Here is a 115,343-nt window from a genome sequence, read left to right as displayed (position 1 = left end):
AGAAGGTGCTCGTGGCATTCAGGACCGGCGTGGTGAATGGGCTTCCGCTGCCGAGCAAGGTTTCTTGCGCATCGTACCAGACCGCTTCATCAGTGACCGTGGCCGTGAGCGTGCCTGAGCTTCCGGAACAAACCGTGATGTCATCCGCGCTCGGTGCTTCAGGCAGTTCGATGATGACCTGTTGCGTTTGCTCGTCGGACCCGATGTTGTTCGACGCGGTGAGCGTGACGGTGAAGGTGCCGCTCGATGCATAGGTGTGCGTCGGGTTCTGCTCAGAAGAGGTGCTGCCATCGCCGAAGTCCCAAGCCCACGATTGCGGGATGTCCGTTGAAGCATCGCTGAAGTGCACCGTTCCATCACAAGCGGAGAGGAGCTCGAGCGAGAAACCGGCCGTTGGAGGCGTGGTAGCCGTGAGGCAGATGTTCGGCAGATCGAACGCCTCGGTCTGGTCGAAGCGCGAGCTGCTGCTGCCCTGAGAAGCGCTGTAGCCGAGGCCGCGCGTGGCGAAGGCCTGCCAGATGAGGCACTTGTTCGCACCGGCGTACAGGAGCTCGTCGGCTGCGAGGATGGCATCGCGACCATCGGCGAAGCCCGGGCTGCAAGGCTGCAGCTTCAATGCTTCGATCACGAGCTGCATGGCGATGTTGTTGCCGCCCGTGCCCGTGTACAGGTCCGGATCGAATCCATGCTCGGCGATCAGCGCCCAGGTCAGGTCCCAAAGCATGGTGGCCCAAACGAAGCCCACCCCATGCGGCTCGGAGAGCGCGGAGTTATTGGTGGCGCCGTAGGTGTAGTTGTTCACGGCGAAGGAGGTGGAGTAGCGCGCCGGGCGGATGCCCACTCCGGTGATGGCCTCGCCGGAGGCGTAGGTGGCGATGCCGCGGCCGTCGGAGCCTTGGTCGCCAGGTTCCATGGTGAGCATCAGGCCGAACCAATCGCTCCAGCCCTCACCCATCTGCTCATCGTTGCTGAGGCAATCGGAATTGCTGGCGCCGCCAGAGAGCCGGATCGAGATGCCGTGGCCATACTCATGCGCCACCACGCCGTTGTCGAAGGAGCCATCGCGGTCGGGGGACCCGGCCGTCCAGTTGTACATCTGCATGCGGCCGTTATCACCATCGGGCGGAGATGCGAAATTGGCGTTGTTGGTCCCGCCGCCGTCCTGCGCCTCGGCGAGCACGTGATCGGTTCCCTCACCGGTGCCGCTGTAGTTGGTCTGCTGGAAATTGCCGCTCTGCTCGTCGAAGCCGTAGCGCTGCCACACGTCGTGCATCAGGTTGTTCCAGAAGAAGAGATTGGTGATGGCCGCATCCTGGTTCCCATCGGGCGCCAACCCCAGGTTTAATGGGAAGTCGAAGCTCAAGGCTGGGCCTCCTTCCGGGCTGTAGCCGGGCTGGTCGTTGTCATCGGCATCCTCGTACGCCCGCACGTTGTTGCCGCGTGTCGTGGTGAACTCGGCGCCCTCAATGCCGTCCACGTCGTGCCAGCCGAAGGGCGAAGCGATGGGATCCGCTGGATCGATAACCAGTGCGCGCGCGCCATGGTTCGGGCTCTCAATCGGCAAAGCGAACACGTGATAGCCGGCGGATCCTGGAAGCGCCTCCGGGGTTGCTGCATCACACGGCGCTGGACCGCTCACCCCATGCGCGTGCTCTTCGCTCGGGAACTGGCATTGCACGGTGTAGTCGTTCAGCCGCAGCAATGCACCGTTGCCCGCATCCACGGCGAGGTGCCACCAGTTCGGGCCGCTCACCGATCGGATCGTGAGGTCCCACGCGAGGCGGACCGAGCCATCCCCCATCGGCTGATAGAGCAGCGCCGCGCGAATGGGATCATGCGCGATGCCCGAAGGTGAGAGCTCAAGAACGCCCCCGTGCAGTTCGCGAAGAACGACTGGCTCCTCGGTGATCGCCAGGTCCAGCGCGCTTGCGGCAGCACGCAGCGCCTGCACAGGTGAGATGGCGGGTTCCGCCGGGCCTGCCTTCGCCGCCGCGCCGCGCACGAATCGGTCGGCGAAATGCAGCACCCGGCCATCGCGGAGCGCGAAGGTCCCCATGGCGTTGTGCACATCGAGGCCGTTCGCGGTCTGCACCACATGGATGATGGAGACCCCTGGCGCGCTCGACGAGGGATGATCGGTGATCCTCCACTGCTGCGCATCAGCAGCCGTCAGGCCCAGCTTGGCGCCATTGTCGCGCAGGTAGGAGGCGATCACGCCTGAGTGCTCTTGCGCACCCAGCAGGGTCGCGCAAACAAGCCCTGCGAACAGGGCGATCGGTCGGAAACGCATGGGCTGGGCGTTGAATTGATGGGGAACCGCGTGTCGGGGCGAGAGAGGAGGCTACGTTGCCCAAACATAGCCGAATGCGACCTTCGGCGCCGAATCCGGATGGAATGACCAGCTGGCGAGTGAAGGATCGATTGCGCGAGGCACGGTTCCCAATGGTCATGGGGATCATCAATGCCACGCCCGATTCCTTCCATGCGCCGAGCCGCGCGCGGGTGGACGATGCCTTGCGCGTTGCGGAGCGGATGCTGGAGGATGGCGCGACCATCCTTGATGTCGGCGGCATGAGCACGCGGCCGGGCGCCGCGGAGGTCGACGAAGCGGAAGAGCAGCATCGGGCCATTCCATTGATCGCTGCAGTCGCGTCGCGGTTCCCGGAGGCCTTCCTTTCCATAGATACCTGGCGGGCACCGATCGCTGCCGAGGCCATCGCCGCTGGTGCCAGCATGGTGAACGACATCAGCGCAGGCACCCTTGACGGGGACATGCTGCCGACCGTTGCGAAGCTGGGGGTGCCGTACATCGCGATGCATATGCAAGGCACGCCGCGCACCATGCAGGTCGATCCGCGCTATGCCGATGTGGTGGCCGAAGTGGCGCTCTCCCTGAGCCGACGGCTCCATGCGGCGCACGCAGCGGGCATCGCTGACGTGATCCTCGACCCCGGCTTCGGGTTCGGGAAGACCACCGCGCACAACTACGCGTTGCTGAACAGTCTCGGATCCGTGGTCGCGCTCGGTGCGCCGGTATTGGTCGGCCTATCGCGCAAGCGCATGATCAACGAGGTGCTGGCGACAACGGCTGATGAGGCGCTGAACGGCACCACGGCGCTCAATTCGATCGCGTTGCTGAAGGGCGCATCGATCCTCAGGGTCCACGATGTCAAGGAGGCCGTGCAGTGCGTGAAGCTCCTGGCTGCCCTCAGGGATCAGAAATAGGCGCGCTTGCGCTTCTTGCGCCTGTTCGCTGCCTGCTGGGCCAGCATGGCCTTCTGCATCTCACCGATGGCGCGCTCGTACAGCACCATCACCCGCGCCGTCTCGCCGCGCATGCGCTCGGTGTATTCGATGTCCCAGCTCAGGTTGCGCACGCTGTGCTTGTAGCTGGCCATGCCCACCGGCATGTCGAAGAGCTCGAAGTCGAACTTCTCGATGAAAGCGAAGAGCGTGACCTGCACGTCCATATCGTAGAACGGCACATCGGGGAACAGCGGGATCTCGCGGGCATCGATGCGCACGTACTTGGGCACCATGTCCTTGCGATAGAACCACACCTGGTAATCGTAGCCGCGCTCGAGGTAGATCTCGTACTCGCCATTCCCATCGGTGAACTTCGTCTCGCGCTCCACGCTGTCCTTCACCAGGCGGACCTGCACCTGCTTGAGCCCGTCGCCGGTGAAGTACTCGCTCACGAGCCCATGCATGCGGATATAGAACGCATCGCTCGTTGATCCCAAAGACAGGAACGCTACGGCCATGAGCCCGCGCAATCCCGCCATCCTCCTGCTCTTCATCGCCGACAATTTATCGAGTGCGGCCGCGAAGGTGCGGAAACTTCGACGGACGCATCTTCGCGCCAAACCAATTGACATGTTCCGCGACCTGCGCGCATCAGAGAACTTCCACATCGTGCTCTGGCTGCTGAAGGACCTGTGCTGGGTGATGGTGTGGAAGCCCTTGGGGCTGGCCATGTTCATCCCCACCTTCCTCATGGCCGTTCACATCGCTTGGCGGATGCGCCGGGACCTGGGCGAGCTGCTCCATTGCATCGCCGTGGTCTGCTGGATCACGGCCAACGGAATCTGGATGATGGGCGAGTTCTGGTTCGAGGATACCAAGCGGCATTGGGCGGTGCCCTTCTTCATCGCGGGGATCCTCGTTGTCGGCTGGTACTATGCAGTGATGCTTCCGCGCAAGCGGCGCCAGCGCCCTCAGCATAGCTAGGCTTAACATGCCGCAGTGAAGCGCAGTCTATTTTCGGCGGCCCCATGGATCCGCTCATCCGCCTGCGCCTGCGCGCCAACCGCACCCTCCGCATCGCTGGTGCGTGGGCGGCGGCCGGGGCCTTGAGCGCGCTCTTCGAGCACAATGCGCTGGCCGAGGAAGGTGTTGCGAGCGACCTGCCGCTCCGCCTGCTCGACCGCATCATGCTGGTATTCGGCGTGGGGCTCGCGGGCGGCGGGGCCTACATCTTCCTGCTGCGCGATCGGCTCCGGCACCTGGCCTATCTGCCTGCCCTGGCCATCATGGCGGCGCTGATCGCTGCCGTGCTCGTGGTGACCTTGGCATGGCTGCCGGGATCCAGCGATCCCATCGGCGGCAGCTTCACCGACCGCCTGTTCAGCGTGGCCTGGCTCGGCAACTACCTGCAGTGGACGGCTCTCATGGGCGCCACCATGCTCATGGTGCGTCTCAGCGACCAATTCGGCACCGACGGCCTCTCGCATTTCGCAGGGCGCTACCATCAGCCCCGGCAGGAGCTGCGCATCTTCATGTTCCTCGACATGCGCTCGAGCACGAGCATCGCCGAGGACCTGGGCCATGTGCGCTACTTCCAGCTCATCAACGAGCTGTTCCAGGACATCACGGACCCGATCGTGTATTCGCGCGGTGAGATCTACCAGTACGTGGGCGACGAGATCAGCGTGAGCTGGCCCTTGCGCAGAGGGCTGAACAAGCAGCGCTGCATACGCTGCTTCCTCGATATCCGCGCGAAGCTGAAAAGGCGCGCATCCTATTACCAATCGCGCTATGGCATCACGCCTACGTTCAAGGCCGGCTTCCACTACGGCGAGGTCACCACCGGCGAGGTGGGCCTGGTGAAGAAGGAGCGCATCTTCAGCGGCGATGCTGTGAATACCGCCGCGCGGATCCAGAACACCTGCAACGAGCATCGAGTGGACAACCTGATCAGCAAGGAGCTGCTGGACCTGCTGCTGCCGAAGGGGGCGCTCCCGGTGCGCGAGATCGGCAGCATCGCGCTGAAGGGGAAGCGATCGGCCATCAGCCTATGGACCATAGAGCCACAGGGCTCCTCGACTTCCGTGGTTCAGTAGATCCAAGTCTTCCGCCGATCGGCCACCACGAACTGCCCCAGCGGGCTGCGATAAACCACCCGCTCGCCGAATAGCTCGAAGCGCTTGATCGCCGCTTCCGTGCCGTACCGGAAGCGCTCGCCTTGCGCAATGGCGCGCAACTCGCGGTTCAAGTCGAGGTACACGAGCAATCCGCCTTCGACCTGCCATTGCTCCGGCACGTATGGCTCCACCAGCGTGCTTGCCCCATTACGGAAGAGCATCAGGCGCCCACGCTCCAGGTACAGCAACAGGCTGTCCTTCACCCAGTATTCCGTGGGCGGCTCATCCAGGACGCGATGCACCGTTCCTCGCTCGAAGCACTTCAAGCGCCCATTGCCATCGATGAACGCGATGAGGCCATCCCCGGCCTTCGCCGATGCCGGCCGCAGATCGCTGATCTCCTGCTCGCTGCCTTGGAAGAGCGCCTTGAACACGCGCGCATGCCCGTCCCACCAGCCAACCACACCTCCTCCCGCCACCGCGATGCCGACGTCGGTGCTGTCGCTCAGTACGCGCAATCGGCCAGCTTGGAACAGTGAGAGCCTGCGCGCCTCCCTGTTGAAGACCACGAGCGCGTTCGACCCGAGCAGCCATTGCGGTCGCTCGCTCCCGCGCTCAACCAGCGCGATGGATTGGGCAGTGCCGCGCCACAGCACCCGGAGTTCGTTGAGCAGCGAGTCGTGAACCACGATCAGGCTGTCGCTCACACCGAAGGCCGCCACATTGGCGGCGATCGCGCGTGCACGGCCCTCGCGGATGGTCATCAGCGTATCGGCGCTGAGCCAGGCGATCCGATGCCGTGTGCCCTGCGGGTCGCCGCCAGCGCGGTCAAGCAGATGGAGGCGCCGTCCTTCAGGAAGGAAGACCTTGAGCTGTCCTTGGTGGTCGCGGTAAACGACCTGATCATTCATGGCGTGCACCAGCGCGGGCGGCCGAGGCTCGAGCTTCTCGAATCGCCCGTTCGCGAGGATGACGAAGCGCTCTTCACCGGAAACGAAAGGGACCGGCGATTGGGCCCCGACGATCGATGCACGCACCGCGACCGCGAAAGCCAGGGGCACCCACCGTTTCATGGCGCCACCATCAGGCGTGAAACATCGTGCACCCGTACCTCACGGCGCTTGCCTTTCACCGGTACCAGGTGCTCCGGCCCGATGTCGAAACGCTTGGTGGCCTCCGGCATCCGCTCAAGCAATTCGGCGCTCACCAGGATCCTCGTCTTCATCACCTTCGCGAGGCCGAGCATGCGGCTCACGCTGTTCATCACATCGCCGCTGAGGTCGACGGTGCGCTTGATGTGGCCGACCTGCGCGGAGATCACCCGGCCGCCGTGCAGGCCCGCGCGGAACTGGGGCACAAGCCCGTACTCGCGCATGAATTCAGTCTCATGCTCCTTGATGCGCGCCTCGATGTCGAAGAACAGGTCGAGGCAATTCAGCTTTCGGGTGCCGATGCGCATGGGCCAGGTGAAGATCACCTCATCGCCCACGTACTTGTGGATATCGGCCTCGTTCCGGAGCACGGCATCGGTCATCAGCGAATACACATGATTGAGGAAGCGGTAATAGCGCAGGTCCCCAAGGCGCTCTGCGATCTCGGTGCTGCTCACCAGATCGAGGGTGAGCACTACGCGCTCTTCGCGCTTGGGACGCTCGTAGCGGCCGAGCAGGAAGCCCATGAAGGTTCTCCGACCCATCCACTCCTCCACCTGCACCACGAGGATGGCGATGGAGCTGACCACCACGGCGCGCAGCACCAGCCGGTAGAACTGGGCCATGCCGAAGATCTCGTGCATGCGGTAGGGCGCATCGCTGGCGAGCATGGTGAAGCGATCGCTGCCCCAGAGCCAGGCCACGCCGATGAGCAGCATGGTGAAGAGGTTCACCAGCAGGGCCTTCCCAAGGAACTGCAAGGGCACGGCCAAGGCCCGGAAGCGCCTTCCGAAGAGGTACTCCTCCAGCACTCCGGTCCAAAGGCCCAGCAGCAGCCACGCGCCCAATACGAGCAGGCTGATGTCGTCCCCGGCGAAGAGCGTGAGCACCCAGGCCACCATCGCAGCCACCAGGCCGTACTTGGCGATCTTGCGGAGCTTATAGCGCGTAAGGGAGTTCATCTCGGGCCTGCCGGTTCCCAGCGGGGCGCGAATGTACTTGCCCCGGATGCCGCCACCTTTGCGTCATGGACCTCGTTCGCCGCACCATCGCGCGCTATGTTGAGCTCTCCGATCGCGATTGGGCGGTGATCGCTCCGTGCTGGAAGGAACATGCTTTCAGCCGCGGCGCTTTCATCAGCAGTGCCGGCAAGGTCGAGGACCGCTTCTACATCGTAGCCCAAGGCGTTCAGAAGCTCTCGTTCCCGCATGATGGCACTGACATCTGCGTGGGTTTCGCGTACGGCGGCAGCTGGAGCGGCGAATACGGGTCCTTCATCACGCGCCAGCCGGCCCGGTTCGATGTGGTTGCGGTCACGGACAGCATCCTGCTGGGCATCACGCACAGCGACTTGCAGCGGTTGTATGCTGAACTGCCCGTGCTGGAGCGCTGGGGCCGGTTGATCGCCGAGGAAGCGCTGCTTGGCCGCGCCACCCGCGAGATCGAGCAGATGAGCCTGAGCGCGCGCGCGCGCTATGAACGATTGGTGAAGCGAAGCCCGCAACTGTTGCAGCTCGTCCCGCAGAAGGACATCGCGAGCTACCTGCGGATGACCCCGGAGACGCTGAGCCGCTTGCGCCGCAGCGCTTCTTGATGCAGATCAACGGTGCATGCCCTCGGGCGTTCCTTGCTTCGCAGCATGAACCGGAAGCCCATGGATGCCCAGTCCCTCTGCGAAGGGCTGATCGCGGAACTCGATGCGCAGATCGCCCGCGCACGCGCCATCGCGGAGCTGCCCGCCGAACGGCTGCTGCATCGCCCGGATCCAGCGAAATGGAACGTGCTTGATGTCTTCGAGCACATGGTGCTCAGCAGTGGCATATACCTGCAAGGCTTGGAGCACGTCTTCGCGACACGCGCTGCCGACCTGCCTGCATCACTGACCTTCACACCGGGCCTGCTCGGCGACTATTTCACGCGCGCCATGCTGCCCAAGGCCGATGGGCGCCTGCCCTTGCGCATGCCTACCATCCGCCGCTTCGATCCCGCGCGGAACACGGGCTCCGATTCGGGGAGCATCCTCCGGTTCGTCGCGATGTGCGAGGGCCTCATCCGGCTGCTGAACCGTGCACCGGCCTCCGATCTCAACCGCATGCGCATCGTGAGCACGCTGGGGCCTTTGGTGCAGCTCCGCGCCGGCGACGCCTTCCGCTTCCCGATCGCGCATCAGCAGCGGCACTTCATGCAGATCGAGCGCTTGCTGGCCCATCATTGAAATGGGAGGATGGGTGCTGCTCAATCCGCAACGAGCAGCCCGCTCAGCACACGCACGAATTCCTTCGGTCGCTCGATGTTCGGCACGTGGCCCGTCCTCGGGATCACGATCCAGCGGTGCTCCGCCAACCCGTTTCGCGCAAGCACCGCCCGGCCAACAGCATTCGGGATCAGTTCATCGCGCTCGCCCCAGATCAGGAATACGGGCATCTTCCAGTCGTACTTCTTATGAACGAATGATGCCTCGTGCGCCATCAGGTCCTTGATCAAGGTGATCTGCGCGGCGCGGTAGGGCGCGGCGAACTCGTTGTAGATCTGCTTGAGGATGAAGCCGGGCATGGGCGGGTCACGATACAGCGAGAGCCGGATGCCGAAGCGCAGGTCCTTGGGGGCAGGCGTGCGCATCACCGCGAGCATGCCTGGAGCCCCGTGCGCCTGCGCGATGCTATCGGCGAGGGCCTGCGTGTAATCGCTCACGAGGCCATCGTAGATCACGAGCTTGCTGATGCGCTGGGGATGCAGCTCGGCCAAGCGCGCCGCCACCCCGCCACCGTAACTGTTGCCCACCACGGGTATCGGGTCCTTCACCCCGAGGCTGTCGAGCAGCAGCAGCACATGCGCCACCTGGTCATCGATGCTGCGACCGGCGTGCGTGGTATCCCACTTCGCGCTCTTGCCGTGGCTGAGCAGGTCCGGCATCACGCAGTCGTGGTCCTTGCGCAGCAGTTTGGCGGTCTTGCTCCATTGCAGCGCGCCCGTTCCGGTGTAACCGTGCAGCAGCAGCAGCTTGGGCTTGCCGGTGTCGCGGTACCACGCGAAGCGCGTTCCCGCAGGCGTGGTCACGGTTCGCGCTTCATAGCCCTTGCGCTCCAATCGGTTCTCGCACTTGCGTCCGTGCATGCGGGCGAGATTGCACGAGGAGAGCCCGATGACCATGAAGAGAATGAAGATCCAGCTCTCCGCACGCTGCAATCTCATCGGCGCGCCCTCCGCTTGCTCAGCACGCTCCCCGCATCCAGGAACCAGATCGCTTTGAGCGAGAAGCTGTTGATGCCGGGTGATCGCCATGTGTTGTCGAGGTTCTCGAAATAGTCCTGGCGCACGATGCCTTCGCGGGCGAAGATGTTGTCTTTCCATCCAAGGGTGATCTCGCTGCCAGGCGCGAAGTTCCAGCGCAGCCACAGATCCACGGTGAAGGCGTCGAAATCCACGTCGTGCTTGGACGAGCCATCCTCGTGTAGGCCGGTGTACTCCGTAGCGGCCAGCTTCCCATCGAGCAGCAGTTCGTGGTACTCGACGTACTGAGCCCGGCTCCAGTAATGGCGCACATCGGCGTTCAGAGACAGCGTGTTGGTGAAGGTGTAGCTGCCCTCGAGGCTGATCTCCGTGGTCCACTGGTCACGCCGGCCCAGGATGATGTCTTCATCGAAGAAGGCCACCCAGCCCACGTCCTCGTCCTTGAACTCGTGCCATGCGCCCAGGATGAAGAAGAGCTTGTCGTTGGGCCGGAAGCGCTGCTCCAGGTTGGCCATGAGGTTCTTCCGGTCGCGCTCATAGAAGCGACGGTAGCCCAGGTTCAGATCCACCGCGTAAGGCTTGTTGTAGTCGGTGCTGATCCAGACATCGTAGTTGATGTTCACCGGGAACTCGTAGAGCCGCCCTGGCACACGCGCCTCGAAGGGGTCGTAGGTGAGCACCGGCTCGGCGCGGATGCCGCCACCGAAGGCATTGAAGCCGCGCAGCACGCGGAAGGTGTTCAGCCCCACAGCGAAGTTGAAGAAGTGGTCCGGCACGATCACGCGCGAGTACTCGCCGTTGAAGCCGATGCCCCAGCGCTGCCAGGGCGCCTTCGGCTTGTACTTCACATACTCCAACTCGGGTTCAACACTGCGGTAATTCACCCATGGCCAGAACCCCAGGTCGTTGGGGTCGTACTCCGGCGAGAATTCCTCGTACGAGGTGCTGTATGTGAGTGCACCACCGGTCTTACCGATGCCCAACTCGTAGGAGTAACCCGGGTCGCGGTCCAGGCCCGGCCCGAATTGCTGCGTGATACGGCCTATTGCGCCTCCCTGCAGCGTGCGCGCCTTGTTGTTCAACAGCACATCGATCGCGGATGTGTTCGCGTCGTATGTGTCACCCTCGCGCAGCACATTGGTGTTGATCAGGCTCAGGTAACCGTTGTTCGGCAACTGTTGGTCCGCAACGACCACGCTGTAGTTGGTGAGCGGGTCGGTCAGCACTTCACGGGTGGCACCGGTACTGTCAGTGATGGTGCCGTACGTGGCGCGCGTTACGGCGTTCAGCACGCCGATGCCCAGACCTTTCGGTCCGCGACCGCTCACCTTGGTGGCGTTGATGAGCTTGCTCACGCCGGGATCATCGGACACGGTCTCTCCCGGCTGCAAGGATGAATACAGATCGTCGCGCAGCAACGGCACCCCGCCGATCCGTCGACTGTAGAACACGTCACCGCGCTGGAACAGCTCGGTACCCTCGGTGAAGAACTGCCGGTTCTCGTTGAACTGCACCTCGAAGGGAGAGAGGTTCAGCACCACGTTGTCGCTCACTACCTGCCCGAAGTCCGGTATCAGCGTCATGTCGAGGGTGTACGCATCGCTCAGTCCAAGTTTCACATCCATGCCACCGTTGAAGCTGCTGGTCCAGTCTTTCGCTGTCGGGTCCTCCTGAGGAAAGTGCTGGGCGTAGGCCGATGCATAGGGAAGGAGCATCAGGCGCAGCGGTGCATCGATCCCGTGGATGCCCGTGAGCACACCGCATTGCCGCAGCCAGCCTTCCTTCAATGGATCGATCGGGTTCCAGAAGCTCTTCTCTCTCGTTCGGCCTACAAGCCGCATCAGCTGAATGGACCAGACGTGCTCCTCCGCCTTTGGGAAGCGGAAAGCGGAGTAGGGGATGCTCATCTCCGCCACCCAGCCCTGTTCAGTCACTTTGGTGGCGCTGTGCCAGACCGCATGCCAGTTGTCATCTTCCGCTTCGTTGGCCACGATCGCATCCAATTGCACGCCTGCTGCCGTGACCACGAATTCGAATCCGTTGCGCCCGCTCTGGTATGGATCGAGCGTGACGCCGAACCAGTCCGTGATACCGATGTCGTCGCGGCCGCTGAGGCGCATCATTACGCTGTCGGGCTTGTCGTGAAGCACCGCACCTACGTGGATGGCATGATCGCTGAAGAGCACGCGCACCTCGCTGCGGTACTTGCTGGGCTCGTTCGGTATCGGCTCGTTCTGCACGAATTCATTGCCGATGTCGGCCGTGGCCCACGAGGGCTCATCCAGCACGCCATCCACCACGATGCGCTCCTTGGCCCGCGAGGCCGTTAGGTTCTTGCAGACCAGGGTGGTGTCCTGGGCGCTTGCGCCGAGCGAAGGGATCAGTAGGATAGGCAGGAAGAGGCGCATTGAGGCGCAAAGGTCGCGCTCGGTTCCATGCGCTTGATTCGCCAGTCCCTCGGGTTGCGTTCATTGCAGCCCGCGTTCAACTATCCGTCACCGAGATGGCAAGCGCTGTATATTGCAACGTGCGAAAAGAAGCGCTCATCAGCGAGCAAGGAAAGACCCCGCCGGACAAGCTCTTCTGGGCTGGCCGCAGCGTGGAAGAACGATTGGCGGCCGTCGAGTTCCTTCGGGCGCAATTCATGGCACACATCCATGCTGAGCAAAGACTTCAAAGAGTTTGTCGCATTGCTCAAAGAGCACGGCGCTGAGTACATGATCGTGGGCGGTTACGCGGTGGGCATGCATGGCTACCCGCGCTACACCGGCGACCTCGATATCTGGCTGAAACCGACGACTTCGAACGCTGAGCGTGTGCTGAAGGCACTGCACGGTTTTGGCTTCGGTGGCCTGAACATCACCGTTGGCGACTTGACCAAGGAGGACAACGTCATCCAGCTCGGACAGCCTCCCTTGCGCATCGACCTGTTGATGTCAATTGACGGCGTGCGCTTCGATGAGTGCTACGCGAACCGGAAGGAAGAGACCTTTGATGGCCTGCGCATGAACTTCATTGGGTACCACGATCTGGTGAAGAACAAGAAAGCGAGTGGCAGGCACCGGGACCTGGATGATTTGGAGAACATACCGGAGCCGTGAACCATCATTCCGTTGTGGCGTGCAGCTCTACTCGCAGCGCAGGATCTTGAACTCCGTGCGGCGGTTGACGCCATGTGCACGTTCCTTCCCTTCCTGGTCCATGACCGCTATGGAGTCTCGACTGATAAGAGGCTTTGACGTTCCATAGCCAACTGGGGAAAGGCGGCCCTGTTCTATGCCTCTATCGGCCAGTGCGGTAACGATTGCCTGCGCACGTAGCTGTGAAAGCTGGATTTCCTGCGACTTGCGCAACCGGGTGTACCCGCCCATGTGCTGTCCTACCTCCAGTTCAACCGACGGCACTGCATTCATGAAACCAAGGACAGAGTCAAGAAGAGCATTGTTCTCAGGGAAAGCCATCATCTCATCATCGTCCACGGCGAATGTGAAGCGTAGATCACGATTCACTGCGCCTACTTGACAATCGCGGTCCTTCCACCGGAAGACAGCCCTCGCGATCGGCGGGCATGATGCATGAAGGCTCGCTTCCTCGGAACAACCTTCGACTCCTTCAGGCTGAGCACTTTTTTGCAGCAGGTCGACGGAATCAACTGCTGAGGCCAACAGCAAGACCGGCACGGATAGACCCAGGCGGTTCATGAGCATCATAGTCTGGGATCGAAATCTACCACTACGAGCACGCCCCACGGTCTCCCGCAGGGCGCGCTTGTCGGACTACATTCTGTTCACGCCGCCACTTCCTCTTCCTTGTGGCTGCTCACCAGCTTGTGCTGCAATTCGCTGGGCACTTGCTGGTACGCGTGGAATTTCTCCGTGTAGGTGCCGCGCCCCTGGGTCAGACTGCGGAGGGTGGTGCTGTAGCGGTCCAACTCGGCCAGTGGCGTATGGGTCTTGATGATCTGGTAGCGGCCGCTGCTGTCGACACCCATCACGATGCTACGCCGTCCTTGCAGATCGGTCATCACATCGCCCATGAGGTCGGCGGGCACGCGCACCTCCAGCTCCTGGATCGGCTCCATCAACTGCGGGTCGGCGTTGGTGAATGCCTCGCGGAAGGCCTGCAGGCCAGCGATCTTGAAGCTGATGTCGTTGCTGTCCACCGGGTGCATCTTGCCGTCATGCACAAGCACGCGGATGTCGCGCGCCGGCGATCCGGTGAGCGGGCCGCGCTCCATCTTCTCCATCACGCCCTTGAGTATGCTCGGCATGAACTTGTTGTCGATCACGCCGCCGACGATGCAGTTGTAGAACACCAGCTTGCCGCCGGTGGGCAACTCGTGCTCCTCCTTGCCGCGCACGCTGTGGCCGTGCGGCTCGGGCATGCCTTCGTGCCACGGCTCGATCTTCAGGTGCACCTCGCCGAATTGGCCGCTGCCGCCCGTCTGCTTCTTGTGCCGGTAGCTGGCCTCAGCGGGTTTGCGAATGGTCTCTCGATAGGGGATGCGCGGGCTGCTGAAGGCGCAATCAACCTTGTAGTGGTGGTTGAGCTTCCACTTCAGCAGGTTGAGGTGCAGTTCGCCTTGGGCACCCACCAGTTGTTGTGCGGTCTCTCGGCTGTACATCAGCACAATGGTGGGGTCCTCCTTCTGGATCTCCACGAGCGCCGCGTGTAGCTTCTCCTCCAATTTCTGGTCGGTGGCCTTGATCACCTGCCGCAGGCGCGGCTCAGGGAAGGCGATGGGTTGCAATTTGACGCTCTTGCCTGGCGCGTGCAGCGTGTGGGCCGTGGCGGTGTCCTTCAGCTTCATGGTGCCGCCGATATCGCCGGCGACAAGTCTCTCCACGTGCTTGCGCTCCTTGCCGTCCACGATGAAGAGCTGCCCGATACGCTCGGTGGCTCCTGTATTGTCGTTCACCAGATCGGTGCCCTCCTTCACCTCGCCGCTCATGACCTTGAAGAGCGTGATGTGCCCGGCCTTGGGCTCGATCATGGTCTTGAAGGTGAAGAGCACAGCAGGGCCTTCAGCAGCGCATTCCAGCTTGCCGCCGCCGACGAGTTCCTCCGCAGGCATCTCCAGCGCGGCTGGGGCCACATTGTCGATGAAGCCCATCAGGCGGCCGCTGCCCATGTTGCGCAGCGCGCTCAGGCAGAAGACCGGGAAGCAGGTCCGTTTCATCATGCCCTGCTTCAGGCCGATGCGCATCTCGTCCTCATCGAGCTCGCCCTTCTCGAAGTAGTGCTCCATGAGCGTCTCGTCGTTCTCAGCGGCCTTCTCCACCAGTTCCTTGTGCAGGGCGGTGGCGCGCTCCATCTCGTTCTCCGGGATGGGCTGCTTCTCCGGCTTGCCACCGGCATCCTTGAAGACATACATGGTCATCTTCAGCAGGTCGATGATGCGGTGGAAGCCGTCGCCTTGCTCCACGGGGTACTGCATCACGGTCACCGCGCTGCCGAAGTGCTCCTTCGCCTGCGCCACGGTTTGATCGAAGTCCGCGTTGGGGTGGTCCAACTGGTTCACGCCGATGAGCACCGGGCGGTCATAGCGTTGCATGTGTTCCCACACCAGGTCGGTGCCCACTTCCACACCATGGTGCGCGTTCAGCAGCAGTATGCAGGTGTCCGCCACGCGGAGCGCGGGGATCGTCTCGCCCAGGAGGTCATCGAGGCCCGGGGTGTCGATGATGTTGATCTTGTAGCCCTGCCACTCGGTGTGCAGCACGGTGCTGTATACGCTGCTGCCGCGCTCGTGCTCCAGTTCGTGGTAGTCGCTGATGGTGTTCTTGTCCTCGACTCGGCCGCGGCGTTGGATCAGACCCGCTTCGAAGAGCATGGTTTCGGCCAGCGTGGTCTTGCCGCATCCGTGGGAGCCCAGGAGGACGACGTTCTTAATGTGTTTCGCATCGAAGGTTTTCATGGCATGGAAGGGGTTAGGGATGAATGGGGCTTCCGCCATTCGTGGAGGTCGCCTGGGGCGACGCGCGAGGCTTGGGCTGAAATTAGCCCGCTGCCCCGGACAATTCCAAGGCAAGGGTCAGTCCCAATGCAGAAAGCCCGCTCGCGCGGGCTTTCTGCAAATCGGATGCGCCGGGCTAATTCAAGGACTCCATGGCCCGTCCGGCCTGAAGCCGCTTGAACCGCTCCACGACCTCATCATAGTTGGCGGGCAGGTTCAGCTCCTTCTGCGGACAGAAGGCCAGGTCCTCACTCTGCTGGTAGCCGATCGTCTCGACGGGCTTCTGGTGCTCTGCCGGGGTGCCCTCGCCATTCGGCTGGGCTTCGCTCGCGTTCTGCATCACGGGTCCTTCCTTTTGGCTCAGGGGAACACGCCAGGAGCGGACTTGTTCAGCGGAGCGGGGCGAATGTAACGCGATGGCCTCCGCGTGTAAATAGTCCTTGTTCACGGATCGGCCCATCATGGGAATCCCGACATTGGGCGCTGGCCCATCTTTACCGCACCAACTCCCGCACCCATCATGCGCAAGCTCCTGATCCTTTCCTTCCTGGTCTGCTCCATTGGTTCCTACGCTCAGTTCAATGAGGCAGGCCGCTTCCACGCCTCTATCGGCGGTGCCGTTGGCTTTCACGCCACGAAGTACTATCAGAAGTTCACCTTCAATTTCTTCGGGACCCCAGTAAGCGTTGATACCACCACGACCGATGGCGCGGCCACCTATACCCTGCCCATTGAATTGGATTTCGGACTCGCCAAGTTCATGAGCCTCGGCCTTTACCTGGAACCAGGGGCCTACCTCGATTCCAGCGCCACCGAATCGAACAACCTGATGATGGCCGGCATCCAGCCGCGCTTCTACCTGCTGAACAAGGATCGCTTCGCCCTGCTCGCCTCGCTGCAACTGGGTGTTTCAGCACTGAACATCGTGCGCGATGAGGCCGGAACGATCAACGACAGCGATTCACGCTACCTCGGGTTCCAGTGGGGCCTGGGCACCGGCATGGCCGTGGGCTTCGGCAACCATCTGGGCATGCGCTTCATGCTGCGTTACGTGAGCACCAGCATGCCGTTGCGGGCGGCTGAGCAGAACGGAAGCAGCATCGACCTTGACAACTTCGAAGCCAAGCTCACCACCGGCGGCGTGCTCCTGCAGCTTTCTTTCTGCGTGCGCTTCGGAGGGAATTGAGCCGCGCCTACATTCGGCCCCGCATTGCGGTTCCGCCATTCGGCGGATGAAAAGGGAATCCCGTGCGAACCGGGAGCTGTTCCCGCAGCTGTGAATCGCTGAGGTCCAACGCACACGCCACTCGGCAACGGGGAAGGCGCGATGGATGAGGGCGATGAGCCAGAAGACCTGCCGCGCTGCGCAAGACAATGGCCCCGGGCAAGGGCGGGTTGGCTGGCGGTGGCCATCCTTCCGTTGCCGGGGTTTCACCATCATGAACGCCGCGCGGTGAACGCGGCAAGCAAACCCCAAATTCCATGTTCCGTTCATTTCCCGCCCTGTTGGTTGCCGGAGTCCTTGCGACGGCTGCCAATGCCCAGCAGTATGTGCACCAGGTCGTACTGCTCAATGAAGGCTGGTTCGATTATGTGAACCAGGTGGTCGTCCTCCCGCCCTCGCTCGGGAGCTACGATCCGGCCACCGGCCAATACACCGAAGTCGCCGTGATCCCCAACGCCCGGTTCGGCAACGATGTAAAGGTGGAGGACGAGATCGTGTTTGTGAGCGCGGATACCATGCTGCTCAAGTACGACGCGAACACCTTCGCCTTGCTGGACATGGAGGTGGTCCGCGGCATCCGGCGGATCGGCATCTGGAACGATCAGTTGGTGATCACCCGCGGCGAGTTCGGCGGATTGCCGCATTACGTGGAAGTGCGCGACAAGGGCTCCCTTGACCTCTTGTACACGATCGACGCCGCAGAGATCCCCTACCACGCTGAAGCCGTGGAGATCGTGGGCGACCAGGCTTTCGTATCGCTCCCGAACGGCTTCGATTGGCCGAATTACATGAACCTGGTCGCGGTCATCGACCTCGCATCGCAGAGCTACGAAGGCGTGATCGACCTCGGCCCGGATGGCGACAACCCTGAGCATCTGATGTCCTGGAACGGCGGCCTCTACGCCTTCAACAACAAGGACTACACGGGCAGCAGCATCAGCCGAATCGACCCGGTCGCGAGCGCGCTGATCAGCACCATCAACGTGGCGAACAACTCCGGCTGCGGCACATCGGCGGCGGCGGCGGATAAGATCTATTACCTGGAGTACGCAGTGGATCAGATCGCTCGATATGACCTCGTCAATGACCAAGTCCAGGATACGCTCACGAACGGACTCAGTGCCTATGGCATCGCCAGCGACCCGATCAACGGCGTTCTTTACGTGACCACCACGGACTTCACGAGCACGGGTACGCTCTATGTGATGGAGCCGGATGGCAACGTGCTCAGTGACGAAGCAGTTGGTGTCTCAGCCGGGAAGATGGCCTTGGACATCCGATTGACCACAGGAGTCAGCCACGCGGTCGCGCCTGTGCTTACCGTTTTCCCGAACCCCGCCGAGGATCGGGTCTTCATCGGGTTGCCCGGCATGGCTTCCCCGATGGGCTTGGAGGTGGTGGATGCCATGGGCCGTGCTGTGCTGCGGGAGCGCTTGTCCAGCAATGGAACGCTTCAGCTTGACGTGAGCAGCCTGGCGCCGGGCTCATACGCAGTCAAGCTCGAAGGCGGGAGCTATTCGCGCTTCACGAAACAGTGATCGGCTCGGGATCCTACATTTGCCGCCCACCGCGACCACCGGCTGGCTGCAAAGGCCTCCTTAGCTCAGCGGTAGAGCAGCTCATTCGTAATGAGCAGGTCTTCGGTTCAAATCCGAAAGGAGGCTCTCTTAGAGCCGCAAGCCCTCCAGCGCAAGTTGGGGGGCTTGTTTATTTGGGCAGGGGTAAATAAGGGGGCAAGTTTGCGACCGCTGGAGCCTTTCCCGGTGTATCGCTCGGAAGCCTTGCCAGCCCTGCCCGGATCAATTCGCGGGCGCTCCGATAACCGAACTCCTTTGGAATTAGCGCAAGTCCAAGAACGCCCCGCGTAGACGGATCGGCCAGCAAGCCGGGGACCAACGTGCTTCATCGGCGCGGGTCAGTTGCTCCAGCAACCGTTCCCGCCTCTTTGATCGCTTCGTGGGCTTGCCGCGATAGGTTCCGGGCTTCCTTTTGCCCTTGCTTCGTTCTAAGTGCCGCTCGGCGTTCCAGTAGGTTTCATCCCAGCGGTTGAGCTTGCCGCATGTTTGGGAAGGGTAGTAGAGCCGATAGCTGAAGCCCCACCTACTTCGGAAGGTGCGGGCATGATAGGCCCGGTAGAGCATCCGACAAGCGCGGCCGGTTTGCGGACAACGGAAGTAGAGCACTTCACCCCGGCCGAGGTTGCTCGGCTTGCTCACCATGTCGAACCGTTGCCGCACATCTTCAGCCGCCCCGGTGTGCGGATGGGTCCAGGTGTAGCTCAGTTCCATGTAGACCTCGGCCCCTTTGCGCTTGGTGAAGATCCGCACGGCGTCACCGTTGGTCCACGTCCATGATCCGCTCACCTCGGCACCCTTGGTGAAGTAGCCCACCTTCAGCAACCGCGACAATTCCAAGCGCGGGGAAGAGTAAACCGTGGCGGCTCCAGTGTACGGGCGTCCCATCGCAGTGCTCAGAAACCCCAGCCGGTAGGTTGCTCTTCCTTGCCCTCCACGTTGTTCAACTTCGGGAACACGTAGGGCAGGAGCTTGCACAGTGTGGCGATCCGGTCCTTTGGCTCCAGTGCCTTCAGCGTTTCGGGCAGCTCGGCCAGTTCGCGCCTCACCAATTCCTGAAGCCCTTCCCGTGTGCCCTTGGTCCACGGTTCGGCTTCCTTCGCCTTGGTGCGGCCTTTCAGTAATGCGATGCCCACCGATAGGTCCACGTCGAACTCACTTCCCTTCAGGTAGGTGTAGGCGGCAAGGTTGATCTCCACGCATTGCTCTTCGTTCATCCCTGCCTTGGCCAGTAGTGCCTCAGCCGCGCGGTCCCCCTTCAGGGGTTCATCGTGGGAGGCTTGCAGGATGTCAAGCACCTGGGAATAGAGGTCCATAGCCTTGTCCACGTCGGGGAACTTGCCGCCTTCCTTCACCTTGCACAGAAAGGCCAAGGCGTAGCCGTTCCAGTGTTCGTTGTTCGTGTGTATCGCAGCCTCGGCCGCTCCAGTTTTCCGCTTGCTCATTGTTGACTTGGGTTTGTTCGTTCAGGTGTGCCGTCGTTCAGGCGTTGCAATTCCATCAGTTCGCGGTTGCACTTCGACCGAAGGCGCTTCGATAGCTCGGCGATGCGTTCCAGTGCGTCCATGCGATCGGCCAAGGCTTCAGCCCGTGTCGCGTTGTCCAACTCTTCGCGGATCCCTTCGGCCAGGTTCTCCATGTCCTTTCGTGCTTGTTCCGCTCTCATCACTTCGCGGGGACCAGCTTGGTGATCTTGGCGCTCTTCAGGTCCAGGCCGAGCACGTCCACAAGCGTGTTGATCGCGGGGTTTCGCTCGGCCCATCGTTGCATCACGGTTTCCGCTTCGGATAGGATCATGGCCGGGACGTTCACCGGTGCCGAGGTGTTCGGCGTTTCGGTGGTGGCGATCTCATCGCCCGACCTCAACAGGTAGTCCCCAATATCCAGCCCCGCCTCACGATCGGCATCCGTGGCCATGTGCTCCAGCAAGTCGGAAACATGCACCGCGTCGAAGAGGTGGCCGATCTCCACGGCTTTCTCCCTCCACTTAGTGAAGGCGCTACCGTCGCGGCTCAGGTCAGGGAATGCCAGCACCTTCCGCCCGGTGAGGGCTTGCAGCTTGGCCAACGTGAAGGCTCCCACGGCCCCGACCGCAACCCACAAGATAGAAGGCACCAACGCGGCGGCTATCATGGCCGTCTTTTCACTCTCCACCACCGCGACCGGCGCATCCATCGGCCAGCTTTTCAGTAGGTGCTCACCGTAGAGGCATTGCTCCAAACGCGAACCTTCAGGAATGCCGCCCGTCAATGCGTGAACCCAACTCTGAGCACCATGCACACGCTTCCCCGTGCTGGGATCGTATTGCATCACCTTCCCAGCCTTCACGTTGCCGTGTTGGTCCACTTGCCAGTAGATCGCAGCCCCGGCCAGTGATCCGCTCGGCCACGTTCCCAGCGCATAGGCACGGGCCACAGTGTCCCAACTATCCGCGCCGATGCGATCGCGCCAATAAGCGGCCAAGTTGTTCCGCTCAGGGTGTGCTCGCAACGCGGCTACCTCGGCGCGCTTATGCAAATGAGGTGGAAGTGGGAGCGGCTCAGGTTTCGGCGACCATGCGCTGCCATCGGCTTCGGTGGGGTGGGTGCCATTGTCGCGGAAGTAGTCGCGTGGTGGGTAGTGGTATGCACATGCGTCCGATCGGTTGCACTTGCCGACGTGCTCAGGTAGTAGTTCCCCGGTGGTGGTATCCACGTACCGCGCGAACTCTCTCGGCTTGCTGCATTGCGGGCAGGTGTGCCGGGTGGATGGACCCTTGTACGGCTCCAGGATGAAACGATGGGGCGCGTTCATCGTGTTGCTCTTTGGAAGTACGTGGCGGGCGTGGCGGGTGGCGGGTGATGCGCTGGACACCTACGGGGACAAGCATTCCCCGCGTTTCGGGGTGTGGCGGTCGCTTGGCGGTGTGGCGGTGGGCAAGTGCTTCCGCCACTACGCCACGGCCCCGCCACCGTGTGAACTCCGGGAACCTCAACACGGGCGCGGCTTTCAGACCAAGGGCCGCCAACCGACAAGCCCGCCAAGGGGTAGCGATCAACCTTCATGGACCTTCGTGTATTGGCCCCCGTCGCGGTGACGTTGGAAGAGCTTCCTATCGCCGAGGTATCGCTCGGCGGTGCGTCGTTTGATACCCATGCCCTCGGCGATCACGATCGCCTTGGCCGTGGCGAACGTTGTGGGCAGTGCGCGGTAGAGCTTCAGCTTGGGGCCGCTCAGTTCATCCACCGGGGTGCTATCGTGAAGGCTGAACAGCACTTTGTCAGCCGTGGAGGTGAAGTAGTCCACAAGGGCGATCGCAGCGGCCAACGATGGGGCGTCAACGTGTGAGGGGATCGCGTGTTCGTTGCTCTCGGCCCATCGTGCCAGCGTGTCTATCACTGCCAACCGCAACGTGTAACTGAGCATCTTGGTCCGATGCCCGGCGCGTGCTTCGTCCCCATCCCGGTTGAAACCGTCGATCTCTGCTTTCAGCGCGGCGTGATGCTTCGCCCAAAGGCGTTTCGCGTCCGGGGTGAACGTGAAGAGTAGCGGGTCGGCACCTTCGTCCGGTGGTGGTATCGAAAGGAGCTTGTGGATGAATGCTTGCCAGTATTCCGCGACTTGTGCATCCGGCTCCGCTTCGCTCCATGCCGGTACTTCCTGGGCTTCGGGATAGGCGAAGAGGATCCGATCCACGAAGCCGTTGGCCCCTCGGCCGTCCGCGATCAACCTTCCCAATACGCCGGGTTGGATCGTACCGCACACGGACACGAACGGACGTTCGACATAGAGCGGCCGCTTGCTCTTCACCCTGTTCACGCGCACGGGTTGGGCGCTCCACATGGAGAGGAACTTTTCCACGTCCCCGCCCTTGCTATACCGTCCGAAGTCCTCCACCCATCCGGCCAGCTCATCGCGATGCAAGCCGACCCCGCGCGGGTTCCGGTTGAGGGCTTCCACCAACGCCTCCGGGGTGGTATCGCTCACCAAGTGTTGATCGCATTCGGGTTCGTGCGGCGCTTCGCCTCCCTCTTCCTTCCGGGCTTGCTTCGCGGCGCGTTCGTATTCCCTCAGCTCATTCTCATAACGCCGGGCGCTTTCACGATCCCGCACCGTCAAGGGTCGGAGCATCATGGTGAGCGGATGCGTTTTGTTCGCGCCCGGCCTGCCTACCAAGGCCAGCCAAAGGATCGCGGGTTCCGTCCATCCACGTTTGGGTGTGATGCGTGCCGAGGTGCCGACCGCTACCGATGCGGCGAAGAGGATCGCGGCCGCCGTGTAGTCCACAGGGAAGCCGATCGTTTCGTGGAGGTGTGAGGTGATCCATTGCAAGCCTTCAGGCAGCACATGGACCGGGAAGCCTTGTGCCTTGGGCCGATCATCTTCCGTCGGTAGCACGGTGAGGTGAGCGGCTTCGGCTTGTATCGCGTTCACCAAGTCGGTGTTGATCGCGTTCGGTGTTACATTTGGCATGGAAGTCAGTATTTGAGCGGGTAAGCGTTGGCGCGCTGCCCGCTCACTTGTTTCCTGCCATGCGTTCCACCGCGACCTCGGCCACCGTGCGACGGCGGCCCGCGTCGATCCAAGCATCCAGTTCGTCCAGGTCAAAGAACAAGCGACCACCCACCTTGCTATGTGGCACCTCCCGGCGATGCGTCTTTTTGTACATGGTCCGGTGGGCCAACCCACAGTATTGGGCAGCTTCGGGTAGTCCGACCCGGCGTTTGCGCTCGGGCTTTTCGTTCATCGTGCGGCTCTTCAGTGCTCGCACATCCACGGCCAACGCATCCAAGCGCGCCGTGATCTCTTCAAAGGGGTTCGTTGTCATTTGCGATGCCCGGCTTGTGCCGAAGCGATCGCAACACTATCCCCACGTTTTGCCCTCCACCGGGAATACACATGTGATCCATGTGTAGGAATTTCCTTCAGTGCTTTACAGGTCGCTCAGTATTGCCTCAGCATGTGCGACGGCCTCGGAGTATCCAAGTCGCTCCAGTTCGACTTTTACCGCTGCCCACGTCTTTCTGCCGTAGGCTTCACGCGATCGGGAACCGCCTCTCAAAAAGGGCTTGCCGTCGGCCCCATCGAAGCGATCCCGTTCCTGCTTCAATTTCTCCCCGGCGCGATCGTGTAGTTGCCCATATTGCTTCGCCAAGCGAATTGCCGCCGTCGCGTTCACGATGCCGTGATCCGAATGCCCGGCCTTTTCCATGCACCAACAAAGGCGCGCAACTATCGGGATGGTCAGGGCCGTGGGCTGCGATGCTTTGGCTTTACCCTTCGGCGTCGCGGCCTTTAGCTTTTCCTCTACCCACTTGCGCATCGTTCGCATGAGAATAGCCGCATCCTCAACCTGCATTCGCTCCATTCGCGGCATGTCGAAATAGGTAGGTGCTTCGCCTTCCCATTTGTCGCACACCCCTTCGGTGTAGTCAAGGAAGGCATCGGCGTTTCCGCCGTGTTCCCAATGGTGCTGAAGCCGTGCGGCCACGTTCTGCTTGCGCACGTTGTTCGGCGATAGCCGGAACAATTCCAGGAGCCGGATCTCGAATAAATCACAAACTCTTTTCCGAAGATCATCACCCTTCCATCCGCTTCGCACCATCTTCCCACTGAGCATGTACACCCTTGGGTTGGGTTCATCGTGGGTGCGTGGCACTGCGTTCGGCGGGAGCACGCTTTCGTAGGTCCAACCTTCGAGAATTTCCGTAGTCGCGTTGCCCCAACTTTCAATTGCTTCTTTGAGGTGGGCCGGGATCTCGTTCCATCGACTTTGATCGAACTCCCGATTATTGAGGCTTGACCATGTGAACCCGTTTTTCCCGTCCGGCATGGTCGCGGGCAGTTCAAACATTCTCGGCATGTCCGAAATGCACAGGCCGGGAATGTGGAGCCGGAGCATTTCGGCCCATTGTTCGATCGCCAACAGATGTTCCTTGCTCGCCTCTTCGCGATCCCAAAGGCGCGGTGCCAAGTAGCCGAGCCTCTTTAGAACTTCCGAATGTTTCTCGGTGTAGGGGTGGATCTTCCTTTTCCCTTCCATCGCTCAGAGCAATTGATCGGCGGCGTCCAACACCTCACTACCGAACCGCTTCAGATAGGCGCGGGTCGTGTTCACACTTTCGTGTCCCATGCTTTCCGATATCACGGCAACGTCAACGCCCTTCCGCTTTAGCGTGGTGGCGAACGTGTGCCGGGCAACGTAGGAGGTGAGGGGGACCGTGATGCCCACCACCTCGGCGGCTTCCTTCAATTCGAGGTTGAGCCGCTTCAGGCACTTTTGGATCCGGTTCCATTGCTGCCTTTCGGTTCCATGCTCTTCGCTCAGGATGGGGAAGAGGTAGGGGCTTTCGTGGCCATCGAATACGGCCAGTAGCTCGGCCAGCGCATCGCTCACCGGGATGCTGAAAGCGTCGTTCGTTTTCCGGCGGCGGTAGAAGATCCGCCCATCGTACACGTCCGCGCGCTTCAGTTGGGCAATGTCCGCGAAGTTCATCCCACGGGCGTAGTAGCTGAACAGGAAGAGGCGAACGCTTTCGCCGAGGTGCGGGTGATCGGCGAACGGGAACCGCTTCAGCTTGTCCATGTCCAACTCAGTGAGGGAACGCGGGTTGGACTTGCTTTTGAGCCGCTTCATGGAGTAGCCCCGTGATCGTGCGGTTTCAAAGGGGTATTGGTCGCGGTGGAGCAAGCCCTCTTTGATCGCCATGTTCACCGCAACGCGAAGCACACGCATATAGGTAGCGATGCCGCCGTTCGTGCATCCAACGCCCTTCAGGTATTGCTCCAGCCCCTCCAGTTTCCGCGCGGTGAGGTCAGCGAACCGAACGGGCTTGCCACCACTGAAGCGCCGAAGGGCGCTTGCAGCGTTGCGGTAAGTGATCGCGTACCCGATGCGGCCCTCGGCCCGGAACGTCTTTTCCAAGTGCTCCAAGTATGCCAGCACATCCTCGGCGGCTTTGGGGTTCCGGTAGCGTGCATCGAAGTTCTCCAGCGAAAGCGCCTTGCTCACCACCAAGCTGTCCACCATGCCGGAAACTTGGGCTTCGATCGCGCTCAGGATCCCGTTCGTGTAGGCCGCACCCTTCACGCGGGCTTTCACCCGGCCCGTGCCTTCGTCCCATTGCTCCAGTGTGCAAGCCTCCTTCGTGGAGTAGCGTTTGATCTTGCCGTTGTGGATCAACTGGAGCCGGATGGGGTGACTTCCACCGGTCAAGGTCTTTCCAGAGAGGCATACGAACCGGGCGCTGAAGCCTTGCGCTTTCGCCTTCGGGTTGAGGTTGATACTTGCACCTGCCATCGGTATCGGGGTAAACGATGGGGTAAATGTAGGGGCAAGGGGAAGGAAAACGAACGGTGCATCTACTTTCCCCGTCGGGCCTACATTTACCACGAACGGCAAGGGCTGGAGTAGGGAAGGGATACCCTTGAAAAGTACCCCGGTAGTTATTCGTAATGAGCAGGTCGTCAGTTCAAATCTGACAGGAGGCTCAGAAGGGATCGCGCAAGCGGTCCCTTTCTGTTTTACCAACTGACGGCTACTTCGATGGCCGTTCCATATCCTTCACGACCTCGAACTTGGGCTCTACCGCCCACTTACCGGTCTTGTCGATGAAGCCCCATTTCTCGCCCTGCTTGGCTGCCGCGTAACCGTTCTTGAAATCACGGACACCTTGGAATTGAGGGGTGATCGCCCAAGCCCCGCTCTTGTCGAAGAACCCGAAGAGCTCGCCCTTCTTGCCCTTGGCCAGGCCATCGGAGAAATCGCCCCAGACCTGGGTGTCCGTCATCCGCATGATGCTGCCATCGCGCGACACATACATCCAGGCATCGGCCTGCTTCACCCGGGCCATTCCGCTCGCCTCATCGAAATCCTCTGCTGCGTCGAATTGCGCTGTGATCGCCCACTCCCCCTTCCGGTTGATGAATCCGACCTTCCCCTCCTTCGTCTTGGCCCAGGCCAGTTCACCGGTGAAATAGCCCACGCTCAGGAACTGCGCGGGGATGACGATGGTTTGATCGCCATCCATGAAGCCGTGCATCTTGTCCTTCTGCTTGAATGGCGAGAGGCCGTTCTTGAAGCCCTTCACATCCACGATGTTCGCATCGCTGATGGCGGTCTCCTTCCCATCGGCGGTGAGGATGTACTGCTTCTTGCCGAGCATCACCAGGGCAAGGCAGCTCTCGAAGGGTTCCACTTTATCATACTTGGCCGGGATGGCCATCTTCCCGTCGGTTCCCATGAAGCCCCAGAGATCGCCGATGCGCACAGGGGCCCGCCCGCAGCTGAAGCCTTGCGCATCCTTGCCTCCGAAAAGGCCGCTGATGAGCACGAAATCGGCGGGGTCCGTCTTCAAGGCTTCACCCTTCACGTTGATGAAGCCGGGCTTGTCCGTGACCGCATCCTTCACCGCAGCGTAGCCGCTCTCCCCGAAAGGAAAGCAGTGCTTGTACTTCGGCGGAATGACCATGTTGCCCGTGTTGTCGACGTAGCCCCAGAACTCACTGTCTGCAGGTCGCGCCTGCGAAAGGAGGGCTTGGGCGTGCATGACCGTGCTGAGCAGCACGGCTGGAATAGCGAGAATGATGTGCTTCATGGCCTGTGTGGGTTCATGGAACGAAGGAAAGCAGACGCTGTGATTCCTGCAATGACCTGGACCGTGTCCCCCACAACAGAGCGATTCCCGAGCACGAGGAGAATGACCTGCCCTTCTGCTCGTGTGTTTCCAAAGTCGCTCAGGATCGTTCGCGCCCATGTTGCGCGGCCATCTACCTTGCCGTCGAAAATCCAAGGAACATGATGGCGTTGCGTACCCCTGCCATGTTGCTCGTGCTGGCAACCTTTGGCGCTCATGCACAGAACACCTGCGAAACCGCAGTGCCCATCGGCTTGGGCACGCACACCGCGCCGCAGGTAACCGGAACGGCTCCAACGCAGCTCTGCGCCGGACCTGCCGCCCCTGGCGCCGCGGGCCTCTGGTACGCATTCACCCCTGCGAACGACATGCTCGTGACGGTGAGCAGCTATGTGACGGGATTCCCGTACGTGGACACGCGCATGCATGTGTATACCGGCACGTGCGCTTCCTTGGCGTGCTATTCCGGCGGCGACGACGAAGGACCCGGCTACACCTCCATCGCCACCTTCAGCGCCACAGCGGGCACCACGTACATCATCGCCTGGGACAGCTACTGGTCGAGCAACGCATTCACCTTCTCTGTGCTTGAATCGTGGGTGCCCGATAATGCTGTTCTCTTCTCCAACACAGTCGTGCCAGGAGTCAGTGGCGCTCAAGGCGCTGTGGATATGAACGATGACGGCAAGGACGACATGGTGTCCCCCGGATATTCCAGCTTCAACGTGGCCTATCAGGGCGATGCCGGCGCGTACAGCGTCACCAACTTCCCTACCACCAACGCGGTGAATACGGCATCCTGGAGCTTCGCCGTGGGCGATTGGGACAGCAACGGCCATCGCGACCTGCTGTACGGCGGGGGCAGCGGCGCCACCTTCATGTCCGCCAACGGCGATGGCACGGCCTACACCCAATGGAGCCCGCCCCAGTACATCTTCTGCCAGCGCACCAACTTCGTCGACCTCAACAATGATGGGCACCTCGATGCCTTCTCCTGCCATGATGTGGATGCCAACGTGGCTTTCATCAATGACGGCGCAGGGCAGCTGGTGCATACCCAGGGCGGCTACGGCACCACCTGCGGCAACTACGGCAGCATCTTCACGGATATAGACAACGACGGCGTTGTGGACCTCTTCGTGGCCAAGTGCGGCTGCGATCCCACGGACCTGCTCATGCTGAACAACGGCAACGGGGCGTTCACCAATGTGGCGCCCTCATTGGGCCTTGCCGATGGCCACCAGAGCTGGAGCAGCGCCTGGGGCGACTTCGACAACGATGGCGACATGGACGCGTTGATCGGTGCCAGCAGCGGCGCGGTGCACAAGCTGCTATTCAACAACGGCGATGGCACCTTCACGGATGCGCCTCCAGGGAACGGCATGGATCTCTGGACCGGCCTGAGCATCGAGTGGACCGCGCACGACTTCAACAACGATGGCTGGATCGACATCCTGGGCGGTGGTGCGCTGCACTACAACAACGGCGACGGCACTTTCAGCCATGATCCCAACGCACCCGGGAACGGGCCCATCGGCGACCTGAATAACGATGGCTTCCTGGACATCTGCAATGGAGGCGGCTATCAGCGCAACAACGGCAACAGCAACAATTGGATCCGGATCAACCCGCAGGGCACTATCAGCAACCGCGACGCCATCGGAGCGCGCGTGACCGTCACCAGCGCGCTGGGCACGCAGATCCGCGACATCCGGAGCGGAGACGGCTTCTCGCACATGAGCTTCATCGGGGCGCACTTCGGCCTGGGTCCCGACACCGAAGTGGAGGAAGTGAGCATCCAGTGGCCCGATGGCACGGTGGAGTCCTTCGAGAACCCGGCGATCAACACCACGCACGTGATCGTGCAGAGCACCGTGACCACGATCATGGAGCCTGCTGGAGGGAACTTCTCCATCTCGCCTAATCCCGCTGCCGAGGCGCTCACGATTGCCGGAACCGAGCCGAACTGCAACTACGCCGTGACCGATGCGAGCGGACGGACGGTGCTCGCGGGACGCGCGGTGAATGGAAAGGTGGGGGTGCAGTCACTCAGCCCCGGGGCGTATGTGCTGCAGGTGCTGGGAACGGATGGCGTGCGATCAGCGCGCTTCGTGAAGCAATAGGCGAAACCGCGCAGATCCGCGGAAGGCATTCGGTCCGGGCAATTGAGCCTAGGGCTCGGTTCCAGCTCCTGCAATCACTGCCCCTTCATCTCCCCGCCCGTCATCCGGTTCCGCTCCAGCTGCATGGGGTTCGGCTGGCGCCACTGCTGCTCCTTGAACACATCGAAGCGCGTGGGCACCATGCGCGGCGGCCAGCTGTTGTTGTTGAGGTCGCAATCCGCCGTCTCCAAGAAGGGATCGAGGGTGACGCGTGTCACCTCCTTGCGCTTCACGAAGACCTTGCTCACCTCGTCGCTGGTCTTCCAGATCTCAGCGGGGATACGCTCCACTTCCTTGGTGCCATCGGTGTACTCCCACTCCAGGATGACGGGCATCACGAGCCCGCCGATGTTCTTGAAGGAGAGCTCATAGAGGTGAATCTCCTCGTTGAGCAGCGTGAGCTCCTCGGGCTTCAGGCCCTTCTTCCACTTCTCATAGGCCGCGATGTCGCGCTCCGTGGCGGTGAGCGGGTCGTAGCTGTTGTAGAAGTCGCGCGTGGCAGGGTCGCGATCCACCACGAAGTCGAGCTTCGCATCAATGTTGCGCTGGCGGCTGAGGTCGGGCACTTCGCGCGCCCTCTCCTCGCGCTTCGTCTTCTCGGCCAGTAATGGATCGCGCGGTGATAGGCGCTTGTAGCGCATGTTCTCCAGACTGATGTCCACGTGGTCGGTGGTGTAGAACCAGCCGCGCCAGAACCAGTCGAGGTCCACCCCGCTCGCGTCCTCCATGGAGCGGAAGAAGTCGGCCGGCGTGGGGTGCTTGAACTTCCAGCGCTCGCAATAGGTCTTGAAAGCGTGGTCGAAGAGCTCGCGGCCCATCACCGTCTCGCGCAGGATGTTGAGGGCCGTGCAGGGCTTGCCGTAGGCGTTGTTGCCGAACTGCGTGATGCTCTCGCTGTTGGTCATGATCGGCTCGATGCGCGCCTTCATTTTGTCAGGCGCGGCGTTGGGGTCGCCCTTCATGTAGTCCACGATGTTGCGGGGCTTGCCGCGCCAGCTGGGGTAATCCTTGTCCCACTCCTGCTCGGTGAGGTATTGCACGAAGGTGTTGAGGCCCTCGTCCATCCAGGTCCACTGCCGCTCATCGGAGTTGATGATCATGGGGAAGAAATTGTGCCCCACCTCGTGCGTGATCACGCCGATCATGCCATACTTCGTGCGCTCGCTGTAAGTTCCGTCCTTCTCCGGCCGCCCGCCGTTGAAGCAGATCATCGGGTACTCCATGCCGATGCGGTCGGTGTGCACGCTGATGGCCACGGGGTAGATGTAGTCGGCCGTGAACTTGCTGTAGGTCTTGATGGTGTGCGCCACCACCTTGGTGCTGTACTGTTCCCACAGCGGGTTGCCCTCCTTGGGATAGTAACTCATGCAGAGCACGTTGTTGGTCTTCACCGGCTGGTTCATCGCATCCCAGATGAACTTGCGGCTGCTGGCGAAGGCGACGTCGCGCACGTTCTTGCTCTTGTACACCCAGGTCTTGGTGCCGCTGCTGCGCTCCTTCTCGTTCTCGAGCGCCTCCTGCGGCGTGACGATCATAACGGGCTTGTCGCTCGTGCGCGCCTGCGCGAGGCGCTTCTGCTGCGCGGACGTGAGCACCGCTGATGCATTCGCCCATTCGCCCGTGGCCGCAACGACGTGGTCGCTGGGCGCCGTGATGCTGAGGGTGTAGTCGCCGAAGTCGAGGGTGAACTCGCCCTGGCCCAGGAACTGCTTATGCATCCAGCCGCTGTAATCCATGTACGCGGCCATGCGCGGGTAGAAGTGCGCGATGGTGAAGAGGTAGTTGTCCTCTTCGGGGAAGTACTCGTAGCCAGCGCGTCCGCCCCACTTGAAGCGGTCGTTGATCCAGTTCCACCACTGCACCTTGAAGACGAACGTCGCGCCCGGCGCGAGCGGCTTCGGGAGGTCGACGCGCATCATGGTCTTGTTGATCGTGTGCTTCAGCTTGCCCCCATTGGCATCGGTCACCGAGGTGATCTTGTATCCACCCTCGAAGGGATTCACCCACTTGTCGATCTGCGAGAGGCTCACGCTATCGCCAAGGGTGCCGGTGCGCGTGGTGTTCGCATCGCTGTTCGGCTCGAAGATGTTCTGATCCAACTGCAGCCAGAGGTACTCGAGCTTGTCGGGGCTCTGGTTGTGATAGGTGATGGTCTCGTAGCCGGTGAGCTTCGGCAGCACGCCTTCACTCGCCTTCGGCTCCGTGATCTCCACATGGATGTCGTAATCCGCCTTCATCTGCCAGTAGGCGTGGCCGGGCGCGCCGCTGGCCGTCCGCTGCTCGTTGGGCGTGGGCAGTTCCTGATCGAGCTGGCGGAACTTGTCGCGGCCGTAACGCGGGGAATCCTGGGCGAGGGCAGTGCTCGTAAGGATCGATGTGCAAATGGTGAGGTAGAGCTTCGAGGACATGTTGGCGAAAGTAGTGGCTGCGGGCCACGCGCTTCGGGCTGGGCAAGGCGTTGAACCGAAGCACTGCCCAGCCCGAAGCCCGCGGCCCGAAGCCATCCCATCTTTGCGCGGTATGAAGCTCTCTCTACTTGCACTCACATTCAGCGTGGCACTCACCGCCCACGACTTCTTCGTGTCAATCCTCACGATCCGTCACAAGCCGGAGACGAAGACCCTTGACCTCACCTGGCGGATGACCGCGCACGACATCGAACACGCGCTGAGCGCACGAGGCGAGTTGAAGCTCGGCTCGGACAAGGAGCACCCTAAGGCCGACAGCTTGCTGAACCGATACTTCATGGAGCACTTAACGCTCTTCCAGGAGAAACAGCTCGCTTGGAACTGGATTGGCAAAGAGCTCGATGGCGAAACGCTGTACTGCTACTTGCAGGTAGAGGGTATCGCCTCACCGAACGGACTGATGGTCTCCAATACGCTCTTACAGGATGTCTTCGCGGAGCAGCAGAACCTGGTGCATGTGGAGGGGGAGAAGATGCCGACGCGGTCGCACACCTTCGTTCGGGAAGCCTCGCCGCATACATTCACCTGGTAACGCGGTAGTTCCAGTTTGAAGGCTTTTCTGACGAAGCGATCCTTGATCGATAGAGGCGCTGCCTGGTAAGCTCTTTCACTCTTGCGCGGCGCAGACGTGCGGCATGCGATTATTGTCTACTGTTGTGTGTGCCGAGCTACTTTCGGCGCAGCCCACAGCGTAAGTACAACAAACTCTCGAACCATGTCACAACGACTCAAAACCCTGATGACGTCCGCTGCGTTTCTTATTGTCATCCCTCACTCATTCGCAGGCGCCACGGAAGACCTTTGGACTGCCCTGAAAGGAGCGAACTATCCGAATGCCCTCACGGCCATTGCCGCAGGTGCAGATGTGAACAGCTTGGACCCTGCGTTCGGCACGCCACTGAACCTGGCTGCTTGCTGGGCAGATGCTGAAGTGGTGAAAGTCCTGATCGATAGCAAGTCCGAGTTGAACTTCGTTCATCCAGCGAACGGATTCACCCCGCTGATCAACGCGGCCTACTGGGGCAATGAAGATGCGGTGAAATTGTTGCTGGCAGCAGGTGCTGACATCAAGGTCAAAACCAAGATCGGGCAAACCCTGCTTTCCCAGGCCATCACCGGATGCGATCTGGAGATCATCAAGATGCTGGTGGATGCAGGCGCTGACCCGCTGGAGAAATACTCCATTGGCCCTTTGACCGGTCAGACCGTGATGAACGCACTGATCAGCGTCAAGGAAGGTGAGGAGCGCGTGGCTTACCTGGCCGGACTGGTGGAACCCATGTCCAAGATGGGCGTCACACTACCCACACGCATTACGAATGCGCAAGCGAGCCAGTTCAGCACCTTGGAACAGATGGCCGTTTACCTCTTGAGAAAGGAGCCGACCCCAACCAGGTTGTTGCCGGCACTTGGGGGAACATCTTGATGCAATCGCTCGACTTCGGCAAGACCGGGGTCGCCAGAGCGCTGATCGAGCACGGGGCGAACGCTGACTTCGACGAGAAGAAAGGATTCAACGTAAAGGATCGCACAGGTGATGCAGCCAAGCTGCCGAACTTCACTTACACGAACGGCGACTTCGTTCTCGCGGCCGTCCTCACCAACAATCTCGAATTCGTGAAACTGATGGTCGAGAAGTACCCCAAGTACGTGTCGAAGATCTACGAAGGGAGCGGCAAGCAGAATTGCTCCGGCCTCCCCGGCGGAACGAATTACAATGCCGAGGGGATCAACCTGCTCATGGTGGCTGCGGACAAAGGCAATCTCGATATCGTGAACTACCTGATCTCCAAAGGAGCTGGCAGAGGTGATGCTGTGAAGATCAAGCAATTCAAAGCCGACAAGTTCTGCCCGATGTTCTCGGTCATGTTCACCATGGGCTTCGCGCGCAACTCGAACAATCAGGGCGTGATTGATGCGGTGAAAGCCGCTGGCTTCGGGAAAGAGTAGAACGCGCAGTGGATCAGGAGTTCATGGATGACGCCTGTATGGTGTGAACTAGGCCTTGGGAACAAACAACTTCGGCCGACGCGGTCGCATACGTTCATCAAAGGGAGTTCGCCCCATACCTTCACATGGTAACAGAGCGACGTATACAAGAGAACGAGAATGACATTCTTAGAACTTGCTGAAGCAACTATAAAAGCCGTTGATCGACCACTGACTGGAAACGAGATCTGGGAACTCGCCGTCCAGAGAGGATTGGACAAGAAGCTCAAGACGAGGGGCAAGACACCGTGGGCGACGTTAGGCGCAAGGCTGTATGTAGAAGTACGCGACAATACAGCGAGCAGGTTCGTCGCGGTGGGAAAGCGACCGACCCGTTTCGGACTGAAGGGCTCATCCCTGGAGCTCATCTCTCCAACAGTTGAGGCGACGACTATCGATGACAAGAACAACTACTCCGAGCGCGATTTGCACCCAATGCTGGTGTACTACGCCGACTCGTCGCCACATTTCCGCGGTGCGAAGCTGAAGACCATTTATGATCAGCACTCAATAAAGCGAAAGAAAGGGGTTAACGAATGGATCCATCCCGACATCGTTGGTGTGTATCTGCCTTTCAAGGAGTACAAGAACGAACTATTGGACCTCATTGCTTCGATCTCGGTTTCAGCGATCAAGTTGTACTCCTTCGAGTTGAAGAAGGATCTTGACATGGGCAACTTGCGAAGGCACTACTTCCAAGCGGTGTCAAATTCAAGCTGGGCACACGAAGGATACTTGGTGGCTGTCAAGATTGGAGACTCAGTGGTTGAGGAAGTGCGCAGCTTGGCAGATACGTTCGGCATTGGGCTCATCCAACTTCAACCTGAACAGGTCGAACAATCGGAGATATTGATCCCAGCGAAACAGAAAGCGCAACTGGATCTCGATGCAATGGACAAGCTTGCGCGCGATAACCCTGAATTCGAGGCATTCTTGCAGAACATCACCAACGATAGCAAGACGCGCAAGATTCTGAGCACATACGATCAGGTACTTTCACCTGAGGCGATGGTCAAACACATTGAGAAGCACGGCATTCTATAGCCCTCGCTGCTATCCATGACCCGCTCCGAGAAGGCCGCCTTCGTCTCCCGCAAGCTTGCCGAACTCTACCCGCGCACGCGCATTCCGCTCGACCACGAGGATCCCTACACCCTACTGGTAGCGGTGGTGCTCAGCGCGCAATGCACAGACAAGAAGGTGAACGAGATCACGCCCTTGCTCTTCGCCAAGGCGCGCACGCCGCAGCAGATGGTGAAGCTGAGCGTGCAGCAGATCGAGGACATCATCCGGCCTTGCGGCCTGGCGCCGGCGAAAGCGAAAGGCATACACGGCCTTTCAAAGATCGTTCTTGAGAAGCACGGCGGCCAAGTGCCAAGCACCTTGGAAGAACTGGAAGCGCTTCCATCCGTGGGTCACAAGACCGCCAGCGTAGTGATGGTGCAAGCCTTCGGCGTGCCGGCCTTCCCGGTGGACACCCACATCCATCGCCTCGCTTGGCGCTGGACCCTGAGCACGGGCAAGAGCGTGGAGCACACCGAAGCCGACCTGAAGAAGCTCTTCCCCAAGGAGGAATGGGCCGACCTCCATCTCCGCATCATCTACTTCGGCCGGGAGCACTGCCCGGCCAAGGGGCACGATCCGCGAACGTGCCCGATCTGCTCCGTGGTGGGGCGGAAGGAGCTCTTCGACTGATCTTCGCGGCCGATGAGCGCGATCGGCTACTATCTGGCCCTGCCCTTCCTCTACGGCATCGCGCTCCTCCCGTTCCCGTTGCTCTATTTCCTGAGCGACTGCACCCGATTCCTCCTCTTCGGCGTGATCGGTTACCGCAAGGGCGTGGTGCTCACGAACCTTCGCAAGAGCTTCCCGGAAAAGAACGAAGCAGAGATCAGGGCCATCGCGAAGCGCTTCTACCGCTGGTTCTGCGACCTCACGCTGGAGACGCTGAAGACGCTCACCATCTCGCCCGAAGAGGTGCGGCGGCGCGTGAGTTTCCCTGGCGCCGATGTGTTCAGGCCATTCGTTGAGCGGAATCAGAGCGTGATCATCGTTATGGGCCATTACGGCAATTGGGAGCTGGCCGGCGCGCGCTTCGCCGCAGAGCCCGGGCTTCACCAGCTGTACGTCATCTACCATCCGCTGCAGAACCCGCACTTCGAGCAGCTCATCGTGCGCATGCGCACCCGGCTGGGCAACCGGCTCTATGCCATGCAAGAGACCTTCAAAGGCATGGTGCGAGACCGGCAGCTGCTCACAGCCACGGCCTTCATCGCCGACCAGACGCCGTCACCGGAGCGGGCCTATTGGACAACCTTCCTCAACCAGGACACCCCCGTATTCACCGGAACTGGCGTGATTGCCAAGAAGTTGGGGTATCCTGTCATCTACCTCAGCATCCAGCAAGCCAGGCGCGGGCATTACGATATGCACGCCGAAGTGCTGGTTCCTGATCCGAAATCGATGTCGGGGAATGACATCAATCAGCTCCATACCGATCGTTTGCAACGGGACATCCGCCAGAAGCCCGACCTTTGGCTCTGGACACACCGCAGATGGAAGCACCAGCGCCCCCACGCGTAACCGTGAAGCACACCGGCGAGCGCAAGGATCTGATCCTTGCCACACGGCCCTTTGCGCTGGAGCAACGCGCCAGGAGTTGGATGCACCTCTTCGTCTCAGTGGTCGTCACTGCGGGCTGCTACTTCGGCACCGTCTATTTCGACCCGCTCTGGAGCAAGGCCGCATTCGGTGTGCTCACGGGTCTAGCGCTGGTGCGCCTCTTCATCCTGTACCACGACCACCAGCACAAGAGCATCCTCAACCGCAGCAAGCCGGCCGATGCCTTCTTCTGGTTCTTCGGCATGTGGATGCTCAGTCCGCCCAGCATCTGGAAGCGCAGCCACGATCACCATCACAAGCACAACTGCAAGCTTTACACGAGCAGCATCGGCTCCTTCCCCGTGGTGACCGTGGAGAAGTACAAGAGCCTGACGCGCAGCGAGCGCTTCGCCTACAACTTCATCCGGAGCCCCTTCGCCATCGGGCTCGGTTACGTGTTCGTCTTCATCATCGGCATGTGCCTCAACAGCTTCATCAGCAATCGCGGAAGGCATTGGGACAGCCTCATCACCTTGGTCTTCCACAGTGCGCTCGGCTTCACCACCTGGTGGTTCCTGGGCTGGGAGAACCTGGTCTTCGCCTTCTTCCTCCCCTACCTGGTCACCTTCGCGCTCGGGAGCTACCTCTTTTACGCGCAGCACAATTTCCCCGGGACCGTTTTCGCTGACAAGGATGGGTGGAGCTATGTGAAGGCCGCGCTCGATAGCAGCAGCTATATGAAGATGAACCCGGTGCTGCAGTGGTTCACGGGCAACATCGGCTTCCACCACGTTCATCACCTCAACGCCCACATCCCCTTCTATCGGCTGCCGGAGGCCCACCGGGCCATCCCAGAACTGCGCGAAAAGGCCAAGCGCACGAGCCTTTGGCCTTGGGATATCGTTGCGTGCTTCCGACTGAAGGCTTGGGACCCGGCCTTGCAGCGCATGGTGTCCCGCCAGGAGCTGAGGCACCAGCTCAGCCGCTGAAATGGAAGAGGCCCCTTCACGGGGCCTCTCCGATTCTTGCGTGGCGGCTCAGTTCAGAACCAGCTGAACGGTGCCCAGCGGCGGCGCCTCCACCGCCTGAACAGCCTTGGAATAGCTCAGGATCAACTGGATCGTGGATTCCTTGGGGCCTAGGGTTGCGGGGGGCATCGGTCGGTGTCGGGCGTACTTGCGGCGTAGAGTAGTGTTGGCCATCGGCTCGGTGTAGGTGGTTTCGATGCTGTCTGAACGGAGGATCGCCCGCCGTATTGCATCGGCCCGGAAAAAGTGCGGCGGGCCCCCTTCGGAGTCCGCCGGTGAATCGGGATCCGGTCTGGCCGGACCCGCTGGGCATCCTAAGCCCGCTCCAAGGCGATCTCGTGCTTGTCGATCATCTTGCGCATGTTGATCAGGGCATAGCGCATGCGGCCCAGCGCGGTATTGATGCTCACATCCGTGTGCTCAGCGATCTCCTTGAAGCTCATATTCAAGTAGGTGCGCATGATCACCACCTCACGCTGCTCATCGGGCAAATGGTCGATGAGCTTCCGCACATCGGCATCGACCTGCACGTTCACCAGGCTCTGTTCGGCATTCTTGCCCGGCTGCTGCATGGCGGCGAAGACGTCGTGGTCGTCCTTGCTGCGCACGAGCGGCATCTTCTTGTTCCGGCGGAAATGATCGATGACCAGGTTGTGGGCGATGCGCAGCACCCATGGCAGGAACTTGCCCTCCTCATTGTACTTGCCGCCCTTCAGGGTGTTCACCACCTTGATGAAGGTCTCTTGGAAGAGGTCCTCGGTGAGCTCCCGGTCGCGCACCAGCAGGTAGATGTGCGACCACACCTTCCGCTTGTGGCGGTGCAGGAGCGTCTCGAAGGCCGATTCCTGGCCGTTGAGGTATAGCTGGACGAGCTCTTGGTCGTCGATGGAAACCGCCGCCTTGGCGAACGTGCGCTTGGATAGCATGGCCTTACCCGTTTTGGTCCGTGATGGATCGAGAACGTCAGGGTAGAGGTCTGGCTATCGGCTGTGGCGGTTTGGTTGATGTGGCCCGGACAGGGCTTCGGATGTACGAGGGATAGACGCCTAACGGGGGAGGAACGTTGCCTACTTGTGGTTATTGCTCGAACCCTGAAAATTGTCTTCCTGCGGACCCAAATATAGGCCCACTCCTGCCCACCGCTGGACCGGAGGCTAATTTCGTCGCCCCTTTCCCCAGCCCTACCGCCCCTTGCCTGCAAAGTCCGCCGCTCCGGCACCAGAGCTCCTGCGCAAGCTGCGCCACGGCTCCATCCGTGTTGAAGGTGCACGGGTCCATAACCTGAAGAACATCAGCGTAGAGATCCCGCGCGGCAAGCTGGTGGTGGTCACCGGGCTCAGCGGCAGCGGAAAGAGCAGTTTGGCGTTCGATACGCTCTATGCCGAAGGCCAGCGCCGCTATGTGGAGAGCCTCAGCAGCTACGCTCGGCAGTTCATGGGCCGCTTGGAGAAGCCCGATGTGGACCGCATCATCGGCATCAGTCCCGCCATCGCCATCGAGCAGAAGGTGCAGAGCAGCAACCCGCGCAGCACCGTGGGCACCAGCACCGAGGTGTACGACCACCTCAAGCTGCTCTTCGCGCGCGCCGGCGAGACCATCTCGCCCACGAGCGGTCAGCTTGTGAAGCGGCATACCATCGAGGATGTCGTGGCGGGCGTGAACAGCTACCCATACGGCAGCACGGTGCTGATGCTTTCACCGCTGGCCATCCCAAAGGGCCGCAGCATCAAGGAGCACCTCGACGTCCTGCAGCAACAAGGCTATGCGCGTGTGCACGACGGATCCGATGTGCACCGCATTGAGGATCTCCTGTCGGACAGGAAAACGCTGAAGGGCACCTACTTCCTCGTGGTTGATCGCCTCAGCGCCGTGCCTGGCGATCAGGAGAACGAGAGCCGCACGGCCGACAGCGCGGAGACCGCCTTCTTCGAAGGACACGGCGAGCTCATCCTCTTGGGAGAGGATGGCAGGCAAATGGGCTTCAGCGACAAGTTCGAGCTCGACGGCATCACCTTCGAGGAGCCCAGCCCGAACCTCTTCAGCTTCAACGACCCCGTAGGCGCCTGCCCGAAGTGCGAAGGCTATGGAAGCATCATCGGCATCGATGCCGAACTGGTGATCCCCGACAAGCGCCTGAGCCTCTACGACGATTGCGTGGCTCCCTGGCGCGGTGAGGTGCTCAGCGAGTGGAAGCGCGATTTCATCCGCGATAGCTCGAAGCACGACTTCCCCATCCACCGCCCCTACCGCGAACTCTCAGCCGAGCATCGGAAGCTCCTGTGGAATGGTGCCAAGGGCCTGCATGGCATCGACGCCTTCTTCAAGTACGTGGAGGAGAAGAGCTACAAGATCCAGTACCGCGTGCTGGCCAGCCGCTACCGCGGCAAGACCACTTGCACTGAATGCGAAGGCACTCGCCTGCGGAAGGAAGCGCGCTATGTGAAGTTGGGCGGTAAGGACATCACCGAGCTCACGAGCATGCCCATCGCGGAATGCCTGCGCTTCTTCGAGGAGCTGGAGCTGAACGATGCCCAGCACCGCATCGCCGCGCGGCTGCTCAAGGAGATCGGCAATCGCCTGCGCTACCTGTCCGATGTTGGCGTAGGCTACCTCACGCTCGATCGGCGAAGCAACACCCTCAGCGGCGGCGAGACCCAGCGCATCGACCTGGCCACATCGCTTGGCAGCAGCCTTGTCGGGAGCATGTACATCCTCGACGAGCCCAGCATCGGCCTGCACCCGCGCGACACCGAGCGCCTCATCGGCGTGCTGAAGAAACTGCGCGATCTGGGCAACACGGTGATCGTGGTGGAGCACGACGAGGAAGTGATGCGCGCAGCGGACCACCTCATCGACATGGGCCCCATGGCGGGCAGCCACGGCGGTGAAGTGGTATTCAGCGGGCCATTCGAGGCGCTGGCGTCGAGCGATGGACTCACCGCGCGCTACCTCACCGGACGCGAGCGCATATCGCCGCCAGAGAAACATCGTCCTGTGCGCGATAGACTCCTGCTTCGCGGCGCACGCGAGCACAATCTCAAGGACATCGACGTGGCCTTCCCTCTCCACATGCTCACCGTGGTCACGGGCGTGAGCGGAAGCGGCAAGACCACGCTCGTGAAGCGCATCCTCTACCCGGCCATCAAGCGCCACCTCGAAGGCTTCAGCGAGCGGCCTGGCGAGCACACCGCGATCGAAGGCGACCTCGCTCGCATCGAGGCCGTTGAGCTGGTGGATCAGAATCCCATCGGCCGCAGCAGCCGCAGCAACCCGGTGACGTACGTGAAGGCGTGGGACGAGGTGCGGCAATTGTTCAGCGAGCAGGAAGTGGCCAAGGTGCGCGGCTACAAGCCGAGTCATTTCAGCTTCAATGTCGATGGCGGGCGCTGTGAGGTCTGCCAGGGTGAAGGCGAGGTCCGCATCGAGATGCAGTTCATGGCGGATATCAGCCTCACCTGCGAGGCATGCAAGGGCCGGCGCTTCCGGGACGAAGTGCTCGACGTGAAGTTCCAGGGCATCGATGTCTCCGACCTGCTCGCCATGACGGTGGATGACGCGATCGCCTTCTTCTCCCCGCACCAGAGCCTAGGCGCGTGCGCGCGCATCGTGCAGAAGCTCCTTCCGCTCCAGCAGACCGGCATGGGATACGTGAAACTCGGCCAGAGCAGCAGCACGCTATCGGGCGGCGAGGCGCAGCGCATCAAGCTGGCCAGCTTCCTCACCAAGGGGCAGGACGAGCGGCCAACCCTCTTCATCTTCGACGAGCCGACCACCGGACTTCACTTCCACGACATCGCGAAGCTGCTTGCGGCGCTCGGCATGCTCATCGCCAACGGGCATAGCGTGATCTGCATCGAGCACAACACCGAAGTGATCAAGTGCGCGGACCAGGTGATCGACCTCGGCCCTGAAGGCGGGGATGGCGGAGGAGGATTGCTCTTCGCCGGCACGCCCGAGGAATTGGCGCGGGAGGATTCGCACACGGGGCGCGCGATGGCGAAGGCCTGGCAGCGTTAGCGCAGCAGCGTGACGTGCGTGGTGATCGTGACCGGATCGGTGCCCTTGCAGAATTCCTTGTAGGTGACGATCACGAAGTAGGTGCCATCGGGCACGGTCTCGCCGTCGTTCCGCAGCTTGCCGTTCCACCCGTAGTTCCCTGATGTGGTCTCGAACACGCGCTGTCCCCAGCGGTTGTAGATGTCCATCTGGAAATCAGCAGCAGGGTCAACGCCCTCAACCAGGTACAGGTCGTTGATCTTGTCCCCGTTCGGAGTGAACACGTTCGGCACGATCGCCTCACTGTCACCGATCAGGAAGAAGACCACATTCACCGTGTCCGTCACCGGACAGCCGGCAGGATCGATTGCCGTGAACCAATAGGAGCCATCATCCTCCACGGTGATGGATGGCGTGCTCAGGCCATTGCTCCAAGTGATGCTTAACGGCGTGAACGGCGGGGCGAGCGTGGCATCCTGTCCAGGGCAGATCTGGCGGTCGGCGAGCGGCTCATGCGTGGTCGGTTCCAGCACGATGATCGTGTCCGTGCCCGTGCAGAATCCGTCGGTCACCACCACGATGTACGCGCCAGGCTCACTTGCACTGATGGTGGCGGTCTGCGCGCCCGTGCTCCAGGCGTACGTATCGTAACCGGCTCCTGCATCCAGCAGCACGCTGGCCCCATCGCACAATCCCACAGGCGACTCCAGGTCGAGCGTGAGACCGGGGATGCCCACATCGATGGTCTGCGATGCGAACGCGGTATCAGCGCACACGGGATCAACAATGCCGAGGGTGATCGTGTATTGGCCCGGAGCAGCATAAGCATGGGAAGGATTGGTCAGGGTGGAACCGCTGCCATCGCCGAAGCTCCAGAGGAATATGCTGCTGCCCAGGCTGGTGTTGAAGAGATCCACCTCCACGGCGTCGCAATTGCCGGAAGGCACCGCTTCGAAGGCCGGTTGAAGATCCACAGGCGCCACCACCGTGATCTGCACGGTTGCCGTATCCACGGCCACGCACAATCCGATCGCCGTTCCCACCAGCGTGATGGTGTACACGCCGGGTTCGGCGTACTGGTGCGCCAGTGTCACCACCGTGCTCGTTGGCGACCCATCGCCCAGGTCCCACAGCCAGGCGTCAGCGGTGCCCACCGCATTGAGCACGACAGGATCATCGAGGCAGAGCACCAGGTCGCTGATGCTCGCATCGATGTTCACCTGCACGTTCTGCTCGAAGTCGATCTTGAACACGCCGAGGTTGCAGTTCATGCCGTTGTCGGTGCTGCTCCAGGCGCCGGGCGTCGTCGGGAAGGTGGTGGTCCCGAATCCGCAGCCCGCGCATACGGCCTGGTAAACGATACCATCCTTGTCGAATCGGCTGGTGCCACCATCGACATGCTCCGTGGCGGTGCCTCCGAAGAAGGTGGCGTAGGCGAGTGATGCCGCATCAGCATTGAGCACCATCAGATAGAAGTCGCTGCCATCGGTGCCGGGTTGATAGGCATCGGCAGTAACGGGCAACCCTAGCGTGCTGCTGGTGGTAACGCCGCCGCCGGCCGGATTCACGGTCCCGCCCCAGCCACTGAAGTAGATCTGGCCGCAATCGCTCACCAGGAATGCGGATGGACTGATGTTCTCCGTTCCGTTGGTGCCGATGCGGGTGCTCCACGACGATGCTGAGAGCGCGCTGTTGAACTTATGGATGAACTGCGAGCCCGTTGGGTTCGCGTAGACGCCGCCACTGACCGGATAAGCTCCGGTGGTCTGCCCCACCACATACACATTGTTCTGCGGATCGAGCTGCACGAAGTAAGCCTGATCGAAGCCCGTTGTTCCGAAGTAGGTGGTACCGAGCAGCGCGCCGGTACCGCTGTACCGCGCCAGCCAGCCATCGCCGCCTCCGGCATTGGCCGCTTGGAACGGCGAGCCCGCAGCAGGCAGATCAGTGCTCAAGGTGCCGCCGGTCACGTACACATCGCCGGTGGTGGACACCTGCACTCCATAGGCCGCATCGTTGCCCGAACCGCCATGGTAAGTGGCCCAGAGCATGTTGCTGAGCACGGGGTCCATGCGGAAGATGTAGCCGTCAAGGCTCCCGCCGAAGACCGCTTGCGATGCGCCCGGCGTGGTGAAGAGGCCGCTGCTGGCCGTACAGCTCGCGATGATCGGATTCTCATCGGCATCCATGATGATCTCGCCACGGAAGGGATCACCGTAGTTGCGCAACAGCGGTGTGAACTGGTTGAGGCCATCGTTAGCGCTGCCGCCCACGTAGGTCGATCCCAGCAGCGCATCCGCGTCCGCATTCAGATGCACCACCGCGATGTCGCTGCCGAAGCTGTAGTTGAAGCCATAGGAGCCGCCGAAGGGCGGAAGGGTGCCGCCCCCGAGGGTGTTGTCATAGCAGCCGCTGGTGACCGGGAAGTTGCTCGATCCCGTGGTGCCGAGGATGAAGAGCTCATTGGCGCTGTTCACCACCATGCTGTGCGGCAGATCGTTCTCGCTGCCGCCGATGTAGGTGCTCCAGATCAGGCTCGTTCCATCAGGCGCGAACTTGCTCACGCCCATATCAATGGTGCCGCCGGCGAACGCGTTCTGCACCACGCCCACGGTGAGCGGATAACCCACGCCGAACGCGCTGCCCGCGCCATAGAGGTGGCCCTCGTCATCATAAGTCGCCGTGCATCCGAAGTTATCAGCGAAGCTGCCCACGTAGCTGCTGAAGGTCACTACCGGGTCGATCACCAGCGTCGCCGTGCGGTCGTAGCCATCTGGAAAGCTGAACGACACTTGATCGCCGCGCTGCACGAATTCGCAACGCACCGGGGACTTCGACCCATCTCGCTCGGTCCACGCTACGGGACGCTGCTCGATAAGGGTGCCTGCAGTGGTCTTCACGTAGGTCATGCCATCGCGCACCTCAAGCTTGTCCTGGCCTTCGTAGCGCATGACGATCGCCGCAGCATCGGCGCCTGCCGCCACCACCCAATCGTACTTCAGCCCTTCGTGGCCATGCACGTGCAAGTCGATGCCGGGGTACACAGCATTCAATTCCGCTCCGCCGAAGACCCCTACCCCACCGGCCCAATTCGCTCGATCGTTGCCCAGAAAGTAATTGACGTAATGCGGCTGCCGGTCCTCTGCGCGGTGCGCGGCAGCACGCCCCCCCTCGAAGTGGACGCGGAACGCATGCTCACGGTACGGTTCGTACGGCGTGTCCTTCGGCATGGCATGCTGAGGACCGCCGCTGCGCAGCACGTACGTGAAGGCCGATGGCTCCACGAACACGGCACCACCAGGTGTCATGGCCCGGAAGAGGACCTGCTGCGGCCATTGGCCCTTGTTCTCATGGAACTCCAATCCGCGGTGCCCGCCGTGATCATGCGCATGATCGTGAGCGGCAAGGCAAATCGGCACCGCGAATGCGGCGGTCAGAAGTAGGGTGCTTCGCATGCTCCGAAAGTAGTGTTCGGCGCGGAAGCCGGAATCGTCAACGCAGCAAGGTAACGTGACCCGCTTTGCTCACCTCGGGCTCCTTCGCGCACAGGTCCTTATAGCTCACGATGTAGAAGTAGGTGCCATCGGGCACGGGCAGGTCGCTCTCGTTGTCCACGCTGCCCTTCCAGCCGCGCTTGGGGTCGGCGCTCTGGAACATCTTCTGGCCCCAACGGTTATACACCTCCATGCTGAACTGCTGCACATCCAGGCCCGCAACCACGAATTCATCGTTGTGCTTGTCGCCGTTCGGCGTGAAGACATTGGGGATGATGGCTTCGCCGTCAGACGTGGCCAGGTGAACGACTTCGACCGTATCCGCGAACACGCAGCCGTAAGCATCCGTGGCGACGAATGAGTATTGGCCAGCCTCCGTGACGCTCAGGGTGGTCTCCTGCCAGCCAGTGCTCCAAAGGATGCTCTGTGCGGTGAACGCCGGAGCCAGATTCACATCGCGGCCCGGGCAGGTCTGCACATCGGCCATGCCCGGAGGCGTGGCAACCTGCAGCACTTGGATCTGGTCAGAAGCATCGCAGAAGCCCAACGCAACCGCGATGTCGTAAAGGCCGGGCTCACTCACGGTGATGACTTGAGCAGTCTCGCCGGTGCTCCACTGGTAGCCGTCATAGCCAGCGCCGGCGTTGAGCAGCACGGTTGCCTCCGGGCACAGATAAACGGGCGAGGGGAGGTCGATCGTGAGCGATGCAGGCGGCACTTCGATGCTCATCGAGAAACTGTCGCTGATCTGGCAGAACTGGTCGATCACCGTGATGGTGTAGCTATAGGTGCCCGGACCCGGCACCGTCACATAAGGATTGGGCACGTTGCTCGGCGTTCCATTCAAGTCCCAAAGCACCACGTTGCTGCCGGTGCTCTGGTTGGTGAGCTGCACCGCGTACTCCGTGCAGGAGCTGATGGGATCACCGGTGAACAGCGCCTCCAATTGCGCCGGGTCGCTGATGGTGACCGTGATGAACGCCGTATCGGCCACGTTGCAGGTGGTGCTGTCCAAGCCGATGAGCATCACCGAGTAGGTGCCCGCCGTGGTGTAGGTGAATTGCTGGGTATTGCCACCGACCACGGTGTTGCCGTTGCCGAAATCCCAGATCACCTGCGGCGCGTTCCCGTTGCCGGTGAAGGTGATCGTGGCAGGCGCGCAGCCCGTGGTGGCCGTGGCGCTCATGTTCACGTTCACGCCGCTCTGCTCGAAATCGATCTTGAAGACGCCCAGGTCCCAGCCGACATTATTGGTGGGCGCATAGGCCCCAGGCGTGGTGGGCATGCTCTGGCCACCGCTGCACACGCCTTGGTAGATCACCCCGCGCTTGTCGAAACGGCTGGTGCCGCCATCCACATGGCTGCCACCATAGTAGGTGCCGAAGAGCATGCTCGTGAGGTCGGCTTCGTAGCATGCCAGGTAGAAGCGGCTGCCGCCTGGACCGTAGAGCGCATCGGGCGAGGTCTCGAAGGTGCCGCTCGGGTTGTAGCCGCTGATGTAGATGCGGTCGCACACATCAACCAGGAAGGCCACGGGCGCCATGTTGGTGCCGCCGATCGTGGTGGTGTAGATCGTGGAGGTGAGATCCGGACCGAGGCTGGCCAGGAAGATCTGCGATCCCGGTTGCCCATAGGTGCCGGACGGCGAAATCGGGATTCCGCCGCCGCTCTGGCCATAGATATGCACGTCGCCATCGTTGTCCAGGTCGATGAAGTAGGCCGCATCGGCCTGCGCGGTGCCGAAGAAGGTGCCGGCGGTCATGGACGAGCCATCCGTGGCCAAGCGCACTACGAAGCCATCCTTCGAGCCCCCTTGGTAAGCCGACTGATAGCCACCGGCCGACATGGGGAAATCGGCGCTGGCCGTTGTGCCGCACAAGAACACGCTGCTGCCTTCAACGCGCAATCCAAGCCCGGCATCATTCAATGCGCCGCCGAGGTAAGTGCTTGCCAGCAATGTTGAGCAATCTGCCGACAGCGAGGTGAGCACGGCATCCTGGGTGCCTCCGATGGCGGCCTGCAACGCGCCGGCAGTCACCGGGTACTCCGGGCTCCACGTGGACGATGCGATGTAGATGTTGCCAGCCGCGTCAGTGACGATCTCCCCGCGGTAGGTGTCGCCGTAATTGTTGGTCATGTTCTGGCGGCCATCATCATCGGACCCGCCCAGATAGGTGCTGCCGATCAACGCGGTGCCATCGCTGTTCAGATGGGTGATCACGATATCGCTTGCGCCGTTGTTCGTTGCATCGTACGCCGTAGCGGAGACCGGATAGTTGCCGCTGAGGCTGCTGCCCAGCACGCAGAGTCCGCCCGCGCTGTTCACGATCATGCTGTGCGGCTTGTCATCGCCGGTCCCGCCGATGAAGGTCGCGAACAGCAACTGGGTCGCATCAGGATTGAATTTGTTCACGACGATGTCGGTGCCGGCGCCGCCAGCAGGCGACGTCTGGAACGCGCCTACCGTGGAAGGGAAGGTGTTGCCGAAATTCTGGGCGCCACCGTAGATGTTGCCGTCGTTGTCGAAGGTGCTGCAGTGGCCGTAATTGCTCGCTCCGGTCTGGCCGCTGAAGGTGGCTCCCACGAGCACCGGGTCAATCACGATGGGCCTGCCCTTCTCGATCCCTTGCGGGAAACTGAAGGTCACCGTCGAGCCGTCAAGTGCGAAGGCGCACGGCAATGGGCTGTTGTCATCGGCGTACCAAGCAACGGGCTTCAGCTCATGCAGCTCGCCGACGCTTGTTCCCAGCAACAAGTCCCCCTTCTCCGTGATGGCCAACCGATCGAGGCCCTCATAGCGGAACGCGATCGACGATGGATCAGCGCCAGCTTCCACCAGCAAGTCGTACTTGGCCTGTCCGCCCTCACTGTGCCAGCGCATATCGATGCCCGGCCACAATCGCTCGTAGTGGACTGCTTCATAGACGGGCACGCGCGTGGCCCACTTCGACGGATCGTTCCCGAGGTAATAGTTGTGGTACTCCTTGCGTGCCGCTTCGCCGTGCGCCAGTGCGGAGGGATCAGCGCCTACGAAGCGCATGCGCCAGGCATGGCCGCGCAGACTGAAGCCGGCTTGCCGTTCGGGCTCCCACTGGATGTAGTCATGCACCAGTTCCGAAGCGTCGGATTGATAGCGCGACCAGGTGATGCCGTCAGCGCCGAGGAACATCGCGCTGCCTTGGAATGAAGCTTTGAAGCGCACGGCTGCTTCCCACTGGCCTAGGTTGGGCACGAATTGCACCTTGCCGGCTGCGCCCGGGGCGTGGTCGTGCCCATGCGCCATGGCCATCGTGCCGATGGTGGTGATCGAGAGCGCTAGCGCAGCGCGGCCCAAGCCCTTCTTGAGGGCGCTTCGGTTCTGAATCTTCATCTTCTTCACTGGTTTTCCGTCCTATCGGACAACAGTCACATGGCCAACGGTTTCGATCTCCTCGTTGTGGCAGACGCCGGTGTACTTGAGCACATAAACGTACACGCCGTCCTGGACGACGCCGCCGTTGTAATAGCCATCCCAGAAGGGCTCCATTCCTTCATTCACCCAGAGCTGCTCGCCCCAACGGTTGAAGATGGACATCTTCACGGTCTTCTCACCGAAGCCCGCGATCCGGAAAACATCATTGATGTCGTCGCCATCGGGCGTGAATGCATTCGGTGCGAACACCTGAGGAATGGAATCAAGCATCACGACCTTCAAGCTATCGGTGTGCGGGCATCCTTGCAGGTCGATCATGTCATAGGTGTACATGCCCGGCGCGAAGGCCCGGATGTCGCGCGTGTAGGCGCCCGTGCTCCAATGGAAAGCCAGGCCATCGATCGGTACGCGCAGCTCGGCGATCGCGCCGGGGCAGACCTGCACCGAGTCATACAGGGCATGGCGCGGAGCAGCGGGGATCACCACATCCACGGTGCCTTCGCAAAGTCCATCCGAAACGGTCACGGAATACGCGCCGGCCATATCCACCGCGATGGTGGGCGTGGTCTCTCCGGTGCTCCACACGAAGCTGGCATTGCTCAGGTCGGTGCCGGGCAGGATCACATTCAGCACCGCCACATCATCGGGGCAGATGATGGTATCGCCCACGAACCAGATCGGCAGCACATTGTTCAGGATCACCTGCATGCTCGTGGAATCGTCCTGCCCGCAGCCGAGGTCGGTGATGGTGAGCGTCACGGTGTAAACGCCGGGCGAGGTGTACAGATGCGTGACGTTCGTGTCCGTGAGGATCGTGCCATCGCCCATGTCCCAAGTGAAGGCGAGCAGGTCGCCGGTGCTCTGGTTATCCGTGCTCAAGGTGAGCGTGGTGCAATCGCCCACTTGCTCGGCAGTGAAGGCGGCCAGCACCGGTTCCAAGGGGTCGATCTGCACATCGAGCGATGCGGTCTGGCTGGGGGAGCAGCCCAGGGTATCCGTCGCGGTGAGGGTAACGGTGTAGGTGCCCGGCCCGCTGAAAACGTGCGTGATGTCGAAAGTGCTGTACGAGGATCCATCGCTCAGCTGCCAGAGGTAAGCGGCGTTCGTGCCTGTGCTCGCATTCGCCGTGGTCAGGATCAAGTTGTCGCAGTCGAATACCTGATCGGCCGTGAAGGCGGCGGTGATCGGCTCGCTCGGCGTCACCGTCACATCCATGGTCACGGTATCGGCCACGTTGCAGCTGCTCGCATCATTCACGATCAACGTGATGGTGTAGGTGCCAACGCCTTGGAAGAGGTGGTTCACATCCGTGGTGGTGTAGGTGGTGCCGTCGCCCATGTCCCATTGGTAGGTCATGTCGATCCCCGTGCTGAGGTTCGTGCAGGTCACGCCGAGTTCCTCGCATCCGGGCGATTCCACTGTGCTGAACGCAGCGGCCACCTGCGCTGGCGGTCCGATGTCCACGAGCACCTGCACGGTATCCGCACCGCTGCAACCCGTGGGGTCCTCTGCGATCAACTGCACCAGGTAACTGCCGGGCCCCGGGAACTGATGCACCACATTGGTGTCCACGTATTGCGTGCCATCGCCCATGTCCCAGTACCAGGTGAGCGGATCGCCAGTGCTCTGGTTGGTGGTGCTGATCTCCATCTGCGTGCAATCGATGGTCTGCGTCCACGTGAAGTCGGCATCGATCGGCTGCTGCGCACCGATGGTGATGGGCAGATAGGTGGTATCAGCCAGGTTGCACGAGAGCGAATCCATGGCGATGAGCGTGACGATGTATGCGCCGGGGGTCGTGTAGGAGTGGCTAGGCTCGAAGCCTTCGACCACGGGGCTGCCATCACCGAAATCCCAGAACCAGGTATCGCCGGTGCTGGCATTGCTGAAGTCGATCACGATGGGCGCGCAGCCTTGATTGAGCGTGCTGGCCCCCGCAGCGTTCACGCCGCTCACGTTGAAGTCGATCTTGAACACCCCGATGTCCCAACCCGATGGCTGCACGTTGCTGTATGCGCCGGGCGTGGTGGGGAAGCCGCCACTGGTGCAAACGGCCTGGTACACCTTGCCATTGGCGTCGAAGCGGCTGGTGCCGCCATCCACGTGGCCCGCGCCGGTGTAATAGGTGCCGTAGATGATGTTGGTCATGTCCGGCTCGAAGGTGGCCAGGTAGAAACCGCCGTTGGCGTAAAGCGGCGTTCCGGCAATGGGCCATCCGGTGCCCACGCTGTAGCCGCTGATGTAGATGTTGCGGCACACGTCAACCAGGAAGGCGACCGGCACCATGCCGGCCCCGAAGCCGCCTGCCGGACCCAGCTGCGTGCGGAACACCTGGTTCTGCAGCTCGGCGTCGAACTCCGCGACGAAGATGCCTGAGCCAGCTTGTCCGTATGTGCCAGCCGGCGCGATGCCCAAGGTGCTGCCGGGCGCCTGACCGAAGATGTAGGCGTTGTCATCGAGATCCACTTGCAGGAAGAAGGCGACATCGTCCGTGGTTCCGCCGAAGTAGGTGCAAGCGAGCACGCTGGTGGCATTGTCATTGAATTTCACGATGAAGGCTTCGCGGCCTCCTGCGCTGGCTGGCTGATGGGCTCCGGCCGTAGTGGGCAAGGTGGTGCCCGAGGTGCCGCCGCACACCACTGGCTGACCGGAGCTATCGAGCTTGATGCCGAAGCACATATCGGCCTGCGCCGTGCCGAAGTAGGTGCCGAATATCAAGGTGCTCAAGTCCTGGCTCAAGCAGAAGGCCACGCCATCCTGCGCGCCGGCATGGTTGGGCTGCACCGCGCCGCCGCTCACCGGGAAGCCGGCTGCATCGGAGCAACTGGCCACGTAAATGCGGCCCGCAGCATCGCAGATCACCTCACCGCGGTAGCTGTCGCCATAGTTGGTAGTGAAGCTGTTGCGGCCGTCGTTGCCGCTGGTGCCCATGTACGTGCTGCCGATCAGCGCCGTGCCCGTGGGGTTCAGCTTGCTGATCACGATATCGGAGTTGCCGCCATTGAAGGTCTGGTCGTAGCCGGTGGGTGTTACAGGGTAGTTCGATGATGGCGAGGACCCGTAGACCGTGAGCTCACCGGCGTTCGTCACCACCAGGCTGTGCGGGTAGTCGCCGCTGCTGCCGCCCAGGTAGGTCGCGAAGAGCAAGGTGGTGCCAGTCGGGTTCAATTTGCTCACGGCGATGTCGATGCCGCCGTTGTTGGTGCCATCGAAGGCGCCCGGCGTGGTGGGATAGCCCTGCCCGAAACAGATGGCGCCGGTGTAGATGTTCCCTAGGTTGTCGTAGGTGGCGGTGTGCCCGTAGTTCTGCGTGGTGCCGATGTTGCCCGTGCCGCTCAGCGTGCTGGCGATCAGCGTGGGATCGATCACGATGGGCCGATCGGCCTGCACGCCCTTGCCGAAGGCGAAACCCACGGTGCTCCCACTCAGGGTGAAGCGGCAATCGACCTTCTCCTTCGCGCCATCGGCGTACCAAGCCACCGGGGCGAGCTCATGCAGCTCGCCGACTGAGGTGATCAGCTCCAATTCACCCTCCGAATTTATGCGGATGCCGTCGAGGCCCTCGTACCGGAACTTTACTTGACTCGCTGCTGCAGCGTTGGCTACCAGCGCATCGTACTTGAAGCCGCCTTGGTCCTCGTGAAGGCGCAGGTCCACGCCCGGCCAAAGCTCCCGGTAGCGCACTTCCTCGAAGTGCCTCACCTCACTGGCCCATTGGCTCGCATCGTTGCCGATGAAGTAGTTGAAGTAATCCGTGGAGCGCCCTTCGCGCACCACTTCAGCATTCACATTCGCGCCCTCGAACCACGCGTACCACGCATGGCCATTGATGCGGACGTTCTCCATGGCATCCGGGCCTTCGTGCTGCGCATCATGCACACGATCAGGCACGGCTTCGTCGAGCTTGGAGAATACCAATCGATCGCGTTCCGCGAATAGCGCCACCAAGCCGAAGTCGGCGCGGTAAAGGATCGGGGCCGCCCATTGGCCTTTGTTCTCCACGTACTCGCCATGCAGCACGGGCTCATTGGCGCTGGGGCCGTGCTCGTGGCCATGATGGTCGCTGCGTTGCCCGAAGGCGGCGGTGCCGAGGAGCGCCGACGCGCTCACGAAAGCTGCTCGTGCAAGGGAGGGGAATCGGATCATGGGAATCGGTCTGAAGGGCTGTTCAATGACAAGGGACATGCGCCATTGGTTGCCTTGGAGCATAAAGCTAGTGTCCGATGGTGGAAAAACCACCCCAAGGACCTGACGGACCGGGAATTAGGGGTGACGGGGCGAGGCGTGCCCCCTATCAGACTATCCAAGAAAAAGGAGCGGGCGCTGAACGATTGCACCCGCTCCCCTTCCGACCTTTTGAATGCCGCTATCGGAACCTGCCGATTACAGGCATCCGAAACAGCTACCGCCCCACCTTCACGGCGCGCTTCACCACCGGCTCGCCATCGAGCAAGAGGGTGATGTAATACACGCCGGGTGCCAGGTTCTCGGTGCTCCACTCGTGCTGGAACTCACCGGCCTCGCGCTGGCCCTCGCTCAGCACCAGGAGGCTGCGGCCATCGGCGCTGTTGGCCAGCAACTGCATGCGGCCCGAGCGTTCGAGGGTGCAGAACAATGTGGTGCGGTCCGTGAACGGGTTGGGCGCGATGCGGAGCATGCGCTCTTGGGTTGGGGTGAGTTTCTCGGCGTCCACCTCGGTACTGGAGCGCTGATCGCTACCGTCAGGGTTGGCGCAGCAATTCGCAACAAGTTGTTGCGTGGCTGCGAGTTGCTCCTGCATAGCCGAAATGGTGGCTTGCTGCTCCTTGATGGCCCCGATGAGATAGGGGATCAAACCAGTGTAGTTCATCGCCTTGATGGTCTCCGCCGGAGCAAGCTGGTTCCCCATTGAATCGAGCAAAGCAGGCACAGCGACATCCCGCACGAGGTGCGGGAGCAGGGGTTCGACATCCTGGATCATAAGGCCAGCTTGATAGCCGTCCGGCAGACCTGCATTGGGATGCTCATCCACTAAGAACTCGTAGCTCATCGGATTCAGTGCTGCAATCACGTCTGAAGCACCGATGATGGGCTCCAAATTCGTCTTTAACGACTCATCAGAGGGGTTCCAAGTGCCTCCTGGGATATAACCTGCGCCGTTGACCGTGACATCTCCATCGAAGTACCCCGCCCAATTATTCGCACCTGCGCCTGGGTAGGCCCCGTAAACGCTGAAGTTCGCCGCGCCGCCCGTGGCGCTGCCGTAAACGCCGTAGTTCCGCGACACGTTGCCATCGTCGGTGACGCGCGCAGTGAAGAGACCCCCATGCGCCAGAGTGATGGTGCCCGCTGCTGCCCATGCATCGCCATGCACACCATGAGTCTTGCGCACGAACAGGTTCTGATCGGTGGTGTGCCGGGCGAATACGGCATAGCCATCCGCTATACCATCACTTGACCGACCAACGTTCTTCAGGTTGGACAGCACTCCGGCGGCGAACTCCAATTCAGCCCCTCCCACCATCGGTTCTACGTAGCTATCGATGCCATAGCGCCAACCTGCATTATCTGTCTTCACGCGCACGCGCAGCCCGCCCGGCCGTTGGAAATACTCATCCGAGTGGTCCACGTCGAGCTTGTAGGCCGGTTGCTGGATGCCGATGCCGACCGCACGGTCCTCCTGGGGGCAACCCGTATTGCCCAGATAGGCCGTGGCCACATCGCTGTTGGTGCCCGCTGAGCCTTGAAGCGTCCATTCGCAATCGCCGATGCCTAGGGTGTTGGCCGCACGCCAATGCACACGGCCATCGGAGGGGTTCACCACCAGCACGCGGTCGTAGGTGTTGTTCAGGTAGGTGTTGTCCGTGAAGTTGCGCAAACGGATGGTCCGGTCAAGCAGGTCCAACCGCTCGCTGGGGTTCTGCGCGGCACCAACGAAATCGCCGACGCCCACGTAGCCGGAGGTGTTGCTCTCCGGCCAGAGGCGCATGACCTCGAGGCCCTCATCGCTCTCAGCGCCACCGCCTGCACCCGGCGTGGTCGCAAAACGGAAGCTCAGCGATTGCCGGTCCGCATCGAGCGTTCCCTCGCTCCATTGCAGCACCGCCTGGCCCTGCCCGTTGCTTGCGCCGTACTTGTGGCCGAAGTACATGTGGTCGCTGTTCCCTGTGATCGTGATGCCGTTGCGGTGCCAGCCCCTGAAGCCAAGCGTGGGGGCATAAATGCCTGGTGTATTGGAACCCGTGCCATCAACCAGATGCAGCCGGCTGAACGGTCCGGGGGAACCGGACGCACTTGTCCAATCGAAGAACTGCTGCCGTCCCGCAAGCGCGAAGTACCCGGTCTGGTTGAACGCGGCGCCATTGATCGTGGTATTGCCTTGGCGGTAATACAGAGACGCACGGGGAAGTCCGTTCGTGAAGAGCTTCAGATCGCCGGAAGATGCATCGATGTTGAAGCTATGGTCCGTGCCGCCCCGGCTGAAGATCCTTCCGATACCAATGTTCGGCAGACCCGCAATCGTCTTCGTCATCTGCCAACGCTGCCAGTCAATCAGGTTTGGTTGCGTGGCATGCGTCCAAAACGTGTTCAAATGGCCCAGTTGCGCGCCATCCACCACAAGAGCGGCGGCAGTGTTCGGCGCGGTGCCAACGGTGAGGCCAGCGGGCTGAGTGGCACCCAGGTTTATTTGCGCATCCGGAGCTAGGTAAGTGATGTTCAGAATTGGGTCTGTTACAGGATGATCACCATCGTTCTGCGCCACCACCGATGAAAACGCAAAGCAACCGACTAGGCAATTAGCACCTCCTCGAAGGAATCTGTAATTCATGGGAAATGGGGTTAGGGGTTTTGCTTGACTACTCTGATTGGCGGCATCGCTCGGCCACCGGACATAATCTCAACAGCATATAGGCCAGTTGGGAACTCCTCCATGTTCACGAACCACTCAGCACTTGCCGCGAGCCTCTGGTCGAGCACTACTTGCCCAAGAGCATTAGATATTACAGCCCGATTGGGCGTAAATCCAGCACCGCGCAGCCGAACCCAAAAACCCGATGCGCATGGATTCGGGAAAACAACCACTTCGGTTCCTGCCCATTCTTCAATGCCTTGAGGGAAACTGCAATCCTCCTGGTCGTAGGCTACGCACACTTCATCCACAAGGAAGTATGCACCCGGGTTCATGCCGCCGGGGTTCACCTCAACGAATTGCAATGAATCCCAGGTGTGAAAGCGCCCGATTGAGATGAATCGGTACGCCGAATCCGGAACGAACGTGCCATTGAGCGTCGTCCACTCCCCCACGTTCGGCAGCGGCTCGGAAAGCACCAGATGGGCATAATTCGGGGGATCCGTAGTTACCAGCCATTGCTGCTCGGTGGTCGTGAACCGTACACCCACCTTGTCGCTGGTATGGCGATAGTCAATTTGTGTCCCTCCAACTCCAACAGAGAGTTTCAGCGAAACGTAAACGGGGACGCCTACATCAAGTTCTTGGTCAAGTTGCGCGCCAAGGATCTCAATGGCGTCTTGAAATGGAAGTGCGGCAATAAATCCACAATATGCGTCGCCATGAGAAGCCAATTGGTTCACAACTATGTTCTGCGGAACACTATTGAGATTCGTTTTACTGCACGAATGGAAGTAGTCAGGTGTACGGTACCATGTTTTCCAGCCTACACAAGAATCGACCTGCGCCAGAGCCCATGGGCAAGTGATGTACTCCTCAAAACTCCCGTTCGGAACCAGGTTCTGGGCTGGTGAACGCGTAGCGCTCAAGGCGAGGGCAACCAGCGTAAGCAGCGAAATGCGGGCGTGCTTCATGACCATGTGGTTTGAAGCGAAGAAGGTACGGCGCTGCCCGCAACCGCAACCCAGAGATGCAGGTCTCGCGGTACTTTGGTCGGTTGAAAAACTAAGCCAGTCGGCCAGTCGGCCAGTCGGCCAGTCGGCCAGTCGGCCAGTCGGCCTGGCCGCCTCGCGGAAGCCGCGTGCAACACCGCAGCTGACCCGCATACAAGCGAATGATCTGGGGTGTTTAGTGTCACCATGCGGCTCATAGCTCGGTAGGTGCACACAAGTTATACTTCAAGATCCCAGAAACCGAACTTCGAGTTATGCACCAATTACGAACCGGATAGGAACCTTGGTGCTCGATGCCGATGATGAACGCAGCCCATCAGCCGCTCATCCATGCGCATCGCCGCAGATGCAACAAAGCGTCCCTTGATGACCAGGGCAGCTAGGTTCGCTCCACAACCAACCCATCATGAACCGCCACCTCCCTACCCTTTCCGTGCTGCACTACGTGTATGGCATCCTCACCTGCGTGGGCGGCATCGCCGTGCTCGCGTTGGTGGGCATGGGCCTTTTCCTCAGCAGCGACCTCGCGGCCGGCGAGCACAACGATCCAGCGCCCGCCGTCGTGGGCGGCATCTTCCAAGGCCTGGGCTGGGTGCTCTTTGCGCTGATCGAGGTCTGGGGCCTGCTCATCATTTTCAGCGGCCGCTGGATCGCGCAGCGCCGCAACCGTACCGGCTCGCTCGTAGTGGCAGGTCTCTGCTGCCTCAACTTCCCCATCGGCATGGCGCTGGGCATCTTCACCCTCGTGGTGCTGCTCAACGATGAGGTGCAGGCGCACTACGCCGGTATTCAGCCGATGCCGGCTTAGCGCAAGTCCAGCAGCGTGGCCGTGCTATCGCGGTCGAAATCGCGCATTGCGCTGATGCGGAGCCGCAAATACTGGCCATTGAACGGCGCGCTCACCGCATAGATCAAGCTGTCGGGCCCGCGTCGCGACGCGCTGAAATCGATCTGCGCGCTGTCCATGCGATGGCGGATCCCGGAGAGCGTGATGCTCCGAGCATCGAGTTGCACCTGTGCGCTGGGCGTCGCCTTCAGCAAGGTGCTGGCTAGGCGCTGCTTCAGTTTCGCCTCCGGCATCCAAGCGCCGCTCGTGAGGCGCTCGCCATAGAACCAGTAGGCGGCTCCGCCGCCGATAATGAGGCCGAATAGATAAAGCGTGAGGCGGCGCTGGAGATCCATGCTGAACGGGGAGCCGATGCGATGCGGCTACTCAGCCAGCCCGCGCATGATGCCCTTGGGGCTGTTGTTGATGAAATCAAGGATCACCCCGCGTTCATGGCTGCGCGGCATGCCCTGCATCACGTTCAGCACGGCGCGCTCCACGTTGCTGTTGCGCACGAAGATCTCGCGGTAGATGTCCTCGATGCGGGTGATCTGCTCATCGGTGAAGCCGCGGCGGCGAAGGCCCACCACGTTCACGCCCACGTAGCTCAGCGGCTCGCGCGCGGCCTTCACGAAGGGCGGCACGTTCTTGCGCACCAGCGAGGCGCCGGCGATGAAGCTGTGCGCGCCGATGTGGATGAACTGCTGCACGGCCACATTGCCCTCGAGGATGGCCCAGTCGTCGATCGTCACATGCCCCGCGAGGTTCACGCTGTTGGCGATCACCACGTTACTGCCCACGATGCAATCATGCGCCAGGTGCACGTAGGCCATCAGCAGGCAATTGCTGCCCACGGCGGTCTTCAGCCGGTCGGCCGTGCCGCGGTTGATGGTGACGCATTCGCGGATGGTGGTGCCATCGCCCACTTCGGCCGTGGTGACCTCTCCGGCGAATTTCAGGTCCTGCGGGATGGCGCCGATCACGGCGCCGGGGAAGATCCTGCAGTTCTTCCCGATGCGCGCGCCATCCATGAGCACGGCATTGGGACCGATCCATGTGCCATCGCCGATCTCCACGTCGGCATAGATGGTGGCGAATGGCTCGATGGTGACCCGCGAGCCGAGCCTGGCATCGGGGTGCACGGAGGCAAGGGGTGAGATGCTCATGCTTTGATCGCCGTGGCCTTCGGCGCAGGGGTGTCGGTGGCTTTGGAAGTGGCGGCGGGCGCCTTGTCCCGGGCGATCTGCGCCATCATCTCGGCTTCCACGACTACCTGGCCATTCACATAACCAAGGCCCTTCATGTGCACGATGCCGCGCCTGATCGGCGAGAGCAGCGTGAGGTGGAACACAAGCGTGTCACCCGGAATCACCTTCCGGCGGTAGCGCACACTGTCGATCTTCAGGAAATAGGTGGTGTAATTCTCCGGATCCGGCACCTGGCTCAGGGCGAAGATGCCGCCCACCTGCGCCATCGCCTCGATCTGGAGCACGCCTGGCATCACGGGATTCCCGGGGAAATGGCCGGTGAAGAAGGGCTCGTTGAAGGTGACGTTCTTGAAGCCGGTGATCGTGTCCTCCGTCATGGCAACGATGCGGTCGATCAAGAGGAAAGGATAGCGGTGCGGGAGCAGCCGCTCGATGTCGTTGATGTCGAAGACGGTCTTCGCAAGGTCGAAGCGCACCCCAGCGGTCTTCTCTTCCTCGCGGATCAGCTCCTTGATGCGCTTCGCGAAGCTCGTGTTGCCGAAATGCCCGGGCCGTGCAGCGAGGATGTGGCCCTTGATGGGGCGGCCCACCAGCGCCAGGTCGCCCACGATATCGAGCAGCTTGTGGCGCGCGGGCTCGTTGTAGAATTTGAGGTCCGTGGTGTTGAGCACCCCGTTGCGGCGTATCTCCACTTCGCGGTACTCCTTGCCCAGGAGCTTCGCCAGTTCCATCAGCTGCTCCTTCGTGGTTCCCTCTCGGTCCTCCATCACGATGGCATTGTCCAGATCGCCGCCCTTGATCAAGCCGGCCTTGGCGAGTTGCTCCAGTTCGCGCAGGAACACGAAGGTGCGGCACGGAGCGATCTCGGTCTTGAATTCCTCTGCGCGGTACATGCTGGCGTGCTGGGTGCCGAGAACCGGACTATTGTAATCGACCATCACGGTGATGCGGAACTCACCGCCGGGGGTTGGCACGCCGAGCATCTCCGTGCCGCGCTCCTTGGTCTCGAACCAGATCGGTTCCTTGAGCTCGTACCAATTGCGCGGCGCATCCTGCTCCTGAAGTCCAACGGCTTCAATCGCATCCACGAAGGCCTTGGCGCTGCCATCCATGATGGGCACTTCAGGGCCGGATAGCTGCAAGAGGCAATTGTCCACGTTCAGGGCATACAAGGCGCTGAGCACATGCTCAGTGGTGTTCACCACGGCTTCGCCCTTGCCCAAGGTGGTGCCGCGCGCCGTGCTGGTCACCAGTTCGGCATCGGCATCGATGATGGGCTCACCTTCCAGATCGGTGCGCTGGAACTTGTAGCCATGCCCGATGGGAGCCGGCCGCAAGGTGAGGGTCACTGGTTCGCCGGTGTGAAGGCCCACGCCTTTGATGGTGGCGCTGGCCTTCAGGGTGTGCTGCTTGTCGCTCATGGAACGTGCTCCCGCACGGAGCCGGGCGAAGGTACTTGGCCAAGGCAAGCGCGTGGAAGCCCCGCAATGGCCGGGCATTCCGCGCAAGCCCGCCAAGCCGGCATCGCCTACCTTCGCCGCCCGAGAACCGCGTCGCGCCCGTTGCGTGAAGGCGCAATCCCACCGCACATGGCGTCATTCGATTCGCTCGGTCTCCGCGAGGAGATCCTCCGCTCCCTTCAGCAACTTGGCTGGGACCAGCCCACACCGGTCCAGGAGAAGGCCATCCCGCACCTGCTCGGCAGCGAGAACGATGTGGTGGTGCTGGCCCAGACCGGAACCGGCAAGACCGGCGCCTTCGGCCTGCCCCTGCTCATGGACATCGATCCGGGCGAGCGCTGCGTTCAGGCCCTGATCCTGGCGCCCACGCGCGAGCTCTGCGTGCAGATCACCGGCGACCTGGAGCGCTTCGCGCAGCACCTGCCCGGCGTGAAGCCCGTGGCCGTATACGGCGGCGCCAGCATCCGCGACCAGATGCGCACCATCAGCCGGGGCGCCAACATCGTGGTGGCCACGCCCGGGCGCCTGCTCGATCTGCTCGGCCGAAAAGCGGTTGACCTCGGCGGCGTGCAGACCGTGGTACTGGACGAAGCCGATGAGATGCTCAACATGGGCTTCCAGGAGGACCTCACCGAGATCCTGCAGACCACGCCCGCAGACAAGCGCACCTGGCTCTTCAGCGCCACCATGGGCAGTGAGGTCCGGCACATCGCCAAGCGCTACATGCGCGAGACCCAGGAACTGCAGATCGGCGAGCGCAACACCACCGCATCAGCCATCCGCCACCAGTACTGCGTGGTGCATGCGCGCGACCGCTTCGCCGCGCTCAAGCGCTTCATCGATGCGGAGCCCGAGCTCTTCGCCATCGTGTTCTGCCGAACCAAGCATGAGACGCAGGAACTCGCTTCAGCCCTGATCAAGGACGGCTTCAGCGCGGACGCCATCCACGGCGACCTGAGCCAAGCGCAACGGGACCATGTGATGGGGCGCTATCGGGCGCGCACCTTGCAACTGCTCATTGCCACGGACGTGGCTGCCCGCGGCATCGACGTGAACGAGGTGACGCACGTGATCCACTTCGACCTTCCCGGTGAGGCTGAGAGCTACACCCATCGCAGCGGCCGCACCGCGCGCGCGGGAAAGACCGGCATCTCGCTCAGCATCATCGGCCTGCGCGATGTGAGCAAGGTCCGCCAGCTCGAACGCTCGTTGAAGACCCACTTCACCTATGTGCGCGTGCCCGGCGGCGGCGATATCGGCACCGCGCAGGTGGTGGCCTACATGCACAAGCTGAAGAACGTGGAAGTGGATCATGATGCCCTCGCTTCCATCCTGCCTACGGCCCATGCGGAGTTATCGGCCTTCAGCAAGGAGGAGCTGATCGAGCGCTTCATGAGCGTGGCGTTCAATCGCCTCATCACCCAGTTCCGCGACCTCGGGGACCTGAACGTGGACATGAGCCGCAAGGACCATACGGCACGCGCGGAGCGCCCCTCCTCGCGCGAGCGCTTCAGCACCGGCCGCCAGATGTTCATCAACCTGGGCAGCGCCGATGGCTTCGACAAGGGCAAGATGCTCGGTTACGTGTGCGGCGTGAGCGGCGTGCAGGGCGATGTGATCGGGCGCATGCTCATCAAGGATGTGTATTCATTCGTCGACGTGGAGCCTGACCACTTCGAGCAGGTCTTCAACGCTTTCAAGGGCGCCAATTACAAGGGCCGCAAAGTGCGCGTGGACGAAGCACAGGGCCCGGGCCAAGGTCCCGCGCGCCCTCACAGCGATCGCCCGCAAGAAGGTGGCGGGTACAAGGGGAGCGGCGGATACAAAGGCGGAGGAGGATTCCATAAGGGCCCACGCGACGATCGCGGGGGTGAACGCCCGCACCAGAGCAGCTATCGCGGGCCAGCCGAACGGAACGACCGAGGCGGCTTTGCCAAGAAGGGCTACTTCGAGCCCAAGCCGCATCGCAAGGGGCCGCGCAAGCCCTGACCGAACCGTTAGCTCGAAAAGAAAGCGGCCCTCATCGGGCCGCTCACTTTCCCTGCACGGGTGCAGGGACCAGAATCGGGGATGATCAGGCATGCGCGTGATCCTCCGTAAGCATCCGTTGCGCGATCTCCAGGATGCGGGTATCATCAAGCGATACCACGCCTCCATCGGGTCCCGGCTCCAGATGCACGCCCATCGGTTTGCCGTTCGGATGCGTGTAGCCGCCGAAGTAGTTCCAAACCGTCTCCACGCTGACATCGAGTTCACGCGCTATCCGGTGGATGCTCCCATCAGGCAGGCTGTCCTTGATCCGACGCAACTCGTTGAAGGTGATGTTCATGATGGGAAGGGTGTTGGTTGGTGAGGCTGAAGGTAGGAATGTGAACCACGCATTTCCAAACGGTCAACGGCATGGTCTGTGGGGGCCGCGAAATCCCGGGAACCAGCTGCTCCTATCTTCCCCGCCATGCGCCGTGCGCTCGTTTCGGCCTGTGCGGCCATCACGCTTCCCTTCAGCGGTTCGGCGCAGCAATACGGCCTGCGCACCTATTCCGTTGAGCATGGGTTGCCGAGCAGCGCCGTGTTCGCCATGGCCGAGGATGGCGATGGCTACCTGTGGATCGGTACTGCCCAGGGCGCTGCTCGCACCAACGGTCTCCACTTCGAGCACATAGGTCGCAAGCAAGGACTGCCGCATGATGCTGTGACCGCCATAGCGGCCGACGACTCGGGTGCGGTCTGGCTCGGCTTCGCCAATGGAGCCGTGGCCAAATGGGACAACAGCCGGATCGCTGTGATGCGCGCAGGTGCGGGCGCCACCATAAGAGCGATAGCACTTCGCGGTGATGAGGTCTGGTGCGCCACGACCGGACAAGGCATCGTGCTCCTGCGACCCGGCGGCGAAGTGCGCCACGGACGGAACCATGGCCTGCGCAGTGAACAGGTGAACGCGCTTTGCGTGGACCAGCATGAACGGCTGATCGCAGGCACGGACAGTGGCCTTTTCCTCTTGAGAGACGCGAAGTGGCAGGCCGTGGCCGAAGGCGGACTGCCCCACCTGCGCATCCGAGCCCTGCACGCCGATGCCCAAGGCCTTCTCGTGGGCACCGCCAACGGCTTCGCTGAACTTGATGCCTCGCTCGCACCGCTTGCCTTGGATCGCCGCTTCCTCGGCATGCAACCACTGGCGCTCCCAGACCCCGACCTGACCGCTGTGCTGCGAGCCGCCGATGGCGATCTCTGGCTTGGCACTGCGACTGGCCTGCTGCACCTGACTCGGCATGGCGGTTACCCGAACCTGCGCGTGATCCGTGAAGGCAATGGTCTTGGCCACGACCTGGTGCGCTGCCTGATCCAGGACCGCAGCAGCGCCATCTGGGCCGGCACCGGCTTCGGCGGCATCACCAAGCATACCACCGATGCCTTCATGCACTTCACGGATCGCGATGGCTTGGGCTCGCGGACGGTGAGCGCATTGCACCGCACCCCGGAAGGCAGCCTTTGGCTGGGTACCGCTGGCGGAGGCGTTTCGCTCTGGGCTGGATCTGGATTGCGGCATTTCGGCCCGCAGGAGGGACTCACTGACCCCTTCGTGCTGGCCTTGGGCGAAGACGCCAACGGCTACTTGCTCGCCGGCACTGCTTCACAAGGCCTCTTCCGTTTCGACGGCCAGCGGTTCGTCCGCGAGGCGGAAGGCGTCAACGCGTCTCGCATCCTCGGCATCATGCTCGACAACGAGACCCGTTGCTGGGTGGGCACGGAGCGCGGCCTTTTCGTGGATCCCGGCGATGGCCGCTTCTTGCGCGTGAACGGCTGCGATGCCGCCGTTTCCTCTCTGGCCTGCAACGGCGACACGCTCTGGGCGGCCACCTCCCAAGGCCTCTTCGTGCTGCCTACCCGGATCATGCCTTGGCGCATGCGGCACAGCCCGTGGCTACCTCCAGTGCCCATGTCGGCGATCGCGCGGGACAGTCACGGCAATCTGTGGATCGGCACTGAATCGCAAGGCCTCTACCGGCTTCATGGCCAGCGATCGGATAGTATCACCGTGGATCAGGGGCTTGCCGGCAATGGCGTGGAGCAGGTCCTCCTCGATGCGGTGGAGAACGTGTGGGTAGGAACGCGCCAGGGCGTTGACCTCGTTGAGCTGGATGAGATGCAGGACCGGGTGCTGCGCATCGTCCACCATGGGGCCAGTGACGGCTTCATCGGCATCGAGTGCTTCCGCAATGCATGCCTGCTCGACAACGACAGTGCGCTCTGGTTCGGGACCGTGCGCGGCGCCACACGGCATGACCCGCGCCTCGCAGCAGGTGAATCGCGCGAGCCGAAGGTGCACATCACGGGCCTGCAGCTCTTCTTCGAACGGCCCGATTGGTCGCCTTGGTGCGATGGATTCGATGGGCGCAACCTGCCGCGCGACCTGTGCCTGCCGCACACCAAGAACCATCTCACCTTCCAATTCAACGGCATCTCCCTCGCGTATCCGGAAAAGGTGCGCTATGAGTACTTCCTTGAGGGGCACGACCAAGGCTGGTCACCGGTCACGGCCACCGATCAGGTCACGTACAGCGGCCTGCTGCCCGGCGATTACAGCTTCCAGGTCCGTGCCGGAAGCGCCGGCGGTGCATGGAGCGATCCGCCTGTGACCTTCGCATTCCGCATTGCGCCGCCTTACTGGCAGACCCTTCCGTTCCGCATCGGTTCAGGCGCCGCCTTGCTCATCGGGTTCCTCGGATTCACCCGCCTTCGGACGCGCAAGCTCCGCCGCGACCGTGAGCGGCTCGAGCGCACCGTGCAGCAGCGGACCCGGGAACTTGAGACTGAAAAGGACCGGAGCAATGAGCTCCTGCGCAACATCCTGCCCGCATCCACAGCCGAAGAGCTCAAAGCCAAGGGCCGCGCCGATGCGCGCCGGCATGAGCACTGCACCGTGCTCTTCAGCGACTTCAAGGGTTTCACGACCTTCAGCAGCCGCATGGACAGCGACACCCTTGTGGCCGAATTGCAGCACTACTTCGGTCAGTTCGATGAACTCTGCGGGCGATTCGGGGTGGAGAAGATCAAGACCATCGGCGATGCGTACATGTGCGCCGCCGGATTGCCATCGCCATCAGCCACGCATGCGCTCGAGGCCTTGCTCATGGCCTTCGCGATGCTCGATGCCGTGGAGCGGAGCAATGCGGAACGGCGATCAAAGGGCCTGCAGGAATGGCCGATCCGCATCGGCCTGCACAGCGGCCCAGTCGTAGCGGGCGTGGTGGGCACGCGCAAATTCGCTTACGACATCTGGGGCGATGCGGTGAACCTGGCCAGCCGCATGGAGGCCAATAGCGATGCCGGCCGCATCAACATCAGTGGACCGGTTTACGCACAGGTGATGCACGCTATCGAGGCCGTGCCGCGCGGGCCGATCAAGGTGAAAGGGAAAGGCGAGGTGCAGATGTACTTCGCGGTGCGGCTGAAACCTGGATTCAGCGCTGATGCACACGGGTTGCGACCCAGCGAGGCGCTGCTCAGCAAGCTCGCATTCAGAGCCTGAGGCCGCTCACATGCGGATGCTCACCGCTACCAGCGCGAAGGCCAGCAGAGCCAGATAGAGGCAGGCCACCAGCGCGGCTGGCGGTGTTCTGCGGATGAAGGAGGACATGGTAAGAGTCGTTTGATGGGAAGACGCCGCCCCAAAAGGCCGGGTTGCCGCGCCGATCAGGCCTTAACAGTGTTTGGCGGCTTCGGGCCAGCCATCGGTCAACTAACATCCGAACGGCACAAGAGCGCAATACAAGGTTGGTGGCTAACATCGTGGCATGAAAGCACTGGCCTTCCAGCTATTCCTGCTTCCGTGCGCGCTCACCGCCCAATACTTCCAGCAGCAGGTTGACTTCACCATCAGCGTCCGCCTCGATGACGAGCGGCACATCCTCCATGGGCAGGAATCGTTCGCGTACTCCAACAACAGCCCGCAGGCACTCGATACGCTCTGGATCCATCTCTGGCCCAACGCTTACAAGACGCGGGGAACGGCTCTCTGCGAGCAGATGAACCGCACGGGCGACCTCTCCCTCCACTTCGCCAAGGATGGCAATTGCGGAGCCATTGACAGCCTCGATTTCATGGTGGATGGCGTGAAAACGCAATGGGGCTTCCATGCGCGACACATCGACATCGGCTGGTTGAAACTGCCAACGCCAGTGCAGCCGGGAGCCAGGATCACCGTCAGCACGCCCTTCCGCGTCAAGATCCCTGACGGCAGATTCTCAAGGCTGGGGCATTCGGATCAGGCCTATTACATCACCCAATGGTACCCGAAGCCAGCGGTGTACGATGCCACCGGCTGGCACCCCATGCCCTACCTCACGCAAGGCGAATTCTACAGCGAGTTCGGCAGCTTCGATGTGAGCATCACATTGCCCGCGAACTATGTGGTGGGCGCCACGGGTTTGCTTCAAAGCGAAGAAGAACGCGCATGGATGGACTCCCTCGCGGCCGCGCCGTACGTGGAAACGCAGAAGTTCTACCTCGACAAGCAGCGGATTAAGCTGAATGCCATTCCACCCTCATCGTCCCGCACCAAGACAATCCGCTTCGTGCAGGACCGCGTGCACGACTTCGCATGGTTCGCCGATAAGCGATTCATCGTGCGCAAGGGCAGCGTGCAGCTCCCGCGCAGCGGCGAAGAAGTGACCACCTGGGTGATGTACACCCCGAAGAACGCGAAGGTCTGGGACGAGGCCATCACGTACGTGAACGAGAGCGTGCGCTTCTACAGCGAGCACGTAGGCGACTACCCATACGACGCCTGCACCGCCATCGATGGCACCATCAGTGCAGGCGGCGGCATGGAGTACCCCACGATCACCGTGATCGGCAACATGCCGGACAAGCAGGGCCTCGACAACGTGATCGCGCACGAGGTGGGGCACAACTGGTTCTATGGCATCCTGGGCAGCAACGAGCGCGACCATGCCTGGATGGACGAGGGCATGAACAGCTTCCTTGAGCTGCGCTACATGCGGGAGCGCTATCCCGGCAGCGGATTCAGCATCGGCGTACCGGGCTTGAAGAAAACTGCGGCCCACCTGAGCGACCCGCACCGTTCGCAGAGCGAGCTCGCCTACCGCTTGAACGCGCGCCGCAACCTCGACCAACCGCTCTCGCTCAGCAGCGACGACTTCACCAGCATGAACTACGGCACTGGCGTGTACATGAAGACCGCGCTGGTGATGGATCACCTGATGGCCTACCTCGGCGAGGAGATCATGGACAAGTGCCTGCTCGCCTACTTCAAGGAGTGGAGATTCAAGCATCCACGGCCGGAGGACATGAAGGCCGTGTTCGAGCGGGAGAGCGGACAAGACCTGAATTGGGTCTTCGAGGGCCTGCTGAGGACCGATGAAAGTACCGCGTGAAGGCCATCTCTCTGGACAAGCGCACGTGGGAAGGCGCGGCAGAGCGTTGGCAACTTGGGCATCGCGCGAAAGGCCCATCGAAGGTGCCATTCGCCATCACCGGTTATCTCGGGAAGGACAGCCTCGGCACCGTGTGGGCCTGGAATCACGGCTTCGGCCACCAAGGGCGGACCGAGTATGCAGGCTTGCCGTGGCCCAACGTGGATCGCGTGCGCATCGATGCCGGCAACCGCACGCTCGACATCGACCGCCGCAACAACACCGTGCGCGCGCAAGGGCTATTCAAGCGCTGCACGGCACCGCGCTTCGAGCACCTTTTCGGCATCGAGCGCAACGACCGCAAGAGCCTCTACTGGAGCCTATTGCCCAATTGGAACCAGCACGATGGCTGGCAGGCAGGGCTCTCGGTGCGCAACACCACCTTTCCCAACCAGCGCACCGAATGGGTGGTGGCGCCGCTCTACTCCTTCCTGAACAACCGCGTGGCCGGCACCGCGCGCATCGAGCACCACTTCGACCGCCTGCGCAGCTCGTGGTTCCGGAACATCCATCTCGGATTCGGCGTGCGCTCCTCCGGTCTCTTCCAGGATCACAAGGCGCAATCGTGGTACGAGAAGTACTCACCCAGCGTGCGCTTCGATGTGAAACGTCCGCTCGCAAAGCCCTGGGCGCACAGCGTCAACCTGCGTGGAGCGCGCATCTACACCACGGATGAGTTCGTCGGCAACGACGAAATCGTGTACCGCTATCGCTCCTTCGACGATTACCTGGAACTCACGCACACCGCTGCGGACGAGCGCAAGCTCCGCCCATCGATGATCAGCACCACGCTGACCGCTGGAGAGGATTGGCTGCGCGGCACGCTCGAAATGAAGCAAGCCTTCGCGTACAACGCCCGCGGCAAGCAGCTCCGGCTGCGGGCCTTCGGAGGTAGCTTCCTCACGGGCGGCGAGAACGCATTCGGCCTGGAAGCCTTGAACCTGAGCTGGGGGCCGCAGGACCTGCTCTACGATCACGCCTACTTCGATCGGGGCGCATACGGCACGCACCTCTTCGGCAGGCAATTCACCAAGCAGCAAGGGGCCTTCAAGACGCCCTTCCGGGGCGGCGGGAGCGACAGCTGGATCGCCAGCGTGAATGCCGAGCTCGACATGCCCTTCAAGCTGCCGCTCGCGCTCTTCGGGAGCATCGGCTGGGCGCCCTACACCCAGGTGAACGCCGACGGCACACGCTCGCTGGAGACCGCCACCTACGCGGAAGCGGGCATCGGCCTCACCTTGGTGAAGGACATCCTCGAGGCGTGGATGCCGATCTACGTCTCCGACCGGATCTTCGATGAAGAGGACTTCGCCGGGCGCACCTTCGGCGATCGGATCCGTTTCGTGTTCGCACTGGAGAAACTCGATCCCACACGGATCGTGCGGGCGATCAACCCGTGACTGCGACCTTCGCGCCCGTGAGCACAGGCCAGCGGATCTACTTCCTCAGCGACTTCCACCTCGGCGTGCCCGATGCAGCGAGCAGCTTGGCGCGGGAGATGCGAATCTGCGCCTTCCTCGACGAAGCCGCCAAGGATGCCACGGAGATCTGCTTGCTCGGCGACCTATTCGACTTCTGGTTCGAGTGGAAGCGCGCTGTGCCGCGCGGACATGTGCGGCTCCTGGGAAGAATGGCCGATCTCTCCGACCGTGGCATTCCCGTGCACCTCTTCATCGGCAACCACGACATGTGGATCTTCGATTACGTGCCGAAGGAGACGGGCGTGATCGTGCATCGCGAGCCTATCGTGCGCGAGATCGCGGGCAAGCGCTTCTGCATCGGCCATGGCGATGGCCTCGGTCCGGGAGACCACGGCTACAAGCTCATCAAGAGCGTGTTCCGCAATCGCATGTGCCAATGGCTCTTCGCGCGCCTGCACCCCAACTTCGCCTTATGGCTGGGTGATTCCCTCAGCGGCCGCAGCCGGAAGAAGAGCTATGAGAACGACCGGGAATGGCTCGGCGGCGACAAGGAGTGGCTCGTGCAGTACTGCAAGGACGAGCTGAAGAGGCAGCACTATGACTTCATGATATTCGGCCACCGGCACCTGCCCATCGACATGGAGGTCGGGCCCGGCTCACGCTACGTGAACCTCGGTGACTGGATCAGCTACTTCACCTACGCCACCTTCGATGGGCAGGAACTGAAGCTGATGAAGCGCACCAGTGATGGCCCGTTGAGCGGGGATGCGCGGATAACGGGCGGGCCGGCTGTTTGAGCTGCAAATTGGCAGTTGGCAGCAGGTAGTGGGATGCACAGCCGACTGACTGCTGCTGTCTGCCTACTTCGTTGAGCCCCCCAGCCTCAACACCAGGTCCACCAAGCGGCTGCTGTAGCCATACTCATTGTCGTACCAGCCCATCACCTTCACCATGTTGCCCACCACGCTGGTGAGCTGCGCGTCGAAGATGCAGCTGTGCGGATCGCCTACGATGTCCACGCTCACGATGGGATCCTCTGTGTAGCGCAGGATGCCTTTCAGCTTGCCCTCCGCGAGCGATCTGAAGTATGCATTGATCTCGTCGGCGGTCTTCAGGTCCTTCACGCGGCAGGTGATGTCGGTGATGGATCCATCGGGCACGGGTACGCGGATGCCGCCGCCACCGAGACGACCATCGAGCTCGGGGAAGATGCGCGTGATGGCCTTGGCCGCGCCGGTGGTGGTGGGCACCATGCTCACGGTGGCGGCACGCGCGCGGCGCAGGTCCTTGTGCGGCGCATCGTGCAAGCGCTGGTCGCCGGTGAAACTGTGCACGGTGGTGATGAATCCGTCCTCGATGCGGCAGAGTTCATGGATGCCCTTGATCATGGGCGCGGCGCAGTTGGTGGTGCAGCTCGCGTTGCTGATGATGGGCTCATCGCCTTTCAGGATGTGGTCATTCACGCCTAGCACCACGCTGGGGATGTCGGCATCCTTCGCGGGCGCGGAGAGGATCACGCGCTTGGCGCCAGCCTTCAAATGCGCCGAGGCCGATTCGCGGGTGAGGAAGTGGCCCGTGCCCTCGATCACGATGTCGATGCCGAGCTCCTTCCATGGCAACGCGGAGGGATCCTTCGCCGCGTAGGACCTGATCTTCTTGCCGTCGAGGATGAGGTGCGCCTCGTCATGCGATACCTCTCCACCGAACACGCCATGCACGCTGTCGTACTTGAACAGGTGCGCCATAGTGCGCGTATCCGCGAGGTCGTTCACAGCAACGAGTTCCGCATCGTTCCGCTGCAACAGAAGACGTGCTGTCACACGTCCGATGCGTCCGAATCCGTTGATGGCTACTTTCATTCTTCAGTTGAAGGTTGAAGGTTGATGAAGGTTGACGAAAGCCGAGGGTTGGCGCAACCTGCAACCAGCAATCCGCATTCTCCAACCTGCGATTCAAAGCACATGCTTCTCGGCGTGGTAGCTGCTGCGCACCAGCGGGGCGCTCTCCACGAAGCGGAAGCCGCGCGCAAGGCCTTCTTCGCGGTACCTGGCGAAGCGCTCGGGCGTAACGAACTCCGACACGGGCAGGTGCTTCTTCGTGGGCTGCAGGTACTGGCCCATGGTCATCACATCGCAACCCACCGAGCGCAGGTCGTCCATGGTCTCGATCACCTCAGCATCGGTCTCACCGAGGCCCAGCATGATGCCGCTCTTGGTGCGCAAGCCCGCCCGTTTGGCCCGAAGGAGCAATTCCAAGCTGCGGTCGTACTTGGCCTGCACGCGCACTTGCTTCGTGAGGCGCCTGACGGTTTCCATGTTGTGGCTGAGCACGTCGGGCGCGGCGTCCAACACCACCTGCAGGTTCTCCCATTTGCCCTGGAAGTCGCCGATCAGTGTTTCCAATTTGGTCTGCGGGGAACGACGGCGCACCGAGCGGATGGTCTTCGCCCAGATGTCCGCGCCGCCATCGTCGAGGTCATCGCGGTCCACGCAGGTGATCACGCAATGCTTCACGCCCATCAATTCCACGCTACGTGCAACACGGGCAGGCTCGAAGGGATCCACAGCCTCGGGCCTTCCTGTGGCTACCGAGCAGAAACCGCAACTGCGCGTGCACACATTGCCCAGGATCATGAAGGTAGCGGTGCCCGCGCCCCAGCATTCGCCCATGTTGGGGCAATTGCCGCTCTGGCAGATGGTGTGCAGCTTATGCTCGCCAACGATACCGGCGACCTTCTTGAAGCCCTCTCCGGTGGGCAGCTTAACGCGCAGCCAATCGGGCTTGCGCACTTGCCTGCCGTCAGGCACGGCGGGCTCATTCATTTCCACGACCTCATCGCTCATTGAAGGAATCGCTTGCCGAACTGTGCGGCGATGTAGAACTCGAAGAAGAAGCGCTTGTTGGTGACGCCTTCGAACTGCGCCATGATCGGCACTTCCACCGGATAGGCATCCAGCGTGATCCCTGTCTCAATCGCCTTGATCCCGGTGGTGCGGCCGGAATACTCGAAATTCAGCGCCATGCGACCGAAGCCGCCGAGATAGGGCTGGATCTCCCCGATGCCATTCAGCCAGGATGCACGGCCATAGATGTTCTGCACATTATGCACGGCCGGGTCATAGCGTTCGATCACATAGGTCTCGTAGGGGATGTTATCCGGTTTCCCGATCTCGAGGTACACGGGCTTCAGCAATCCGAAGGAAGGCCCCAGCCCCCAGACCCAATTGATCTCAACGCCGCTCTGCCTGATCTTGTCGGTGAGCTGCACCTTGCGACCGTAGGTTGGCCGAAGGATCGTGAGCGCGTTGAGCTTGCCGTAGTAATACCCACGTGAGTCCTCGTAGTAAGGATTGAAGCTCTTCACTTCCTTGGGATGGCGCATGCTCACGAGCTCGATGCTCAGCAGGCGCCGGTCCGTTGCGGTGCGGTGCTTGGCATGGTGGAAGTGGATGCCCCACCCATCGCCATGGAGCAGGGCCCCACCGTACATCTCGCGCCGGAATGGCACACGCGCTTCGTCATAGATGGTCTGCTGTGCCTGCCCGGACGTCACGAACAGGCAAAGGAGCTGGAGGCTGAAGAGCACACGGGCCATGGCGCCCAAATCTAAGGCCCTACAGGGCCTGCTGCGCCGGTAACTTGGCCGCCATAATCGCACCCATGGATACTGCCCACGTCACTCATCTAGGTGAACTGCGCACTGAGGTCATCCACGTCCGCAGCCAGCAGCGCTTCCTTACCGATGCGCCCTTGGACAATCAGGGCCGAGGCGAGGCGATCTCCCCCACCGACATGCTTGCTGCGTCCTTGGCCGCTTGCATGCTAACCACAATGGACATCAAGGCCCGGGCGAAGGGCATCGTACTGCGGAACATGCGGGCCAGCGTAGTGAAGCACATGGCTGCGGAACCCCGCCGCGTGAGCCGGGTGGAAGTAGCGATTGAACTGGATGGTGAGGGCCTTTCGAGCGATGACCGCTCCTTGATGGAGCATACCGCGCACAACTGCCCGGTAGCGCTGAGCCTCCACCCCGGCTTGTTGCAGGACCTGCGCTTCAGCTACCGTTGAAGCCTTCCACTTTCTTCCAGCAAGGCCCTATTGAAAGAGGTAAGCCCGGACCATAGGCCCGGGCTCGATGCGCCGAGGAAGGAAACCCGCGACTCAGCAGGGCTGCTCCGTGACGGGCTTCGCCACTTTGCCGTAGGCAGGGCAACCGTGGGTGCTGCCGCAGGAGCTGAGCAGCATGCCGCTCATTGCGAAGACCACCAGTACAAGAAGTGCCTTTTTCATCGTTGCGAGTTTTGTGTCCTTTGGTTGGACCTTTGAACGCGGGGTCGCGCCCAAAATTAGCCCGTCAAACGGTTTGCCCGATACAATGTTTCAACAGCCAGCCATTCAATCTGTTCACTGGAACCGTCAGCATGCCTAACGCCAGTGCCCAACCTGTTATTGGCGGCGGCTGGCACGAAGCCCTGGCCGAACAGTTCACGGCGCCCTATTTCGCCGAATTGAAGGCATTCCTCCTGGCCGAGCGTTCCCAGCACCCGATATTCCCAAAGGGCAGCACGATCTTCAACGCCTTCGATCTCACACCCTTTGAACAAGTGCGGGTAGTGATCCTCGGTCAGGACCCCTACCATGGCCCCGGGCAAGCACATGGCCTGTGCTTCTCGGTGCCCGTGGGCGTTCCCTTCCCGCCCTCCTTGGCGAACATCTTCACAGAGCTGAAGCGCGACCTCGGGTTGCCTGTGCCTGCCCAAGGTGACCTCACAGCTTGGGCGAAGCAGGGCGTGCTTCTGCTGAACGCGACCTTGACTGTGCGTGCCCATGAGGCCGGTTCGCACCAAGGCAAGGGCTGGGAGCGCTTCACCGATGCCGCCATCGCACAACTATCGGCGAGGCGCGAAGGACTGATCTTCCTGCTTTGGGGACGGTTCGCGCAGCAGAAGGAAGCATTGATCGACAATGGGCGGCATTATGTGCTGAAAGCGCCGCATCCCTCCCCCCTATCGGCGCATCGTGGCTTCATCGGCTGTGGACACTTCGGGCAGGTGAATGACCTGCTGGTGGCTCAGGGCCAGGCACCCATTGATTGGCGGCTATGACCGGATTGCTGCGCCAAGCGTTGACCATGATCGCGGTGCTGGTCGCCGCGATCGCGCATGGCCAGCGGCATCGGCTGGTGCTGACCACGTCGGACACTTTGCCCGCCCGCTGGATACGGCCCATCGAATTGTCGGCGGCCGATGCTGTGCCACGCGCGCTGAGCGAGCAACTCGCCTTCCTTCATGGCAAAGGCTACCTCGAAGCCAGCATCGATGGCTGCACGGGCAACAAGGACACGACATCATGCGCCCTTCATGCGGGCCGGCTTTACGCTTGGGCAAGGCTCAGCGGCGCAGGCATCCCCATGGAGATCTCCAGCGAAGCGCGCTTCCGCGAGCAGCTGTACAACGGGAAACCCGTCTCGCCGGCGGCCATCCGAAAACTGATTGAAGGACTCCTGAAGCTCTGCGAGGACGATGGCCATCCATTCGCTTGGGTGCGGCTCGATAGCCTGCGGCATGACACCGATGGCCTGCGCGCCACCGTTCGCCTCGATCGCGGCCGTGCCGTGCGGATCGACAGCGTGCTGGTGAAGGGCACGGCACGCATCACCCCGCGCTACCTGCAAGCGCATATCGGCATCCGCGAAGGCGACCGGTACAACGAAGGCCTGATCCGTGCGCTCGACCGCCGGATACGCGAGCTGCCCTTCGTGATACAGCGCGGTCGGCCTTACGTGCAGTTCTCCGAGGAACGCACCAAACTCGTCCTCTTCCTCGACACCAAGCGCGCCAGCTCCGTGAACGGCGTGCTCGGCGTGCAGCCCGATGCCATCACAGGCAAAGTGAAGCTCACCGGTGACCTCGACCTCCGGCTGCGCAGCGCGCTCCGCCGCGGCGAAGCCATCGACCTCAATTGGCGCAGCCTCGCCGACGCCACGCAGGACCTCCGCGTGCGCCTCAACCTGCCTTACGCGCTCAACACGCCCTTTGGCGTGGACGGCAGCCTGAAGCTCTTCAAGCGCGACAGCACCTTCCTGGAAGTCACCGCTCGGGGCGCACTGGAGTACCTCATGAACCGCGGGGACAAGGTGAGCGCCTTCGTGAGCAGCAAGAGCAGCGAGCGCTTGGGCCGGGATCTGGCCAGCGCCGCGGGCCTTGGCGATGTGAGGATCACCGCCTACGGCCTGGGCATCGCGCGCGAACGCTTTGATTACCGGTTCAACCCGCGACGCGGCCACAGCCTCAAGCTCGATGCCTCAGTGGGCCGCAAGCGCACCACAACAGCAGTGATCGGCGAAGAGGTGCCCGCACCCACTGTTCGCAGCCTGCAATATGAAATCGAAGGCCAGGCCGTTGCCCACTTGCCGATCAAGAGGCGGAGCACGCTCCGCTTCGCTGCGCAAGGCGGATGGATGATCAATGACAACCTGTACAGGAACGAGCTCTACCGGATCGGTGGCCTAAGGACCCTGCGGGGTGCCGATGAAGCCTCCATCTACGCATCGGCCTTCGCCATCGCCACGCTCGAATACCGATTCGTTTACGAAGAGAACGCCAACTTCTTCGCGTTCATCGACCAGGGCTGGTGGGAGGATGCTGCCCGCGCGCAGTTGCTCACCGATGCGCCGCGCGGCTTCGGCCTGGGCACCACCTTCGAGACCAAGGCTGGGCTATTCGGCCTCACCTACGCACTGGGCCAGCAGTTCGGCAACCCCATCGGCTTGCGCGGCGGCAAGGTCCACTTCGGGTTCACGAGCCTGTTCTGAACCGGCTCAAGCAAATCCATCGGCCTTCGCTGTGGCAAGGCCATATTGAAGGCTCAGCCGTGAGGCAAAGGTCCACCGGCCAGATGCAAGAAGAAGCCCGACGCTCAGTTGTTGAGCATCACCGGCATCACCAGCATGAGGATGTCCTCGCCGGGTTCTCCGGGCTCACCGGGCAGCAGGATGCCCGCGCGATTGGGCGCGCTCATCTCCAAGGTGACATGCTCGCTCTCCATGTTGTTGAGCATGTCCATCAGGAAGCGGGAGTTGAAGCCGATGGTGATCTCCTCGCCCTCGTAGGAGCACGTGAGCTGCTCGCGCGCCTCGTTGGCGTAATCAAGGTCCTCAGCGCTCACCGTGAGCTGACTCCCATTGATGTGCAGCCGCACCTGGTGGGTGGTCTTGTTGGCGAAGATGCTCACGCGGCGCACGGTGCTCAGGAAGGTGCCACGGTCGATGGTGAGCTTGTTGGGATTGGTCTTCGGGATCACCGCCTCGTAGTTGGGGTACTTGCCATCGATCAGGCGGCACACCAGCAGGGTGTTGTCGAAGCGGAAGGCGGCGTTGCTCTCGTTGAACTCGATGCTGAGGTCGGCATTGCTTCCCAGCAGCGCGGCCTTCAGCAGGTTCAAGGGCTTCTTCGGCACGATGAAGCTGGCGGATTTCGGGGCTTGCACATCGGTGCGCTTGTACCGGACCAGCTTATGCGCATCGGTGGCCACGAAGCGGATATCGTCTTCCGTGAGCTCGAAGAAGATGCCGCTCATCACGGGCCGCAGGTCGTCGTTACCTGTGGCGAAGATCGCCTTGTTGATGGCTTTGGCCAGGGTCCCGGCGGGCAGGCTAAGGCTGGTGGCGCCTTCCAATGCCGGGCTCTTGGGGAACTCGGCCCCATTGAAGCCGGTCATCTTGTACTTGCCCTGTTCGCTGCTCAGCTCCACACCGTGATGCTTGGGGTCGATGCTGAATGTGAGCGGCTGCTCCGGAAAGGCCTTGAGCGTATCGAGCAGCAAACGAGCCGGAATGGCCACGCTGCCCTTCTCCTTGGCTTCCACGGGCATCGTGGCCGTGATGGTGGTCTCCAGGTCGCTCGCGGTGACGGTGAGCTGCTTGCCATCGATCTCGAAGAGGAAGTTGTCGAGTATGGGCAGGGTGTTGCTGCTGGCGAGCACGCCTTGCAGGTTCTGCAATTGCTTGAGCAGGGCGGTGCTGGAGACTATGAACTTCATTGGAAGGGAATGGGTTTTTTCGGGCCGCGCAAATGTATCCGGCCCGCACCAGAGGTTTTCAACACGAAATCACCGTTTTCCACAGCGCTCCTGGCCTAGGGCCTGAAGGCCGCTGCAGGCTGGGTCATCTGGTCAACATACTGGCGCTGAACCGTAACCAGCAAGGTATCCTCCACCAAGGCCCACATCCGGAGCGGCTCGTGCAGGGGCAGGGCCCCATCATAGGCGCTTGCATCTCCCATGAAGGGCATGTACCAGAGCTTCATGGCCTGTGCAGCGCCCTTCCGCGGTTTCGCCGTTACGGTGAAATTGGGCGGTGCGCTCAACAGCGAATCGCGGCGGGCAGGCACCATGGTGCGCACGATATCCTCGTAGTTGAACTCCTTGAAAGGAAGCAGCGCGGCCATCACCAGCACGGTGTCCATCGGCAGCACGGTTCCATCCAGAGCGGCCAGTTGCGGGGGGCCATCGCCCGTGTTCAGGATACGGTACGACGCGTCACGGCGACCCGTATGCTGCACTTCAACCTCGGCCAGCGAGTGCAGGTCGGCGTAGCGGAAGACCGCTGGGCTGCGCCACTGGTCGGGATTCGTTGGGAAGCGCGTATTGAGCACGCCCGTGAAAGCCGGCATGCCCATCACGAATGGTGAACTGCTCCTGCCCAGACCGGGCTTTTCCAGCACCATATAGGTCCCAAAGTGGTCCTTGGTGGCATGGCCCACGATCCAGGTCTTCTCGGGCTCGCTGCCGCCGGTGTAGATCTCGACCTTGGTGCTGTATGCGGCCATGGTCCGCAAGGTCATAGCCTCTGCGCTCTTGGGCACCGGGCTCTTCACTTCGATGCGCTTGAAGGTCTTCAGCGCCGTGCTGACCTCGGGCTGCCTCGCCTTGAAGACGCCGTTCACCATCCAGCCTTCCATGGTGCGCACCAGATCGACCTGCTTCCCGGTGCGATCGGCGATGTGGATTCGGGTGACGCGCGCCGTGTCGGCGATGGCGAAGTCGGAGAGCGCGGGATCGAGCGTGCTTCCGGTGCTGCGCTTCTTCAGCCACCATGCGGCCAAGGCGAGTCCGGCGAGCACGAGCACAAGGAGAATCAGTCGGCGGTTCATCAGCGTTCGGCTGTTGCGGTCTTGGGGCGAAGGTTCGCGCTGCGCCTATGCGCCTGGTAAGCGAGGCCCAGCAGCAGGCTGATGGCGAGCGGCGCTCCGATGCCCATGGCCTGCCAATACGCGCGGCGCTGCTCCACCTGGTCGGCATCCAGCGGCCGCAAGGTGATGGCGCGCGAGCGGATGCTGATCAGCGCGCGGTCATCGAGCAGGTAGTTCATGGCATTGAGGATCAGCTCTCGGTTGCCGTAGAGCTTGGCATTGGCGTAGCGGTCGAATCCCAGCATGTAGTACATGCCCTTGGCGGCATCCACGCGGTTGGCGATCACCTGGCCATCGGCGATCACCAGCTGCGCGGTGCGAGGACTGCGCTCCCGGAAGGCCACGTCCTTATCGCTTCGGATGGCGCCGGGCAACCGATCGTAGTAAGCGCTCCTGAATGAGCCTTCAAGGAGCACGGCCATGGGCAGGTGCGGCGTGCTGCGCCGCTCGAAGCCTTGATCCATCTCCACGATGCTCAGGCTCACGCGCACGGGGTTCTTCTGGGCGAAGCTCAGCGGCGAGCTCGTGAGCAGCACGGTCTTGCGCACGCTATCGACGCCGATGGTATCGATGGTGCCCGCGAACTTGAAATGCACCGGATCGATGTTGGCCACGATGGGATGCGCGCTCTGCGGCACGCTCACCGGCTCGAAGTACCACGGGAAGCGCTCGAGCTTGCGCTGATTGCCGTAGGGCTGCGTGAAGATCTCGATCGGCGCGCAGCTCTTGTCGAGCACCAGGTCCTTGTTCAGCCGAGCGCCATAAGCGAAGAGCAATTCCTCGATGCCCAGCTCGCGTGCCGTGGCCATGCTGAATTGGCGCTGCCGAAGGCTATCGAGGTGCGGGTCCATGGCATCGATGCACCAGAGGATGCGACCGCCATTCATCACGAACTGGTCGATCACGTAACGGTCGCGGTCGCTGAAGGTGCTATCGGGGCCCGCGATGATGAGCGCCTCGAAGTTGTTCACGCGGTACCGCATGCCTTCATTCTTGGTGCTCAACGCATCAACGCGGCCATCGATGCGCACGCGGCTCACGTCGTACTGCGCGCTCAAGGCATTCGCGATGTCGGCGGTCTCCATCTCTTGCAGTTCGCCGTGGCCTTCGAGGAATGCGATGCGCGCCTTCTGCCGCGTGGTGGCTTGGCGGATGGCGCTGGCCAGCTCGTACTCGGCGTTGGTGATGGACCGGGCGACGATCTCCGCATCGGGGGTGCGCAGCTGCGTCTTCAGCAATTGCACGGGCACGGTCTTCTCGCGGAAGGTGACCAGCGCGCCGGGGAAGACGATCTTCTCGCTGAACCCGCCCTTCTCCTTCACGCGGATGCTGCTGTAAACGAGGCCAGCATCCTGCAATTGATCGTACTGCGCGCGCCGCACCTTATCGTCGGCCTCCGCGCTGGGGTCGATGAAGCTGTACTGCACATGCTCCGGGCTCACGGCGCGCATCTCGTCGAGCACATCGCGCGTGGCGCGCTCCAATTGCTTCAGGTCCGCGGGCAGCTCACCGGCGAGGTACACCTTCACATAAAGGATGTCCTCGAGTCCGCGCACCAATTCCTGCGTAGCGGGGGTGAGCGTGTAGCGCTGCTCGCTTGTGAGGTCGAGCCGCACACGAGCGAAGGAGGCGATGAAGAGCAGCAGCCCCACGATGCCGATGCCGACGAGCAGCTCGGTGAGGTCGGTGATGCGCTTGCTGCGGAGGGTGCTCATGCTACCAGGTGCGGCTTTGAAGCGCAGCGCGCGTGAGCAATAGGAAGATCGCGATCACTCCCACGTGGTAGAGGACATCACCAAGGTCGAGCACGCCGCGGCCGAGGCTCTGGTAGTGCGCTTGGATGCCGATCGACTTGATGGGCCCTTCGAGCCCGCCGAGCAGGTCGAAGGTGGCGATCAGGTCGAAGCCCATGTAGAGGAAGAAGCTGAGGAAGACGGCGATGAGGAAGGCCACGATCTGGCTGTCGGTAAGGGCCGAGGCCAGCACGCCGATGCTGGCGAAGCAGGCGGCCAGCAGGAAGAGGCCGATGTATGCGCCCCAGGTGGCACCGGCATCCACGCCGCCGATGAAGAGCATCCAGTGCAGCACAGCGCCGAAGAGCACGGTCCACGCAAGCAACACGAGCATGCGCACCCCGAAGCCGCGCGCATCCCAACCCGCTGTGCGCCGGCGCCAGAAGAGCCAGATGAAGCAGGCGATCGCATTCACGGCGGTGAGGGCCAGGTGCAGGTTGCTGCGCCATTGCACCGCGCTTGCCGGCACGGCGGTCACGGAGGTGCTCAGGCGATCGGCCGCCCAGACATAAACGAGCGTAGGGGCCAGCGCGAGAGCGATGAGCGCCACGGCCGCGATGTACTTGGCCAGCACGATCTGCAGTTCGGTGATCGGCTTGGTGAGCAGCACCTCGATGGTGCCGGTGCGCCGTTCCTCACTGAAGGTTCGCATGGTCACGGCAGGCACCAGGAAGAGGAAGACCCACGGCGCGATGAAGAAGAGCGGGCCGAGGTCGGCGAAGCCGCTATCGAGCAGGTTGCCGGGGAAGACCCACAGGAAAAGGCCCGTGAGCAGCAGGAAGACCGCGATGACGATGTGGCCGATGAGCGACCCGAGGAAGCCCCGGAACTCTTTGCGGATGAGCGCGAGCATGCTAGCGCGGGCCAAGATAGCGGGCGGTATCCGGGCGGCGCGCGCCGTTGCCTGTCCAGGACCGTCCGGCTCAGGGCATGCGCCTACGTTCAGCGCACTTGATCAGCAAGAACAACCATGGCACTCCATCGCGAAGCCACCGGAATTCGGTCAGGAACCGGGAAAGAAGGAGCCGTCAGCACCAGAAGCCGCTTGGAGGTGAAGGATGATGGCGTGGGTTTCAAGGTGGCGAGCGCCATGCGCAAAGGGCGCGGCCTGCGCAACCTGAAGGAGCGTGCGGAACGGATCGGCGGCAGGCTGGTGGTCGCGAGTGAACCGCATGGGGGTACATTGGTGCGGTTGGAAGTCATGTCGGACACCTAGTTTAGTCAGCTCGCACGGACGATCCATTCCTATCATAGATCGACAATGAACATTCGAACCATCGGTCTCCTGATCAATGCATTCTTACAACTGGAATACCCATGCCTGAGCCGAGCCAACATCGACTCGCTCCGTGTTGTGTGGCAGGACGTGTCGTTTCACGACACTTCCCGTTTCGATGCAGGCTTGCGTTTGCTCAAGGTCACTGGCGCGATCCAGAACGGCGATCCCGATTCCGCGCTGAGCGTGTTGCGCGAACTTCTGGTGCTCTCCCGATCGGCTGAGGATCAGGTACGCGAGGGTAGAGCATTGTCCACCATGGGTAGGCTCCGCTACCAGATAGGCGAACCGGATACGGCTATCCGGTTCATGGAGCACGCTTATCTACTGTTCGTGAAGCAGGGTGCGCTCAAGGACCAGGTCGCCGTGCTCAACAGTGTGGCGCAGGTCTATTCGGAAAAGGGTGATCTCGCAAATGCGATAGACCGCCTGTCCAAGGCACTTCGTATCGTGGAGGCCGAGCGCGATTCTTCGTTGATCGCACGCATTCGAGGAAACATGGGCATCATGTACTACTTGGGTGGCGACACCGCGAATGCCATGTTGAACTATAAGGCCCGGCTGGTGATCGCCGAACGGATCGGTCAGAAGGACATCCTCTGCGAGGTGCTCAACAATATGGCCCTTATCCACGTCGAGTCAGGTGATACGGCATTGGCGCTCGCTGAATATGGTCGTGGCTTGGAGATCGCCCGCGGGATCGGCTACAAGGCAATGATCATCAACTGCCTGCATAATATCGGTGACATCGAGAGTGCGAAGGGTCTTTACGCGAGCGCCCGAAGCCGGTTGCATGAATCCCTTGGCCTCGCGCGCGAAATGGATTCACCCGAACACATATCCGAGCTGCTCATCTCATTGGCTTGGACGTACATCGATGCGAATGAACATTCCAAGGCATTGCCGCTTGCCCAAGAGGCCATGAAAATGGCCATGGGCGCGGGGCTCCTGGTGAACAAGGGAGATGCTGCGGAAGTACTTTTCATGGTGCACAAACGGCTGGGCAACTACAGTGAAGCGCTCGCGATGCACGAGACAATGGTCGCAAGCCGCGAAAGCGTGGCCAGTGAAGAGAACAAAGGCAAGCTGATGCAACAGCGGTTCCAGTACGATTTTGATAAGAAGGAAGCCCTGCTCGCCGCAGAGCAAGAGAAAAAGGATGCGTTGGCCGCCGAAGAGATGAGGCGCAAGGACATGCAGCGCAATGCGTTCATCGGCGGTTTCGTGCTGATGCTTGCGCTGGCCGGCACCTTCCTGTTCCAGCGTAACCGCATCAACAAGGAGAAGCGGCGCAGCGAAGAGCTTTTGCTCAACATCCTTCCGGAGGAGGTCGCCTTGGAGCTGAAGGCGAAGGGCGAGGCCGATGCCAAGCAGATCGATCATGTCACCGTGCTGTTCACCGACTTCAAGGGCTTCACGGCAATGAGCGAACAGCTCAGCCCGAAGGAGCTTGTGCGCGACATCCACGAATGCTTCTCGGCCTTCGATCGCATCATGCAGAAGCACGGCATCGAGAAGATCAAGACCATCGGCGATGCCTACATGGCAGCGGGTGGATTGCCCACACCCAACACCACGCACGCGCCGGATGTCGTGAAGGCCGCACTCGAGATCCGCGACTTCATCGCCGAGGGCAAGACGCGAAAAGTCGCGGCGGGCCTCCCCTACTTCGAGATCCGCATCGGCATCCACACCGGCCCCGTCGTGGCAGGCATCGTCGGCGTGAAGAAATTCCAGTACGACATCTGGGGGGATACGGTGAACACCGCGAGCCGAATGGAATCATCTGGCGCAGTGGGCCAGGTGAACATCAGCGAGGCGACGTATGCGCTGGTGAAGAATGAGCCGGGACTCATGTTCACCTCGCGCGGCAAAGTGCAGGCGAAGGGCAAGGGAGAGATGGAGATGTACTTCGTGGAATCCAGAATGGATTCGCACATTTGATTGGACTGGTTGATGCGCTAACCCAGCCAGCTGAACACTTGCAATGACTTGGACATGCCAGCGCTTGCGAAGCTTCTCCGCGCCAACGCGGTCGTTCATGCTATGCGCGGCAATGGTCATCACTTCGATCCAGGGTGCAACTGCACAGGATAACCTCGACTCACTTTGGTCAGTGTGGTCGAACACCTCCATGTCTGTCGAGGATCGCATGACTGCCATGGAGGCCTTTGCGAGGATGAAGTACGGTGGAACGGACCCTGACAGCCTGATCATCTGCGCCCAGCGCATGCGTGAATTGGCGGCCGAGAAGGGCACCGCGGTCCACATCGGCCGTTCCCAGCTGCTGCGTGCGATGGGCTTTCTCCGTAAGGGTGAATCGGATGCCACCATCGCATATGTGGACAGTGCGATCGCGATCCTCAGTGAGGCCGGGGAAGACAAGCACCTGATGTCGGCGTTGAACCTCATGGGAAACGCGAATGCCAACAAGGGTGATTTCGCGCGCGCCATCGCAGCCCTCACCAGGGCCCTGCCTATCGCAGAGACCCTGAAGGACAGTTCCATGGAGGCGCGCCTTCTGGGGAACATCGGCGCGCTCTATCACATGCAGGACGACCTGGAGAACGCATTGGAATATTACCAGCGTCGGCTTGTCATCGCCGAGGCCATCGGCCAGAAGGATATCCTCAGTGAGGTGGTCGGCAACATCGCCATCATCCACGAAACGCGAGGTGAGCTGGCAACAGCACTCAGCGGCTATGAACGCGCGATGGGGCTGGCGCGCGACATCGGATATTCGGGCATGATAGCGAGCGCGATGCACAACATGGCCAATGTGCATCTGAAGCTGGGGCAACCGAAGCAAGCGCTTGAACTGAACCTCGAGGAATTGGCCCTGGCGCAGGAGATCGGTGATGTGGCCATGGAGACCGCGGCACTGGCGGCATTGGCAGACGCCCATTTGGCATTAGGCGATCTCACGAAAGCCAACGACGCTGGTGCACGATCCCTTCGGATGGCCGATGCCAGCGGTGATATGAATCTGCGAAGGGATGCGGCATTGATGCTATTCAAGGTGGAGAAGGCGCGCGGGAACGACCACGCTGCCTTGGCGATGCATGAGCTCTACATCGCCTTGCGCGACAGCATCAAGAGCGATGAGAACGCGGCGGCGATGATGAGCCAGAAGTTCCAGTACGAGTTCGACAAGAAGGAAGCCCTGCTCACCGCCGAGCAGGAGAAGAAGGATGCGTTGGCCGCCGAAGAGATGAGGCGCAAGGACATGCAGCGCAATGCGTTCATCGGCGGTTTCGTGCTGATGCTTGCGCTGGCCGGCACCTTCCTGTTCCAGCGCAACCGCATCAACAAGGAGAAGCGGCGCAGCGAAGAGCTTTTGCTCAACATCCTTCCGGAGGAAGTCGCCTTGGAGCTGAAGGCGAAGGGCGAAGCAGAAGCCGTTCATCTCGACCAGGTCACGGTGCTTTTCACGGACTTCAAAGGCTTCACGGCCATGAGCGAGGTGCTCTCCCCGCGTGATCTGGTGAAGGACCTCCACGAGTGCTTCAGCGCCTTCGACCGGATCACGGAGAAGCACGGCATCGAGAAGATCAAGACCATCGGCGATGCGTACATGGCCGCTGGTGGATTGCCCACGCCGAACACGACTCACGCCATCGATGTCATACAAGCCGCCTTCGAGATGCGCGACTTCATCGCCGAAGGCAAGGCCCGGAAGATCGCGGCGGGGCTGCCCTACTTCGAGATCCGCATCGGAATCCACACAGGCCCGGTGGTGGCGGGCATCGTGGGCGTGAAGAAATTCGCCTACGACATATGGGGCGATACCGTGAACACCGCCAGCCGGATGGAGAGCAGCGGCGAGGTGGGGCAGGTGAACATCAGCGAGGCGACCTATGCACTGGTGAAGAACGAGATCGGTCTCACCTTCACACCCCGCGGCAAAGTGCAAGCGAAGGGCAAGGGGGAGATGGCGATGTATTTCGCCGGCCGATGCTCCGAAGGAGCGTTGGTTGACTTCATTCGCCGATGATGCTCTACCGGCGAACAGAACAACGTGTGGACGAAGGCTTCGGCCGCACGAAGCGCTATTCGAACAGTGCTATTCCACGATCGATCGGTGCTGCGCCATCCGGTCCGCCTCATGAACGATGAGCGTGTAGATCCCGGGGGTAGCGCTCCATCAGAATTCACCTTGCAGCGGCCATCGAGGTCCCGGCGCGCGGAGCTCAGCCAGAACTGGTCGTGTACGGCTTGCACGGCCTGTTCCTCCGGGGTGCCCCCGGGCACGGCCAATTCGGAATCCGGCCATGCCCGCTCCGGCCAGTGTCGCAGGCTCAGGGTAGTTGTGCATTGCGCACATTGTTCGGCGTTGTACCCCCGATGTTCACCAGGATGGGATCGCGGTCGTTGTTCGCGCCTGTGTATTTCACCACCCCGTCCATGTTGACGTCTTCGCCGCGGTAGCCGGAAATGGTGTTATTGGGCGTGGTGCCACCGATGGCCACGAGTATGGGGTCGCGATCATTGCCCGAGCCGGTGTATTTCAATACCTCATCAGCGTTCACATCCCCGGCCCACAAGGGCGCCCGCCCGAAGGCCGCAGCGCGTGCGTTGGTGCCGTAGGTGCGGGTGCTTGCCGCACGGAGGTCCAGTGAGGCACCGCCCGGTCCGAACGCCACCGGAGCAGCCGTCATCACCCCCAGGTGGTTCCGGTGTTTCAGGGCGATATGATAGTCACCGGGTACCGTGCTGAAGGTGATGTCCGAGGCCCCGTTCGTGCTGACGATGGATCCATTGTGCTTGAGCAGCCCGCATCGGGTCTGGATGACAACGGAAGGATCATCCTTCTCGCGCAGCTCCACGAATACCCAGTCCACGACTTGACCGTAGAGCAGGGTGAGGACCATGGGATCGATCGTTTCCCCACCGCTGCCCACATGGCCGTAGCCCAGGGCGGTGAAGGGCTCGGTCAGCGGGATCAGTCCGTTGGTTCGGAGCGCATCGCTCATCGTTGTGGAACTCGTCATCGGTCCTTGCAGGAAGGCGCTGAGCGCGATGGGCAGGTTCTGCGCGACCGGTGCCGTTACGTGAACGACTTGCCGGAAGGGTGCGCTCCAGCCCCCGTCGCTGCCGAGCATGCGCACGCCGAGCAGGTGCGGGCCGGCGGCCAACTCGTCCGTGATGCCGCGCATCGCCGTTTCCAGCGCCTCATCGAAGGCACCGTCCTCGGCGTACAGCGGCAGCCCATTGCCTGCGCCCGGATCCGTATCCCAATAGTACTCGCCGCTTTGCACCGCGACCGGTCGTGCGGCCAGGGCGGCGCTCACATGAAGCACGGTCTTGTATTCATTGCTCCACTGCCCATCGGCGCCGCGCATGCGCACGTAGAGCAGGTGATCGCCCACTGCGGGCGAAGGACCATCGGCCAGACCCTGCTCCAGTGCCTCGTCCCATGCGCCGTTGAAGGCGGTGAGCACGGTGCCGTTGCCTTCTCCGGGGTCGCTGTCGAAGAAGAACTCGCCCTGCTGCACATGCACATCGCTCAGGGTGAGCGCGGGACCCACATGGACGATGCTGCGGTAGGTGGCGCTCCAGTTGTTGTCCGCGCCGCGCACGCGCACGCCGAGCACGTTGTCACCGAGCGTGGCACCATTGGAAGTGATGTCCGCTTGTTCGAGCGCGCTGTCGAAGTCACCATCGAAGGCGAGCATCGGAAGGCCCGCGCCTTCACCGGGATCGGTGCCCCAGAAGTACTCCGCGGCCTGCACGGCCACAGCGCGCACCGGAATGTTCGGCGATACGTGCAGCACGGTCTTGTACGCGTTGCTCCACGGCCCATCGGCCGCTCTCACGCGCACGTAGAGCAGGTGATCGCCGACCGCAGGTGACGCGACACTGGCGATACCGCTTTCCAACGCTGCGTTCCAATCACCATCGAAGGCCAGCAGTGGTGTGCCGTTCCCTTCGCCGGGGTCGCTGTCGAAGAAGAACTCGCCCTGTTGCACGCGGATGTCGCGTGTCGGGTTCGCCGTGTTCACGTGCACGACTTGTGTGAAGAGGGCGCTCCATCCGTTGTCCGCTCCTTTCAGCCGCACGAAGAGGCGATGCGCACCGGGGGTGATGGCATTGTCCGACGCGATGGCCTGTTCCAACGCATCGTTGAAGTCGCCATCGAAGGCCAGTAACACGGTGCCACTGCCCAGCCCGGGATCGTTGTCCCAGAAGTATTCGCCTTGCTGCACCAGGACCTGTCGCGCGGTGATCGGTGCGTTCACGTGCAGCGCTGCGCGGAACACATTGCTCCAGTAACCGTTCGCGCCTTTCACACGCACGCTGATCACCTGGTCGCCGAGCGCGGCATTGAATACTGTGCCGATGACCTGTTCCAAAGCCTGGTCCCATTGGCCATCGGTCACTTGCATGGCGGTGCCCAGCCCTTCACCGGGATCATTGCCGATGAACCATTCCGCCTGGGCGACACGCGGGGTCTGTGCATGGGCCACCATGCACGCGGCAAGGGCCGCACCGACAAGGAGCGCGCGAAGCATGGTACAGCTCAGCGATCGAAGCCCGTGACCGAGATGTTCACCGGTTCGCCCTGCGCCACCACGCGCGGCGCTTGCATGAAGCCCACCACAGCGCTGCCCATGGGCGTGGTGAAGTTCTCTCGGCTGTTGCTGCCGCCGTAGCAGCCCGCATCGTTCACCGTGAGGTCGAGGTCCAGGTAGCGCGGATCGGGATCGCCGGCGTCGATCAGCGGGGTGCCGGGGAGCGCCTTCCCCGTTGTCGTATCGATCCAGGATGGAGCTCCGAACGGGTTGTGCGACTGCACCAACTGCGTCCAGCTGGGGTCCGTGCTGGTCACCGCATTATAACCGACCAACACGTTGTTCTTCACCAACAAATTGAAGAGGGCGAAGTTGGGGTTGTTGATGGCCACGGTAGGCGCACCAGAGGGCATGTAGAAGGTGTTGTTGATGATGGTCGAGGTGAGCGCCGACGGCTCGTTGCTCCGGCTGATGGTCATGCCAACAGCGCCGGGGAAGCGGCGCATGAAGTTGTTCTCCACATGGAAGACCCCATCGGAAGTAATGTTCACGCCGAATCCGTTGAACGCATAACTGATCGCGTTGCCGATGATCCAGGATTCCTCATTCAACTGACTGGCCCCGCTCAGTACGATGGCGCCTCCTCCGCTGGCAGTGCCAGGGATGATGTTCCCGACCACGGAGCCGGCCGAGAAGAAGACCGAAACAGCGATGGTGTCACGATACAGTTCCACATGCAGGAAGGGATCTTCGAGGTTGCAGTACGACGCGAATGAATCGAACATCCGAAAGCTGGTGGGCGCCGTGTTGCTGCCCAGCAGGCTGATGCCGCCCAGCGCTCTGATGCCTGACACAACGATGTCCTTACCGCTCGCGTTGTCGAGCCTGAGGCTGCCGTTCAATGCGTAGCGCCCACCTTCCTGGTTGCACATCAGGGTCAGGCTCTTTCCGAGAAGTACGTCCTCGGTATAGGTGGCAGGCTCCACCAGTATCCGATCACCATCGCTGCTCGCCGCGATGGCGCTGCTGATGGTGTTGTAGGTGCTGTTCGGGCTCACCACGCGGTCGGTGGCGTTGGCGCTCATCGCAGCGAGGAGCAGGAAACAGGATGTGATGTATCGGTTCATGATCTTTCGGGATTAGCGGATGACCAAACGCTCGTTCGCCACCACGCCGCCGCTCGTGCAGCGCACCACGTACGCACCGGGCTGGAGCGATGTGGCATCCACCTGCACCAGTCCTGCGTTGGCATTGCGCGTGGTGTTCAACACGGAGCGTCCAGAGGCATCGAGCACGGTGATCGCAACAGAGGAGCTGCCGTTCGTCAGCAGCGTGAAGACACCGTCCGTAGGGTTCGGGTAGATCACCGCTTGCCCGGCTGACGAAGGGGTCTCCGCGAGCCCAAGGCCGCTGCCCAGGCCTTCCACCACGCACAGTTCATAGGTGGGATCGATCCAGGAGTACTGAAGCCTGTGGTCATACACGCGGAAATAGTACGTGGCGCCCACGGTAAGTCCACTGGCCTGCAGATCCTCCGGGGCGTTCTGAGCGCCCGCATCGGCGCACGTCAAGAACACCAGCGAACCGCAGCTGCCGTTGAAGAGTTCGATCACCGGATCCATGTTACCGCTGGCGCTCGGCAGCACACCGATGCTCATGTCGCTGCTGGTGGCCATGAAGCTGTACCAGACATCATCGTTCGCCTCTCCGGCTCCGTTTCCGCAATCCGTCGCCGGTAGCGATTGCGAGGCGCATCCGTTGCTGAAGATCTGCGGCGTGCAGGAGGTGGTGGCCATAACGGGGATGGCACCGGTGCACGCATCGTTGCTCACCGCATTGGTTCCGAGCGGTTCCGCCGTGACGTTCAGCACATAGGGGCCCGTGGATGAGGCACCAGCCATCACCGGATAGTAGTAGGTGCCAGCGGGGAGCCCGGAGAAACACATCGAACCGTTGCCATCGCCGCAAGCGGTCGTGTCGTACGAACCAGGGTAGACCGGACCGGACAAGGGGCAGCTGGCGAACACCACGACGAAGTACTCGGAGAAAGTCGGAGCGGTACCGCAATAGTCGATGGTGATATCGGCTGACCCGGCCAGCGTGAATGCTTCCCAGGCGCTTCCTTGGCCCAACGCCTCGGTATCCGTAGCGCCGGTATTGTCTCCTTGGAAGGTCACCGTGCCCCCGATCGCGAGTGCTTGCGGGACAGCACCAGTGCACTCGTCGTTCGCAGGAGGAGGTGCCACTACGACCGGACCGGTCACGCATACCGTGAAAGCACCGCCCACGCCATAGGTCGGATTGGAGTAGACCCTGAGCCAATAGTCCGTGTTCGGTGAAACAGCCACGTTCAATGCGGCGAACGGAACGATCACACAGGCGACTTCAGCACCGCCGCATCCATCGTAGAGCGCGAAGGCCCAGTCTTCCATGTCAGGCCCGGGCGTCAGTGTGACCGCTACGGTGTCTTCCGGACCGGAATTGAACGTGTACCACACATCGAGCAGGTCAGCACCGGGGTCATCGCACGAGGCATCCGCACCGTCGTTGGTGGCGTCGGCGTTGTTCCCTGCAATTGGTGTCGTACAATCCACGGCCACGGTGATCGCTTCGGCGTTGGCGCAATCATCGTTCGCGGGTGCGTTGCCGCGGTCGGGACCGTGCGCCGCGAGGTGCATCGGCTTGGCGGGAGCGGTGAGACGCGTCCAGGCGCCCCTTTGCTGAGCGTTACCGTGCAGCGCGATGAGCAGGGTAGTGATGAGGAGTACGATGTGCTTCATGGTGTCGGTGATGTTCGGTACTTGGGTATGGCAAACGTTCGACGATCCGGATGGTGGCGAAACCCCATGAATGGGGGGCTCACTGCCTCACGAAGCGGTGCGCCGTGTGTTCGTTCCCGATGGTGATCCGCAACAGGTAAGTCCCGGATGTGAGCCTTCGCACATCGATGGTCGGGCGCGCCTGGTTCAAGTTCCCTTCGCTCACCAGCCGACCGGTCAGGTCCAGCACCGCGAACCCGGCGCCGTTCGATGCACCATTGAGCGCTACATGAAGCGCATCGTCGGCCGGATTGGGCCATATCCGTGCGCCATCATTCACGATGTCCGAGACCCCGGCGAAGGGCATCAACGCGGTGACCGCCTGGTAGGCGTTGATCTTGCCCATGCCCCAGAGCGTGCTCCCGCTGGGCGGTATCGGTCCGGTGAAGGCGTCGGTGCGCGCGTTCTCCATGATGGCCGATCGCACCTGCGCCGGAGTGGCATAGGGGAACGCCTCCAACAGCAAAGCCGCCACTCCCGCTCCCACAGGGCTGCTCATGCTGGTGCCCTCCCAACTCGCGAACATGTAGCCACGGCCTTGAAAGACGAGCACGGCAACAGGTGTCACCGACTCCGTGGTATACGAGCTCACGCAGGACACCACGTGCACGCCGGGCGCGGTGATGTCGGGCTTCAAGCGCCCATCCAGCGTGGGCCCTTTCACCGAGAAGTCGCCGATCTCGCCACCTTGCCAATTGCCGCCGACTTGATAGGCTGCACGATACGCGCCCACGGCAAGCACACCGTTGCCACAAGCCGGTTCGCCCACACCGTAGTCGAGGTCGCCTGCTGCGTAACCGGGCATCGCCGCTTGGAAGGGCTCGCCCCAGATGCCCACGAAGTCGCCGGTGGACTCGGCGTTCCATCCGTGCACCGTGCCGCCCGGCGCGGTCACGTTCAGGTCCACGCGCAAGAGCGCGCTCGTCTTGCGCGCATGCACCCGCAGGTGCGGCCGTTGGTTCTGCGGATGTGCGGCATCAGCGAGTATGCGCAGCTCCACGGTATCCGTCCCGAAGACCATGAGCGTATCGGCGTATGCGGCTTGCGTGGCCGTGGACATCCAGGGCGTTTGACCGATGATGGCATTGCTCGCATCGCGGATAAGGATGCGCCCTTCGAACGGCGCCCCCGGCTGTCCCAAGAGGATGATGCCGCGCCAGTCGAAGCCGGGGTCGCTGAACACCGGGAAGGCGATGCGCGTGCGCAACGTATCGCCCACGAACGCGCGCTGGATGTGGAAAGGAACGCCACCGTTGTTGCCGTTGGCAGCGCAGAAGACAATGCCCTGGTCCGCGAACGCATCGATGGCCTGAACGAACAGGGAAGTGCCGTCCTGCAGGTCCATCGATGACCAGCTCATGTTGATCACGAGCCGCTTCTGCTGCTGCTGTGCGACCTCGTTCATCCAAGCGAAGCCATCGAGGATGCCGGCATCATCGTTCAGTGTGACGAACAGCAAGCCCGCGCCGTACGCGACGCCCCGGTGCGGCGTGCCTGCGCCGGCCCCTCCGGCGATACCGGCCACATGCGTGCCGTGTGTCCAGCGCCCACCGTAGGTGGCGGTATCCCCTTCGGCGGCGATGAGCTCGGCCGCTGTGGTGTAGGCCGCGCCATAGCCGTAGCCAGCCGGCGGCGGACCGCTCTGCTTGAACTGGTCCCACGCGGCGACGATGCGCGTGGCGCTCATGGCCGTGTCATAGAACGCCGGGTGGGTGAAGTCGAAGCCGACATCGCTGATCCCCAGCAGCACATCCTGGCCGGTGTAGCCCTGCGGCAGAGCGATGCCCCAATGCACGCTATCGGCACGGATGTCCGGGATCACCTGGTTGAGGGCCGGACGCCTGCGCTGCGCGATCTCCACCTGATCGAACGCGATGATCGAACGCACGCTGGCCAGGTGATGCGCATCCACCCGGAAGGAGACGATCTCGCCAGCGCGCGCGCCTACGCTGATATGCTCGTCCGCGATGGTCTCCGCATCCGTGGCACGGCCGAGGAAACCGACCATGCAACGTCCAGCGATGTACATCACCGGAAACCGGGCCTGCGCCTGTTCGGTGAGCTTGCGGGCATCAGGTTGCTCCTTGGCGAGCTGCTCCAGCACCGCGATCGCGCGCTGCGTGGTGGCCGACATGCGCGGCTGTGCCAGCACATGCAGGGGAAGCGCGATGAGAACCAGTGACAGGAAGCGCTGCATGGGCATCGGATGCTGTGGTTCAGTAAATCATCAAACGGGCCGTACGAGCGCTCCGTGGATCGCTCACCTTCACCGTGTAAAGACCTTTCGCCAGCATCCCCCCTTCCGCCAGTTGCACGGTCCCACTGGCATCGGCACGCCCGGTCGTGTTGATCACGGTCCTTCCTGCGGCATCGATCACCGCCAGCGAGAAGGTGGAACCGGGCGATCCAGTTCGGATGCTGAACGATCCCGCTGCCGGATTGGGGAACACATTGAGCGCGGGCAGGCCCCCAGCGGCTTCCTCGATCCCGATCGCGATGCCGAAGCCCTCGGCCACACAAAGAGAATAACCGGCATCATCGTAGGGCGTGTTGGAGTAGCCATTGTACACCCGCACGTAGTAGGTGTTCCCCGGCACCATCCCGTTCAAGGGGAGTTGCACGGGATCACCATCGAAACCATTCGCGCAGGCCGTGGAGACCAAGGCGCCGCAAACGCCCGCGTACAATTCCATGACGGCGCCGAACTGCGTGCTGTTCGGGAACACGCCGATGGTCATCAACGACTGGGTGGCGACGAAGGAGTACCAGACGTCGTCGGAGGCATCACCAAGCCCATCGGCACAACCCGGTTGTATGGTGGAGGCCGATGCGCAGGTGGGCGAGAAGGCCACGGGAGCGCAAGTCGCAGAGACCGGCACCGCGATGGCTCCCGCACAGTCGTCGTTCGCCGGTTGATGTGAGCCGACCGGATCGGCCTTCACATGCAGGGTGTAAGTCCCGGGCGCATCGCCGTTGGCCACGGCATAGTAGTAGGTGCCCGCCGGCAAAGCCGGATAGCACAACGTGGGCCTGTTCCCCGTGCAGTCGGTGATGTTCTCGTAACCCGCGTAGCGGCGCTGGGCCAGATCCGGAGGACAGGTGAAGTACAGTGCGCGGAAGAAGTTCGGGAAGAAGGCCGCGCTCCCGCAGAGGTCGATCGTCACATCGGCCGCCTCGCTCAAGGTGAAGGCATGCCACACCGAAGGCAACGGTAGGCCCTCGGTGTTCTGCGCGTTGGTTGAATTGCCGGTGAAGGTGATGGTGGAGCCCATGGGCAGGGCTAGCATCGGCGCGTTCATGCACAGATCGTTCGCGGGCACGTTCACCAGATCAAGGTCCTGCACGCAGAGCGTGAAATCGCCTTCGGTGCCATAATCCGGATTCGAGAGCACCCGCAGGTAGTAGGTGGTGGAAGGCGTGAGGTATTCAGCCGTAGGAGTCGAAGGTTGGATCCGACAGGCCACTTCGTTGCCATCGCATGCGCCTTCGAGGAGCACATAGGCCCAATCCGTCATGTTGGCCTCCGGTGTCAACGTGATGATCACGGTATCGGCCGTGCCGGTGGTGAACGTGTACCATACATCGGGTTCCGTGGATCCGGGATCATCGCAGGATGGCACGACGCCGTCCATGGTGGCGCCTGCGTTGCTGCCGGAGACCGCTCCTGCGCAATCACCCAAGAGTGTGATCGGCGTGGCATTGGCGCAATCATCGTTGGCGGGTGGCGCACCGCGCTCAACCCTGTCGTTGGAAGGGCGCACGACGGGTGCATCATAGGGCGATCGGGCGGGTCGTTGCGCGAGGAGCTGGATCGCGGCGCAGAACAGGAGGATGGAGATGAGATGGCGCATGGGTTGGGACTGTCGGCTGCAAACGTTCTCACGGCTGCGCCGTGCGGAAACCCCATAAAGAGGGGGCCACCCGATCATGGGGTTTTCCCTGAGGTCACAGCGCCCGATCCTTGCATCGGTCGATCATTCCCTCCATCACGCATGCGGATTCCGCGCACCCTCGCCACCATCGGATGCCTCCTCATGGTCCGCGCAGCGTTCAGCGGAACGATCGACAGCGTGGAGGCGCGCTTGCGCACCGAGGGCCGCACCACAACGCGCGTGGACCTGCTCATCCGCAAGGCCATGCAGCACATCAATGACCCGGAGTTGGACGTGAGCCCCATTTGGAAGGAAGCGCATCAGTTGGCCGAAGAGCTGAAGTATGAACGCGGCCTGGCATACGCGCCCATGGGGCCGGCCGTTGAGCGCTGGCATGCTGGCGAACATGCCGCTGCGATCGACAGCATGAAGACGTGCATCGCTCGCCTCGATGTCCTCGGCGTGGACCAGGATTTCCATTCAGCGCTGGGATGGCTGCGCGAGGTGTACAGTTCAGCCGGCATGCAACATGAGCGTTTGCGCTACTACACCGATGCCGTGGATCGCTACCGGAAGGGACCGCTGCGCATGAGCCTGGGCACCAGCTACCACGCGCTGGCCGGATACTACATGCGCATCCGGCAGTATGGTGCGGCCATCGAACACTACATCCGCGCCCGCGAGTGCTTTCCAACGCGGCCGGATATCGCATGCAACGAGACCATGGTGATCGGCTGGGCCTACGAGCAATGGGGCAATCCCGCGCGTGCGATACCCTTCATCCAGGAGGCGCTGCCATGCCTGACCGCACAGGGCGATACCGGCTTGCTGGCGGACTGCCACATGCGCCTGGCCACCGATCGGTTGGCCTTGGGCGATACGCTGGGTGCGCTGCGCGATCTTGAGCGCTCGAGGTCCCTCCTGGCCAACTTGGACAGTTCCAACCCGTTGTTCCGGTCCAAGTACATTCCCATGCTCGTACAACTGGGCCGGATCGAAGAGGCGGGGATCCAGTATGCGCGGATGATCCAGGAATGCCAGCGCGAAGAGGTGCCATTGAACTCGTTCAATGGCGCTTGCGAGCCGGACTACTGCGGGTACATCCTCTACAGCGCGACAGGCCGCCTCGCACAAGCCGATAGTAGTTTGCGCGAGGCGCTGACCAAGGCGCTTCGGATCAACGATCTGCCACTGGTGCTCAGGTACCGCAAGGCCTTGATGGAACGGCTTTGGACGTCCGGTGATGCGGCCGGATCGGCGCGGGAGGCCGCGTTGTATGTGCGCATGAACGACTCCCTGCAAGCCGTGGCCAACGCCGATGCCGTGGCGGCTTACGAAGGGCTGGTGAAGGAACGGGAGAGCGCCCTGGAGATCCAGCGCCAACAAGCGCGGGTGAAGCAACAACGCGTGGTGTTGCTCGGCATTGCCGTCGTGCTGCTGCTCCTTGCGGCGCTCGCCTGGTCCGTGTACAAGGGCAAGAAGCGCTCGGATGAATTGCTGCTCAACATCCTTCCGGCGGAGGTCGCGAAGGAACTGAAGGCGACCGGGGCCAGCGCCGCGCGCCACATCGAACAGGCCACCATCCTCTTCACCGATTTCAAAGGCTTCACCGAAGCCAGCGAGCTGCTCACGCCGCAGGAGCTGGTGGAAGAGCTGGACACCTGCTTCAAGGCCTTCGACGCCATCATCACCGCGCGCGGGATCGAGAAGATCAAGACAATCGGTGATGCGTACATGGCGGCCGGTGGCCTGCCCCGCAAAGTGACCAGCGGCGTGGGGGATGTGGTGCAGGCCGCGCTCGACATGCAGGCGTTCATGCTGAAGCGGAAGGCCGAACGCACTGCGCTGGGGAGGCCCGCGTTCGACATGCGGGTGGGCGTGCACACCGGCCCGGTGGTCGCCGGCATCGTGGGCGTGAAGAAGTTCCAGTACGACATCTGGGGCGATACCGTGAACACGGCCAGCCGCATGGAATCCTCCGGCGAAGTGGGCCGCGTGAACATCAGTGAGAGCACCTACCGCGAGATCGCCGCGCAGCCTGGCTGGGTCTTCACCCCGCGCGGAAAGGTGCAGGCCAAGGGCAAAGGGGAACTGGAGATGTACTTTGTCCAACCCAATTGAACACTCATGCAGAAGGCGCTGATCTTGTCCACGCTCCTCTTGTTGGTGGTGCCGTGCGCGGCTCAGTCCGGCCCCGATGCCGTTCTCGTGAAGGACATTACCCCTCAGGAACTCTCGGTTGAGATCCAGAAGGGAGGTGTTACTTTGATCGACGTGAACGAAGCGGACAACTATGCCTTCGCCCATGTGCCCGGGGCCCGGCTCATCGCTTACGACGCCATCACCCCGGACGTACTGCCCGCCGACAAGTCGAGCAAGCTGGTGTTCTACTGCTGGAGCCCGGAATGCCCTGCCGCCGGCATGGCCGCCGAAAGCGCCGTGAAGCTGGGTTACACCGACGTGCGCTGCATGCACGCGGGCATCACCGGCTGGCAGGATGCGGGCTTGCCCACCGAGCCATGAGGACCACGGAGCTCGTGCTGGCCGCCCTGGTCGTCCTGGGCTGCATCTTCAAGATCCAGCACTGGCCCGGGGCCGGTGTCCTCTATGTCACTGGAGGATGCGGGCTCGCGCTGTTCTATTTCCCCTTCGGTTTCCGCACCCTGGCCGCACCCAAGCCCACCGATCAGATCCTGGGAATGACCGTATTCGGAGGTGTTGCGCTGAGTATCGCGCTCAGTGGCTTGATCGCCTTCATGCAGCGATGGCCTCACAGCGCGGTGTTGATGCTGGCCGGAGCGATCGCCTGCGCGGTTGCGCTGATCGTGGGCTTGGTTCTGCGCTACAGAAGTCCGCGCTTGGACATCTACCTCGATGGACTCCTTGTCCGGTGCCTGGTCCTGGGCGGGTTGGCCTTCGCCCTATGGGAACTCTTCGCGGGCAAACCCCATTGATACCCGTCATAACGGGATCGTGAGGTCGATCGTGGTGCCCTTCTCCGGTGTGCTGTCCATGTTCAGTTCCGCGTTCATTTCTTCTGCGCGGGTGCGCATGTTCCGCAGGCCGTTGCCCCCGTGCGCGCGCGATGGGCCGTTCGTATCCGGCAAACCGCTGCCGTTGTCTGCGATGGTCATCTTCAACCGGTTATTCCGGTAGTTGATGGCCACGTTGACCACCGTGGCCTGGGCATGCTTCGCCGCGTTGTTCACCGCTTCCTTGAAGATGAGGTAGAGGTTGCTCTTCACCATCGGCTGCAAGGCCGTACTGTGATCGCCTTGCGCATCGAAGCGGTAGGTGATCTCCTTCGGCTCCAGCACCGATGCCCCGAATTCGCGCATGCGCACCAGCAGCTCCTCCAAGCTGTCGCGGTCCGGGTCCACGCTCCACACGATGTCGCTCATGTTGCGTTGCAGGCGCTGGCTGCGCTCGCTGATCCCCGTCAACGAAGCCGCCGCTCCTTCCACGTCACCCGCTTCGGCCTTCCTGCGTGCCACACTGGTGAGGATGTTGATGCTGCTGAGCGTGCTGCCGATATCATCATGCAGGTCGCGGCTGAGGCGCGTGCGCACCTCCTCCAATTGCATGCGCCGGTTGATGCGCAGGCGCACGAAGAGCACGCCGGCGAACAGGACCACGAAGCCAATCATCACCACCAGGCTGATGCGCTGCATGCGATGCTCCAACTCGCGGGCGTGCGTCGTGGCCCGTTCCTGTTCAAGCTGTTGAGCGGACTGTGCTTGCTCCACCGCCAGTGCCTTTTCGTACTCGCTGCGTGCCGATTCGCTCGCGGCTTCCGCCTTTCCCTGTGCGTGTCGCAAGGAGTCCTCACTGGCCCGAAGACTGTCCTGATAGGTGATCGCAACCGCATAGCGCTTGGCGGCCCGATGGAGATCGACGAGCTGCTGTAGTGCACGTACGCGCAACTTCAGCAAGCCGGCAGTGGTGGCCACGTCCAGGCCGAGCCGTGCGTGTTGCAGCGCCTGCGCGCCCTGCCCCGTGCGATCAAGGAGCGTGGCCAGTTCGATGTGTGCTTCCGCTTCCGGTCGTTGCAGCGAGGAGGCCTGGGCCAAGGCGAGCACGCGGTTTTGCGCGCTGATGGCTTCCGGAATGGAGCCCCGTTCCGCAAACACGGAAGCAAGGCATTGGTAGGCCAGGTGCTGGAACAAGCGTCGTGCCCCGTGGTTGAGCATGGTGATGCTTAGCCGCAGTTCGTCCTCGGCCAGAGCGAGATCCCCGTTGGCGCGATGGGTCTCCCCGGCGTCCAGCAGGCTCAATCCCATTTCCGTGGTGTCCTGCGCCTGTTCGGCCAAGCGATACGAGGTGACCAGAAGCGCGAGCGCGCTATCGGTGCGGCCGAAGTGATGGAGGGTACGGGCCAGTGCGCGCAACGCTTCCACGCGGTCCGCGGCAAGTCCGTTGCGATCGCTCAGCTCCACATAGTTCCGCATGCATGCCAGCGCGCGTGTGGTATCACCAAGATCGGTCAGGATATCGCCCGTGTAGAAAAGGCATTCCGCAGCATTCGTCGTATCACCGGCTTGTTCGTACAGCACGGCGGCAGAGCGGAAGTGTCTCAGCGCCCGCGCGTAGTGTTCGAGCGCCTGGCAGGCGTACGCCACGTCCTGTTCAAGCACCGCTCGCGATCGTGGGTCCACGTGCGAGCGGTCCGCCATGTCCAACGCACGCTCCGCAATGCGCAGCGAGATGGCTGGATCGGCATCATGGAACGCCCCTGCGATGCGGTGAAGGAGTTCACAGGTCGTGGGTTCCGTGGGCAGCGATGCGCTCCAATGGTCGAACGCATCCGGCCCCATGTGCTTGTAGCAGCTCATGCGCTCCTCGTCGGTCGCGTTGGCGCTGAGCAACACAGAGCGGCATGCCGCATCCTCCTTTGGCTGCGCGTGGACCAGCAGAGGCAGCAGGACGGCGAGCGCGGCCGAGCATGCCTTCCGAAGCATGCAGCGAATGGACCGGGTGGTGCCTGCGCTCATGTGCGTATGAAGAGATCGATGACGACCCCACCTTCCTTCGCGGGTCCGATATCCAGCACGGCGTTCATCTCGGCGGCGCGTTGGCGCATGTTGCGCATGCCGTTGCCCCCGCCATTGTCCACTGATCGGTCAGAGGACAGGCCGATACCATCGTCGGTGATCGTCATGTGCAGCCCGTCAGCATCCTTTCGGATCCGCACCTCCACGTTGCTGGCGTTCGCATGCTTCGCCGCGTTGTTCAACGCTTCCTTGAAGATGAGGTAGAGGTTGCTCTTCACCATCGGCTGCAAGGCCGTACTGTGATCGCCTTGCGCATCGAAGCGGTAGGTGATCTCCTTCGGCTCCAGCACCGATGCCCCGAATTCGCGCATGCGCACCAGCAGCTCCTCCAAGCTGTCGCGGTCCGGGTCCACGCTCCACACGATGTCGCTCATGTTGCGTTGCAGGCGCTGGCTGCGCTCGCTGATCCCGGTCAACGAAGCCGCCGCTCCTTCCACGTCACCCGCTTCGGCCTTCTTGCGTGCCACACTGGTGAGGATGTTGATGCTGCTGAGCGTGCTGCCGATATCATCATGCAGGTCGCGGCTGAGGCGCGTGCGCACCTCCTCCAATTGCATGCGTCGTCTGATGCGCAAGTGAACGAAAAGCACCCCGGCGAACAGGACCACGAAGCCGATCATCACCACCAGGCTGATGCGCTGCATGCGGTATTCGATGTCCATGGCGCGGGCCTGCTGACGTTCTTGCTCGAGCGCTTGCGCCATCCCGGATCGTTGCTGTTGGTACTCCTCGCGTTGGCGCGCCTGCTCCACGGCAAGCCGGGCCTTGCCCACCTCGTTGCGCGTGAGCGCATCGGCGCGCAGGGTTTGGTAGCGCAGCGCCTCGGACCGGTCGCCCAACGCGATGTGCATATCGGCCACGGCGGCATAAAGAGCCACCTCCTCCAACGTGCAGTCGGTGCAGTCCCGGGCTCGCTCTTCGGCCTCCAGTACGAGCTCGCGCGCGAGATCCGTCCGGTTCAAGGCGGTAAGGGCACGTACCACCTCTTCGGCCAATTCGATGTGCGATGCGGCATCATGGGCTTCGATGAACCCGAGCCAAGGGTCACGATGCTCCAGCAAGCTGTCCAACCGCGCCATGTCCCGCACCAGGGCCATGGCATCGCCTCGACCCGTGCGACGCGCTTCGATGGTCGCCGCATCGAGCCCCAGGCGCATGGTATACAGCAGCACGCGGTCATCGCCACGCTGCAGCAGCATGCTATCGCCGGCCATCTCAGCGATCCGGTCACGGCACCAGCGCACCGAATCAGCGCGATGCGCATGCGCATGGCACTCACCCATGGCGTAGAGCATGTTGCAACGGAATTCCGCCCGCGGCTCACCGGGAAGGGCGCGATGGAGGTAGGGCAAGGCGACCTCGAAATCGCCCAATAGACGGTAGATCTGGCCCAGCCGACGGCAGGCGGAGGATATCCCGGCTCCGTCCTGCACGCGTTCGAATCGCGTAAGCAGGTTCTGATAGAGGCGCACCGCCTCCACATGATCGCCGTTCATCATCCGCCATCGGGCGATCAGGAAGTCGTGCCAGGCGAGCATGCGGTCGCTGTCCGCGTATCGCGCCAGCCGATAGAAGCGCTCCATCGAGGCCGTGGGATAGCCGTCGTGCGAAATGATCGCGTACACGAAGGCGTCGTTCACACGGCCCGGATGCATGCGCGCGAGCGCCGTATCGTCGTACACCTTCAGGATGCTATCGCAGAAGATGGTGTCGCTGCGCATGGCGGCCGGGTGCAGCGCGGCCAGGGTCCTCGCATGGAAGGTGCTGTCGAACGCGGGTGAGCGGGGTGCCTGGTCGTCATCCAAGCTTGTCGACCGTTCACAGCCCATGACGAACAGGAGCGATACAAGGAAGGTCCCGGGCCCGGTCAAGCGCATCGTCCCAAGGTATCGTAGCACGTCACACCACCCTGTTCTGCAAGGCCTTGGCCACCGCCTCGCTCTTGCTGTTCACGTGCAGCTTGGCGTAGATGTTCTTGATGTGGAAGCGAAGGGTCTCCACGCCGATGTCCAATTGCGCGGCGGCCATCTTGTAGCTATGGCCGCGCACCAGCAGCGAAAGCACGTCATGCTCGCGGGCGGTGAGCTTCTGCAGGTCGTCGCTCTTCTTGAACGGCTGCGCGAAGAGGGTGAGCACCTTGCGCGCGATGCTCGGGGTCATGGGCGCACCGCCGCCCATGGCCTCGCGGATACCTTCCAGGATCTTATCCGGCGCGGTCTGTTTCAGCAGGTAGCCGCTGGCGCCGTGGCAGATGGACTGGAACACGTTCTCGTTGTCCTCCATGACGGTGAACATGAGCACCATCACCCCGCTGCCCGCCGCACGGATGGCGCGCAGGCCCTGCAGGCCGTTCTCCACGGGCATATCAATGTCCATGAGCACCACGTCCGGGTGGTGGAAGGCGACATGGCGTTCGGCCTTCTGCGCGTTGGTGTAATGGGCGATGAGCCGGATATCGTCGGTGTCCTTCATCAGCTCACCGAGGCTTTCGGCGAGGTCGGTGTTGTCTTCGAAGAGGAGGACCCGGATCATGCTCCTGCAAAGTAAGTGGCACAGGGAGGAAGGCGATTCCCCCCTGTTCGTGGGGGTTCGCCTATCCCCCCTTCGACGGAAACTTGTGGCATGGGCGCATCGGGCTACCGCATGGATACCAAGGGCGGTTCATCGGGACGTGAGACCACCACCGAAGAAGCTGAAATACTGCTGGTGCATGAGCATTTCTGGCAGAGCTATGCGCGCCGTGACCTTGATTCGCGTTTCTCGGTCTGCGCCGACGACATCACCTTCTTCGGGACCGGCCTGCATGAGCGCGCCGTGGGTAAGGCGCAGTACCGGGCGATGAACGAGAAAGGGGTGGAGCAGTATCCGGACGCGTTCACAATCGACCATATCTGGCTCGAAGTGCGGCTGTGGGGCGACGTCGCCTGGGTGGAAGGCGATACATTCTGGATCATGGGCCAGGGGGGCGCATCCACGCGCGACATCGTGCGGCAGACCACGATCCTGAAGCGCATCAATGGGAAATGGTGGGTGGCCCATGTGCACGGGAGCGACCCGGACTATCGGCTGCGCGAAGGCGAGTACATCACCCATGGCAACATCCATGCGCGCAACAAGGAACTGGAGCGCGAGGTGCTCATGCGCACCGAGGAATTGCGGAGGGAGAAGCAGCGCAGCGAGGAATTGCTGCTGAACATCCTTCCCGAGGAGGTCGCGGAGGAATTGAAGGCGAAGGGGGAAGCCGACGCGAAACTGATCGATCAGGTCACGGTGCTCTTCACCGACTTCAAAGGCTTCACCGCCATGAGCGAGAAGGTGACCCCGAAGGAACTGGTGCACGACCTGCACGAATGCTTCAGCGCCTTCGATCGCATCATGGCGAAGCACGGCATCGAGAAGATCAAGACCATCGGCGATGCGTACATGGCCGCTGGCGGATTGCCTACGCCGAACACTACACACGCCACCGATGTGATCCAGGCCGCGTTCGAGATGCGCGACTTCATCGCCGAAGGCAAGGCGCGGAAAGCAACGGCAGGCCTCCCCTACTTCGAGGTCCGCATCGGCATACACACCGGGCCCGTCGTCGCCGGCATCGTGGGCGTTAAGAAATTCCAGTACGACATCTGGGGGGATACGGTGAACACCGCCAGCCGCATGGAGAGCAGCGGCGAAGTGGGACAGGTGAACATCAGTGAAGCGACCTATGCACTAGTGAAGGATGAACCCGGTCTCACGTTCACGCCGCGCGGAAAAGTGCAGGCGAAGGGCAAGGGGGAGATGGAGATGTACTTCGTAGCGTCAAAACGCTGATCTTCGGAAATGCGCAAAGCCATCCTCGTCCTTCTCTCCGTTCTCGCGAGCGGTGCTTTCGCGCGAACAGCACTTCGGATCGATTCCTTGAAATGGAAGTTGCATGCCGCAGAACAGGCGAGGGAGTTCGCTATGGCACAGCAATTGGCCGCCGACTTGAAAGAGGCATACCAAGGCCAAGGAGACCTGAAAGAGGCATTCTCGATGTACACGCACCAACTGCGGATGCGTGACAGTATGGACAATCGCGAAGCCTTGAACCGGCAGGACCGCCGTGCCTTCCAAAAGGAGCAGTTGGCTGACAGTGTGGCGAATGAACAAGCGAAGCGATCGGAGGCCTTCAAGCACGCCCAGGTGATACGCGCGGAACGCAACCAGCGCAACCTGTTCATGTTCGGCGGGATCGGTGTCCTGTTCATGACCGGTGGCCTTTGGTTCGGTCTGCGTTCCGCGAAACGATCACGTGAGGCGATCCGGCTTGAACGAAAGGTGAGCGAAGATCTGCTTCTCAATATCCTGCCGCAGGAGATCGCGGACGAGTTGAAAGTGAAAGGCCATGCCGATGCGAAGCTCTTCGAACAGGCCACCATCCTCTTCAGCGACTTCAAAGGGTTCACAGCACTGTCGGAGGAGCTCACCCCTGAGGAACTGGTCGAGGAATTGAACATCTGTTTCAAAACGTTCGATGGCATCGTCACCGCCCGGGGCATCGAGAAGATCAAGACCATCGACGATGCGTACATGTGCGCGGGTGGATTGCCCGATCCGGCCTCTTCCACGCCGCTGGATGTGATCCTTGCAGCATTGGAGATGCAGGACTTCATGAAGAAGCACAAAGCAGAGCGTGAGGCCGAAGGAGGAGCCACGTTCGAAATGCGCTTGGGTATCCATACCGGCCCAGTGGTCGCTGGGATCGTGGGCGTGAAGAAGTTCGCCTATGACATCTGGGGCGATACGGTGAACACGGCGAGCAGGATGGAGAGCAGTGGTGAGGTGGGCCAGGTGAACATCAGCGAGGCCACCTATGCCTTGGTGAAGGGCGAGAACCGGCTCACGTTCACCCCGCGCGGCAAAGTGCAGGCCAAGGGCAAGGGGGAATTGGACATGTACTTCGTCCAACGGTCATGAAGCAGACTCTCTTGATCGGTGTGCTTGTGCTGGTGGTGCTGGGTTGCAAGGCGCAAGCCTACAAGGCCTATACCGACTCGCTCACCGCCTTACTGGATACCACGAGGAAGGACACGGTCCAGTTGCAACTGCTGTATTCTCTGCAGGACTATCTCTGGAAAACCCCTGTGGGGGATGTGCGATTGGACCAAATGGGCGCTCTTGCGAAAGAACTGTTGAATGACCCGCGGGAGCCCGTACGCAAAGTAGCGCGGAGACGCTATAAGATCTATTTGAACAACAAGGGCGTGGCGCATTGGAGAGCCTCCCGGTTCACCGCCGGACTACGGTCTTACAAGGAACTACTGCGCATGCAGGAGGTGGACGGGGATACAGCAGGCATGGCGCTTACATACAACAACATGGGGTTACTCTGTAGAACTGCGGTGGACGCTGAGCTTGCCGTGAAGCACTTCCGAAGATCGATGCAGTTGACCGACACGAGCGACAAGTACTCGCTGCTCTCCCTTGCATGCTACATGGCCAGGACCTACGCTGATCAGGGTGTGGCGGACAGCGCGCTGGCCTATGCGGATCTGACTACTGAACTAGGGCGGGGTCAGGATACCCTCAAGGTATACCTGATACTCACCAAGGCCGAGGTCTATGCGCTTTTGCGCAGGCGACCGGAAGCGGTAGCACTATTCAAAGAGTTGTATACCCTTACCCGGTCGCGCATCGACTCCGACATTAATGGAATGCACTTCATAGTGATCGATGGACTCTCGAAATTGTACCGGGAGTGCGACAGCCTCCCGCAGGCGCTTGCCATCGAGGAGGAGCGCATGTCGATGGCCAAGCGGTACGACCGACCGGACCAACAACTTCAGGGGGTGCTGGTAACGGGTGTCATACATGCCGAACAGGGCAGAACAACACAGGCTGCACGCGAGCTCGAACAAGCCATTGAACTGGCTACCGTATTGGGTGCTGCGGAAGTACAGAAGGTGGCTGCCAGTACCTTGGCGATCATTTATGCCCAGCAAGGCCGGTACGCCGATGCCATGGATCTGTTGGACCTGGCTTCTGCGGCACGTGATAGTTTGAGCGCAGTGGGCATTCGGAAGGAGTTGATGACCGCTGATTTCCACCAGCAGCAGCTGGCGGATAGCCTGCTACAGGAATCGGACCGAGCGGACCGGGAACGTTCGAATGCCTATGAATTGGCCAGGGAGCACGAACGCAAGCGCACTTTGGGGTATAGTGGGGCCTTCCTTCTGTTGGTCGCATTGGGCATCTTCTCCCAGCTGCGCGCCACGATCCGCTCACACCGTGTGATTGCCAAGGAGAAAGCCATCAGCGAAAGACTGTTGCTGAATATCCTTCCAGCAGAGGTCGCAGAAGAGCTGAAGACCAGAGGCCACGCCGATGCCCGGCATTACGAAGACACCACCGTACTCTTCACCGACTTCAAAGGCTTCACGGCCATGAGCGAACAACTCAGCCCGAAGGAACTGATACGCGACATTCACGAGTGCTTCAGCGCCTTCGACCGCATCACCGAGAAGCACGGCATCGAGAAGATCAAGACCATCGGGGATGCGTACATGGCGGCCGGTGGATTGCCAACGCCGAACACCACGCACGCCACCAATGTGATCAAGGCCGCCTTCGAGATGCGCGACTTCATCGCTGAGGGCAAGGCGCGGAAGATCGCGGCGGGGCTGCCCTACTTCGAGATCCGCATCGGTATCCACACCGGCCCGGTGGTGGCCGGCATCGTGGGCGTGAAGAAGTTCCAGTACGACATCTGGGGCGATACGGTGAACACGGCCAGCCGCATGGAGAGCAGCGGCGAGGTGGGGCAGGTGAACATCAGCGGGGCTACTTATGAACTGGTCAGGAACGAGCCGGACCTGACATTCACCCCGCGCGGGAAAGTGCAGGCGAAGGGCAAGGGGGAGATGGAGATGTACTTCGCTCGCAAAAAAGCCCTGAACTGATGTCCATTCAGCGCTCCCCCCTGATGCTCTGCACGCTTGTTCTGACGAACCTCACCGTTGCCCAGGAGATCACCCGGGACTCTTTGCGCGCGACTTGGGCGGACACCACGCTCTCCATACGCCAACGCGTACCGGCGCTGGCGCAATGGCTGGACTCCGACAGCACGATGACCGTTGAGCAAGCCGTCCGCATCGCGGTCGGTGAGCGCATGGACACAAGCGCTGCGGCATACGCACGCCAGCTGGGGCTCGCCACCCTTGCGCTATCCTCCACCTATGGCTATCGCAGGCGATACAACGAAGCCATCGCGACCGCGAAGCAGGCCTTGAGGATCTCGGAGCGCTCAGGGCCGGCGCTGGACGTGGCCCTCATCCACACCTACCTGGGGCGGCAATTCGGCGATGTGGGGGCCGAGGGCCAGGCGGTGCGACACCAATTGGCTGCGCTTCACGCTTACGAGCAAGCACAGGACACCTTCGGTCAGATCTCGATGAACAACGCGTTGGCCTTCTCCTTCTCCACCCAGGGCATCAACGACCGGTCAATCGCCTACTATGAGCGCAACCTCGCCTTGGTACGTCATCGCCGGCCCGAGCACGAGGTGGATGTGATGTTGCGCATCGCCGACCAATACAAAGCCATGGAGGACCTGCCTGCGGCCATGGCCTGGTTGGACAGTGCCACGCGCGTCATTGAGCTTGATGGGGGCGTGGATCGCGAGCGGATGATCAATTGGATGCGCGGCGACCTGATGATGGACCGCGGTGATTGTGCCGGTGCATTGGCCGAATTCCGCTTGTCGTTGGCCGCCATCGATGCAGATCCCTACAACCCGCCGGGCAGAAGCTGGATCCGGTCCCGCATGGCCATGGCATGCGTGTGCGCGAAGGATTTCCGCGCGGCCAGGGAATGGGCCATGGCCGGCCTGGCCTTGGCCGAGGAACATCACCTGCGCAAGGAGGAACTGGACAACCTTTTCCCGCTGGCGGAAGCGCACGAAGGCCTGGGGGACACGCGCGAAGCGTTGCGCTACTTCAAGCGCTACCATGCCCTCCTCGATTCCACCATCAACACCGAGTCCGCCCGGAGCCTCAGCGATGCAGCGTTGACGCTCGACTTCGAGAAACGGCAACTGGCCGACAGCCTGCTGGCCGTGCAACGCCAGAACGATGCGGAGGTCACCATCGCCAAAGAACGCTCCCGGCGCAACCTACTGCTAGCCGCCGGACTGGTGGCAGTGGTGTTCGGCAGCGTGAGCTACCGCCAGCGGAGACGCACCCAACGAGCCCTTCACCGCAGCGATGAACTGCTGCTGAACATCCTGCCGGAGGAAGTCGCCGACGAGCTGAAGTCCAAAGGCCACGCGGATGCCCGGCACTTCGAAAACGTCACCATACTCTTCACCGATTTCAAAGGCTTCACTTCCGTTGCGGAGCAGCTCACGCCTGCTGAACTGGTGGAAGAGCTGAACACGTGCTTCAAGGCCTTCGACCACATCATCACCGCCCATGGCATCGAGAAGATCAAGACAATCGGCGATGCGTACATGTGCGCCGGCGGTGTGCCGGACCCGAATACCTCATCACCTGCTGACGTCGTGCACGCGGCGCTGGAGATGCAAGCGTTCATGCGCGCACGAAAGCAGGAACGCGATGCACGAGGCAAGCCCGCTTTCGAAATGCGCGTGGGCCTGCACACCGGCCCCGTCGTGGCCGGCATCGTGGGTGTGAAGAAGTTCCAGTACGACATCTGGGGCGATACGGTGAACACCGCGAGCCGCATGGAGAGCAGCGGTGAGGCCGGACACATCAACATCAGCGAGGCGACTTATGAACTCGTGAAGGGCGAGACCGGTCTCACGTTCACCCCGCGCGGCAAAGTGCAGGCGAAGGGCAAGGGGGAATTGGAGATGTACTTCGTGGAGCGCGCTTGACCCTGCGCGGCTCGTCCGTTCACTGGGTGTCCCCTACTTTCGGCTCTGCACCTCTGCACTTAAGCCGGGCAGGCCATGCCGCCGCGTACACAGCACCTCCTTTTGCGTCTGTTGCTCGCGCTCGGCGTGTGGGGTTCGGCGTTGACTGGTGCTGCCCAGATCGACACCGTCGCCCTCCAGTTCCGCCACCGCTCCATCAAGGACGGCCTCTCGCAGGGCATGGTCAATTGGATCATGCAGGACAACTACGGGTTCATGTGGTTCGCCACCAAGGATGGCCTGAACCGTTACGACGGCTACACCTTCACCGTGTACCGCCACGACCCCTCGGACAGCACCACCGTGCGCAACAGCTACACCAACGTGCTGCTCGAGGACAGCAAGGGCCGCCTCTGGGTGGGCACCAGCTCGGGCCTCGACCTGTTCGATCGCCAGCGCGAGGAGTTCATCCACCTGCCGTGCCTGGAAGCCGGAGCCATCCTGAGAACCACGCGCACCGAAGAGGTGATGAGCGGCTGCGGATGCACGGATGTGCAGGAGGATCCGGCGGGCAATATCTGGGTCACCACCAACCGTGGCCTCACGCGCGTCGAAGTGCCCGCCAGTGGTCCGCTGGATCCCGAGCGCGTGACCATGCGTACGGTCCTCCCCGCAAGCGATTGGACGCGTGCCACCATCGATCGCGCGGGAGTTTTGCGGGGCCACGTTCGCGACCAATTCGCGTTCGCCATCGACACGCGCGACAAGGCGCTGCGTCTCGACACCATCCGCCTCGACCGGCCGGACAAGTACGAGTTCGATGGTTCGGAGTTCCCGCGCACCGACATCCTCGTGGTTGAGGACACCGTACACAACAAGCTCTATGGCGTGAATCCGTACGGCGTCACGCAGATCGATCCCGCAACCAACCGCAGCACCACCCTGCGCGAGTTCCCCGAGCTGCGCATCCTCGTCATTCCCTATCGCATCGCCCTCGATGCCGACGGAAGGATATGGCTTCCGGCCCAAGGGGGCCTGATGCTCCGATTCGACCCCGCCGACAGCTCCATCACAAGGATCAGCACCGAGGCCTCGGACATCCGGCCCGTTCTCGAGTTCGTGAAGTGCAGCTACCGCGACCGCAATGGGCTCATCTGGCTCGGCACCACCGGCTATGGCCTGCTCACGTACGACCCGCGCGTGGACCGTTTCAACCCGGTGACCGGCAACAGCGTGCGCTACATGGCCCCCATGCGCGATGGGCGCCTGCTCCTGAACGAATCGAACTTCCTCACCATCTATGATCCGGTCAGGCATCGCCGTGTGTTCAGCCTGGCCGACCTCAGGGCCGAAACGGTGAACTTCAGGTTGTATCCGGGCACCGAGGCCCTGGCGCCGGATGCAGCTGGCGCGATCTGGTTCACTGCCGGTGGATTGGGGCGCTACGATCCCGAAAGGCGCGTCGCGGAGCAGTTCATTCCTCCGTTGCCGTCGGGCCAGCTCGCCCCGCCTTCGCAAACCTGCTTCCCGTTCGAGGTCACCGGCGACACGCTCTGGTTCGGCGCGGCGGCATTCCATTGGTTCGATCTGCGCACACGCGAATTCGGTCTCGCCGCCTACCCCATCCCGCCGGTCAACGAACCCTACAACTTCCTGCAGGCGATCCACCGTGATGCGCAGGGCATCCTCTGGCTCGGCACCTTGAAGGGACTCCTGCGTTTCGACCTGGAGGCTCGCGCCTGGAAGCACTTCACGCACGAGCCGAAGAATGCCGAGACGCTCGCAGCCGACATCCTCTTCTGCATCGCGGCCGATCCCAACGAACCGGACCGCTACCTCTGGATCGGCACCATGGGCGGCGGCCTCTGCCGCTTCGAGAAGAGCACCGGCATCGTCAAGCGATTCACCACGGCCGAGGGCCTGCCGAACAACGTGGTGTACGGCATCCTCCCCGACGACGATGGCCGCCTGTGGATGAGCACCAACAAGGGCATCGCGCGCTTCGATCCGCGAACACAGGCCTTTCGCAACTTCGTGTCCGGCGACGGCTTGCAGGACGATGAGTTCAACCGCAACGCCTTCGCGCGCCTGGCCGATGGCACGCTCTGCTTCGGCGGCATCAACGGCTTCAACGTCTTCGATCCGCGTGAGCTCAAGGAGGACAGCACTGCGCACGTCATCCGCATCACGGCTGTCAAGCTCCTCAACCGCGACATCGACTTCCGCGCAGCCGGCGCGCCCTTGAGCACGCCGCCGTACATGAGCAGCGGCATGCGCATCCCGTACGCTGCCAACATGGTCACCTTCGAGTTCGCCACGCTCGAATTCGCAGCGCCCGAGGAGCACCGCTACCAGTACATGCTCGAAGGATTCGATCCCGATTGGGTCATGGCCGGCAACGCGCGCTCCGCTGTGTACACCAACCTCGATCCCGGCACCTACACCTTCCGCGTGCGCGGCGACAATCGGGACGGTGTGTGGGACACCGTGGGCACATCCTTCACGCTCGAAGTGCTGCCACCCTGGTGGAAGACCTGGTGGTTCTACACGCTCTGCGCGGCCTTCGTCATCGGTGGTGTCGTCTTCTACATCGTGAGCCTGGAGCGCACCGTGCGCCTGCGCTCGCTCGAACTGGAACAGGAGAAGGAGCGCAGCGAAGCCCTGCTCCGCAACATCCTGCCCGCCGATGTCGCCAACGAGCTGAAGGACACCGGCAACGCCGCCGCGCGCCACTTCGATCGCGCTACGATCCTCTTCGCCCACCTCGAAGGCCTTGCGCAGGCCAGCGACCAGATGAGCGCGCGCGAACTGGTTCAGGAACTGAACACCTGCTTCATCGCCTTCGATGGCATCGTCGCCGCCCATGGCGTCGAGAAGATCAAGACCATCGGCCACTCCTACCTGTGCGCGGGAGGCCTCCCTGACCCTGATCGCGGTTCGCCCATCGAGGTGGTGAAGGCCGCGCTGGAGATGCAGGACTTCATGACCGCGCGCGCCGCGCAGCGTGCCACCGAGGGCAAGCCCGCCATCGGCCTGCGCATCGGCATCCACACCGGCCCCATCGTGGCAGGAATCGTAGGCGTGAAGAAATTCCAGTACGACATCTGGGGCGATGCCGTGAACGTGGCCAGCCGCATGGAAAGCACCGGCGAAGCAGGCAAGGTGAATATCAGTGAAGAGACCTATGCGCTGGTGAAAGTCGCGCAGGATGGTGGGAACGGACCCAACCCGCAACCCGCGATCCGTCAACACCCAACAGGGCCTGCGCTCCATTTCACCCCGCGCGGCCGCTTGCCCGTGAAAGGCAAAGGGGAAATAGGGATGTACTTCGTGGAGAGGGGATGAGAGCGCACGTTACCATAGCCGTATCGCTCATCGTGCTTTCGTGCATGGTTCCGTTCGGCACCTCCGCCCAAGCCCTCCTTCGAGACACCGTCACCATCCAATTCCGTCATATCTCCATCAAGGACGGCCTCTCGCAAGGCATGGTGCACGCCATCACGCAGGACCGTTACGGCTTCATGTGGTTCGCTACGAAGGATGGGCTGAACCGCTATGACGGCTATTCCTTCAAGGTGTACCGCCACGGTGCCACGGACAGCACCACCGTGCGCAACAGCTTCATCAACACCATCCTCGAGGATCGCGCCGGGCGCCTCTGGGTGGGCACGCCCACGGGCCTGGATGTCTTCGACCGAGCCACCGAGACCTTCCACCACCTGCCAAGCACCGATGTGTTCGCGCAGGTACTGGGAGCCACGCCGGTGCCCGTGCTGCAGGGTCATACGGTGAATCATCTGGCCTGCGATGCGCTCAACAACATCTGGGTCTCCACCAACCACGGCATCACGCGCATCGCGGCCAAAGCGCCGAACGAGCCGCTCGATGGCCCGTGGGGCTTCACCTACGTGCATTCGGTGCAGGCGATCCAAGCCGTGATGGTCGATTCGCGCGGTTGGCTGCGTAGCGCGACCGACGACATGCCCTATGCGATAGACACCCAGGATCCCGAACTCCGCGTGCACGCCATGGTCGAAGTCGGAGCGAAGACTGATCCGAATGCGCGCGAAGAAGGTCGTCCGGGCAATTCGGCGCTGGAGGACACCGTGCGCGGCCGGCTCTACAACGTGCACAACCGGGGCGTGATGGAGGTGGATCGCGCCACGAACGAGCTGCGCACCCTGTTCGAGCTCTCGCATGAGGCGGGCATTGTCACCGGCCACGGCGCATCGGTGGATGCCAACGGCGCGCTCTGGCTGCCCACGCGCGCGGGCAACCTCACGCGCATCGACCCCGCAACGGGCAAGGTCCATAGCATTCAAGCAGAAGCGCCCGAGCAACGTCCCTTCATGCCCTATGTGAAGTGCGTGTACCGCGACCGCAACGGCTTGATCTGGCTGGGTCTCTCGGGCTACGGCCTCCTCACCTACGACCCGCGGATCGAGCGCTTCAACGTGATGCCCGGACCCAGCGTGCGTTACATGGTGCCCGGCAACAACGGCAAGCTGGTGCTCTGCGAAGGCAACTTCATGAGCCAGTACGATCCGAAGCAGCGCGCGTACGATTGGCGCATCGGCATCCAGGAAGTGCGGGCGCGAACGGGTTTCACCGAGGGCTTCTTCGGCAACGATGCCGTACTGCAGGACCGCAGCGGCGCCTATTGGGCCGGCAAAGGCGGACTGGTCCGCTATGATCACGGCAAGGCCGCCTTGCGCCGCGTGATCCCCAAGGATGGAAGCGATCCCGCGCTGCCCGCAATCAGCAGTTGCTTCCCGCTGAAGCTCATCGACGACACCATCTGGTTCGGCGTGGACAGCGGCCTGTTCTGGTTCGACCCGGTGAGTGAGCGCTACGCGCGCTGGCCCTATCCGGTAACACCGGTGAACAACCCCTACCTCTTCGTTCAGGACATCCACCGCGATCCGCAGGGCGTCTTCTGGCTTGCCTCGGTGAAGGGCCTCTTCCGCTTCCATCGCGCATCGGGCAAGTGGGAGCATTACCGGAACGATCCCGATGATCCGGAATCGCTCAGCGTGGACATCCTCTTCTCCATCATCGGCGATCCCGAAGAACCGGACCATTACCTCTGGATCGGCACCAACGGTGGCGGCCTCAACCGCTTCGACACGCGTACCGGCAAGGTGAAACGCTACACCACCAAGGAAGGCCTGCCCAACGATGTGGTGTATGGCGTGCTCGCCGATGACGACGGCCAATTGTGGATGAGCACCAACAAGGGCATCGCGCGCTTCGATCCCATCGCGGAGACCTTCCGGCTATTCACCGCCGGCGATGGCTTGCAGAACGACGAGTTCAATCGCTACGGTTACTGCAAGCTGCCCGATGGCACATTCTGCTTCGCAGGGGTCGGTGGACTCAACACCTTCGACCCTAAGGAGCTGCAGGACGACACGCGGCCGGCCATCGTGCGCATCACCGACATCAAGCTGCGCAATGAATCCATCACGCTCAGAGCCGAGGGATCCCCGCTCGCGGAGCCGCCATTCCGCAGTACCGGGATGGAGATCCCCTACAGCGACAACATGGTCACGTTCGAGTTCGCCACCATGGAGTACTCGTCGCCCGGCACGCACCGGTATCAATACAAGCTGGAAGGCTTCGACGCCGATTGGATCGCCACGCAGGGCATCCACAGCGCCATCTACACCAACCTCGATCCCGGCACTTACGCTTTCCGTGTGCGCGGAAGCAACCGCGATGGCTATTGGGACGAGCAAGGGACCTCGTTCACCCTCGTGGTTCATCCGCCGTGGTGGCAGACCTGGTGGTTCTTCACACTGTGCGGCATCGTCGTGATCGGCGGCGTGCTCGCATACACCGGCAGCTTGAGGCGCACGGTGCGAATCCGCACCAGCCAGTTGCGCCGCGAGAAGGACCGCAGTGAGGATCTGCTGAACAACATCCTGCCACGCGAAGTCGCCATCGAGCTGAAGCAGAAGGGCACCACGGAGACCACATTCGTGGAACAGTCCACAGTGATCTTCACCGACTTCAAGGACTTCACGGGCATGAGCGAGCAGATGAGCGCCGATGAACTGGTGAGCGAACTCAACATTTGCTTTTCCGCATTCGACCGGATCATGGAGAAGCACGGCCTGGAGAAGATCAAGACCATCGGCGATGCCTACCTCGCCGTGGGTGGCTTGCCGCAACCCATGCCGGATGCCGCGCTCCATGGGGTGCATGCCGCTCTGGAGATGCAGGAGACCATCGCCGAGCGCCGGGCCGAACGGATCGCTCAAGGGCAGGTGGCCTTCGCCATGCGCGCCGCTGTGCATTCCGGTCCGCTGGTGGCCGGCGTGGTGGGCCAGCGGAAATTCCAGTACGACATCTGGGGCAGCACCGTGGATACCGCGAACGAATTAGAAGCCAGCAGCGAAGTGGATCAGGTCACCATCAGCGCCACCACCTACGAACAGGTCAAGGGCGCGTCCGGCCTCACCTTCACGGCCTTGCCGTCGTTCACTTCAAGGGATGGGGGATCCCTGGCCCGCCGCCGCGTGGAACGCATCGTTGCGGCCAGCGGCGCTCCGGTAGCACCTCCGACGAAGTCGATCGCGCCGCGTCAATCAACCCGCAAGGCTCCAGCATCGATGCCTCCCAAGAGCATGCGCATACTGCTCGTGGAGGACAACGAGTTCAATGCCCTTGTGGCGCGCACCGAATTGGAGGAATGGTTCCCTGGCGCGAAAGTGGATCATGCCATGAACGGCGCTCAGGCGGTGGAATCGGTGAAGGGCAACCGCTACAACGTGGTGCTCATGGATATCCAGATGCCCGTGATGGATGGATACGACGCGACCCGCGCCATCCGCGCGCTCTCCGGCGACAAGGCCAACACCCCCATCCTTGCCATGACCGCGAACGTCATGGCCGCCGAACGCCAGCGCTGCTTCGATGCCGGCATGGACGGCTTCATCCCGAAACCGTTCAAGAAAGAGGATCTCGTGGGTGAGATCGGGAGGGTGGTGGGCTAGCTCTGCTCACCTTCGAACCGAGCCGGCGTTCTACTTTGGCAAACATGCAAGGCCCGGTTGACCCGTCAAGCCGGTTCACTCCGATCCGATGGATCGCCGCTTGTGCCATCACCCTGGCTTCCTGCACCGCACCGCCCACGCCATCGGCACCAACCAGGCCCGCTCTCATTCAAGCGAAGGGTCGCACCGAGGTCGTGGACACGTCGATGCTCGACATCGCACATCTTCCGCCCCCAACCGTGCGTCAATGGCCCGCGCTTCTTCCCGCGCAGGCGAATAGCAGCAGGGAGGCGATCGCGCCGCGCCCTTTCCTGCGCACTTACACCGCCGATGACGGCCTGCCCGTGGATGCCTTCTGGAGCGGCGCTGTGGATCGCGACGGCTTGCGCTGGTTCGGAAGCAATGGCGGCGGACTCGTGCGCTTCGATGGGCGCAGCTTCACCACCTTCGGACTCGAGCATGGCCTGAGCGACAACGTGATCCTCAGCCTCTGCGCGGCGCGTAACGGCGAGCTCTGGATCGGCACCAGCATGGGCG

83 protein-coding genes, 1 tRNA gene and 1 riboswitch (2 of these 85 running past the window's edge) are annotated in these 115,343 nt (G+C 62.0%); of the genes, 40 read left to right on the top strand and 44 right to left on the bottom strand.

From position 1 onward, the window contains the following. On the bottom strand, positions 1-2,290 hold the 5' portion of the coding sequence (locus IPK70_04925) for a M36 family metallopeptidase (GenBank protein MBK8226499.1). Its footprint begins 977 nt before the window's first position; only the first 2,290 of its 3,267 coding nucleotides appear in the window; it begins with the start codon at positions 2,288-2,290; the stop codon falls past the left edge of the window. Positions 2,291-2,394: 104 nt separating this feature from the next. Between IPK70_04925 and folP the strand changes: the two genes are divergently transcribed. Further along, complete coding sequence (folP, locus tag IPK70_04920; protein MBK8226498.1) at positions 2,395-3,225, top strand: dihydropteroate synthase; 831 nt, start codon at positions 2,395-2,397, stop codon at positions 3,223-3,225. On the opposite strand, the gene IPK70_04915 is transcribed toward folP, so the two are convergent. Beyond that, entirely contained in the window at positions 3,216-3,764 is a 549-nt protein-coding gene (locus tag IPK70_04915) for a hypothetical protein (GenBank protein ID MBK8226497.1), read from the bottom strand. The two genes, folP and IPK70_04915, sit on opposite strands and share 10 nt — an antisense overlap. Here IPK70_04915 and IPK70_04910 point away from each other — a divergent pair. Both IPK70_04910 and IPK70_04905 read left to right on the top strand, forming a co-directional pair. Further along, the gene (locus tag IPK70_04910) at positions 3,763-4,230 is read left to right on the top strand and encodes a hypothetical protein (protein ID MBK8226496.1); all 468 of its coding nucleotides are present in this window, start codon (positions 3,763-3,765) and stop codon (positions 4,228-4,230) included. The genes IPK70_04915 and IPK70_04910 overlap by 2 nt on opposite strands. A gap of 44 nt (positions 4,231-4,274) precedes the next feature. Next, on the top strand, positions 4,275-5,342 hold the full coding sequence (locus IPK70_04905; protein MBK8226495.1) for an adenylate/guanylate cyclase domain-containing protein: 1,068 nt from the start codon (positions 4,275-4,277) through the stop codon (positions 5,340-5,342). Here IPK70_04905 and IPK70_04900 read toward each other — a convergent pair. Both IPK70_04900 and IPK70_04895 read right to left on the bottom strand, forming a co-directional pair. Beyond that, positions 5,336-6,436, bottom strand: coding sequence for a hypothetical protein (locus IPK70_04900; GenBank protein MBK8226494.1), 1,101 nt, complete (start codon positions 6,434-6,436; stop codon positions 5,336-5,338). The two genes, IPK70_04905 and IPK70_04900, sit on opposite strands and share 7 nt — an antisense overlap. Then, a complete protein-coding gene (locus IPK70_04895; protein ID MBK8226493.1) occupies positions 6,433-7,476 on the bottom strand; it encodes an adenylate/guanylate cyclase domain-containing protein in 1,044 nt (347 codons plus the stop codon). The genes IPK70_04900 and IPK70_04895 overlap by 4 nt, the downstream gene beginning before the upstream one ends. 65 nt (positions 7,477-7,541) lie before the next feature. On the opposite strand from IPK70_04895, the gene IPK70_04890 reads away from it, so the two are divergent. Both IPK70_04890 and IPK70_04885 read left to right on the top strand, forming a co-directional pair. Further along, positions 7,542-8,108 (top strand): Crp/Fnr family transcriptional regulator, encoded by a 567-nt coding sequence (locus tag IPK70_04890; GenBank protein ID MBK8226492.1) that lies wholly within the window; start codon positions 7,542-7,544, stop codon positions 8,106-8,108. Between the two features lie 45 nt (positions 8,109-8,153). Then, a complete protein-coding gene (locus IPK70_04885) occupies positions 8,154-8,729 on the top strand; it encodes a DinB family protein (protein ID MBK8226491.1) in 576 nt (191 codons plus the stop codon). 20 nt (positions 8,730-8,749) lie between these two features. Here IPK70_04885 and IPK70_04880 read toward each other — a convergent pair whose 3' ends face one another. Further along, the gene (locus tag IPK70_04880) at positions 8,750-9,706 is read right to left on the bottom strand and encodes an alpha/beta hydrolase (protein MBK8226490.1); all 957 of its coding nucleotides are present in this window, start codon (positions 9,704-9,706) and stop codon (positions 8,750-8,752) included. Further along, positions 9,703-12,153, bottom strand: a complete 2,451-nt coding sequence (locus tag IPK70_04875; GenBank protein MBK8226489.1) for a hypothetical protein — start codon at positions 12,151-12,153, stop codon at positions 9,703-9,705. Before IPK70_04875 ends, IPK70_04880 begins: the two co-directional genes overlap by 4 nt. Before the next feature lie 249 nt (positions 12,154-12,402). On the opposite strand from IPK70_04875, the gene IPK70_04870 reads away from it, so the two are divergent. Beyond that, complete coding sequence (locus IPK70_04870) at positions 12,403-12,846, top strand: nucleotidyltransferase (GenBank protein ID MBK8226488.1); 444 nt, start codon at positions 12,403-12,405, stop codon at positions 12,844-12,846. Positions 12,847-12,873: 27 nt separating this feature from the next. On the opposite strand, the gene IPK70_04865 is transcribed toward IPK70_04870, so the two are convergent. The 3 genes from IPK70_04865 to IPK70_04855 form a co-directional block, all read right to left on the bottom strand. After that, positions 12,874-13,446: an OmpA family protein gene (locus tag IPK70_04865; protein MBK8226487.1), complete on the bottom strand. Its 573-nt coding sequence runs from the start codon at positions 13,444-13,446 to the stop codon at positions 12,874-12,876. Between the two features lie 86 nt (positions 13,447-13,532). Further along, on the bottom strand, positions 13,533-15,662 hold the full coding sequence (locus IPK70_04860; protein MBK8226486.1) for an elongation factor G: 2,130 nt from the start codon (positions 15,660-15,662) through the stop codon (positions 13,533-13,535). A gap of 175 nt (positions 15,663-15,837) precedes the next feature. Beyond that, entirely contained in the window at positions 15,838-16,041 is a 204-nt protein-coding gene (locus tag IPK70_04855) for a hypothetical protein (protein ID MBK8226485.1), read from the bottom strand. 180 nt (positions 16,042-16,221) lie between these two features. On the opposite strand from IPK70_04855, the gene IPK70_04850 reads away from it, so the two are divergent. From IPK70_04850 to IPK70_04840, 3 genes are all read left to right on the top strand, one after another. Next, positions 16,222-16,887 (top strand): hypothetical protein, encoded by a 666-nt coding sequence (locus tag IPK70_04850; GenBank protein MBK8226484.1) that lies wholly within the window; start codon positions 16,222-16,224, stop codon positions 16,885-16,887. A gap of 10 nt (positions 16,888-16,897) precedes the next feature. Continuing rightward, positions 16,898-17,078, top strand: a riboswitch (cobalamin riboswitch). Positions 17,079-17,183: 105 nt separating this feature from the next. Then, the gene (locus IPK70_04845; protein MBK8226483.1) at positions 17,184-18,464 is read left to right on the top strand and encodes a T9SS type A sorting domain-containing protein; all 1,281 of its coding nucleotides are present in this window, start codon (positions 17,184-17,186) and stop codon (positions 18,462-18,464) included. A gap of 54 nt (positions 18,465-18,518) precedes the next feature. Then, positions 18,519-18,590: transfer RNA gene (locus IPK70_04840), tRNA-Thr, on the top strand. A 174-nt stretch (positions 18,591-18,764) separates the two neighbouring features. On the opposite strand, the gene IPK70_04835 is transcribed toward IPK70_04840, so the two are convergent. The 9 genes from IPK70_04835 to IPK70_04795 form a co-directional block, all read right to left on the bottom strand. Continuing rightward, positions 18,765-19,388 carry a hypothetical protein gene (locus IPK70_04835; GenBank protein ID MBK8226482.1) on the bottom strand — a complete coding sequence of 208 codons (624 nt, stop codon included), beginning with the start codon at positions 19,386-19,388 and terminating at the stop codon, positions 18,765-18,767. 8 nt (positions 19,389-19,396) lie between these two features. Then, positions 19,397-19,945 (bottom strand): hypothetical protein, encoded by a 549-nt coding sequence (locus IPK70_04830; GenBank protein MBK8226481.1) that lies wholly within the window; start codon positions 19,943-19,945, stop codon positions 19,397-19,399. Then, a complete protein-coding gene (locus IPK70_04825; GenBank protein MBK8226480.1) occupies positions 19,942-20,139 on the bottom strand; it encodes a hypothetical protein in 198 nt (65 codons plus the stop codon). The genes IPK70_04830 and IPK70_04825 overlap by 4 nt, the downstream gene beginning before the upstream one ends. A gap of 26 nt (positions 20,140-20,165) precedes the next feature. Next, positions 20,166-21,293: a hypothetical protein gene (locus tag IPK70_04820; GenBank protein MBK8226479.1), complete on the bottom strand. Its 1,128-nt coding sequence runs from the start codon at positions 21,291-21,293 to the stop codon at positions 20,166-20,168. Between the two features lie 240 nt (positions 21,294-21,533). Further along, positions 21,534-22,952, bottom strand: a complete 1,419-nt coding sequence (locus IPK70_04815) for a DUF3987 domain-containing protein (protein MBK8226478.1) — start codon at positions 22,950-22,952, stop codon at positions 21,534-21,536. Between the two features lie 43 nt (positions 22,953-22,995). Next, positions 22,996-23,307 (bottom strand): helix-turn-helix domain-containing protein, encoded by a 312-nt coding sequence (locus IPK70_04810; protein ID MBK8226477.1) that lies wholly within the window; start codon positions 23,305-23,307, stop codon positions 22,996-22,998. A gap of 105 nt (positions 23,308-23,412) precedes the next feature. Next, positions 23,413-24,522 carry a hypothetical protein gene (locus IPK70_04805; protein ID MBK8226476.1) on the bottom strand — a complete coding sequence of 370 codons (1,110 nt, stop codon included), beginning with the start codon at positions 24,520-24,522 and terminating at the stop codon, positions 23,413-23,415. A 3-nt stretch (positions 24,523-24,525) separates the two neighbouring features. Then, complete coding sequence (locus tag IPK70_04800) at positions 24,526-25,779, bottom strand: site-specific integrase (protein ID MBK8226475.1); 1,254 nt, start codon at positions 25,777-25,779, stop codon at positions 24,526-24,528. Positions 25,780-26,017: 238 nt separating this feature from the next. Next, on the bottom strand, positions 26,018-27,076 hold the full coding sequence (locus IPK70_04795; protein ID MBK8226474.1) for a WG repeat-containing protein: 1,059 nt from the start codon (positions 27,074-27,076) through the stop codon (positions 26,018-26,020). Between the two features lie 200 nt (positions 27,077-27,276). Here IPK70_04795 and IPK70_04790 point away from each other — a divergent pair, with 200 nt between their 5' ends. After that, positions 27,277-29,238 (top strand): VCBS repeat-containing protein, encoded by a 1,962-nt coding sequence (locus IPK70_04790; protein ID MBK8226473.1) that lies wholly within the window; start codon positions 27,277-27,279, stop codon positions 29,236-29,238. A 74-nt stretch (positions 29,239-29,312) separates the two neighbouring features. Here IPK70_04790 and IPK70_04785 read toward each other — a convergent pair whose 3' ends face one another. Then, positions 29,313-31,685: a M1 family metallopeptidase gene (locus IPK70_04785; protein ID MBK8226472.1), complete on the bottom strand. Its 2,373-nt coding sequence runs from the start codon at positions 31,683-31,685 to the stop codon at positions 29,313-29,315. Between the two features lie 112 nt (positions 31,686-31,797). Between IPK70_04785 and IPK70_04780 the strand changes: the two genes are divergently transcribed. The 7 genes from IPK70_04780 (at position 31,798) to IPK70_04750 (ending at position 37,324) form a co-directional block, all read left to right on the top strand. Next, complete coding sequence (locus tag IPK70_04780) at positions 31,798-32,277, top strand: hypothetical protein (GenBank protein ID MBK8226471.1); 480 nt, start codon at positions 31,798-31,800, stop codon at positions 32,275-32,277. Between the two features lie 183 nt (positions 32,278-32,460). Next, a complete protein-coding gene (locus tag IPK70_04775; protein ID MBK8226470.1) occupies positions 32,461-33,171 on the top strand; it encodes an ankyrin repeat domain-containing protein in 711 nt (236 codons plus the stop codon). Further along, positions 33,171-33,695 carry a hypothetical protein gene (locus tag IPK70_04770; protein MBK8226469.1) on the top strand — a complete coding sequence of 175 codons (525 nt, stop codon included), beginning with the start codon at positions 33,171-33,173 and terminating at the stop codon, positions 33,693-33,695. Before IPK70_04775 ends, IPK70_04770 begins: the two co-directional genes overlap by 1 nt. Positions 33,696-33,854: 159 nt before the next feature. Then, positions 33,855-34,778 carry an HrgA protein gene (locus IPK70_04765; GenBank protein MBK8226468.1) on the top strand — a complete coding sequence of 308 codons (924 nt, stop codon included), beginning with the start codon at positions 33,855-33,857 and terminating at the stop codon, positions 34,776-34,778. A 15-nt stretch (positions 34,779-34,793) separates the two neighbouring features. After that, positions 34,794-35,429, top strand: coding sequence for an endonuclease III (nth, locus tag IPK70_04760; protein ID MBK8226467.1), 636 nt, complete (start codon positions 34,794-34,796; stop codon positions 35,427-35,429). A 12-nt stretch (positions 35,430-35,441) separates the two neighbouring features. Then, positions 35,442-36,317 carry a lysophospholipid acyltransferase family protein gene (locus IPK70_04755; protein MBK8226466.1) on the top strand — a complete coding sequence of 292 codons (876 nt, stop codon included), beginning with the start codon at positions 35,442-35,444 and terminating at the stop codon, positions 36,315-36,317. Next, on the top strand, positions 36,290-37,324 hold the full coding sequence (locus IPK70_04750) for a fatty acid desaturase (protein MBK8226465.1): 1,035 nt from the start codon (positions 36,290-36,292) through the stop codon (positions 37,322-37,324). The genes IPK70_04755 and IPK70_04750 overlap by 28 nt, the downstream gene beginning before the upstream one ends. Positions 37,325-37,677: 353 nt before the next feature. Here the strand turns inward: IPK70_04750 and IPK70_04745 are convergent, their stop codons facing one another. Then, entirely contained in the window at positions 37,678-38,289 is a 612-nt protein-coding gene (locus IPK70_04745; GenBank protein ID MBK8226464.1) for a sigma-70 family RNA polymerase sigma factor, read from the bottom strand. A 310-nt stretch (positions 38,290-38,599) separates the two neighbouring features. On the opposite strand from IPK70_04745, the gene uvrA reads away from it, so the two are divergent. Continuing rightward, on the top strand, positions 38,600-41,380 hold the full coding sequence (uvrA, locus tag IPK70_04740) for an excinuclease ABC subunit UvrA (GenBank protein ID MBK8226463.1): 2,781 nt from the start codon (positions 38,600-38,602) through the stop codon (positions 41,378-41,380). On the opposite strand, the gene IPK70_04735 is transcribed toward uvrA, so the two are convergent. From IPK70_04735 to IPK70_04715, 5 genes are all read right to left on the bottom strand, one after another. Continuing rightward, the gene (locus tag IPK70_04735; protein MBK8226462.1) at positions 41,377-44,814 is read right to left on the bottom strand and encodes a gliding motility-associated C-terminal domain-containing protein; all 3,438 of its coding nucleotides are present in this window, start codon (positions 44,812-44,814) and stop codon (positions 41,377-41,379) included. The two genes, uvrA and IPK70_04735, sit on opposite strands and share 4 nt — an antisense overlap. A gap of 37 nt (positions 44,815-44,851) precedes the next feature. Beyond that, positions 44,852-48,223 carry a gliding motility-associated C-terminal domain-containing protein gene (locus IPK70_04730; protein ID MBK8226461.1) on the bottom strand — a complete coding sequence of 1,124 codons (3,372 nt, stop codon included), beginning with the start codon at positions 48,221-48,223 and terminating at the stop codon, positions 44,852-44,854. Between the two features lie 21 nt (positions 48,224-48,244). Continuing rightward, complete coding sequence (locus IPK70_04725; protein MBK8226460.1) at positions 48,245-52,450, bottom strand: PKD domain-containing protein; 4,206 nt, start codon at positions 52,448-52,450, stop codon at positions 48,245-48,247. 217 nt (positions 52,451-52,667) lie between these two features. Continuing rightward, complete coding sequence (locus tag IPK70_04720; GenBank protein ID MBK8226459.1) at positions 52,668-54,776, bottom strand: tail fiber domain-containing protein; 2,109 nt, start codon at positions 54,774-54,776, stop codon at positions 52,668-52,670. Positions 54,777-55,084: 308 nt separating this feature from the next. Further along, a complete protein-coding gene (locus tag IPK70_04715; GenBank protein MBK8226458.1) occupies positions 55,085-56,068 on the bottom strand; it encodes a hypothetical protein in 984 nt (327 codons plus the stop codon). Between the two features lie 445 nt (positions 56,069-56,513). On the opposite strand from IPK70_04715, the gene IPK70_04710 reads away from it, so the two are divergent. Beyond that, on the top strand, positions 56,514-56,915 hold the full coding sequence (locus IPK70_04710; GenBank protein ID MBK8226457.1) for a hypothetical protein: 402 nt from the start codon (positions 56,514-56,516) through the stop codon (positions 56,913-56,915). Here the strand turns inward: IPK70_04710 and IPK70_04705 are convergent. Genes IPK70_04705 through IPK70_04695 form a run of 3 tightly spaced genes read right to left on the bottom strand, consistent with a single transcriptional unit; the run spans position 56,912 to position 59,562 of the window. Then, positions 56,912-57,289 carry a hypothetical protein gene (locus IPK70_04705; GenBank protein MBK8226456.1) on the bottom strand — a complete coding sequence of 126 codons (378 nt, stop codon included), beginning with the start codon at positions 57,287-57,289 and terminating at the stop codon, positions 56,912-56,914. The genes IPK70_04710 and IPK70_04705 overlap by 4 nt on opposite strands. A 27-nt stretch (positions 57,290-57,316) precedes the next feature. Then, positions 57,317-58,099, bottom strand: a complete 783-nt coding sequence (lpxA, locus tag IPK70_04700; protein MBK8226455.1) for an acyl-ACP--UDP-N-acetylglucosamine O-acyltransferase — start codon at positions 58,097-58,099, stop codon at positions 57,317-57,319. Continuing rightward, complete coding sequence (locus tag IPK70_04695; protein ID MBK8226454.1) at positions 58,096-59,562, bottom strand: bifunctional UDP-3-O-[3-hydroxymyristoyl] N-acetylglucosamine deacetylase/3-hydroxyacyl-ACP dehydratase; 1,467 nt, start codon at positions 59,560-59,562, stop codon at positions 58,096-58,098. The genes lpxA and IPK70_04695 overlap by 4 nt, the downstream gene beginning before the upstream one ends. A 168-nt stretch (positions 59,563-59,730) precedes the next feature. Between IPK70_04695 and IPK70_04690 the strand changes: the two genes are divergently transcribed. After that, positions 59,731-61,590 (top strand): DEAD/DEAH box helicase, encoded by a 1,860-nt coding sequence (locus IPK70_04690; GenBank protein ID MBK8226453.1) that lies wholly within the window; start codon positions 59,731-59,733, stop codon positions 61,588-61,590. 85 nt (positions 61,591-61,675) lie between these two features. On the opposite strand, the gene IPK70_04685 is transcribed toward IPK70_04690, so the two are convergent. Beyond that, complete coding sequence (locus IPK70_04685) at positions 61,676-61,930, bottom strand: DNA-binding protein (protein MBK8226452.1); 255 nt, start codon at positions 61,928-61,930, stop codon at positions 61,676-61,678. Between the two features lie 126 nt (positions 61,931-62,056). Here IPK70_04685 and IPK70_04680 point away from each other — a divergent pair, with 126 nt between their 5' ends. The 4 genes from IPK70_04680 (at position 62,057) to IPK70_04665 (ending at position 69,255) form a co-directional block, all read left to right on the top strand. Continuing rightward, positions 62,057-65,131 (top strand): hypothetical protein, encoded by a 3,075-nt coding sequence (locus IPK70_04680; GenBank protein ID MBK8226451.1) that lies wholly within the window; start codon positions 62,057-62,059, stop codon positions 65,129-65,131. Positions 65,132-65,396: 265 nt separating this feature from the next. Then, the gene (locus IPK70_04675) at positions 65,397-66,998 is read left to right on the top strand and encodes a M1 family metallopeptidase (GenBank protein ID MBK8226450.1); all 1,602 of its coding nucleotides are present in this window, start codon (positions 65,397-65,399) and stop codon (positions 66,996-66,998) included. Continuing rightward, entirely contained in the window at positions 66,995-68,437 is a 1,443-nt protein-coding gene (locus tag IPK70_04670) for a hypothetical protein (protein MBK8226449.1), read from the top strand. The genes IPK70_04675 and IPK70_04670 overlap by 4 nt, the downstream gene beginning before the upstream one ends. A gap of 17 nt (positions 68,438-68,454) precedes the next feature. Then, positions 68,455-69,255 carry a UDP-2,3-diacylglucosamine diphosphatase gene (locus IPK70_04665; GenBank protein MBK8226448.1) on the top strand — a complete coding sequence of 267 codons (801 nt, stop codon included), beginning with the start codon at positions 68,455-68,457 and terminating at the stop codon, positions 69,253-69,255. Between the two features lie 63 nt (positions 69,256-69,318). Here IPK70_04665 and gap read toward each other — a convergent pair whose 3' ends face one another. The 3 genes from gap to IPK70_04650 all read right to left on the bottom strand — a co-directional run bounded on the left by gap (position 69,319) and on the right by IPK70_04650 (position 72,053). Continuing rightward, on the bottom strand, positions 69,319-70,317 hold the full coding sequence (gene gap / locus IPK70_04660) for a type I glyceraldehyde-3-phosphate dehydrogenase (protein MBK8226447.1): 999 nt from the start codon (positions 70,315-70,317) through the stop codon (positions 69,319-69,321). A gap of 93 nt (positions 70,318-70,410) precedes the next feature. After that, positions 70,411-71,280, bottom strand: coding sequence for a lipoyl synthase (gene lipA / locus IPK70_04655; protein MBK8226446.1), 870 nt, complete (start codon positions 71,278-71,280; stop codon positions 70,411-70,413). Between the two features lie 17 nt (positions 71,281-71,297). Continuing rightward, on the bottom strand, positions 71,298-72,053 hold the full coding sequence (locus IPK70_04650; GenBank protein ID MBK8226445.1) for a hypothetical protein: 756 nt from the start codon (positions 72,051-72,053) through the stop codon (positions 71,298-71,300). A 65-nt stretch (positions 72,054-72,118) separates the two neighbouring features. Here IPK70_04650 and IPK70_04645 point away from each other — a divergent pair, with 65 nt between their 5' ends. The 3 genes from IPK70_04645 (at position 72,119) to IPK70_04635 (ending at position 75,272) form a co-directional block, all read left to right on the top strand. Next, on the top strand, positions 72,119-72,526 hold the full coding sequence (locus tag IPK70_04645) for an OsmC family protein (GenBank protein ID MBK8226444.1): 408 nt from the start codon (positions 72,119-72,121) through the stop codon (positions 72,524-72,526). Positions 72,527-72,879: 353 nt separating this feature from the next. Beyond that, positions 72,880-73,563 carry a uracil-DNA glycosylase gene (gene ung, locus IPK70_04640; protein MBK8226443.1) on the top strand — a complete coding sequence of 228 codons (684 nt, stop codon included), beginning with the start codon at positions 72,880-72,882 and terminating at the stop codon, positions 73,561-73,563. Continuing rightward, positions 73,560-75,272 (top strand): BamA/TamA family outer membrane protein, encoded by a 1,713-nt coding sequence (locus IPK70_04635; GenBank protein ID MBK8226442.1) that lies wholly within the window; start codon positions 73,560-73,562, stop codon positions 75,270-75,272. The genes ung and IPK70_04635 overlap by 4 nt, the downstream gene beginning before the upstream one ends. Positions 75,273-75,376: 104 nt before the next feature. On the opposite strand, the gene dnaN is transcribed toward IPK70_04635, so the two are convergent. The 4 genes from dnaN to IPK70_04615 all read right to left on the bottom strand — a co-directional run bounded on the left by dnaN (position 75,377) and on the right by IPK70_04615 (position 80,295). Beyond that, positions 75,377-76,498, bottom strand: a complete 1,122-nt coding sequence (gene dnaN, locus IPK70_04630; GenBank protein ID MBK8226441.1) for a DNA polymerase III subunit beta — start codon at positions 76,496-76,498, stop codon at positions 75,377-75,379. Positions 76,499-76,593: 95 nt separating this feature from the next. Further along, positions 76,594-77,610, bottom strand: coding sequence for a hypothetical protein (locus IPK70_04625; GenBank protein MBK8226440.1), 1,017 nt, complete (start codon positions 77,608-77,610; stop codon positions 76,594-76,596). Further along, on the bottom strand, positions 77,610-79,364 hold the full coding sequence (gldG, locus tag IPK70_04620) for a gliding motility-associated ABC transporter substrate-binding protein GldG (protein ID MBK8226439.1): 1,755 nt from the start codon (positions 79,362-79,364) through the stop codon (positions 77,610-77,612). Before gldG ends, IPK70_04625 begins: the two co-directional genes overlap by 1 nt. Before the next feature lies 1 nt (position 79,365). Further along, a complete protein-coding gene (locus IPK70_04615) occupies positions 79,366-80,295 on the bottom strand; it encodes an ABC-2 transporter permease (GenBank protein ID MBK8226438.1) in 930 nt (309 codons plus the stop codon). Positions 80,296-80,412: 117 nt separating this feature from the next. Between IPK70_04615 and IPK70_04610 the strand changes: the two genes are divergently transcribed. The 3 genes from IPK70_04610 (at position 80,413) to IPK70_04600 (ending at position 84,712) form a co-directional block, all read left to right on the top strand. Beyond that, positions 80,413-80,658: a hypothetical protein gene (locus IPK70_04610; GenBank protein ID MBK8226437.1), complete on the top strand. Its 246-nt coding sequence runs from the start codon at positions 80,413-80,415 to the stop codon at positions 80,656-80,658. A 45-nt stretch (positions 80,659-80,703) separates the two neighbouring features. Then, positions 80,704-82,662: a tetratricopeptide repeat protein gene (locus tag IPK70_04605; protein MBK8226436.1), complete on the top strand. Its 1,959-nt coding sequence runs from the start codon at positions 80,704-80,706 to the stop codon at positions 82,660-82,662. A 190-nt stretch (positions 82,663-82,852) separates the two neighbouring features. Continuing rightward, complete coding sequence (locus IPK70_04600; protein MBK8226435.1) at positions 82,853-84,712, top strand: tetratricopeptide repeat protein; 1,860 nt, start codon at positions 82,853-82,855, stop codon at positions 84,710-84,712. 304 nt (positions 84,713-85,016) lie between these two features. Here IPK70_04600 and IPK70_04595 read toward each other — a convergent pair whose 3' ends face one another. From IPK70_04595 to IPK70_04575, 5 genes are all read right to left on the bottom strand, one after another. Beyond that, entirely contained in the window at positions 85,017-87,230 is a 2,214-nt protein-coding gene (locus IPK70_04595; protein ID MBK8226434.1) for a hypothetical protein, read from the bottom strand. 8 nt (positions 87,231-87,238) lie between these two features. Next, positions 87,239-88,357 carry a hypothetical protein gene (locus IPK70_04590; GenBank protein ID MBK8226433.1) on the bottom strand — a complete coding sequence of 373 codons (1,119 nt, stop codon included), beginning with the start codon at positions 88,355-88,357 and terminating at the stop codon, positions 87,239-87,241. Between the two features lie 12 nt (positions 88,358-88,369). Continuing rightward, positions 88,370-90,010, bottom strand: coding sequence for a T9SS type A sorting domain-containing protein (locus tag IPK70_04585; GenBank protein MBK8226432.1), 1,641 nt, complete (start codon positions 90,008-90,010; stop codon positions 88,370-88,372). 79 nt (positions 90,011-90,089) lie between these two features. After that, positions 90,090-92,246 (bottom strand): S8 family peptidase, encoded by a 2,157-nt coding sequence (locus tag IPK70_04580; protein MBK8226431.1) that lies wholly within the window; start codon positions 92,244-92,246, stop codon positions 90,090-90,092. Positions 92,247-92,265: 19 nt separating this feature from the next. Next, a complete protein-coding gene (locus IPK70_04575; protein MBK8226430.1) occupies positions 92,266-93,900 on the bottom strand; it encodes a T9SS type A sorting domain-containing protein in 1,635 nt (544 codons plus the stop codon). Positions 93,901-94,041: 141 nt separating this feature from the next. Between IPK70_04575 and IPK70_04570 the strand changes: the two genes are divergently transcribed. The 3 genes from IPK70_04570 to IPK70_04560 are packed head-to-tail and all read left to right on the top strand — an operon-like array spanning position 94,042 to position 96,875. After that, positions 94,042-96,042 carry a hypothetical protein gene (locus IPK70_04570; GenBank protein ID MBK8226429.1) on the top strand — a complete coding sequence of 667 codons (2,001 nt, stop codon included), beginning with the start codon at positions 94,042-94,044 and terminating at the stop codon, positions 96,040-96,042. A gap of 6 nt (positions 96,043-96,048) precedes the next feature. After that, the gene (locus IPK70_04565; GenBank protein ID MBK8226428.1) at positions 96,049-96,444 is read left to right on the top strand and encodes a rhodanese-like domain-containing protein; all 396 of its coding nucleotides are present in this window, start codon (positions 96,049-96,051) and stop codon (positions 96,442-96,444) included. Then, on the top strand, positions 96,441-96,875 hold the full coding sequence (locus IPK70_04560) for a hypothetical protein (protein ID MBK8226427.1): 435 nt from the start codon (positions 96,441-96,443) through the stop codon (positions 96,873-96,875). Before IPK70_04565 ends, IPK70_04560 begins: the two co-directional genes overlap by 4 nt. Before the next feature lie 6 nt (positions 96,876-96,881). Here IPK70_04560 and IPK70_04555 read toward each other — a convergent pair whose 3' ends face one another. The 3 genes from IPK70_04555 to IPK70_04545 are packed head-to-tail and all read right to left on the bottom strand — an operon-like array spanning position 96,882 to position 101,504. Next, positions 96,882-98,879: a hypothetical protein gene (locus IPK70_04555; GenBank protein MBK8226426.1), complete on the bottom strand. Its 1,998-nt coding sequence runs from the start codon at positions 98,877-98,879 to the stop codon at positions 96,882-96,884. A 29-nt stretch (positions 98,880-98,908) separates the two neighbouring features. After that, positions 98,909-100,849, bottom strand: coding sequence for a tetratricopeptide repeat protein (locus IPK70_04550; protein MBK8226425.1), 1,941 nt, complete (start codon positions 100,847-100,849; stop codon positions 98,909-98,911). A gap of 22 nt (positions 100,850-100,871) precedes the next feature. Beyond that, a complete protein-coding gene (locus IPK70_04545; protein ID MBK8226424.1) occupies positions 100,872-101,504 on the bottom strand; it encodes a response regulator transcription factor in 633 nt (210 codons plus the stop codon). A 90-nt stretch (positions 101,505-101,594) separates the two neighbouring features. On the opposite strand from IPK70_04545, the gene IPK70_04540 reads away from it, so the two are divergent. From IPK70_04540 to IPK70_04510, 7 genes are all read left to right on the top strand, one after another. Continuing rightward, complete coding sequence (locus IPK70_04540) at positions 101,595-102,785, top strand: nuclear transport factor 2 family protein (GenBank protein ID MBK8226423.1); 1,191 nt, start codon at positions 101,595-101,597, stop codon at positions 102,783-102,785. Between the two features lie 9 nt (positions 102,786-102,794). Beyond that, a complete protein-coding gene (locus tag IPK70_04535) occupies positions 102,795-103,913 on the top strand; it encodes an adenylate/guanylate cyclase domain-containing protein (protein ID MBK8226422.1) in 1,119 nt (372 codons plus the stop codon). Then, positions 103,910-105,895: a hypothetical protein gene (locus IPK70_04530; GenBank protein MBK8226421.1), complete on the top strand. Its 1,986-nt coding sequence runs from the start codon at positions 103,910-103,912 to the stop codon at positions 105,893-105,895. The genes IPK70_04535 and IPK70_04530 overlap by 4 nt, the downstream gene beginning before the upstream one ends. After that, a complete protein-coding gene (locus IPK70_04525) occupies positions 105,895-107,829 on the top strand; it encodes an adenylate/guanylate cyclase domain-containing protein (GenBank protein ID MBK8226420.1) in 1,935 nt (644 codons plus the stop codon). Before IPK70_04530 ends, IPK70_04525 begins: the two co-directional genes overlap by 1 nt. 75 nt (positions 107,830-107,904) lie before the next feature. Further along, complete coding sequence (locus IPK70_04520; protein ID MBK8226419.1) at positions 107,905-111,153, top strand: hypothetical protein; 3,249 nt, start codon at positions 107,905-107,907, stop codon at positions 111,151-111,153. Then, positions 111,150-114,806, top strand: coding sequence for a response regulator (locus IPK70_04515; protein MBK8226418.1), 3,657 nt, complete (start codon positions 111,150-111,152; stop codon positions 114,804-114,806). Before IPK70_04520 ends, IPK70_04515 begins: the two co-directional genes overlap by 4 nt. A 239-nt stretch (positions 114,807-115,045) precedes the next feature. Then, positions 115,046-115,343 carry the start of a response regulator gene (locus IPK70_04510; protein ID MBK8226417.1) on the top strand. 3,488 nt of this gene lie beyond the right edge of the window, so 298 of the gene's 3,786 nt are visible here — the first part of the coding sequence; its start codon is at positions 115,046-115,048; its stop codon lies beyond the right edge, outside the window.

Source organism: Flavobacteriales bacterium, assembly GCA_016712535.1.
GTDB lineage: Bacteria > Bacteroidota > Bacteroidia > Flavobacteriales_F > PHOS-HE28 > PHOS-HE28.
Note: the sequence above shows the minus strand (reverse complement) of the source record. Positions and strands in the feature narration are given on the sequence as shown.

What these genes read in the sequence shown, in the direction of transcription:
- folP (MBK8226498.1), top strand. Translation starts at nt 2,395, where the DNA reads ATGACCAGCTGGCGAGTGAAGGATCGATTGCGCGAGGCACGGTTCCCA.
- IPK70_04910 (MBK8226496.1), top strand. Translation starts at nt 3,763, where the DNA reads ATGAGCCCGCGCAATCCCGCCATCCTCCTGCTCTTCATCGCCGACAAT.
- IPK70_04915 (MBK8226497.1), bottom strand. Translation starts at nt 3,764, where the DNA reads ATGGCCGTAGCGTTCCTGTCTTTGGGATCAACGAGCGATGCGTTCTAT.
- IPK70_04905 (MBK8226495.1), top strand. Translation starts at nt 4,275, where the DNA reads ATGGATCCGCTCATCCGCCTGCGCCTGCGCGCCAACCGCACCCTCCGC.
- IPK70_04900 (MBK8226494.1), bottom strand. Translation starts at nt 6,436, where the DNA reads ATGAAACGGTGGGTGCCCCTGGCTTTCGCGGTCGCGGTGCGTGCATCG.
- IPK70_04895 (MBK8226493.1), bottom strand. Translation starts at nt 7,476, where the DNA reads ATGAACTCCCTTACGCGCTATAAGCTCCGCAAGATCGCCAAGTACGGC.
- IPK70_04890 (MBK8226492.1), top strand. Translation starts at nt 7,542, where the DNA reads ATGGACCTCGTTCGCCGCACCATCGCGCGCTATGTTGAGCTCTCCGAT.
- IPK70_04885 (MBK8226491.1), top strand. Translation starts at nt 8,154, where the DNA reads ATGAACCGGAAGCCCATGGATGCCCAGTCCCTCTGCGAAGGGCTGATC.
- IPK70_04880 (MBK8226490.1), bottom strand. Translation starts at nt 9,706, where the DNA reads ATGAGATTGCAGCGTGCGGAGAGCTGGATCTTCATTCTCTTCATGGTC.
- IPK70_04875 (MBK8226489.1), bottom strand. Translation starts at nt 12,153, where the DNA reads ATGCGCCTCTTCCTGCCTATCCTACTGATCCCTTCGCTCGGCGCAAGC.
- IPK70_04870 (MBK8226488.1), top strand. Translation starts at nt 12,403, where the DNA reads ATGCTGAGCAAAGACTTCAAAGAGTTTGTCGCATTGCTCAAAGAGCAC.
- IPK70_04865 (MBK8226487.1), bottom strand. Translation starts at nt 13,446, where the DNA reads ATGAACCGCCTGGGTCTATCCGTGCCGGTCTTGCTGTTGGCCTCAGCA.
- IPK70_04860 (MBK8226486.1), bottom strand. Translation starts at nt 15,662, where the DNA reads ATGAAAACCTTCGATGCGAAACACATTAAGAACGTCGTCCTCCTGGGC.
- IPK70_04855 (MBK8226485.1), bottom strand. Translation starts at nt 16,041, where the DNA reads ATGCAGAACGCGAGCGAAGCCCAGCCGAATGGCGAGGGCACCCCGGCA.
- IPK70_04850 (MBK8226484.1), top strand. Translation starts at nt 16,222, where the DNA reads ATGCGCAAGCTCCTGATCCTTTCCTTCCTGGTCTGCTCCATTGGTTCC.
- IPK70_04845 (MBK8226483.1), top strand. Translation starts at nt 17,184, where the DNA reads ATGTTCCGTTCATTTCCCGCCCTGTTGGTTGCCGGAGTCCTTGCGACG.
- IPK70_04835 (MBK8226482.1), bottom strand. Translation starts at nt 19,388, where the DNA reads ATGGGACGCCCGTACACTGGAGCCGCCACGGTTTACTCTTCCCCGCGC.
- IPK70_04830 (MBK8226481.1), bottom strand. Translation starts at nt 19,945, where the DNA reads ATGAGCAAGCGGAAAACTGGAGCGGCCGAGGCTGCGATACACACGAAC.
- IPK70_04825 (MBK8226480.1), bottom strand. Translation starts at nt 20,139, where the DNA reads ATGGAGAACCTGGCCGAAGGGATCCGCGAAGAGTTGGACAACGCGACA.
- IPK70_04820 (MBK8226479.1), bottom strand. Translation starts at nt 21,293, where the DNA reads ATGAACGCGCCCCATCGTTTCATCCTGGAGCCGTACAAGGGTCCATCC.
- IPK70_04815 (MBK8226478.1), bottom strand. Translation starts at nt 22,952, where the DNA reads ATGCCAAATGTAACACCGAACGCGATCAACACCGACTTGGTGAACGCG.
- IPK70_04810 (MBK8226477.1), bottom strand. Translation starts at nt 23,307, where the DNA reads ATGACAACGAACCCCTTTGAAGAGATCACGGCGCGCTTGGATGCGTTG.
- IPK70_04805 (MBK8226476.1), bottom strand. Translation starts at nt 24,522, where the DNA reads ATGGAAGGGAAAAGGAAGATCCACCCCTACACCGAGAAACATTCGGAA.
- IPK70_04800 (MBK8226475.1), bottom strand. Translation starts at nt 25,779, where the DNA reads ATGGCAGGTGCAAGTATCAACCTCAACCCGAAGGCGAAAGCGCAAGGC.
- IPK70_04795 (MBK8226474.1), bottom strand. Translation starts at nt 27,076, where the DNA reads ATGAAGCACATCATTCTCGCTATTCCAGCCGTGCTGCTCAGCACGGTC.
- IPK70_04790 (MBK8226473.1), top strand. Translation starts at nt 27,277, where the DNA reads ATGATGGCGTTGCGTACCCCTGCCATGTTGCTCGTGCTGGCAACCTTT.
- IPK70_04785 (MBK8226472.1), bottom strand. Translation starts at nt 31,685, where the DNA reads ATGTCCTCGAAGCTCTACCTCACCATTTGCACATCGATCCTTACGAGC.
- IPK70_04780 (MBK8226471.1), top strand. Translation starts at nt 31,798, where the DNA reads ATGAAGCTCTCTCTACTTGCACTCACATTCAGCGTGGCACTCACCGCC.
- IPK70_04775 (MBK8226470.1), top strand. Translation starts at nt 32,461, where the DNA reads ATGTCACAACGACTCAAAACCCTGATGACGTCCGCTGCGTTTCTTATT.
- IPK70_04770 (MBK8226469.1), top strand. Translation starts at nt 33,171, where the DNA reads ATGCAATCGCTCGACTTCGGCAAGACCGGGGTCGCCAGAGCGCTGATC.
- IPK70_04765 (MBK8226468.1), top strand. Translation starts at nt 33,855, where the DNA reads ATGACATTCTTAGAACTTGCTGAAGCAACTATAAAAGCCGTTGATCGA.
- nth (MBK8226467.1), top strand. Translation starts at nt 34,794, where the DNA reads ATGACCCGCTCCGAGAAGGCCGCCTTCGTCTCCCGCAAGCTTGCCGAA.
- IPK70_04755 (MBK8226466.1), top strand. Translation starts at nt 35,442, where the DNA reads ATGAGCGCGATCGGCTACTATCTGGCCCTGCCCTTCCTCTACGGCATC.
- IPK70_04750 (MBK8226465.1), top strand. Translation starts at nt 36,290, where the DNA reads ATGGAAGCACCAGCGCCCCCACGCGTAACCGTGAAGCACACCGGCGAG.
- IPK70_04745 (MBK8226464.1), bottom strand. Translation starts at nt 38,289, where the DNA reads ATGCTATCCAAGCGCACGTTCGCCAAGGCGGCGGTTTCCATCGACGAC.
- IPK70_04735 (MBK8226462.1), bottom strand. Translation starts at nt 44,814, where the DNA reads ATGCGAAGCACCCTACTTCTGACCGCCGCATTCGCGGTGCCGATTTGC.
- IPK70_04730 (MBK8226461.1), bottom strand. Translation starts at nt 48,223, where the DNA reads ATGAAGATTCAGAACCGAAGCGCCCTCAAGAAGGGCTTGGGCCGCGCT.
- IPK70_04725 (MBK8226460.1), bottom strand. Translation starts at nt 52,450, where the DNA reads ATGTCCCTTGTCATTGAACAGCCCTTCAGACCGATTCCCATGATCCGA.
- IPK70_04720 (MBK8226459.1), bottom strand. Translation starts at nt 54,776, where the DNA reads ATGACGAAGACGATTGCGGGTCTGCCGAACATTGGTATCGGAAGGATC.
- IPK70_04715 (MBK8226458.1), bottom strand. Translation starts at nt 56,068, where the DNA reads ATGAAGCACGCCCGCATTTCGCTGCTTACGCTGGTTGCCCTCGCCTTG.
- IPK70_04710 (MBK8226457.1), top strand. Translation starts at nt 56,514, where the DNA reads ATGAACCGCCACCTCCCTACCCTTTCCGTGCTGCACTACGTGTATGGC.
- IPK70_04705 (MBK8226456.1), bottom strand. Translation starts at nt 57,289, where the DNA reads ATGGATCTCCAGCGCCGCCTCACGCTTTATCTATTCGGCCTCATTATC.
- lpxA (MBK8226455.1), bottom strand. Translation starts at nt 58,099, where the DNA reads ATGAGCATCTCACCCCTTGCCTCCGTGCACCCCGATGCCAGGCTCGGC.
- IPK70_04695 (MBK8226454.1), bottom strand. Translation starts at nt 59,562, where the DNA reads ATGAGCGACAAGCAGCACACCCTGAAGGCCAGCGCCACCATCAAAGGC.
- IPK70_04690 (MBK8226453.1), top strand. Translation starts at nt 59,731, where the DNA reads ATGGCGTCATTCGATTCGCTCGGTCTCCGCGAGGAGATCCTCCGCTCC.
- IPK70_04685 (MBK8226452.1), bottom strand. Translation starts at nt 61,930, where the DNA reads ATGAACATCACCTTCAACGAGTTGCGTCGGATCAAGGACAGCCTGCCT.
- IPK70_04680 (MBK8226451.1), top strand. Translation starts at nt 62,057, where the DNA reads ATGCGCCGTGCGCTCGTTTCGGCCTGTGCGGCCATCACGCTTCCCTTC.
- IPK70_04675 (MBK8226450.1), top strand. Translation starts at nt 65,397, where the DNA reads ATGAAAGCACTGGCCTTCCAGCTATTCCTGCTTCCGTGCGCGCTCACC.
- gap (MBK8226447.1), bottom strand. Translation starts at nt 70,317, where the DNA reads ATGAAAGTAGCCATCAACGGATTCGGACGCATCGGACGTGTGACAGCA.
- lipA (MBK8226446.1), bottom strand. Translation starts at nt 71,280, where the DNA reads ATGAATGAGCCCGCCGTGCCTGACGGCAGGCAAGTGCGCAAGCCCGAT.
- IPK70_04650 (MBK8226445.1), bottom strand. Translation starts at nt 72,053, where the DNA reads ATGGCCCGTGTGCTCTTCAGCCTCCAGCTCCTTTGCCTGTTCGTGACG.
- IPK70_04645 (MBK8226444.1), top strand. Translation starts at nt 72,119, where the DNA reads ATGGATACTGCCCACGTCACTCATCTAGGTGAACTGCGCACTGAGGTC.
- ung (MBK8226443.1), top strand. Translation starts at nt 72,880, where the DNA reads ATGCCTAACGCCAGTGCCCAACCTGTTATTGGCGGCGGCTGGCACGAA.
- IPK70_04635 (MBK8226442.1), top strand. Translation starts at nt 73,560, where the DNA reads ATGACCGGATTGCTGCGCCAAGCGTTGACCATGATCGCGGTGCTGGTC.
- dnaN (MBK8226441.1), bottom strand. Translation starts at nt 76,498, where the DNA reads ATGAAGTTCATAGTCTCCAGCACCGCCCTGCTCAAGCAATTGCAGAAC.
- IPK70_04625 (MBK8226440.1), bottom strand. Translation starts at nt 77,610, where the DNA reads ATGAACCGCCGACTGATTCTCCTTGTGCTCGTGCTCGCCGGACTCGCC.
- gldG (MBK8226439.1), bottom strand. Translation starts at nt 79,364, where the DNA reads ATGAGCACCCTCCGCAGCAAGCGCATCACCGACCTCACCGAGCTGCTC.
- IPK70_04615 (MBK8226438.1), bottom strand. Translation starts at nt 80,295, where the DNA reads ATGCTCGCGCTCATCCGCAAAGAGTTCCGGGGCTTCCTCGGGTCGCTC.
- IPK70_04610 (MBK8226437.1), top strand. Translation starts at nt 80,413, where the DNA reads ATGGCACTCCATCGCGAAGCCACCGGAATTCGGTCAGGAACCGGGAAA.
- IPK70_04605 (MBK8226436.1), top strand. Translation starts at nt 80,704, where the DNA reads ATGAACATTCGAACCATCGGTCTCCTGATCAATGCATTCTTACAACTG.
- IPK70_04600 (MBK8226435.1), top strand. Translation starts at nt 82,853, where the DNA reads ATGTCTGTCGAGGATCGCATGACTGCCATGGAGGCCTTTGCGAGGATG.
- IPK70_04595 (MBK8226434.1), bottom strand. Translation starts at nt 87,230, where the DNA reads ATGCTTCGCGCGCTCCTTGTCGGTGCGGCCCTTGCCGCGTGCATGGTG.
- IPK70_04590 (MBK8226433.1), bottom strand. Translation starts at nt 88,357, where the DNA reads ATGAACCGATACATCACATCCTGTTTCCTGCTCCTCGCTGCGATGAGC.
- IPK70_04585 (MBK8226432.1), bottom strand. Translation starts at nt 90,010, where the DNA reads ATGAAGCACATCGTACTCCTCATCACTACCCTGCTCATCGCGCTGCAC.
- IPK70_04580 (MBK8226431.1), bottom strand. Translation starts at nt 92,246, where the DNA reads ATGCAGCGCTTCCTGTCACTGGTTCTCATCGCGCTTCCCCTGCATGTG.
- IPK70_04575 (MBK8226430.1), bottom strand. Translation starts at nt 93,900, where the DNA reads ATGCGCCATCTCATCTCCATCCTCCTGTTCTGCGCCGCGATCCAGCTC.
- IPK70_04570 (MBK8226429.1), top strand. Translation starts at nt 94,042, where the DNA reads ATGCGGATTCCGCGCACCCTCGCCACCATCGGATGCCTCCTCATGGTC.
- IPK70_04565 (MBK8226428.1), top strand. Translation starts at nt 96,049, where the DNA reads ATGCAGAAGGCGCTGATCTTGTCCACGCTCCTCTTGTTGGTGGTGCCG.
- IPK70_04560 (MBK8226427.1), top strand. Translation starts at nt 96,441, where the DNA reads ATGAGGACCACGGAGCTCGTGCTGGCCGCCCTGGTCGTCCTGGGCTGC.
- IPK70_04555 (MBK8226426.1), bottom strand. Translation starts at nt 98,879, where the DNA reads ATGCTTCGGAAGGCATGCTCGGCCGCGCTCGCCGTCCTGCTGCCTCTG.
- IPK70_04550 (MBK8226425.1), bottom strand. Translation starts at nt 100,849, where the DNA reads ATGCGCTTGACCGGGCCCGGGACCTTCCTTGTATCGCTCCTGTTCGTC.
- IPK70_04545 (MBK8226424.1), bottom strand. Translation starts at nt 101,504, where the DNA reads ATGATCCGGGTCCTCCTCTTCGAAGACAACACCGACCTCGCCGAAAGC.
- IPK70_04540 (MBK8226423.1), top strand. Translation starts at nt 101,595, where the DNA reads ATGGGCGCATCGGGCTACCGCATGGATACCAAGGGCGGTTCATCGGGA.
- IPK70_04535 (MBK8226422.1), top strand. Translation starts at nt 102,795, where the DNA reads ATGCGCAAAGCCATCCTCGTCCTTCTCTCCGTTCTCGCGAGCGGTGCT.
- IPK70_04530 (MBK8226421.1), top strand. Translation starts at nt 103,910, where the DNA reads ATGAAGCAGACTCTCTTGATCGGTGTGCTTGTGCTGGTGGTGCTGGGT.
- IPK70_04525 (MBK8226420.1), top strand. Translation starts at nt 105,895, where the DNA reads ATGTCCATTCAGCGCTCCCCCCTGATGCTCTGCACGCTTGTTCTGACG.
- IPK70_04520 (MBK8226419.1), top strand. Translation starts at nt 107,905, where the DNA reads ATGCCGCCGCGTACACAGCACCTCCTTTTGCGTCTGTTGCTCGCGCTC.
- IPK70_04515 (MBK8226418.1), top strand. Translation starts at nt 111,150, where the DNA reads ATGAGAGCGCACGTTACCATAGCCGTATCGCTCATCGTGCTTTCGTGC.